We start from the raw sequence: 113,401 nt of genomic DNA on the forward strand, positions 1-113,401 counted from the left end.
GGTGATCAACCTGCGCGACACCGTGTCGGATCTGACGCATTTGTTGAACCGGCTGGTGGGGGAACGGGTGGGGCTGAATGTCAGCTTTGACCCCGCGCTGCATCCGATCCGCGCCGATAAACGGCAGCTGGAACAGGTGATTATGAATCTGGTCGTGAATGCCCGCGACGCGATGCCCAAGGGGGGCGACATTACCCTGCGCACGGAAAACCTGTCGCTGTCGGCGCCGATGCTGCGCGACAATGCGCATTTGCCGGCGGGGGATTATGTGTGCATCCGCGTGACCGATAACGGCACGGGCATCGACCCCGAGGTGTTAACCAAGATTTTCGACCCGTTTTTCACGACCAAACGCGCGGGCGAAGGCACGGGGCTGGGCCTGTCAACGGCTTACGGGATCGTGAAACAAACCGGCGGCTATATTTTTTGCGACAGCACTCTGGGGCAGGGAACCAGTTTTTCGGTGATTTTCCCCGCGCGTCCGGGGGAAATCGAAACGCCGGTTGTGGTTAACAGCGCCCCCACGGCGCAGGTGCAGCCCGAAACCGCCACCATCCTGCTGGTCGAGGATGAGGCCCCTGTCCGCGCCTTTGCCGTCCGCGCGCTGAGGCTGAAAGGTTATGACGTGCTCGAGGCGGAAAACGCCGAAGCCGCACTGGACCTGCTGCGCGATCCAAAGCTGCGCGTCGATTTGTTCGTGACCGATGTGGTGATGCCCGGGCTGGACGGTCCCAGCTGGGTGCGCGCCGCGTTGCGCGACCGTCCGGGCGTTAAGGTGATTTTCATGTCCGGCTATGCCGAGGATATGTTTGGCGAAAATCACGTTCCGGTTCAGGGCGCCAGTTTTATGCCTAAACCGTTTACCCTGTCCGAACTGACGGCGCGTGTGGCGGCGAAACTGGCGGGAAATGATGCTTAAATTAATGAATGTTCCTGTTTTGATCTTGAAAACGAATAGGTTTGCGCGCAAATTGCGCGAACAAGGGGCGAACATAACGCGCGGTCGGCTGATTGCTGCATCGTGGCGTGTGTGACATAAAGGTAGAATACCATGGCACAGGCGAGCATTTTTGACATGACCGACAAACGCAGCGCGGACAAACAAAAGGCGCTGGACAGCGCCCTTGCGCAGATCGAACGCCAATTCGGCAAAGGTTCGATCATGAAATTGGGCAAAGACAACCCCGTGGCCGAGATCGAGGCAACCTCGACCGGGTCGCTGGGGCTGGACATCGCTCTGGGGATCGGTGGCCTGCCGAAAGGGCGGATCATCGAAATCTATGGCCCGGAAAGCTCGGGCAAAACCACGCTGACCCTGCATGTGGTGGCCGAAGAACAGAAAAAAGGCGGCGTATGCGCCTTTGTGGATGCCGAACACGCACTGGACCCGCAATATGCCAAAAAGCTGGGCGTGAATCTGGACGAACTGCTGATTTCGCAGCCTGATACCGGCGAACAGGCATTGGAAATCGTCGATACGCTGGTCCGGTCGGGCGCGGTGTCGCTGGTCGTGGTCGATTCGGTGGCGGCGCTGACGCCCAAATCCGAAATCGAAGGCGATATGGGCGACGCGCAGGTTGGCGCACAGGCCCGGTTGATGAGCCAGGCGATGCGGAAACTGACCGCCAGCATCGGGCGCAGTAACTGCATGGTGATTTTCATTAACCAGATTCGGATGAAAATCGGCGTGATGTTCGGCAACCCGGAAACGACTTCGGGCGGGAACGCGCTGAAATTCTATGCCTCGGTCCGTCTGGATATTCGCCGCACCGGCGCGATCAAAGATAAGGACGAAGTGACCGGCAACACCACCCGCGTCAAAGTGGTGAAAAACAAGGTCGCGCCGCCCTTCCGTCAGGTCGAATTCGACATCATGTATGGCGAAGGGATCAGCAAAGTGGGCGAACTGGTTGATCTTGGCGTCAAGGCCGGTGTCGTCGAAAAATCCGGCGCGTGGTATTCTTATGGCGATGAACGCATCGGGCAGGGGCGTGAAAATGCAAAACAATTCCTGCGCGATCGCCCCGATGTCGCCTATGCGATCGAGGATAAAATCCGCGCCAGCCACGGTCTGGAATTCGGCGTCGAACCCGATGATGACGCCCTGACCGAAGAATAACCGAACGGGGCGCGGCGCCTCTGCCGCGCCCCATTTCAACGGCTTGCTGGACAGAAGGTCGGGCGAACGATAGACGGAACCGACATCTTTTGCACTAAAGGCACGCTATGCCCAGTTTGAACGACATCCGCTCTACTTTCCTTGGCTATTTTGAACGCAATGGCCATCGTGTCGTGGACAGCAGCCCGCTGGTTCCGCGCAATGACCCGACGCTGATGTTTACCAATTCGGGCATGGTGCAGTTCAAAAACCTGTTCACGGGTCTGGAAACGCGCGACTACACCCGTGCGACGACCGCGCAAAAATGCGTGCGTGCGGGCGGCAAACACAACGATCTGGACAATGTGGGTTATACCGCGCGGCACCATACGTTCTTTGAAATGCTGGGGAATTTCAGCTTTGGCGACTATTTTAAAGACGGCGCGATCCCCTTTGCCTGGGAATTGCTGACCAAAGATTTCGACATCCCCAAAGATCGCCTGCTGGTCACCGTTTACCATACCGATGACGAAGCCGCCGATCTGTGGAAAAAGGTCGCGGGCCTGCCGGATGATCGCATTATCCGCATCGCGACCAGCGACAATTTCTGGCAGATGGGCCCGACGGGGCCGTGCGGACCCTGCACGGAAATTTTCTTTGACCACGGCGATAAAATCTGGGGCGGCCCTCCGGGCAGCGCGGATGAGGACGGCGACCGTTTCATCGAAATCTGGAACCTTGTGTTCATGCAGAATGAACAATTCGAAGACGGTTCCATGCGCGCGCTTGATATGCAGTCGATCGACACCGGCATGGGGCTGGAACGGATCGGCGCGCTGTTGCAAGGCAAGCACGACAATTACGACACCGACCTGATGCGCAGCCTGATCGAGGCAAGCGCCCATGCCACCAGCAACGACCCCGACGGGCCGGGCAAGGTGCATCACCGCGTTATCGCGGACCATCTGCGTTCGACCAGTTTTCTGATTGCGGACGGCGTCATGCCCAGCAACGAAGGGCGCGGTTACGTTTTGCGCCGGATTATGCGCCGCGCGATGCGGCATGTGCATATGCTGGGCGCGCAGGATCCGGTGATGCATCGTTTGGTTCCGGCTTTGGTGCGCCAGATGGGCGCGGCCTATCCCGAACTGAGTGCCGCGCAGCCCCTGATCGAAGAAACGTTGCGCAGCGAAGAAACCCGGTTCCGTCAAACGCTTGACCGTGGTTTGCGCCTTCTGGATGACGAATTGGCGCGTCTGCCCGATGGGGCCGACCTGCCGGGTGATGCGGCGTTTAAATTGTATGACACCTATGGTTTCCCGTTGGATCTGACGCAGGATGCGTTGCGCGAACAGGGCCGCGCGGTGGATACTGCCGGTTTCGATGCCGCCATGGCCGAACAAAAGGCCAAGGCGCGCGCAGCGTGGTCGGGCAGCGGCGAATCAAAAGACGCCGCGATCTGGTTTGAACTGGCAGAACAGCACGGCGCGACGGAGTTCTTGGGTTATGATACCGAACAGGCCGAAGGTCAGATTCTGGCGGTTGTGATCGACGGCGCGGCGCAGGATCGCGTGGATGAAGGCGCGACCGTGCAAATCGTGGTGAATCAGTCGCCGTTTTACGCCGAATCGGGCGGTCAGGTGGGCGATACCGGCCTGATCGAAACCGAAACTGGCGCGGCTCAGGTGACGGACACGAAAAAGGTCGGCGGGCTGTTCCTACACAACGCCACTGTGACCAAGGGCGACATTCAACGCGGGCAGGGTGCGGTGTTGTCGGTGGACCATGCGCGGCGTTCGCTGATTCGCGGCAACCACTCGGCCACGCATCTGCTGCACGAGGCGTTGCGCCGCACATTGGGCGACCATGTCGCCCAGCGGGGCAGCCTGAACGCGCCGGATCGGTTGCGGTTTGACTTTAGCCACAATCACGCCGTCAGCGATGACGAACTGGCCCGGATTGAAGCCGAAGTGAATGATTTTATTCGCCAAAACAGCCGTGTTGAAACGCGGATCATGACGCCCGATGATGCCCGTGCGATTGGCGCGCAGGCGCTGTTTGGTGAAAAATATGGTGACGAAGTGCGTGTCGTGTCGATGGGTGCTTTGATTGACAGCGGCAAGGGGCATGACGGCCAGACCTATTCGCTGGAACTGTGCGGCGGCACGCATGTGGCGCGGACGGGGGATATTGGCGCCTTTGCGCTGCTGGGCGACAGCGCGTCGGCGGCAGGCGTTCGCCGGATCGAGGCGCTGACCGGGCAGGCCGCATTGGATCATCTGCGCGGGTCGGACCGGCAACTGTCTGAAATTGCGTCGATTCTTAAGGCGCAGGCGGGCAATGTCGTGAACCGCGTTCGCGCATTGGCCGATGAACGCAAAGCCTTGGCCAATGAGGTGGCGCAGCTGAAACGTCAATTGGCCATGGGGGGCGACGTCGAAGCCAAGGATATCGGCGGCGTTAAATTCATTGCGCAGCGGGTTGATGGGGTCGGCGGCAAGGAATTGGGAACGCTGGTTGACGATATGAAGGCGCAACTGGGCAGCGGCGCAGTTCTGGTTCTGGCCGAATCAGATGGCAAGGCGACGGTTGCGGCAGGTGTCACGCCGGATCTGACGGATCGGATCAGCGCGGTTGCCTTGGTTCAGGCGGCGACGGCGGCTTTGGGTGGCAAGGGGGGCGGCGGTCGTCCTGACCGCGCCCAAGGTGGTGCGCCGAATTTGGACGCCGCCGATGCCGCATTTGCAGCGGCGGAGCAGGTGATCGCCGCGACGGCGTAAACGGGGCGGGCTTTGGCCCGCCTTAACGCCGTAATTTAAGATCGCGGACCGCGTTAACTTTGGCATAACATTCCTGATGCGCGGCATAATTGGCTGTGTTATGTCGCGTCATGCAAATGTCGTAATCCGTTGGGGCAGGTTATGTGTCGCTGGGCCGCGTATATCGGGCAGCCGATCTTTATCGAAGATATTGTCAGCAAACCGCATCATTCGCTGATTCGGCAAAGCCAAGGCGCGCTGCGGTGTCATACCCCGGTGAATGCGGACGGATTCGGGCTGGCCTGGTATGGCGACCGCCCGGAGCCGGGGCTGTATCGTGACGTGATGCCGGCATGGTCGGACCCGAATCTGCGCAGTTTGGTGGCACAGGTGCGGTCGGGGTTGTTCATGGCGCATGTGCGCGCATCCACCGGGACCGCGACCAGCCGCAATAACTGCCATCCCTTTGCCGCGGGTCGGTGGTCGTTCATGCATAACGGGCAGTTTGGCGGCTATGACGGGTTTCGGCGCTATGCCGATGTGATGATTCGCGACGAACATTATCCCGACCGCAAAGGGGCCACGGATAGCGAGGCGTTGTTTCTGATCGCGCTTGGCGAAGGTTTGGATCACGACCCCAAGGGCGCGATGCAGCGGGCGATTGCGCGGTTGGAAAACCTGGCGCGGCAACGGGGCGGCCTGCCTTATGTTCGGGCGACTTGTGCGTTCTCGGATGGAGAGCGCCTGTTTGCCTGCCGTTACAGCAGCGATGAGCAAGCGCCGACGCTGTTTTATCGCTGGTCGGATACGCGGGCGGGCTGGGCCGTCGTGTCTGAACCGTTAGAGACGGACGAAACCGGCTGGCAAGAGGTGCCGGCCGGCAGTTTCTGCGTGTTCGACCGTCGCGATGTTCAGATCAGTGCGTTTTGTCCGGATCATCAGTCAGCGGCGGCGTAACGGGTTCGGGTTCCGCCACAGGTTCCGGTTCGTAAACCGGCGCCGGGATAAATTCGGGTTCGGCCACAATTTCGGGCAGGGCGCGGCGAAACACCAGAATATTGTGATAAACGGTCGTCCGCCCGGTCAGGCCGCTGCGTTCTTCGCTGGGCAGAACATCGGCGCGGACATAGTCCCAGCCATCCGCCGCCATGCGGTTCAGTTCCGCGCTCAGGGCGGCGGCGAAACGGTCGGTCGGGGTTTTCGACCCGGCGACCTTATCGGCGCGGGTCGGGGCGGGGATCACCGTATATTCATATTGCATCGTCATTCCGCCAGCTTTTTCGCAACCAGTTCATTGACCGCCGCCGGGTTGGCCTTGCCGCCCGTGGCTTTCAGCACCTGACCGACGAACCACCCCGCCAGTTTCGGGTTTTGTTTTGCCTTTTCAACCTGTTCGGGGTTGGCGGCGATGATGTCGTCAACGGCTTTTTCGATGGCGCCCAGATCGGTGACCTGTTTCATGCCGCGCGTTTCGACGATTTGGGCGGGGTCGCCGCCTTCGGTCCACAGGATTTCAAACAGATCCTTGGCGATTTTGCCGGAGATGTCGCCGCGCGCGATCAGGTCAATCACGCCGCCCAGTTGCGCGGCCGTCACGGGGGACGCGGCGACGGTCAAACCTTCTTTGTTCAGGCGGCCGAACAATTCGTTAATGACCCAGTTCGCGGCCTGTTTGCCGTCGCGGCCTGATGCCACAGCCTCGAAATAATTGGCGTTTTCGACCTCGGCGGTCAGAACGCCGGCGTCATATTCGGACAGACCCAGCACCTGCACAAAGCGCGCCTTTTTTTCGTCCGGCAGTTCGGGCATGTCGGCGGCGATGTCGTCCACCCACGCCTGTTCGATGTCCAAGGGCAGCAGGTCGGGATCGGGGAAGTAACGGTAATCATGCGCCTCTTCCTTGCTGCGCATGGACCGGGTTTCGCCGCGATCGGGGTCATAGAGGCGGGTTTCCTGCACGACTTTGCCGCCGTCTTCGATGATGGCGATCTGGCGGCGTGCTTCGTATTCAATGGCAGCCTGAATAAAGCGCAGGCTGTTCATGTTCTTGATTTCGCAGCGCGTTCCCAACACGCCGAAATCGCCGGTTTCGATGAACTTTTCGTAATCACCGGGACGGCAGACCGACACGTTCACATCGGCGCGCAGATTGCCGTTTTGCATATTGCCGTCGCAGGTGCCCAGATAGCGCATGATCTGGCGCAGTTTGCTGACATAGGCGGCGGCTTCTTCGGGGCCGCGAATATCGGGGCGGCTGACGATCTCCATCAAGGCAACGCCGGTGCGGTTCAGGTCCACAAAGGACATGTTCGGGTCCATGTCGTGGATGGATTTGCCCGCGTCCTGTTCCAGATGGATGCGTTCAATACGCACGCGGCGGGCAACGCCGGGGGCCATGTCGACGATCACCTCACCCTCGCCCACGATGGGGTGGTAAAGCTGGCTGATCTGATAGCCCTGCGGCAAATCGGGGTAGAAATAGTTTTTGCGGTCGAAGGCGCTGCGCAGGTTGATGTCGGCGCGCAGGCCCAGCCCGGTGCGCACGGCTTGGGCGACGCAAAATTCGTTGATGACGGGCAGCATCCCCGGCATGGCCGCGTCCACAAAGGCGACATTGCTGTTCGGCTCCGCGCCAAAGGTCGTCGATGCGCCCGAAAACAGTTTGGCGTTCGACGCGACCTGAGCGTGAACCTCAAGCCCGATGACCAGTTCCCAATCGCTTTGCGCGCCCGCAATCACTTTGGGTTGGGGGGCGGTATAGGACAGGTGGTCAAGCATTTCGTGCCTCTTTCATCGTGGTGGCGCGTGTTTAGGACAGGCGCGCGCCAATGTCACGGGTCTGCACGCGAATCGCGCCATCCCTGACAGCACATCATAAAAAGGTTTTGATTGGGTTAACAGGTTTCACCGCATCGGCGGATTTCCGACCATGCGCGCGGGTGCGTGGCGCGTTTCTGCCGACCCCACGGGCGGCGGATTGCGTGATTTTGTGGGTCGGGTATGCAGGCGGAACGAAAAAAACACCCCGAGGTTAGAATGCGCATCGCGCTGTCCCTTGCTGCCCTTGCCGTTGTCGCGGCCTGTCAGAGCGCCCCGCAGGCCACCACCCCCGCCCCCCAGACCACCGAAGCCGCGCAGATGTCGCTGGCGACGCCGCCGATGCGGTGGGGACAACGCAGCGGGTCGGATGCGTGGACGCGTGCGACTTTGGCGGCGCTTGATCGCGAAGGGGTGACGATCCTGTCGCGCGTGCCGCATGATATTGACGCGTTTTGTCCGAATTACGCATCGCTGAATGACACCGGGCGCAAGGCGTTTTGGGCGGGGCTGCTGTCGGCGGTTGCCAAACACGAAAGCACCTATAACCCGCAGGCGGCGGGCGGCGGCGGTCGTTGGATCGGGTTGATGCAGATCGCGCCCGCGACGTGGCAACATTATGGTTGTCAGGGAAATATCCGCGACGGAGCCGATAATATGTCCTGCGCGGTGCGGATCATGACGCGTCAGGTGGGCCGCGATAATGCCGTGGCGCATGATGGCAATGGCTGGCGCGGCGTGGCGCGGGACTGGGCGCCGATGCGCAACCCGGCCAAGCGCGCCGATATTGCCGCCTGGACATCGCGGCAATCCTATTGCGCGGGTTAACCGCCTGCGACAAAGGGCAGGCGATAGCTGATCGCCTCGGCCAGATGGGGGGGCATGACGCGCGCGCTGCCGTCCAGATCGGCAATGGTGCGCGCGGTGCGTAAAATGCGGTGATAGCCGCGCGCGGTCAGGCCCAGCCGTTCGGATGCCTTATGTATTAACGCGCGTCCGGCGTCATCGGGGGCGGCGATGTCGTCGAGCAGAGCGCCCGAGGCTTCGGCATTCACGCGCATATCGGGAATGTCGCGGTAACGCTGCGCCTGAAGATCGCGGGCGGCAGCGACGCGGGCGGCGATCTGGGCCGTGGTTTCGCCGCGGCTGGGCAGCTCCAGATCGTGAAAGCTGACGGCGGGAACCTCGATCCGCAGATCGAAGCGGTCCATCATCGGGCCAGAGATTTTGCCCATATAATCCGCCCCGCAGGTTGGCGCGCGGGGACAGGCGCGGGTCGCGTCGGCCAGATAGCCGCAGCGGCACGGATTCGCCGCCGCGATCAGCACAAACCGGCAGGGATAGCGGATATGCGCATTGGCCCGCGCGACCATGACCTGACCCGTTTCAATCGGCTGGCGCAGCGTATCCAGAACGGCGCGCGAAAATTCGGGGAATTCGTCCAGAAACAGCACGCCGTTATGCGCCAAACTGATCTGCCCCGGTTTCGCGCCACGCCCGCCGCCCACAATCGCGGCCATCGACGCGGTGTGGTGGGGTTCCTGAAACGGCGCGCGGCGTGACAGGCCGGTGTCCTTTAACAGACCGGCCAGCGAATGGATCATTGATGTTTCCAAAGCCTCGGCCGGGGTCAGGGGCGGCATCAGGCCGGGCAGGCGCGCGGCCAGCATGGATTTCCCGGCCCCCGGCGGGCCAACCATCAACAGATGATGACGCCCCGCCGCGGCGATTTCCAAGGCGCGTTTGGCGCGTTCCTGACCCTTCACATCCGACAAACAGGGGCCGAAGGTCGCGTCGGTCATCGGACCGGGCGTGGCGCGGGGCAGGGGCGCGCGGTCGGTCAGATGGTCGATGACCTGCCGCAGATGGTCGGGCGCCATGACGGGGACCGAATCAATCCACGCCGCTTCGCCTCCGCAGGCGGCGGGGCAGATCAGGGCGCGGTCATCTTCGGCTGCGGCAACGGCGGCAGGCAGGGCGCCCGCAACCGGAACCAGCCGCCCATTCAGTGCCAGTTCGCCCAGACAGACACAGCGCGCCAATTCGTCCGGCGGCACAATGTCCAATGCCGCCAGCACGGCCAAGGCGATCGGCAGGTCGAAATGCGACCCCTCTTTCGGCAGATCGGCGGGGGACAGGTTCACGGTCAGGCGTTTGTTCGGCAGCGCAATCGCCAAAGCACCAAAGGCCGCACGCACACGTTCGCGCGCCTCGGACACGGCTTTATCGGGCAGGCCGACGATGGCAAAACCGGGCAGGCCGGGGGTGGCAGAACACTGCACCTCGACCAGACGGGCTTCGACCCCTTCAAACGCAACGGAATAGGCGATTGCGACCATGTGACCTTTCCTTTTGTCACGAAGGTTAACCGATCAGGTGTTAAGATTGGGTTAACGTCGCTTTCCTTGCAGCCGGGGGGCGGCGCGGCTATCTGTGCAAAAGAAACGCAGGACAAACGGCAGGCGCGACATGAACGGCAAACGCATCCTTTTGATCGTCGGCGGGGGCATCGCGGCCTATAAGGTGCCGCAGCTGATCCGCCTGTTGCGCGGCGCGGGTGCTGCGGTCACCCCGGTTCTGACCCGCGCGGGCGCGCAATTCGTCACGCCGATGACCCTGTCGGTTCTGGCCGGGGAAAAGGTTCATGACGGCCTGTTCGACATCGAATCCGAAGCCGAGATCGGCCATATCCAATTGTCCCGCAACGCCGATCTGGTGGTGGTCGCCCCGGCGACGGCGGATCTGATGGCGAAGATGGCGCATGGCATGGCCGATGATCTGGCATCCACGCTGCTGCTGGCGACCGACAAGCGCGTGCTGATTGCGCCAGCGATGAATGTGCGGATGTGGGATCACCCGGCCACGGGGCGCAATCTGGAAACGCTGTGCGCGGATGGGGTGCTGACGGTGGGACCGGACAGCGGCGATATGGCCTGCGGCGAACATGGCCCCGGTCGCATGGCCGAACCCGAGGCGATCATGGCCGCGATCCAGTCCGCTCTGCCGGGGGCGGCGCTGCCGCAAGCTCCGCTGAAACTGCTGCCTGAATCGCAGGTGCGGCCCATGCCGCTGCGCAATCGCCATATCATCGTGACCAGCGGCCCGACGCATGAACCCATTGATCCGGTGCGTTATATTGCGAACCGTTCATCGGGCGCACAGGGAACGGCGATCGCGGCGGCGCTGCGGGATTTGGGCGCTCAGGTCAGTTTTATCACCGGCCCGGCGGCGGTTTCGCCCCCGCATGGCGTCGATGTGATCCGCGTGGAAACCGCGCGCCAGATGCGGGATGCCGTGGAAACCGCCTTGCCCGCCGATGCGGCGGTGATGGCGGCGGCGGTTGCCGATTGGCACGTCACCAACAGCACCGAACGCAAGATGAAAAAGGACGGCACAGGCCGCCCTCCGGCGTTAGAGATGGCCGAGAACCCCGATATTCTGGCATGGGTCAGCCAGTTGCGCGAACGTCGCCCGACGCTGGTTGTGGGCTTTGCCGCCGAAACTCATGATGTGATCACAAACGCGACCGATAAACGCGTCCGTAAGGGCTGCGATTGGATCGTGGCGAATGATGTCAGCCCGGCGACCGGCATTATGGGCGGCAAAGAAAACGCGGTGACGGTGATTTCGGCGCAGGGTGCGGATGCGTGGCCGCGCATGGGCAAAGATGCCGTGGCGCGGCGTCTGGCTGAACGCATCGCGCAGGCTCTGGAATGAGGGTGTATCTGGACCACAACGCCACCACGCCGCTGCGCCCCGAATCGCGGGCGGCTATGGCGGCGGCTATGGATGTGGTCGGCAACCCGTCATCGGTTCACGCCGAGGGGCGCGCCGCCAAAATGGCCATGGAGCGCGCGCGCGAAGAGCTGGCCGCCGCTTTGGGGGCCGAGGGTGCGGATGTCATCTTTACCAGCGGCGCGACCGAAGCGGCGGCGATGATCCTGTCCGGGCGCGGGTTGGCCTGCGCGCCGGTGGAACATGACGCGGTGCGGGCGTGGTGCGATCCGGTGCTGGCGGTTGATGGCAACGGTGCGGTGACGGTCGATGATCCGGCGCGCGCCACGCTGCAACTGGCCAACAGCGAAACCGGGGTTATTCAGGCTCTGCCCGCCGGTCTGGCCGTCAGCGATCTGACTCAGGCATTCGGGAAAATCCCGTTGGCGTTCAACTGGCTGAACATCACGGCGGGGTTTGTCAGCGCGCATAAGCTGGGCGGCCCCAAGGGGATCGGCGCGCTGATCCTGCGCAAAGGCACCGATATTGACGCGATCCTGCGTGGCGGCGGGCAGGAACAGGGACGCCGCGCGGGGACGGAAAACCTGATCGGCATCGCGGGCTTTGCCGCGGCCGCGACGGCGGCGCTGCGCGATCTGGATGCGGGGCTGTGGGACGGCGTGGCCGAACAACGCGACGCTTTGGAACGCCGCCTGCTGGACGCGGCCCCGGATGCGGTGATCGTGGGGCGGGGGGGCAAACGCTTGCCCAACACGACCTGCGTTCTTACATCAGGATGGAAAGGCGAAACGCAGGTGATGCAGATGGATCTGGCGGGATATGCGATTTCCGCAGGATCGGCTTGTTCGTCCGGCAAGGTCCGGGCCAGCGGCGTTTTGCAGGCTATGGGCTTTGACGATCAGCACGCCCAATCCGCGATCCGTATTTCCATAAGCCCGACTTTGGGCGCGGATCAGATGAACCGATTTGCGGATGCGTGGGAAACCGCGTATCAGCGTTGGCGCGACAGGCATGGCGCGGCACCGGCCCGCCAGATGGAAGGATGACAGATGAACACCACCGATCTTGAGGTGCGCGAAGGCGTGGACCGCGAAACGGTCGAAACCGTTGCCAATATGGGCAGCTATAAATACGGCTGGGATACCGAGATCGAGATGGAATATGCCCCCAAGGGCATTAACGAAGACATCGTTCGGTTGATTTCGGAAAAAAACAACGAACCGGAATGGATGCTGGAATGGCGTCTGGCCGCGTTCCGCCGCTGGCAGGGGATGGACGAACCCCGTTGGGCGTTGCTGGATTATCCTGACATTGATTATCAGGATCAGTATTATTACGCCCGCCCCAAAAGCATGGAAGAAAAGCCCAAATCGCTGGGCGATGTGGACCCGAAACTGCTGGCGACCTATGAAAAACTGGGCATCCCGCTGCGGGAACAGATGATTCTGGCGGGCGTCGAAGGGGCCGAAGGCGCTCCGTCCGAGGCACGCAAGGTCGCCGTTGACGCCGTATTCGATTCGGTCAGCGTCGGCACCACGTTTAAAGACGAACTGGCCAAAGCGGGCGTGATCTTTTGTTCGATTTCCGAGGCCATCCGCGAACATCCCGAACTGGTCCAGAAATATCTGGGGTCGGTCGTGCCGCCCAGCGACAACTTTTTCGCGACGTTGAACAGCGCCGTGTTCAGCGACGGGTCGTTTGTTTACGTCCCGCCCGGCACCCGCTGCCCGATGGAGCTGTCCACCTATTTCCGCATCAACGCCGAAAACACCGGACAGTTTGAACGCACGCTGATTATCTGTGATCGCGGCGCGTATGTCAGCTATCTGGAAGGCTGCACCGCCCCCAAACGCGACACCGCGCAACTGCATGCCGCCGTGGTGGAAATCGTGATTCTGGAAGACGCCGAGGTGAAATATTCCACCGTTCAGAACTGGTTCCCCGGCGATGAACAGGGCAAAGGCGGGATTTATAACTTTGTGACCAAACGCGCCGACTGCCGCGAGGCGCGGGCCAAGGTCATGTGGACTCAGGTCGAAACCGGGTCGGCGATTACATGGAAATACCCATCCTGTATTCTGCGCGGCGATGACAGCAGCGGCGAATTTTATTCAATCGCGATCGCCAATAATATGCAGCAGGCCGATACCGGCACGAAAATGATCCATCTGGGCAAAAACACCCGGTCGCGGATCGTGTCCAAGGGTATTTCCGCCGGTCAGGCGCAAAACACCTATCGCGGTTTGGTGACGATGCACCCGCGCGCCACGAACAGCCGCAACTATACCCAATGCGACAGCTTGCTGATCGGCGATCAATGCGGCGCGCATACGGTCCCCTATATCGAGGTGAAAAACACCAGCAGCCGCGTGGAACACGAAGCGACCACAAGTAAGGTTGACGATGACCAACTGTTCTATTGCCGCAGCCGTGGCATGGACGAAGAAGAAGCCGTCGCACTGGTCGTCAACGGGTTCTGCCGCGAAGTGTTGCAGGCCCTGCCGATGGAATTCGCCATGGAGGCGCAAAGCCTGGTCGCGATCAGCCTGGAAGGTTCGGTCGGTTAATCATTCGGGCGTGCGCGCCCTCGCCCTACGCTTGAGGAAAAGATGCTGAAAATTGAAAACCTTCACGTCAAACTGGAAGACGAAGATAAACAAATCCTGAAAGGTCTGTCGCTCGAGGTGCCTGCGGGGCAGGTTCATGCGATCATGGGGCCGAACGGGTCGGGGAAATCCACCCTGTCCTATGTCCTGTCGGGGCGTGATGGATACGACGTGACCGACGGATCGGCCAGCCTTGACGGTGACGACCTGCTGGAGATGGAGCCCGAAGAACGCGCCTCTGCCGGGTTGTTTCTGGCGTTTCAATACCCAGTCGAAATCCCCGGCGTGGGCAATATGACCTTCCTGCGCACGGCCGTGAACGCGCAGCGCAAAGCGCGCGGCGAAGATGAATTGTCGGCGGGTGAGTTTCTGAAAATCGTTCGCGCCAAAGCCGCTGAATTGCAGATTGACGGCGATATGCTGAAACGCCCGGTCAATGTCGGCTTTTCGGGGGGCGAGAAAAAGCGCAACGAAATCCTGCAAATGGCCATGCTGGAACCCCGCATGTGCATCATGGATGAAACCGATTCGGGTCTGGATGTGGACGCCATGCGTCTGGTGTCCGAAGGCGTGAACGCGCTGCGCAGCCCCGACCGGTCGTTCTTGGTCATCACCCATTATCAGCGCCTGCTGGACCACATCAAACCCGATGTCGTGCATATCATGGCGGATGGTCGCATCGTGAAATCGGGCGGCCCGGAACTGGCCTTGCAGGTGGAACGCGACGGTTACGGCGATCTGCTGGCGGAGGTCGGTTAATGCCGCACGCCCTTGATATGAAACGAAAGCTGACCCCGGTTATTGTGGGCGGGAAAAAAGACCCCGCCGCATTGGATGCGCGTCTGGATGCGCTGAGCCTGCCCTCGGGCGGGTGGGCGGCGGCGGCGCGCGCGGATGCCTTGGCGCGGTTGCGCGATATGGGCCTGCCCGGTCCGCGCGACGAATACTGGCGGTTCACCGACCCGAAACTGTTTAACGCGCCCACGCCCGAACCCTTTGCGGTGACGGTGCCAAACCCCTATGCGCCGCTGTTTGGCGATGTGGACCGGTTGAAGCTGGTCTTTGTCGATGGCGTGTTTGACGCGGACCAATCCGATGATCTGACACTGGACGGGGCCGAAATTTCCATTCTGTCCCAAGTGGATACGCAACCCGACCACTGGGCCGCAGCATATTACGGCAGGTTGGAATCCGCCGGTCAAAACCCCGTGCCGCGCCCCTTTGCGGCGCTGAACACGGCGGCGGCGACCGAAGGCGTGCTGATCCGCGTAACCGGGAAACCCGCGCGCCCGGTGCATATCATCCACGAACGCAGCAGCGATGCGGCGGATGTGATGTGGCACCACGTTATCCGGGTCGAAGACGGCGCGGAATTAACCCTGTTGGAAAACGGGGTTGTGGGCGCGCGGTCGAACGGCGTGATCGAAATGGATCTGGCCCCCACGGCCAAGCTGCACCACATCGCCGCGCGCCGTGCCGGTCATCGCAAGGTCGGCGTGTCGCATATCTTTGCCCGCGTGGATCGCGCGGCGGTGCTGAAAAGCTTTACCCTGTCGGTGAATGGCACGGTCATGCGGCACGAAGGCGTGATTGATATGGTCGGCGATGACGCGGTCGCGCATATCGCGGCGGCGGTCTTGGGCGACGGCGCGGTCGGGGATTTCCACCACGACGACACCGTGTTCATCATCCACGGCGCCGAACGCGGCGAAAGCCGTCAGGTGTTCAAAAAGGTGCTGAAAAACGGCGCGCGCGGCGTGTTTCAGGGCAAGATTCTGGTCAAACCCGGCGCGCAGAAAACCGACGGCTATCAGATCAGCCAGTCGCTGTTGCTGGACGAAGACAGCCAGTTTCTGGCAAAGCCCGAACTGGAAATCTATGCCGATGACGTGAAATGCAGCCATGGGTCAACCACGGGTGCGATTGACGAAACGGCGCTGTTCTATCTGCGCAGCCGCGGCGTGCCAAAGGATCGCGCGATTGTGTTTCTGGTCCTGTCCTTCCTCGCCGATGCCTTGGACGAGGTCGAGGATGAGACCCTGCGCCAAGAACTGATTGATCGGTTGGAAGCGTGGCTGACCCGTCGCGCCAAAGCATGACGCGCCCGCCCGAAGGCATGGTTCTTCGGGTGCTGCGCAGTTGGTGGGCTCCGCGCCGGGTGGTGCGGGGCCTGTCCGACATGCCGGATCGGGTGATGCTGGCGGTGCTGATGCTGGCGATGCTGATTAACCTGATCGCGCAGGCGCCGATGAACGCCCGTCTGGCGCAGATTGACCCATCCGTCCCGTTCGAGGCGCGGATGGGCGGCGCGCTGATGGCGGTGATGTTCATGATGCCGCTGCTGGCCTATCTGTTTGCGACGGTGGTGGCGTGGCTTTCTCGGTTAACGCCGTGGCGGTTGACGGACGCACATTCCCGGCTGGCGCTGTTCTGGGCGCTCTTGGCGGTTTCGCCGGCGATGCTGCTGTCGGGGCTGGTCGCGGGGCTGATTGGGCCGGGGCCAGCATTAACCCTGACGCGCGCGATTGCGGGCGTGGGATTTCTGTTCATCTGGGGGGCCGGGCTGTCGGTTTTGGCGAAACGAACATGACACTGGATGATCTGAAATCACTGATTGCGCTGACCCTGCGTGAACCGCGTCAGGCGGCGCATTGGTTAATGGCGCAGGGCTGGCCGATGCAACTTCGCTGGATGGCGCTGCTGCTGGCGGTGTCTCTGTCGGGCGTGTTGGCGGCCATATCCATGTATCTGTTCCCGCCGCCCGCTGACACGCCGTCGATGCTGCCGCGCGAACCGTTCATGCTGGCCGTGATGCAATTCGCGGCGATCACGCTGGCCGGTTGGCTGATGGCATCGGTCGGGCAGATGTTTGGCGGGCGCGGTCAATTCCCTGACGCGCTGTTGCTGGTCACCTGGATCGAGGTGATCCTGCTGCTGGTCCAAACCGTGCAGATCGTGGTGGGCCTGATTTTGCCGGGGGCAAGCGTCTTGATCGGTATTTTGTCCATCATGCTGTTCCTGTGGCTGACCGTCCACTTTATCAAGGCGCTGCATGGCTTTGAAAGCACGCCGAAAATTCTGATCGTGATGTTTGCGACAGTGTTCGCGGTGGGCTTTGTCCTGTCCTTTGTCGCGGTTTCTTTGGGCTTTATGCCGCAGGTGGCTCCATGAGTTTTGACGTTCAGAACATCCGCGCCGATTTCCCGATCCTTGGGTTAAGTATTGGCAAGAAGCCATTGGTTTATCTGGACAATGGTGCCAGTGCACAGAAGCCGCAGCAGGTGATCGACGCGATCAGCCGCGCCTATCAGGGCGAATATGCGAATGTGCATCGCGGCCTGCATTATCTGTCGAATCTTGCGACCGATAATTATGAACGTGTGCGCGGCATTATCGCGCGTTTCCTGAACGCCCCGCATGAAGACGAGGTGATCTTTGCCAGCGGCGCGACCGAGGCGATTAACCTTGTCAGCTATGGCTGGGCCGCGCCGCGTTTGCAGGCGGGCGATGAGATCGTTCTGTCGGTTCTGGAACATCACGCCAATATCGTGCCGTGGCATTTCCTGCGCGAACGTCAGGGCGTTGTGCTGAAATGGGTTGAACCCGAACCCGATGGCAGCCTGCCGCCGGAAAAGGTTTTGGCGGCGGTTGGGCCGAAAACGCGGTTGATCGCGGTCACGCATATGTCGAATGTCACCGGCACCGTGGTTGACGTGGCCGCAATCGCGCGCGGCACCGATGTGCCGGTTCTGGTCGATGGGTCGCAGGCGGCGGTGCATATGCCGGTCGATGTCGGCGCGCTTGGCGTCGATTTTTACTGTATCACCGGGCATAAGCTTTATGGTCCGTCGGGGTCGGGTGCGATCTGGATCAGGCACGACCGTCAGGCGGAAATGCGCCCGTTTCTGGGCGGCGGCGATATGATCCGCACCGTGACGCGTGATGCGGTTGAATATGCCGATCCCCCCCTGCGGTTCGAGGCTGGCACCCCCGGCATCGTGAACCAGATCGGGCTGGGTGTTGCGCTTGAATACCTGATGACGATTGGCATGGACAACATCTCCGCGCATGAACGGCACCTGCGGGATTACGCCCGCGACCGTCTGCGCGCCCTGAACTGGTTGCAGATTCAGGGCGACGCCCCGGACAAAGGCGCGATTTTTTCGATGACGATGCAGGGCGCGCACGCCCATGACATTGCCACGATTCTGGACAAGCGCGGCATTGCCGTGCGCGCGGGCAGCCACTGCGCGATGCCTCTGATGCAGTTTTTCGGGGTCACGGCAAGCGCGCGTGCGTCATTCGCGATGTATAACACCACCGACGAAATCGACGCGTTGATCGAAGGATTGACCTTTTGCCGCGACCTTTTCGCGTGAATCGTGCAAAGATTCGCGCGGCCGCCGCAGATCGTGCGAAATTCCTTGCCTGAATCGGTGATTGCCTGCATCTGATTGTGAAACGGGTCGATGGGGGAACCGATGGCTGAGATTCTGGTATTGGGCGCGGGTATGGTCGGGGTCAGCACCGGGCTGGCCTTGCAAGCGCGCGGTCACGACGTGACCATCATTGAGCGCGGCGTTCCGGGGCGCGAAACCAGTTATGGCAATGCGGGCCTGATCCAGACCGAGGCCGTGGAACCCTATGCCATGCCGCTGGCGCCGGGGGCGTTGCTGCAAATCGCACTGGGGCGCGGCTATGATGTCAAATGGAACCTGCCGGGGCTGACCTCGCAATTGCGGGCGGTGCTGACCTATGCGTTGAACTCGCTGCCTGCCGCGCATCGGCGGGCGTCGCAGACATGGGGCAAGCTGATCCGCCAATCGACCGACCGCCACGGCCCCCTGATCGCGGCCGCGGGTGCCGACAACATCATCCGCCGCGACGGCTATATCGAGGTGCATCGCACCCCCGCCCGCATGGACAAGGCCCGCATCGTGGCGCAGCGTTTTCTGGACGAATTCGGGGTTCAGGCGAAACTGCTGGACGGCAAGCAATTGCAGGCCCTCGAACCGTCGATAAAAATCGAGGTTGCGGGCGCAACCCATTGGACCGACAGCTGGAATTGTTCCGATCCCGGCGGGCTGGTTGCGGCCTATGCGGCGCTGTTTGAACGGCGCGGCGGGCGGATTTTGAACGCCGATGCGGGCGATTTGCACCGCCAAGGTGCCGCGTGGGTCGTGGATGAGGCCGAGGGCGAACATGCCGTCATCGCCTTGGGGCCGTGGGCGCCGATGCTGACCGAACGGTTCGGGCTGCATGTTCCGATGGTCTATAAACGCGGCTATCACCGCCATTATCACATGGATATGCCGCCAAATCACCCGATTGCGGATTTTGGGAACTCGGTCGTGTTGTCGCCGATGCGGCGCGGGCTGCGGATTGCGACGGCGGCGGAACTGACCCCGCATCCGCGCCTGACCCCGCCGCAATTGCGCCACGGGGAAAAGGCCGCGCGCGAATTGTTCGATCTGGGCGCCCCGGTCGAGGCTGAACCCTGGACCGGTCGCCGCCCCTGTATGCCGGACATGCTGCCGGTTGTTGGCCGCGTGCCGGATCAGCCGAATCTGTGGGCGCATTTTGGGCATGGGCATCAGGGCTTTACGCTGGGGCCGGTGACGGCGGAAATTCTGGCCGACGAAATGGATGGCGGGCAGGGCTGGGTTGAAATGTCGCCCGCGCGCTTAAAACGTTAACCACGGTTGACTTTCGCGCGGCGGCACACACCTTAACCGCAGCGCGAAAGGATTGCCCGATGGGTCACAACAACACAAACGCCCCCGTGGCGCGTTTCCCCGAAGTCACCCGCCCCAAGCTGGAAGGTGGGCGGCGTTTTGTCATGCACAGCGAATTTGAACCCGCCGGCGATCAGCCGACCGCGATTGCGGAATTGGCGCAGGGGGTGCGTGATGGCGAACATAATCAGGTTTTGCTGGGCGCGACGGGGACCGGCAAAACCTTTACTATGGCCAAGGTGATTGAGGAAACGCAGCGCCCGGCGATTATTCTTGCGCCGAACAAAACGCTGGCCGCGCAGTTGTATGGCGAATTTAAGGGGTTTTTCCCGGAAAATTCGGTCGAATATTTCGTCAGTTATTATGACTATTACCAGCCCGAGGCCTATGTTCCCCGCAGCGACACCTATATCGAAAAAGAATCGCAAATTAACGAAGCGATTGACCGGATGCGCCATTCGGCAACGCGGGCATTATTGGAACGCGACGATGTGATTATCGTGGCGTCGGTGTCGTGTATTTACGGCATCGGCAGCGTCGAAACCTATTCCGCGATGACGCAGGATATGGTTGTCGGGCAACATTACGATCAACGCGAATTTCTGGCCCAGTTGGTTGCGCAACAATATCGCCGTCTTGATGCCAGCTTTCAACGCGGCGGTTTTCGGGTGCGCGGCGATCTGGTCGAATTATGGCCCGCCCACCTTGAAGATCGGGCATGGCGGTTTGATTTCTTTGGCAATGAATTAGAGGCGATTACCGAATTTGATCCTCTGACCGGTGCAAAAACTGATAATTTCAAACAAATTCGGATTTACGCGAACAGCCACTATGTCACGCCGCGTCCGACGATGCAGCAGGCGACCAAGGGTATTCGCAAAGAATTGGCCGAACGGTTGAAACAACTGACCGACGAAGGAAAGCTGTTGGAAGCGCAGCGTCTGGAACAGCGCACCAATTTCGATCTGGAAATGTTAGAGGCGACCGGCGTGTGCAACGGCATTGAAAATTACAGCCGTTATCTGACCGGGCGCGCGCCGGGCGAACCGCCCCCGACTTTGTTCGAGTTCATCCCCGACAACGCCATTGTTTTCGCGGATGAAAGCCATGTCAGCGTGCCGCAGATCGGCGGTATGTATCGCGGTGACTTTCGCCGCAAAATGACGCTGGCGGAACATGGGTTCCGTCTGCCGTCCTGTATGGATAACCGGCCGCTGAAGTTCGAAGAATGGGACGCCATGCGCCCGCAATCGGTTTTCGTCAGCGCCACCCCTGCGAAATGGGAAATGGACCAGACGGGCGGCGTATTTGCCGAACAGATTATCCGCCCCACGGGTTTGTTGGACCCGAAAATCGAAATCCGCCCGGTCGAAATGCAGGTCGATGATCTGCTGGATGAGGTGCGCAAGGTCAGCGCCGCAGGTATGCGAACGCTGGTCACGACCCTGACCAAACGCATGGCCGAGGATTTGACTGAATATCTGCACGAACAGGGTATTCGCGTCCGCTATATGCACAGCGATATTGATACGATTGAACGCATCGAAATCTTGCGCGATTTGCGGCTGGGTGCGTTTGATGTTTTGGTCGGTATTAACCTGCTGCGCGAAGGTTTAGATATTCCCGAATGTGGTCTGGTCGCCATTCTGGACGCGGATAAAGAGGGGTTCCTGCGGTCTGAAACCAGCCTTATTCAAACCATTGGCCGCGCCGCGCGGAATGCTGATGGCCGCGTGATTATGTATGCCGATAAAATTACCGGCAGCATGGAGCGCGCTATGGCGGAAACGGAACGCCGCCGGGCGCGTCAGATGGCCTATAACGACGAACACGGAATTACGCCGCAGACCGTGCGTAAAAATGTGGATGATGTTCTGGCGGGGCTGTGGCAGGGCGATACGGATCAGTCGCGCATTACCGCGACCGTCGATAAGCCGATGATCGGTGCGAATTTGGCCGCGCATTTGGATGCCTTGCGCGCGCAAATGCGCAAAGCCGCCGAAAATCTGGAGTTCGAGGAAGCCGCGCGTCTGCGGGACGAAGTCAAACGGCTGGAGGCCGTCGAACTGGCCGTGTCCGATGACCCGCTGGCCCGCCAATCCGCGATTGAACAGGCGGCCGAGGATGCGGTGAAATCGTCGGGCCGGTCCACGGCGGGGCGTGCGGGGCAGCGGGGCGGGAACAAACGCCCGAAGCGGCGTTAACCGCAATCGGCCCGCGTGATCCACCCTTTTTCATCGACATGAACGACGATGCGGCCGGGGCGGTCATTTTGCGGCGCAACGCCGCCGGGGTTGACCACGACCATGCGCTGACCGGGCAGGGGGTAGACCTCGCCGATGTTCATGCCGGTGATGGCGGGCGGAGCCTCGCCCTGACAGGTGCCGGGGGCCATGACGGCGCGGGCGTGATCTGACTGAACCCCGGCGCAGGCGGCCAGCAGCGTGGGCAGGGCAAAGATGGCAATGTAACGCATGACGTCCCCTTATTCCGATTTGAACACACCGCAGGCGATGCGGGTGCCGGCGTCTCCGGCGGGTTGGCTGGTGTGATCGTCGGCATGGGCGTGGATCATAAAGGCCGATCCGTCGTCATCCATCAGCAGATCGACCGACAGATCCGGCGCGAAATATTCAACCGTCACATCGCCGCTGGCCGGGACATGGATATTCGGCAAATCCCCCACATGCGGGCCGTTTACCGCCATGACGCCGTGATCCTGCCCCTCAACCGCCAGATGGCCGCCTGCGGTTTGGAAATCGGGGCCGTCGCAGGCACCGGTTTCATGGATATGCACGGCCAGACTGCCTTGGGGCAGGCCGGTGAGTTTCAACAGCAGGTGCATCACGCCGGACGGCGTTTCCGCCGCCGTGACCAGCCCGTGATTCGTGCCGTCCGCGCCGGTGACGGTCGCGCTGAAGGTGTCGGCCTGAGCGGCTCCGGCCAGCGTCAAGCCGGTAAGGACGGGGATCAGAAAACGCAGGGTCATGGGACATTCCTTGGTTATGCGTTGCGGTAACGTCGCAGGTGGCGCAGATGTTCCCGCGGGGCTTGCAACCGCGCGCGGCTTTGGCGATAAACCGGCAGTCAGTCAGAGGATGTTGCGATGATCGTGCGCATTTATCAGCCCGCCCGAAATGCCATGCAATCCGGCACCGCCCGCACGCGTGCTTGGGTTCTGGAGTTCCCGCCCGCCGATGCGCGCGAGATTGACCCCCTGATGGGCTGGACCAGCAGCGACGACACGCAAAGCCAGGTGCGCCTGAGTTTTGAAACCCAGGCCGAGGCTGTGGATTACGCCGAACAAAATGGTTTGGCCTTTGTGGTCGAAGAATCGCATCCCCGCGCGGCCAATATCCGCCCGCGTGGTTACGCCGATAACTTTGCGCCCGACCGCCGGACGCCTTGGACGCACTAAGCCAAAGGCCCCGATTGGGGCCTTTTTTGTTGCGTTATTCCGCTGCGTCCCCATCCCGCAGAAACGCGAACAGGGTGTCGGCCACGGCCTCGGGGCTGTCGGCATGCAGCCAATGGCCCGCGTTTTTCAGCGTCACGATCCGCGATTGCGGGAAATAATGGCGGGCCGCGGCTTCGCCTTGGGTCGTGACGTAATCCGACCGATCGCCGCGCAGCATCAGGGTTTTGCCGGGAAAGGTGCCTGCGGGCAGGCCATCGGGCCAGCCCACCAATTGCGGCATATGTTCACGCAACGCCCGCAGGTTCAGCCGCCATTCCAGCGGTTGCGCCCGCAGATCAAGGTTTTGCAGCAAGAACGCCCGGATGCCCGGATCCGGCACGCGTTCGGCCAGCCGTGCATCGGCATCGGACCGGCGGGTCAGGTGGGACAGGTCCACGGACTCCATGGCGTCGATATGGGTGGTTTGGCTGTGGCCATAGGCAATCGGCGCAATATCCATCACGACCAGCCGCCGCACCAATTCGGGATGGGTCAGAGCCAGAACCATCGACGCTTTGCCGCCCATGGAATGACCGACCAGATCCACACGCCCGCCCAGATCCGCGATCAGTTCCGCCAGATCCCCGGCCATAGCGGCATAGCTGTTGTCGTCGCTGTGCGGGCTGGCCCCGTGATTGCGCATATCGGCCAGAACGACGCGCCGCGTCTGCGCCAGCCTGCGCGCCTGAGCGCCAAGGTTGCGCCCCTGACCAAACAGGCCATGGACCATCAGAACGGGCAGGCCCTCATCGGCCCCGGTGATTGAGTGATTCAGCTTCATACCGACAGGTTAAGCCGTCTGGCGCGCCGCCACCATCCCCGTTATGCTGTGGCCATGATGGGAAAAACGGTAACATTCGATCAGATTAGGCCGATGGCGGACGATGTGGCGCAATTGATGGCGTCCCGTTTCGGCGGCGCCCGCCGGGGCGAAGCCGTAACGCTGGACACCATGATGCGCCGCCGGGGGGCGGCTTTGCCCGCGCGGCTGCGCAAACGCGCGGCGCTGCTGGCGCAGGCGGATTTATGGGCGAACCAGCCACGGATCGCGCGGCAACTGCCCGCCGATGATCTGCGCCGCGCGCATGACGCATTGGTCGCGCATTTGCAGCCGCTGGGCGAAATATCGCGGTTCCAAGGGCGCCTGATCGGGCTGGGGGCGTCGCTTGCACTGGCGCTGCTTATTCTGGCAGCGGTCGCGATCTGGATCGCGGTGCGGCGCGGTATGCTGGGCGTGTAACGCCGCCTTGCCGGAAATGCTCTTGCCAGCCGCTGCGATGATGTTAGGGCTACCTGCGCCCTAACCGCGGAACCCATCATGACCGATCAACGCAACCCGTTTTACGCCATCCTTGCGCTTGCTTTGGGGGCCTTTGCGATTGGCACATCGGAATTTGCGGCCATGGGGCTGCTGCCGTTTTTTCAATTGGATCTGGCGCTGACGGAATCGCAGGCGGGCCATGTCATCAGCGCCTATGCACTGGGCGTTGTGGTGGGCGCGCCGATCACGGCGATTTTGGGCGCGCGGCTGCCTCGGCGGCGCTATCTGGCGGGTTTGATTGCCTTTTTCGGGGTCGTGAACCTGCTGGCCGCTGCTATGCCGGGGCTGTCATCGCTGGTCGGCGCGCGGTTTCTGGCGGGGCTGCCGCATGGCGGTTTTCTGGGCGTAGGGATGCTGTTTGCCGCCGATGCGATGCCGCGCGACCGCCGCGCGCAGGGCGTGGCGCAGGTCATGATGGGGCTGACCATCGCCAATATCGTAGGCGTGCCATTCGCCGGGATGCTGGGCCAAACGGTGGGCTGGCGATTCGGTTTTGCGCTGCCGGGGGTGATTGCGCTGCTGTCGGCCTGGGCCATTCTGGCGGTCGCGCCGCGCGTGGGCGGCAACCCGAATACGCGTCCTTGGGCCGAGTTTCGCGCCCTGAAAAACGCCCGCGTGCTGTGGGTGCTGGCCATTGGCGCGATTGGGTTTGGCGGCATGTTTTCGGTCTATGCGTTCCTGACGGCGGCGATTTTGGCCACAACCGACGCGCCGGGCTGGGCCATTCCGCTGACGCTGGCGATGTTCGGCGTGGGCGGCACGCTGGGGACCTATGCGGCGGGGCGTTACACGGGCTGGCTGGGCTGGCGGCGCGCGGCGTGGCTGTCGCTGATCGCTATGGCCGCGACGCAGGGCTTTGCGTCCTTTGCCGTGGGCAGCTGGCCGCTGATGGTGTCATCGTCGTTTTTCATGTCGTTGGCGGCGGGGCTGTTCATCCCGCTGCAAAGCCGCCTGATGGATGTCGCCGGGTCCGCGCAGAATATGGCGGCGGCGATGAACCATGCGGCCTTTAACGCGGCGAACGCCTTGGGTCCGTTTCTGGCCGGTCTGGCACTGGCCGCCGGTTGGGGCTGGCAATCCAGCGGGATCGTGGGGGTTGCGCTTACGGCTGCGGGGGGTGTTGTGCTTGGACTTGCCGGATGGTGGGATCGGACAAGACCGGAGCCGGCAGAGCGCGCATAAGCACCCGCCGCGAATTGGAATTGAACTCGCGCCGCCACGTCACGAACAGCACAACCCCCGCGCCAATCATCAGCCCCCACGCGCCCGCCAGCCAGCCCAGCGATCCAAGCGCAAAATACACGCTGCGCAGCCCGGCGTTGAAACTGCGCGCAGCGGTGATGTTCAGATCGGCGGCCTGCATCGCGCGCTCCATAGCGGCGGGGTCATTGGCCTTGTTCGGGACGGCGGCCATGGTGACGGCGCAGTAACCAAACAGCCGGTGCGACCAGACGAATTGCAAAAACGCATTGGCCACGAAAAACATCGTCACCAACAGGCGCAATTCCCAACCGGCATTGGCGGCGTCCTGCATTTCCAGTTCCTGCACGATGCCGCGCAGCCGTTCGCCATTGCCGATCAGCGCCAGCAGCCCGCCCGTCGCAATCATACAGGCCGAGGCAAAGAAAGACGTCCCTTGCCGCAAACTGGCCAGAATATTGCTGTCCACGATCCGGTTATCGCGGGCGACGAATTGGCGCATCCATTCGCGGCGAAACCGCTTCATCAATTCTGACACGGACGGCGTGCCTGCGGGCGGATGTTCTGTCAGCCAGCCGATGCCAAACCAGCCCGCAAACAACAGAAAAAGCGCCAGAAAATCCGGCAGGCGCAGCGTATGCAACAGGGCAATGTCAAATGTCATAGCGGCATTTTAATCGTTGGCCGCGCGCCTTGAAAGCCCCCGAATGGGTGCATATCGTCATAATGAAGGAACGCGATGATCACATGAGGGACGCCATGGCTACGCCGCACGCAATTCACGAAGAATTCCCCAATGATGCCGACCGCATCCACAATCTGAAAATCTCGAACGCGCATTTCGCCCGTCTGTTGCAGGAATATGACGAAGTGAACGATCAGGTCCACAACGCCGAGGCCCTGATTCACCCCATCAGCGAAGACGCCGAAAAACAGTTGCGCCGTCAGCGCGCGCATCTGAAAGACGAAATCGCGCATATGATGGCCGACAAAAACCTGTAAGGGTCGCGTCGTTTTTTTGTCAGGCTTTGGCGGGTGACCCCGGCAAAGCCTTATTCATGTCGGGGGGGACGGCGTGGCCTTTGTGATGATGCTGGTGGGCGCGACTTTGGCACTGGGCGCCTGGGCGCTGTGGTATGTCGCCACCAATTACGGCTGCGGATTTGGCAGCACTTCGGCGGGTCAATGCGATTGGGTGTGGCTGCGCGAATTGTTTAACGAACCATGGGCCGCGCCGTTCTGGATGGTCTTTATCGTCGGGGTCGTGCTGTTCATCGCGGGATGGCGGCGGGGGTGATCCGGGTTGTGCTGATCGTTTTCGGCGTCGCGATTGCCGGGGTGGCGGTCGCGGGGCAAGCCTGCGCTTTTAGCGGTGTCTATGCAACGTCCGATTCGGTGCTGGCCGTGGCGATGACGCCCGACATCGCGGTGCTGTTCTGGCCGGTGTTCGCCTTGGGCGCGGGATTGGTGATTTGGGGCCTGCGGCGGTCTTGAAATCGCGTTTTCAGTTTACATCTTATGAGGACCGGAGGGCCACAAGGCGCCGGTTCACGCCCGCCCGAATGGGGGGCACACCTGCATCGCTGTTGAAAGGATGTTGCTATGCGAAATCTGGATCTGACCCCGCTTTATCGTGCCTCGGTCGGTTTTGACCGGTTGGCTGATATGATGGATCGCGCCTTGACCGCTGACGTCGCCGCGCCGACCTATCCCCCGTATAATATTGAAAAAACCGGCGATGATGCCTATCGCATCAGCATCGCCGTGGCGGGCTTTGCCGCCGATGATCTGAATGTCGAAATGCGCGACGGGGCCGTGATCGTGTCCGCCCGCAAGGCCGAAGATGATCAATCCCGCACCTATCTGCATCGCGGCATCGCCACCCGCGCGTTCGAACGCAAATTCACGCTGGCCGATCATGTCCGCGTGGATGGGGCCAGCCATATCGACGGGATGCTGCATATCGACCTGATCCGCGAAATCCCCGAGGCGTTGAAACCGCGCCAGATCGCGATTGATAAGGTCGGGACCGTGGGCAAACTGAACGCCTGATTGCGTCCCGCGACCGCGGGGGGCCAGCCCCCCGCACCCCCCGGGATATTTCGACCAAGATGAAAGGGCCGCCCGTTGAGTTGATCGGGCGGCCTTAGAATTGGCGGCGGGCGCGCAGGGCGGCGGTGATCGTGCCGTCGTCCAGATAATCCAGTTCGCCGCCGATGGGGACGCCTTGGGCCAGTCCCGTGACCGTCACGCTGCTGCCGTCCAAGGCGTCGGCGATGTAATGCGCGGTTGTCTGGCCGTCCACCGTGGCGTTCAGGGCAAGGATAACTTCGCGGATGCGGTCGCTGTGGATGCGGGCGATCAGGGCGGGGATGCCCAGATCCTCGGGGCCGATGTCGTCCAGTGCCGACAGCGTGCCGCCCAGAACGTGATAGCGGCCCCGGAACGCGCCGCCGCGTTCCAAGGCCCACAGGTCGGACACATCTTGCACGACGCAGATTTCGCCCGTGGCCCGCGCGGGGTCGGTGCAGATCGCGCATTCGTCGCGGTCGGTGATGTTGCCGCAGGTCAGACATTCGCGCGAATTGACCGCCACCCGGTCCAGCAGCGACGCCAGTTGCGCCATTTGCGCATGGCGTTTGCGGATCAGATGCAGCACCACGCGCCGGGCCGAGCGCGGACCCAGACCGGGCAGCCGCGCCATCAGCGCGATCAGCGCCTGAATGTCGTCGCTGCCCGTGTCCTGCATCAGAACGGCATTTTCATGCCCGCAGGCAAGCCCAAGCCTTCGGTCATTTTCGCCATTTCCGACTGCATTTTTTCATCGGCCAGACGCTGCGCCTCTTTGACGGCGGCGAGGATCAGATCCTCGACCACCTCTTTTTCCGACGGCACAAAGATCGACGGGTCGATGTCCAAGGCGGTCAGTTCGCCCTTGGCGGTGCAGGTCGCGCGCACCAGACCCGCGCCGGATTCGCCGGTGACGGTCAGACGGCCCAGATCCTCTTGCATCTGGCCCATTTTTTCCTGCATGTCTTTGGCGGCTTTCATCATCTTGGCCATATCGCCCAGACCGCCCAAACCTTTCAGCATTGCTTAATCCTCATCTTCAAAGGGATCCCATTCCTCAACTTCGGCGACCGGGCCTTCGGTTCCCTCATGCGGGTTTTCTGATCCTTGGGCCAGAATTTCGATCGAGGGTGGCGGAGCGGCGCGGGTGATGGTTTTGATCTGCGCGCCGGGAAACGCGGCCAGCACCTGTTGCACCATCGGCAGGGTCAGGGCGCGTTCGTGATCGGCCCGTTCCTGCGCCTGACGGGTTTCCGCAATCGTGGGCGCGCCGCCGTCATTCACCACGCTGACGCCCCAGCGGGTATTGGTCCAGCCGCGCAGACGGTCCGACAGACGTTGCGCCAGATCGGCGGGCGCGTCCGAGCGGGGTTCAAATTCAATCCGGCCGGGGCTGTATTTGACCAAGGCCACATGCCGTTCGACCAAGACCAGCAGGGTCATGTCCCGCATCCGGCGGATCAGCTCTACCACCGACCCGAAATCGGGATAGGTGGCGATGATCTGCGGTTCAACCGCCAAGGCAGTGGCCCCGACCGAGACCGGCGCCGTCCGAGCCGCGCGCATCTGCGGACCCGCAGGTGCTGCGCCCTGTATCGCCGGGCCGCGCGCAAATTCGCCCGCCGATTGCGCCTGTTGCACGCGGCGGATCAGCGCATCGGGATCGGGCAGGTCGGCCATATGCGTCAGCCGGATGATCGCCATTTCGGCGGCCATCATGGCGTTTGGCGCGGCTGATACCTCTTCCAACGATTTCAGCAGCATCTGCCACATGCGCGACAGAATCCGCATGGCCAGTTTGTCGCCCAATTCGCGGCCCCGGCGGCGTTCATCGGGCGACACGGTGGGATCATCGGCGGCGTCGGGGGTGATTTTAACGACGGAAATCCAGTGCGTCACCTCGGCCAGATCGCGCAGCACGGCGACGGGATCGGCGCCATCGGCATATTGCATCTGCAATTCGGTCAGCGCCGCTGCGGCATCGCCGCGCATGATCATGTCGAACAGATCAATCACGCGGCCACGATCGGCCAGCCCCAGCATGGCGCGGACCTGTTCGGCATTCGTTTCGCCCGCGCCGTGGCTGATGGCCTGATCCAAGAGGCTGGTGGCGTCACGGGCCGAGCCTTCCGCCGCGCGGGTGATCAGCGCCAGAGCGTCATCGGTGATCTGCGCGCCCTCGGCCCCGGCGATGCGGCGCAGCAGGGCGATCATCACCTCGGGTTCGATGCGGCGCAGGTCGAAACGCTGGCAGCGCGACAGGACCGTCACCGGCACTTTGCGAATTTCGGTGGTGGCAAAGATGAATTTCACATGCGGGGGCGGTTCTTCCAGCGTTTTCAACAGCGCGTTAAAGGCACTGGTGGACAGCATGTGAACTTCGTCGATGATATAGATTTTATACCGCGCCGAGGCCGCACGATAGTGAACCGAATCAATGATTTCGCGGATGTCGTTGACACCGGTTCGGCTGGCGGCGTCCATTTCCAGCACGTCCACATGCCGACCGTCAGTAATGGCGGTGCAATGTTCGCAGCTGCCGCAGGGTTCGGTGGTGGGGCCGCCCTGACCATCGGGACCGATGCAGTTCATCCCCTTGGCGATGATGCGGGCCGTGGTGGTTTTGCCAGTCCCGCGAATCCCCGTCATGATGAAGGCCTGCGCGATACGATCCGCAGCAAAGGCGTTTTTCAGGGTGCGCACCATGGCATCCTGACCCACCAGATCGGCAAAGGTTTCGGGCCGGTATTTGCGGGCCAGAACCTGATATATGTGCGGCGTTTCGGTCATATGGCCCCTTATGTGCCGCGACACTTTAGCCGCGCCAGCCCCGCGCCGCAACGGTGTGTTGGCGATCTTTTGGCGTTTTAATTGGCGTGATCTTCCACGCAATTAATACGAATAAGTGGCATATTTAGATAAAATGCTTTGCAATAACAGTTTTGTGATTTTGGAAATATCGAATACACGAATGTCATGAATAGCATCCTGAGGTAATGCAATGAAATGTTACGTTTTTCTTATCGCGGCTTTGGCGGTTTCTGGTTGCGCAACCATTACACGCGGCACGAATGAAGTGTTGGTGGTGAATTCTACGCCGCAGGGCGCGCAGGTTAAGTTAAGCGACGGTCAAACCTGTCTTAGCACGCCTTGCTCGTTCAAAATGCCCCGCAAATCCGAAGTGAATGTTCTGGTGACCAAAGATCGCTGTGATCATCGTCAGGTGCGCGTCACCAATCGGGTGTCGGGTGGCGGCGGTGCGGCTATGGCCGGGAACCTTGTGCTGGGTGGAATCATCGGGGCCGGTGTCGATGCCGCCAACGGCGCGACGCTGGAACTGATCCCCAACCCGGTTGAAGTGACACTGGACTGTAAATAAAGGGGAAAATGGGTGAGAGGCTGGACAACGACCCAAACGGGACTCGTTACGGCTGCTTCCTTCCGGACCTGACCGGGTTGGCGAGGCGCCTGCCCGCGCCAACCTCTCGCCCTTCAGATAACAATGCGGGGCGCGGGATGCAAGGGGTCACAGGGTCAAACGGTAATGCTGAAACCCGTCGGGCTGCCGCCCCAGATCGTCCAGCGGCACCGGCAACCCGTCGCGATGCGCGGCGCTGTCGGGGCTGGACCGCACCACCACCGAGGTTCCGGGCATAGGGCGGAACAGCCAATGCGCCATTTCGGGCACCGCAATGCGCCGCCGCCGCCGGAAATAGCGGGCCAGCAGGTCGGGCATGGACTCGCCGTCTTCGACGATGATCTGCGCGCGATCCACCAGATCGGCATAAAGGCCATAACGCGCCAGCCGGAATGAATTTGTCGCCACGGCAAATCGCTGGTCGGGGTCGATCTCGGCCCCGTTCCAGCGCAGACCGCGCACGCGCCCCGGCCCGCCGATCCGATCGCCGCTGACCGTGAACTGCGCCGGTTGCGACAGGTCGATGGACCATGTCACGCCCTCGATCACGTCGAAATTATAGGCCGGGAAATCCGTGTCGCAGAGCGGCGAATCAACCGCGCCGGGGGTGATCTGGTGAAACATCCCCGCCGCGCGCTCCAGCCATTCGCGCAGCTGCGCTCCGGTCAGAATCAGCGCGGCAAAGCGATTCGGAAAGCTGTAGAGATCCGCCAGATCGCGATTGGTGATCGCGCCGGGCTGGACATGGGTATAGTGATCCGGCCCGCCACGTCCCCCCGCCCGAAACGGCGCGGCGGCGGACAAAACCGGCAAGCCTGCCCCGGCCGTTCCGCGCAGCGAATGGCGCAGATGCCAGCGTTGTGCCATATTGACCAAGCGCAGCCCGGCATCATGACCCAGCGTGCTGAAAAAGCTGTTCAACGGCGTGGCGCAATGCCCGACGACGCGGGCCAGATCGCGCACGGTCTGGCGATGCGCGGCTTTGGTGATCTGGGTCACGGTGGCGGCGGGGCGCGCGGCCTGCGTCACCGCCACGCAGCGGGCAGATGCGGCGTCAACGCGCAGGCGGCCATCGGGCGACGCGGCAAGGCGCAGATCAATCACCCCCACATGCGACCCGCCATAGCCCGGCATGACCAGCGGCGCCGCGCCCGACGCAACGGTCACATCGCCCGCCGGCGGCAACACCGCGTGACTGTGGCCCGCAATCACGGCGTCAATCTGCGCCATATGCGCCAGCACAGCGGCGGCGTTTTCCATCCGGGGCCGATGCTCGGACGCGCCGATCCCGCTATGGGCCAGGGCGATCACGACATCCGCGCCTTGGTCACGCAGCTGCGGCACAATCTCGCGCGCGGTGTCAATCATGTCGTCGCAATGAATGAACCGCGCCAGATCGCGGTCCCAGTCGGCGGTCTGCGGCGGCGTGAGTCCTATTACTGCAATCTTGACCTCTGGAACGCGGCCATCCGCCACCGGCAGGCGGCGCTTCAGCCACGCCACGCCGCCAAAGCCCGGCCCTTTGGTGACGCGCAAATTCGCCGCCAGCATCGGAAACCGCGCCTGTCCGGCGGCGTGGCGCAGATAGCTGAGGCCATAGTTGAAATCATGATTGCCCAGCGACGCCGCGTCATAGCCCATGACATTCATCGCCTGAATCACCGGGTTTGGGTCTTTGGGGTCCAGTTTTACGCGGCGCAGGATCGCATCGGCTAAGGGCGTGCCTTGCAGAAAATCGCCGTTATCCAGCAACACCGAACCGGGCGCGCCCTGACGCAGGCCCGAAATGACCGTCGCGGCGCGGGCCAGACTGCCAGTGCGCGCAGGCTCACCCCGGAAATAGTCATAGGGCAGCAGGCGCATATGAATATCGGTCGTTGCCAGGATACGGAGAAGGGCCATTCTTTCCAATGGGTTAATGGGTTTGATCGAAAACTGATGAGTGGTAAAATTTTTAATTTTTCATCACTTACCACTGTAAGCCCCCAGAATGAAAGGCGATTCTGGGCTTTTGGCGTATTTTTCCTGTTTTCGTCCGGCGCAGGGCAAACTAAAAGATACGTTAACTTTTCTGTCCTATGCTGAAATGAACAGGCGGGCATTTACTGAGCAGGCTTAGATGAAATTTTCAACACGTATCGACACAGACCTGTCCGCCAATCAGCTGTTTGACGCAACAGCGCGATTCGAACGGATCGAACGGTATCTGACGGCCAATGGCGTGGATGTGCGGCGCATCGACCCCGCGCAAGAGGTGGGCGTTGTGCGTGGCTGGAACCTGACCTTTGATTTTCGCGGTGCGCCGCGTGATGTGCGTCTGGTTCTGACGCGGCATGATCGCCCGCAGCTGATGACCCTGATGGGGCAGGGTGATCTGCTGGATGTGCAGATCGACATTTCGTTTATCGCCCTGTCACGGTCGCGCGCGCGGATGATGTTTGAAATGGACCTGCGCCCCCGTGGCATGAAGGCGCGGCTGATTCTGCAAACCGCCAAGCTGCGCAAAAAGCGGCTGGACAACAAATTTGTCCGCCGCGTGACGGATTTTTCGCGCTTTATGCAGGAAAACCTGTGACCCTGCGTTATTCTGCGACCAATTGCGTTTCGCGCAGGGGATCGGCGGGATAGGTTCCCAGAATTTCCAGCATCGACGTGAAATAACGCAATTCGTCCAAGGCGCGTTTGACATGGGCGTCGTCGGGGTGGCCTTCGATATCGGCATAGAACTGCGTCGCCATGAACACGCCATCCACCATATAGCTTTCCAATTTGGTCATGTTCACGCCATTGGTCGCGAATCCCCCCATGGCCTTATACAGCGCGGCGGGGATGTTGCGGACGCGGAACACGAAACTGGTCAGCATTTTATCGGCGCGGCGCGAATAATCGGGTTCGCGCGACATGATCAGGAATCGGGTGGTGTTGTTCTGGCGATCTTCGATTTCGTTGGCCAGAGCCTCTAACCCATAGATTTCCCCGGCCAGAGGCGCAGCCAAGGCGGCCAGCGACGGATTGCCGCGGGCGGCGACCTCTTTGGCGGAACCGGCGGTGTCGGCGCCGGTGACGGGCTGGATGCCGTGCTGGCGCAGGAAGCCGCGGCATTGGCCCAAAAGGACGGTGTGGCTCATGGCCTGTTGCACGTCGGCCAAGGGCGTGCCGGGGACGGCCAGCAGGCTGATGTGAACGCGCACAAACGACTCATTTATAATGTGCAGACCGGATTCGGGCAGCAAATGATGGATGTCCGCCACCCGGCCATAGGTCGAGTTTTCAACCGGCAGCATCGCCAGATCGGCGTCGCCGGTGCGCACGGCCTCGATCACGTCTTCGAAGGTGGCGCAGGGCATGGCCTGCATATCGGGCCGGGCGGCATGGCAAGCCTGATGGCCATAAGCGCCGATTTCCCCCTGAAACGCGATGCGATGTGTTGTCATAAAAGCAGCCTGTTGGTCCAAAAATTGGCGTTCAGGGGTAACTATACCTTGATCCCGCAAAGCGAAAGCGGATAGATACGCCACCAATTGACGAGCTTACCGAAACGGGGACCGCACGCATGTTCAATACGATGACTGTGACCAAAGCCGCCGGCGCGATTATCGGGTCGCTGCTGTTTCTGATGCTGGTGGGCTGGGCTGCCAGTGGGTTGTATAGCGTGGGCCATGACGGCCATGGCGACGACCACGCCCAGGCTTACACGATTCCCGTCCCGGAAACCGGCGGCGCGGCGGCGGCTGAACCCGAACCCGTCGATGTGGCGGCGCTGATCGCGCAGGCCGATCTGGCGCGCGGGGAACGTGAATGGGCGAAATGCCGGTCGTGCCACCAGCTGAACGGCAATGACGGCGTGGGTCCGCACCTGAACGGCGTCGTGAACCGCGACAAAGCCGCAGTTGCCGGGTTCAACTATTCGTCGGCCGCGCAGAACGCGCCGGGCGAATGGACGCCGGAAAACCTGTTCGGCTTTATCGAAAACCCGCGCGGTTACATGCCCGGCACCACCATGTCGTTCGCCGGTATCCGCGACGCACAGGCGCGCGCCGATCTGATCGCGTTCCTTGAAACGCAAAACTGATCCGGCCACAGCCCGGATGATGCAGAGCGCGGCCCGAGGGTCGCGCTTTTGCATAAGATTTTCATGAAATCGCGCCTTGATTACGCAGGGGCAGGGGCCTAGCCTGACGGGAAAATCAACCCCTAAGGATGCCCGATGCGCCATTTCGTCCTGCTTGCCTGTCTGATCGCCACCCCGGTTCTGGCCCAAGATGAACCGGTGATCCGGGCGCATGGCATTGGTATTTTCGACGAACTGAAATTGCCGGCGGATTTTGCGCATCTGGCCTATGTCAACCCGGACGCGCCCAAGGGCGGGGCGATCTCGCAGGCGATTCCGAACTCGACCGGGTTTGACAATTACAACCCCTTTACGTTTCGCGGACGGGCGGCGGCGCTGTCATCGGCGCCTCTGGAATCGCTGCTGACGGGAACCACGGATGAGGTGGGCGCGGCCTATTGCCTGCTGTGCGAGACGATCGAATATCCCGAAAGCCGCGACTGGGTGATTTTCCATCTGCGCCCACAGGCGCGGTTCAGCGACGGCACCCCGGTCACGGCGCAGGATGTTCTGTTCAGCTATGAAACGCTGCGCGATCAGGGGCTGTCGTCGTTTCGCATGGTGATTGCGCAGATGGTTGCGCAGGCGCAGGTGATCGACGATCACACGATCCGGTTCACCTTTACCCCCGATTATCCGCGCCGCGATGTGATTCAGGCGGTCGGCGGCCTGCCCGTGTTCAGCCGCGCTGATTTCGCAAAAAACAACCGCAATCTGGAAGAAACGTCGAACATCCCCTTTGTCGGGTCGGGGCCGTATGTGTTTGATCAGGCGGATATGAACCGCTTTGTCCAGTTCCGACGCAACCCGGATTATTGGGGCGCGGATCTGCCGATCAATCGCGGGCGGGCCAATTTTGACACGATCCGGTATGAATATTTCGCCGATTACGACGCCGCGTTCGAGGCGTTCAAGGCCGGTCAATACACCTTCCGGCGCGAAGTCAGCAGCATCATCTGGGCGCAGCGTTACGATTTTCCGGCGCTGACAAATGGCTGGGTGAAACGCGAGTCTTTGGATGATGGCGATGTCGCCAATGGTCAGGCTTGGGTTCTGAACCTGCGCCGCCCGAATTGGCAGGATATTCGCGTGCGTCAGGCCGTGGGGCTGATGTTCAATTTCGAATGGTCGAATGAGGCGCTGTTTTACGGCCTCTATGGCCGGGTCGGCAGTTTCTGGGAAAACAGCGATTTGCGGGCGACAGGCGCGCCGGATGCCGCAGAACGGGCGCTGTTGGAACCGCTGGCGGCGGATTTGCCCGATGGCATTTTGACCGAAACCGCAGCGGAACCGCCCGTCAGTGGCGCGCGTCAGTTGGACCGCGCCAATCTGCGCCGCGCGGCGGCTTTGCTGGATGAAGCGGGCTGGACCGTGGGCAGTGACGGGATGCGCCGCAACGCGCAGGGGCAGCCGCTGCGGCTGGAAATCCTGAACGACAACCAAACCTTTGACCGGGTGATTAACCCCTTTGTGGAAAATCTGCGTGCGGCCGGCATTGATGCCCGCAACACGCGTGTGGACAATGCCGAATACGAAAACCGCAAGCGCAGCTTTGATTTCGATATGATTTCGGCGCATCTGGGCCAGTCTCTGATCCCCGGTTCGGGCCTGCAACAATATTTCGGGTCACACAGTGTCGGCGATGTGTTCAACACGATGGGTCTGGCCAATCCGGCAATTGACGCGCTGATTACACAGGTCGAAGGCGCGACGACGCAGGCCGAACTGACCACCCGCGTTCACGCATTGGATCGCGCGCTGCGCAGCCTGTCGTTTTGGGTGCCGCAATGGTATAACCCGCACCATCTGGTCGCCTATTATGACCAATATGGGCGCCCGGATGATGTGCCGCCCTTTGCCTTGGGGGAACTGGATTTCTGGTGGTATGACGCGGCCAAGGGCGACGCCCTGCGCGCGGCGGGCGCGTTGCGGCGCTGATCCCGGCTTGATTTCTGGCGCGCGATTGCGGACAAGGCGCAACCATAACACAGGACCGCTAAGGTCCGGCTGGGGCAAGGGGGCGGGCCGATGGGCGCCTATATCCTGCGGCGTTTGCTGCTGATTATTCCGACCTTGATCGGCATTATGCTGGTCAATTTTACGCTGACGCAATTCGTTCCGGGCGGGCCGATTGAACAAATCGCCGCTCAGATTCAGGGTGAAGGCGATGTGTTCCGCAACATCAGCGGCGGCGGCGATGCGGGCCAGCAACAGGCGCAGAGCGGATACGAAGGCGCGCGCGGACTGCCGCCCGAATTCATCGCGCAGCTGGAAAAGGAATTTGGGTTCGATAAGCCGCCGGTTGAACGGTTCCTGAATATGCTGTGGAACTATGTCCGGTTTGATTTCGGCACGTCATGGTTCCGGTCCATCAGCGTGGTGGATCTGGTGCTGGAAAAGATGCCGGTGTCGATCACGCTGGGGCTGTGGTCCACGATCTTGGCCTATATCATCAGTATTCCGCTGGGGATTCGCAAAGCGATCCGCGACGGGTCGCGCTTTGACAGCGTGACATCGGGCGTCATCATCATGGCCTATGCGATCCCGTCGTTTTTGTTCGCGGTGCTGCTGATGGTGCTTTTCGCGGGGGGCAGTTACTGGCAGATTTTCCCGCTGCGGGGGCTGACCAGCGACAATTTCGCGGACCTGTCGACCTGGGGCAAAATCGTGGATTACGCGTGGCACGCCGCCTTGCCGGTGACCGCCGCGACGATTTCCAGCTTTGCCACGCTGACCCTGCTGACGAAAAACAGCTTTCTGGACGAAATCAACAAACAATATGTCATGACCGCCCGCGCCAAGGGGCTGACCGAACGGCGGGTTCTCTATGGCCATGTGTTCCGCAACGCGATGCTGATTGTGATTGCGGGCTTTCCGGCGATGTTTCTGGGCGTGTTTTTCGGGTCCAGCATCCTGATTGAAACCATCTTTTCGCTGGACGGTCTGGGCCGTCTGGGGTTCGAGGCCGCGGTGCAGCGCGATTACCCCGTCATTTTCGGAACGCTCTATGTGTTTGGGTTAATGAGCCTGGTCGTCGGCATCCTGTCGGATCTGATGTATGTGTTCGTTGATCCGCGCATCGACTTTGACAAAAGGGCGGGCTGATGGCTGTGTCTGAACTGAACCGCCGCCGCTGGCGCAATTTCCGCCGCAATGGCCGCGCGTTTTGGTCGCTGGTGATTTTCGCGGTGTTGTTCGTGATAGCGATGTTTGCGGAGATCGTGGCGAATGACAAACCGATCATGGTGAATTATCGCGGCGATTATTACTTTCCGGCCTATAAATTTTACCCCGAAACCACATTCGGCGGCGATTTCGGGACCGAGGCGATTTATCGCGACCCCGAAGTTCAGTGCCTGATCGTGTCCGGTGGCCGCGATGAATGTTGGGATGCGCCGGATGATTTCATGGCCGCTGTCCGGTCGGGGTCCACGGATGTGGCGGCGGCGGATCGCGGCTGGATGATCTGGCCGGTGATCCCCTATCATTACCGCACGATTAACAATGTCGGCACCGCGCCCAGTGCGCCGGATGCGCGGCATTGGCTGGGGACCGATGACACCGCGCGCGACGTATCGGCGCGGGTGATTTACGGGTTCCGCACCTCGATCCTGTTTACGCTGATTGTGACGGTGGTGGCGTCCACCATCGGCATCACGGCGGGCGCTGTTCAGGGCTATTTCGGGGGGCGCACCGATCTGGTGTTTCAACGCGTGCTGGAAATTTGGGCATCCACGCCGGGGCTGTATGTCATCATCATTCTGTTCGCGATTCTGGGGCGGTCCTTCTGGTTGCTGGTGTTTGTGACGATCCTGTTCGGCTGGCCCGCCTTGGTCGGCGTGGTCCGGGCCGAGTTTCTGCGGGCGCGCAATTTTGAATATGTCCGGGCCGCACGCGCCTTGGGCGTCAGCGACCGCAAAATCATGTTCCGCCACATTCTGCCGAACGCCATGGTGGCGACGTTAACCATGTTGCCGTTTGTCGTGACCGGCACGATCAGCGGCTTGGCGGCCTTGGATTATCTGGGCTATGGCCTGCCGGCGGGCTCGGCCAGTTTGGGCGAAATGGCGTTGCAGGCGAAACAAAACCTTCAGGCGCCGTGGCTGGCCTTTACCGCCTTTTTCACCTTTGCGATCATGCTGTCGCTGCTCGTGTTCATTTTCGAAGGCATCCGCGACGCATTCGACCCGCGAAAGACGTTCAAATGACCCAGCCACATCTGGATCCGACCCCGCCTTTTCCCGGCGCAACCCCCGGCGTGATGGAAGATCACGGCGGCGATATGCCCGGCGGCGCGGATGCGCGCCCTATCCCGGCCCCGCCGTCTGACGCGGTGCTGGCCGTGCGCGATCTGCGCATCAGTTTCCGAAACGAAGGCCGCGTGACCCCTGCCGTTCGCGGCGTCAGCTTCCATATCGGGCGCGGCGAAACCGTGGCTTTGGTCGGGGAATCGGGGTCCGGTAAATCCATCACTGCGCTGTCCACCGTGCAATTGCTGGGCGATTCCGCGATTGTCGAAGGCTCGGTTCAGTATGACGGGCGCGAAATGGTCGGCGCGCCGGAACGCGATTTGCGCGCCATTCGCGGCAACGACATCAGCTTTATTTTTCAGGAACCGATGACCTCGCTGAATCCGCTGCACACGCTGGAACGGCAGTTATCCGAAAGCCTTGCCCTGCATCAGAACCTGACCGGAGCGGCGGCGCGCGGGCGGATCATCGAATTGCTGACCCGAGTTGGCATCCGCGACCCGGAAACGCGGCTGGCCGATTATCCGCACCAATTGTCGGGCGGCCAGCGTCAGCGGGTGATGATCGCCATGGCCTTGGCCAACCGGCCCGACCTGCTGATCGCGGATGAACCGACGACCGCGCTTGACGTGACGATTCAAGCGCAAATCCTTGATCTGTTGGCAGAATTAAAGGCCGCTGAAGGGTTGTCGATGCTGTTTATCAGCCACGATCTGGGCATCGTGCGCCGCATTGCCGACCGCGTGTGCGTGATGAAGGATGGTGAGATTGTCGAACAGGGGCCGGTGGATCAGATCTTTGCCAATCCGCAGCATCCCTATACCCAGATGCTGCTGGCGGCAGAGCCTACCGGCACGGCGGGACCGGTTCCCGAAAACGCCCCGGTTCTGGTCGAAACCCGCGATCTGAAGGTGTGGTTTCCCATTCAGCGCGGCTTGCTGCGCCGGGTGGTGGGGCATGTCAAGGCCGTGAATGGCGCGTCGGTCGCGGTGCGTGCGGGCGAAACGCTGGGCATTGTGGGCGAATCGGGCAGCGGCAAAACCACGCTGGCCTTGGCGATCATGCGCCTGATCCACAGCGACGGCCCCATCGTATTTATGGGACAGGATATTTCCGGCTGGGGCAGCAAACAGCTGCGCCGCCTGCGTCGCGATATGCAAATCGTGTTCCAGGATCCGTTCGGCAGCCTGTCGCCCCGCATGACCGTGGAACAAATCATTGCCGAAGGCTTGGGTGTTCACGGCGTCGAACCCGGTCGCGACCGCCGCGACATGGTGGCCGAAATCATGGCCGAGGTTGGCCTCAACCCCGACATGATGCACCGCTATCCGCATGAATTTTCCGGCGGCCAGCGTCAGCGCATCGCGATTGCTCGCGCCATGATCCTGCGCCCGCAGGTGGTGGTGCTGGATGAACCGACCAGTGCTTTGGATATGACGGTTCAGGTGCAGATCGTCGATCTGCTGCGCGGGTTGCAGGCGAAATACGGGCTGGCCTTTTTGTTCATCAGCCACGATCTGCGCGTGGTGCGCGCCATGGCGCATCAGATCATGGTGATGCGCGCGGGGCAGGTGATTGAACAAGGCCCCGCCGCGCAGATTTTCGACGCGCCGCAGGATGATTACACCCGCGATCTGCTGGCGGCTGCTGCGGTGAAATAGGCGGCGCGGGCGTTTTTCGGGGGGCGTTACTGCCCGCCCAGCACCCCTAACGCATGGGCGCGGCCACCTTTGTTATAGATAATCCGGCTGTCTTTGATTTCCGTGATGCGCCCGCCATTGATCTGATCCCCGATCCGCAGCGTCAGGATGCGGCCATTCGACAACCGGACCAAAGCGCGGCTGGCCTGACCCGCGCCAATTGTGCCGATGATCTGGGTGCTGTTCAGGCGGATGCCGTCTTTGACCGTCGCGGATGCGGCGGCGCTGCCGATGGCCGATTGCGGCACGGCGGCAACCAGTTCGGGTTCAGCCTCGGCCTCGGGGGGGCGGTATTGCTGATTGCGGGCCGAGGCGGCGCGTTGTTGGGTGGCGGCGGTTGCGGCGGCGGCAACCGGCACGGCACTGGCGGCAATCGCATTGACAGGCGCGGTTGCGGGGACCGAGGCGCGCGCGCTGCGGCGCGGCGGAACCGCCGACGAGGTCAGCGCCGCCAACGGCACCGCGCCCGGCTTTGCGGGACTGTCCGCGACCGCCTGCGCAATGGCCGTTTCAACCGCATTGGCGGACAGGCTGGCATTCCCAGCGGCGGGGCTGGATGCGGCGCTGCGGTTTGCCGGTTTGGCGCGCGGGCGCGGCGATTGGGCCACGGTGCCGGAGGCACGCGGCGCAGGCGTCGCCGTTTGATCCGGCGCGGGGGCGGTTGCTGCGGCGCGGATGGCCCCGCGCGGGGCGGGGCGATTGCTGGTGGCCGATTGGGTTTGCGCGGGCGCGCTGACCGCCGATTGCGACGGTGCCGCGACCGAGACCGGACGCCGCGCAGGTCGCGCATCGGCCAGCTGGAACACCAAGGCGCGTTCGGCCTGCGTCATGCCAGACGGCCCGACTTGCGCGGTGCGCAGATCGCGCAATTGCTGTTCCAGAGTACGACGTTCGGCGGCGGTCAGAACAACTGGCGCGTCGGCTTCGATCTGACTGCCCTGTTCCAGACTGGACAGATTTGCCGGACGGGCAGGCGGGCGCGCGCCGGTTGCGGCAGGCTGGGGCGCGGCGGGCGGCGTTGCTGCGGGGGCAGGTTCCGATGCCGGCGCAGGTGTCGGGGCGGGGGTCGCTGCCGCAGGGCGCGAGGCGGGACGCGCCGCCGGACGGGCAGGACTGACTCGCGGCGGTTCGGCCGCGCTGCGTTGTTCAAAGGGCTGCGGATTTGGCGGCGTGGCCGGTGTGACATCCGGCGTTGCGGGCGGCGCCGCAGGCGCGGGGCTGGTGCGCGGCGGACGGGCCGAACGGCTCAGCGAAGGCGCAGCCGAGGGCGACAATGCCTGATCCAGGGCATCACGCAGCGGATCAGCCTGCGCTTCAGGCGCTGCCGGGCGCGGAGTTGCGGGCGCAGCGGGCGGGCGGGTCGCGCTGACCGAAGGCGTCGGCGCGGCCACCGGCGTGCTGTCCTGAACCGGCTCCGGCGTATCCGGGCGCGGTACGGGCGGTGTTTCGGTGGTCACAGATTCGGGCAAGGTTTCCGCCGCCGGATCGTCGCTGGCAGGCGGCGTTTCCTGCGCCACAGCGTCATCACGCGGCGCGGCTGGGGGAATGACACTCTCGGTCAGGGGGGCTGCGGGCGCGGGGGGGGGGTCCACAGTGGGTTCAGGCGCGGGTTCGGGCGTGACCTCGGCCACAGGTTCCGGCTGCGGTTCGGGTTCGACGATAGGTTCGGCCACCGGCTCCGGTTCCGCGACGACCGGCGTTTCCACCACCGGCGCGGGTTCCGGTTCCGCCACAGTTTCGACCGCCGTTTCGACCGGGGCAGGGGCCTGTTCCGTCGCGGCCACCTGCTGCCCTGTGTCGCGGCCAAAGATCCACATGGCCAGCATCAACCCGACCAACAGCAGTGCGATCATCACCGGCAGGCGCGTGAAATCCACTTTTGAAAGCCGCGACAAGGCCGATGTTTTTTCAACAACATCATCTGGCTGGGCGCGATTCACGCGACCTTCGGCGGCGCGTTGATGGATGGCGGCGGCGCGCGGCGACAAGCGTTTTTCCGAGGCCTGACCGTGACGGATCACCGCCGGGGCCGCAACGGGCGCAACCGGCACGGGTTTCGGCGCAGGGGCCGGGACAACATGCGGCGTAATGCGCGACACAACCGGGCCGGCATCATCGCTGTGATCGTCAATCGTGGCGGCGGTCACGCGCGCCTGCGACAGATCGGGTTCGCTGAACGGGCGGCGCGGCGCGCTGTCCTGCGCCAGAACGCTGGGGCCGAAGTCGGGCTGGCCGTCAAAGCGATCATCATTCGGGCGGGCCTGAAACCCCGACGCCCGGAACCCTTGGGCGCGGGCGAAATCTTCGGCCTCTTGCAGGGTTTTGCGGGCGACGGCGGCCACGCGCAGGGTTTCAATGTCACCATTCGCGGACGGACACCAATCAAAGGCCAGCTCATCCGCGCGGTAGGGCGTCATCCCCTCAAGCGCGCGACCCACCGCCGTGGCCGTGTCCGACCCCACCGGCACGGTCAACAGGGTATACAGAATCTGATCATCCGGGATCACCAGAACGGTGTCCAGATCGCCCATATGCCCCCCCGCCGAATCGCGCAGGCTGTTGAGACGCCCGGCAATATCGCCCGCGTCAAAATCGGCTGCCCCCAGCAGTTGCCAATCCAACCCGTCGCGTCGTTCCAGCAACACGGCATCCTGGGTAAAGCTCATGGCGAATTCGGCGGCCGGGGCGTGCTGATTCATGGGTGTCACTGCTCTTATTTTATTATTCGCGCGCGTTTTGGCGTCACGATTGGGGTTTTGTTTTTCATACCTCAATTTCTTGTGTGATGAAAGCGGCACTGGCGTATCTGTGAACTGATTCCGGTTAAGATATCGCTAAGATCGGGGGCATCTGCGATCATTTTTTCGTAGACCGGATAAGGATGAAAGGAACGGCCATGATGCGACAGATTTTGATGGGGGGCGCGGCAGTTGCGCTGATGGCGGGGGCGGCATCGGCCTGCGGTCCGTCGCGCCTGACCGTATCGGGGCAGGCCGAGCTGCGCATCGCCCCCGATATGGCGGTGATTGATCTGGGCGTCAGCAGTCAGGCCGCAAACGCGGCCGATGCGATGCACCAGACATCAGACCTGCAAAGCGCGGTGATCAAGGCGCTGAATGATGGTGGGGTTGATGACGCCAATATCCAGACATCCGGCCTGACGCTGAACCCGGTCATGACGTATCAAGACGGACAGGCGCCCAAGGTCACCGGCTATCAGGCGGTGAATCGCGTGTCGGTGCGGGTGGTGGATCTGGAAAGGCTGGGTCCGGTGATTGATGCGGTGGTGACGGCAGGCGCCAATGAAATCAACGGCATCAGCTTTGTGCGCGATGACAGCGCCGACAGTCTGGATCAGGCGCGCGCCGATGCTGTGGCGGATGCGCGGCGCAAGGCTATGGTGCTGGCGCAGGCGGCGGGCGTTGAGTTGGGGCCGGTCATCAGTCTGCGCGAATCCAGCTATGGTGGCGGGCCGCAGCCGATGATGATGCGGCAAATGGCCATGGATGCGACCGCCGCGCCGGTGCAGGCGGGGCAATTGTCGCTGACCGCGCAGGTCGATATGGAATATGCGCTGACCGGCGACGGCGCGTGTTCTGCAAACTGACCTGCGCAACGCATTAATAAGGGGGGCGTAATGCCCCCTTAAGCTGATGCGCGGGCCGCCCCTTTCATCTTGGCCCAAATATCCCGGGGGGTGAGACGGATCAGGAAAAGGTCCAGTGGACCTTTTCCCCGTCGAACGCACGCCTTGTGGGGCGGGCAAGGGGGGCTGGCCCCCCACTCAACAGCGATTACCGCCCCTGACGCCGCGCCATAAAGGCCAGCCGTTCGAACAACGCCACATCCTGTTCGTTTTTCAACAACGCACCATGCAGTTTCGGCAGCATCGAACCGGGATCGCGTTTCAAATCCTCGGGCTGCAAATCCTCGGCCAGGATCAGTTTCAGCCAGTCCAGCAATTCGCTGGTCGATGGCTTTTTCTTCAGCCCTTGCGTGTCGCGCAACTCAAAGAATTGGGTCAGTGCCGTTTCCAGCAGGCGCGGCTTTAGCCCCGGATAATGGACCGACACGATCTGCTTCAGTGTTTCGGCATCAGGAAAACGGATATAGTGGAAAAAGCACCGGCGCAAAAACGCATCGGGCAATTCCTTTTCGTTGTTTGACGTGATGATGACGACGGGGCGGTGTTCGGCGCGGATGGTCTGGCCGGTTTCGTAAACGTGAAACTCCATCCGGTCCAGTTCTTGCAGCAGGTCGTTCGGAAATTCGATGTCGGCCTTGTCGATTTCGTCGATCAGCAAGACGACCTTTTGCGGCGCGGCAAAGGCCTGCCACAACTTGCCCTGCCGGATATAGTTCGCGACATCGTGAACACGTTCATCGCCCAGCTGGCTGTCGCGCAACCGGCTGACGGCATCGTATTCATACAGGCCCTGCTGCGCCTTTGTGGTGGATTTGACGTGCCATTCGATCATCGGCAGGCCCAGACTGCTGGCCACCTGACGGGCCAGTTCGGTTTTGCCGGTTCCCGGTTCCCCCTTGACTAATAAGGGTCTTTCCAGCGTCACAGCCGCATTGACCGCCACGGCCAGATCGGGAGGGGCGACATAACGGTCAGTGCTGGTGAATTGCATCGTCATTTCCTTGTGTCAGAATGGTCTGCGTTTTCGTCATGTGCTGCAAACGCGAAATTAGCGGTCTTTGGCCTAGTGACAAGGGCGGTTTCATACTTTAAGGGGGCGCGCAAGGTGCCGGAGTTTCTGACACGCCGGCCACGCCGGAGGATGTAATGAAAGCCCAGACCTTTTTGCCACAGGATTACCGCCCGGCCGAGGATGAGCCGTTCATGAATGACCGGCAGCAGGAATATTTCCGCCGCAAGCTGGAAGCGTGGAAACAGGAATTGCTGGATCAGTCTGCCGAAACGCTGGAGGGGTTGCAGGACAGCGCCCGCGCCGTCCCCGATCTGGCCGACCGCGCCAGCGAAGAAACTGACCGCGCCTTGGAACTGCGCACGCGCGACCGTCAGCGGAAATTGGTCAGCAAAATCGACGCCGCCCTGCGCCGGATTGCCAGCGGTGAATTCGGCTATTGCGAATCGACCGGCGAACAAATCAGCCTGAAACGTCTGGACGCCCGCCCGATCGCGACCATGACGCTCGAAGCGCAGGAACGCCACGAACGCAAGGAACGCGTCCACCGCGACGACTGACCGCCGGCGACTGGCGCGGTTTTCGGGCTGATTTTTCTGCGACCATTGCGATTATGCGTGGGGTCTCGATCCCCTTTGCCGTTGGGTGTGCCGTAATCGGTGGGGATGATCGTTGTGCCCGCATTGGCCGCGCCGATCATGTCGCGGCGGCGTCCCGAACGTATCTTTGTCGCCGCCATCAGGGCCATGATCCCAGCGGGTATGCGGTCGCCCCGGATGGGTGCAGGTTTCGGCGGGGGCGGCCTTAGCGCTGTCCCCTTTGGGCGCATTTTCCAAAGAAAACGGCTGGACTGACTGCACCACCCTACCATAGCCGCCTTGGGGCCGTTTGGTGGCGCGGTTGTGATTGCTCTGCTCTGGGTGGCGTGACATCGGTTTTCGCGGCTGGCGGTGATGCGGCATCGCAGGTCAAACGCCGCCATCGGCACACCGGGGCAGAGGGCTTGAATATCGGGATGCGTGCGGGCTTTATATCGGCCAGCCCTTTATCCCAAGGATCGCCCATGCCCGCATTACAGAACCGCCCCGTCACGATCATCGGCGCCGGTATCGGAGGGCTGACGGCGGCCATTGCTTTGGCGCAGCGCGGCGCGCAGGTCACGGTTCTGGAACGCGCCCCCGAACTGACGGATGTCGGCGCGGGCATCCAGCTGTCCCCCAATGCGATGCGGGTGCTGGACCGGCTGGGCCTGCATGACGCCGTGGCGGCGGTGTCGCTGCGCAGTCAGGCGGTGCAACTGCACGACCAGAACGGCGCGCCTCTGCTGCGCATGGACCTGATCCGGCACCGCCCGAATGACGATTTCCGCCTGATCCACCGCGCCCGCCTGATAAATGTGCTGGCCCAAGCCGCCCACAACGCAGGCGTCATCATCCACCTGAACCACAACGTGACCACCCCGCCCGACGCCCCGCTGGTGATCGGCGCGGACGGGCTGCACAGCCGCATCCGCCCGGAACTGAACGGCACGGCAGCGCCGTTTTTCACCGGCCAAACCGCATGGCGCGCGCTGATCCCCGATGATGACGCGGCACCTCAGGCGCAGGTGTTCACCGGACCGGGGCGGCATCTGGTCAGCTATCCGCTGGCCCCCGGACTACGCAATATCGTGGCGGTGATGGAACGCCCCGATTGGCAGGCCGAAGGCTGGTCGCATCTGGATGATCCGGTCAATCTGCGCACGGCCTTTGCGGGCTTTGGCGGGCCGGTGCCGGGCTGGCTGGACCGGGTGGACCTGCTGCATATCTGGGGCCTGTTCCGCCACCCGGTCGCCCCGGTCTGGCAGGATGGGCGCATGGCGATCCTTGGCGACGCCGCGCATCCGACGCTGCCTTTTATGGCTCAAGGCGCGGTGATGGCGATCGAAGACGCCTGGACCCTCGCCGCCTGTCTCGACGCAGACACGGACCAGACCACGGCGCTCGCCCGCTATCAAACCGCGCGCCTGCCACGCACAACGCAGATCGTGGCCGCCGCAAACGCCAATGCGCGGAATTACCACCTGACCGGCCCCCGAAAAACCGCTGGTCACGCGGCCCTGCGCCTGATCAACAAAATCGCGCCGCAACAGATGCTGACGCGATTTAATTGGATCTACGATTACAACCCGGTCACCCAATATCCCTGACCGCAATTATCTTCTGTGCATAAATATCCTCGGGGGTCCGGGGGCAGACAGCCCCTGGCGCTCTCCACGCGCACAACCGCTCAGGCGGCGCGCTCGACCGCCGCGACGATGCTGTCCACCACCTCGCGCAGGGTGGCTTCATCTTCGGCCTCGGCCATGACGCGGATCAGAGGCTCGGTGCCGGATTTGCGGATCAGCACGCGGCCGGTGCCGACCAGCCGGGCCTCGGCGTCCGCAATTGCCTGTTTCACCGCATCCGCGCCCAAGGGATCAGCCCCGGCGGAATAGCGCACGTTTTTCAGCAATTGCGGCACGGCATCAAACATCGTCACCAGATCCGACGCCTGACGCCCGGTTTCGGCCATAGCGGCCAGAACCTGCATCCCCGCAACCAACCCGTCGCCGGTGGTGGCATAATCGGTCATGACGATATGCCCCGACTGTTCCCCGCCCAGATTGTAACCGCCTGACCGCATCCGTTCCACGACATAGCGGTCGCCAACCCCGGTGCGCTCCAGCCGCAGCCCGCGCCCGGTCAGGAAATTTTCCAGCCCCAGATTCGACATGACCGTGGCGACCAAAGCACCACCCGCCAACCGCCCCTGATCGGCCCAGCGGCTGGCCAACAGCGCCATGATCTGATCGCCGTCGGCGACATGGCCCTTTTGATCGACGATCACCACCCGGTCGGCGTCCCCATCCAGCGAGATTCCCAAATCCGCCCGATGCGCCAGAACGGCGGCGGCGCAGGCATCGGGGTGGGTGCTGCCGACTTTGTCGTTGATGTTGTGGCCATTGGGTTCAACGCCCAGCGGGATCACCTCGGCCCCCAATTCCCACAAAACTTCGGGCGCGGCGCGATAAGCGGCACCGTTGGCGCAATCCAAAACCACGCGCAGCCCGTCCAGCCGCAGCCCCTGCGGAAAGGTGGTCTTGGCATATTCCATATACCGACCGCGCCCGTCGTCGATCCGCTTGGCGCGGCCGATATTGTGCGGCTGCGCGGGATCAACGCCGTTTTCCAGCAGGGATTCGATTTCGGCCTCGGCCTCATCCGACAGCTTGAACCCATCGGGGCCAAAGAACTTAATCCCGTTGTCATGGGCGTGGTTGTGGCTGGCGGAAATCATGATGCCCAGATCGGCGCGCATCGAACGGGTCAGGAACCCAACCCCCGGCGTCGGCACCGGACCCAGCAGCAGCACATTCATGCCGGTGCTGGTCAGCCCCGCCGTCAGCGCGTTTTCCAGCATATAGCCCGACAGCCGCGTGTCCTTTCCAATCACGACACGATGCCCGTTTTTGCCGTCGCGCCGGAAATAGCGGCCCGCCGCCGCCCCCAGCCGCAGCGCCATATCCGCGGTCATCGGATAGCTGTTGGCGCGCCCTCGCACGCCATCGGTGCCAAACAGTTTTCTGGTCATGATCAGGTCTCGACTATATGAAGTGCAGCCCACAGTTTCAGGGCTTGGCTGTGGTCGATTATGTCATGAACGCGGTGGATGTGCACCCCCTGCGCGACGGCAGCCAGCGTGACGGCCAGCGTGCCGGGAACGCGATCGCCGGGTTCATCCGCCTCGCCAATCGCGCCGATAAACCGTTTGCGCGACACGCCCAGCAGGATAGAGCAGCCCAGGGCGTGAAACAGCGACAGCCGCCGCAGAATGGCAATGTTATGCGCCTGCGTTTTGCCAAATCCGATGCCGGGATCAATCACAATCCGGTCGCGCGGGATGCCTGCCGCGACGGCGCGGGCCACGCGCGCCGACAGCGCGTCATACACATCCAGCAACACGTCGTCATAGTGCGGGTTGTCCTGCATGGTGGCGGGGATGCCTTGGGCGTGCATCAAGCAGACGGGAACGCCCGCCGCCGCGACCGTCGCGGCCATATCGGGGTCAAAGTCGAACCCCGACACGTCATTCACCATCCCTGCGCCCGCCCGAATGGCGGCCTGCGCGACCGATGCTTTGCGCGTGTCCACCGACACAGGCGCGTCCCGCAGCGCGGTAATTGCCGGAGTGATGCGGGCGATTTCGTCGTCTGCGGGAACCTCGGCCGCGCCGGGGCGGGTCGATTCGCCGCCGATGTCCAGAACATCGGCACCATCCGCCAGCAGCCGCCGCGCCTGCGTCGCCGGGTCATAGCGGCCCCCGTCGGAAAAGCTGTCGGGCGTGGCGTTCACAATCCCCATCAGGCGCGGGCGGTCCATCGACAGCCCCAGAACCGGCGCGCGGGGCGTGGTCAGCGCGGCCATCACCGCGTCCGGGGCGTGGTCCACGATGACGGGCGCTTTGCCCCGGCGCAAATGTTCCAGCCGGTCAAACCGCACCCATCCCCCGGCCAGTTGCCAGCGGCCCTGTTCGGACGGGATGGGACGGAAATAATCCATCACACGCGCCCGATGGTCGCGCGCAATCCCGGCGGCGCGTCGGGCAGGGTGTCGGTCGCGAAATCAATGTGCTGCGCATCCAACCGCTGCGCCAGCCAGAACGCGACGGTGGCGGGAGTCGCGCCAGCCTCGGGCGCGTCGGCGCACAGACGGGTGGGCGCCCAGATCGTCGGATGCGCGGAATGAATGGCGGCGTCCAGTTCGGTGCGGGTTTCCGACACGTCCACGCCCAATTGCCCGGCCAGCGACCACGCCGCCTGATCCAATGCCAGCAGCGTAATCCGCCGCTGATCCCCGCCCGATGGCAGGGGCAGGGCAGGCGCGTCCGGCACGATCACCACGGCCCCCGGCGGCACAGCCACATCGCGGCCCCAGACCAGCACCCGAACCGGCGCGTCAACACCCGTGACCTGCACCCGGCCCGCGTCACGCAGAATCGACACGCCAAGCGCCCCCGGCCCCCGGTCCAGCTTTTCCACGGTCACAGCGATGCGTGCGGCGCGGGGATGGGCCAAGACCTCGGCCGCGATTTTTTCGGCCAGCGTTTCCACCAGATTATAGCGTTGATCGGCCAGCGCTGTATCGACCGCCTGCGTCAGCACGTCATAAGACAGGATCCGGTCCACATGATCGTCAGCACCGGCCACGCTGTCGCGCAGATCAACCGTCAGGTTAAACCGCAGCCGCTGATCGCGGCCACGTTCAGATTGGAATGCGCCGATCTCGGCCGAAATAACGTGATCGCGCAGAAAAATGCGGTCTGGCTGTTCCATACCGCCATTCATCCGAAAACGGGGCCGTGGGCAAGCCCCCGCAGGTCAGTTCGCGGCGACGCGCTGATGCGGACGGTAAAAGATATGACGGCCAATCTGCACCGTGCGTTGAAAACGGTTCGACCATGCCGGGCGCACGGCGGGGGTGTGGAAATAGGTCGCGCCCCCGGTCAATTCACGCGGAGCGCCCGACAGCGCGTTTTCCGCAACCTGACGCGCCACACGAACGGCGGTCTGGTTCCGCATCGGTTTCGTCCCGCCAATGGTATAGCTGAACTGACGCGGCTGGTTAATCACACCGCAGACGGTGGACGGAAAACGGCGGTCATCGACGCGGTTCAGGATCACCTCGGCCACGGCGGCTTGGCCGACGCGACCTTCGCCGCGGGCTTCGTGATACAGCGCCTCGGTCATGCAATCCAGATCGGCCTGGCTATAGGCGCGGCTGGTGCGGGCCAGTTGAACCTGTTCGGCCATCACCTCGGGCGTGGCTTTGACGCGGATGCGAGGCGCGGCGGAGAACAAGAGCGGCGTGGCCTGCGACTGCACCATGGGCGAGGCACCGGCGGCGCCCATCATCCCCTGACCGGCGCCGAACAGCGACCCGTTCCCACCGGCAACCGCCGTTTCGGCGGTGATAATCAAACTGATGGCGGCACAAAACGCGAATCGGGCCAGCCGGAAAGAAAACACTTGCATAATCGTTCCTATATCCCCAACCCATTAACGGGCCGTAAAAGCCGGGCCGCAAAATGACGCAGCACAGCCGTTGTTGGCGTGGGTGATAGGAAATTCGATTGCCCCGACGCTATGCAGGTTTATGTGAGGTCGCAAAAACCGGCCCGAAACACCCGATTTGGGCGGGAACCCGCCACCCGATTCGCGTCTAGGTGGCAGGATTTGGCGCAAAAGCGCCCAAAAAAGGACCGGATCGGAACCAATTAACTGGCTTTTTGGTCAATTATTCGACCGAATCACCCATCTGCGCACGAATCGCCGACTGCGCCGCCGCCAATCGCGCAACCGGGACGCGAAACGGCGAACATGACACATAATCAAACCCGGCGGCGTGGCAGAAGCCGATGGATTCGGGATTGCCGCCATGTTCCCCACAAACCGAGATCGTGATTCCCGGCGCCTGCGCACGCGCGCGCTGCGCCCCGATCAACAGCAATTCCCCCACGCCGTCATGATCCAGATAATGAAACGGATCTTCGGCATAGACGCCCTGGCCGACATAGGTTCCCATGAACCGCCCCGCATCGTCGCGCGACAGGCCATAGGTCATCTGCGTCAGGTCGTTTGTGCCAAACGACAGAAAACAGGAATGTTGCGCAATATCCCCCGCCCGCAGCGCGGCGCGCGGCGTTTCGACCATCACCCCCAGACGATAGGTGAAATCGGCGCGGCGTTCGTTGCGCACCGCCGCCGCCACGGCGTCGATGCGGGTTTTGACCAGTTCGACTTCGCGCATGGCGCTGACCAGCGGGATCATGATTTCGGGAACCACCGGTGCGCCGCGCAGGCCCGCGTCGATTGTCGCCTCGAAGATCGCGCGGGCCTGCATGTCGTAAATCTCTGGCACGGTGATGCCCAGCCGCACCCCGCGCATCCCCAGCATCGGGTTGAACTCGGACAGGGCTTCGACCCGGCGGGTCACGTCGGACAGAGGCAGGTCCAGCGATTCGGCCAGTTCGCGCAGACCTTCGCGGTCATGGGGCAGAAATTCGTGCAAAGGCGGATCGAACAGGCGGATCGTCACCGGCTGGCCCGCCATGATGTCAAACAGGCTGGTAAAATCGGCGCGCTGCATTGGCAAAATGCGTTCCAAGGCCAGCCGCCGATCGTCGGGCGTGTTGGCAAAGATCATTTCCCGCATCGCTGGCAAACGGTCGCCGTCAAAGAACATATGTTCGGTCCGGCACAGCCCGATGCCCCGCGCGCCAAAGCGGCGGGCGGCGCGGGCGTCTTCGGGGGTGTCGGCATTGGCGCGCACCTTGATGCCGCCCGCCTGATCGGCCCAGTCCAGCAATTGCGTGAAATAATCGTCAAAGGCGGGGGGCAACAGGGTGGCGGCTCCGGCCAAGACCTCGCCCGATGTGCCGTCGATGGTGATTTCTTCGCCTTCGCGAAAGATGCGGCCCCCCGCGCGCAGAGTGCGGGCGCGGCTGTCGATACGAATATCGCTGGCGCCCACGATGCAGGGCAGACCCATGCCGCGCGCGATCACGGCGGCGTGGCTGGTCGTGCCGCCGCGTTCGGTCAGAACCGCGACCGATGCGTGCATCCCGCGAATATCTTCGGGGACGGTTTCGCGGCGGATCAGAATACAGGATTCGTCACGCGCCTGCGCGGCCTGCGCGGCGGCAGCGGTGAACACGATCCGCCCGGTGGCCGCGCCGGGGCTGGCATTGATACCGCGCGCGATCACATCACGAGGACTGCGCGGGTCCACCTGATGATGCAGCAATTCGGCCAAGGCGCGGGGTTCGACGCGCATCAACGCCTCGGACGGGGTGATGATGCCATCGCGGGCCAAAGTCACCGCCACGCGGACATTTGCGCGCGAACTGCGCGCCGTGCGCACCGCGTCGATCAAGGTGATCTGCCCGGCGGTCAGGACAAATTCGATCTGCATTTCTTCGCGCAGGCGTTCGCGCGCGGCAATGCCAAACCGCGCAAGGTCCGCGAACACCGAAGGGGCGATGCCCTCCAGCGACGGGCCGCGATCATCGCGCGTCAGATACAGCGTTTCCGCCCCAGCCCCCGCCGCGCCGCCATGGCGCTGTTCGCGGAAACGCCCCGTCACGCGGGGATTGCCGGTCACGGGGTCGATAAACTGGATCGTGCCAGAGCCGCACAGGCCCGGACCCAAGGCCAGTGCCATTTCCTGCACCACCAGCCCCAGCGGCGCGTCGGGCGGCGCGCCTTTGGCCTGACGCAGCAGGCGCGCGGTCGGGCCGTCCCAGGCGCGGGCCATGGACCGCAACACCTCGGACAGTTGGCGGACGGGATCCTGCGGAAAGGGTTCGTCCATTTCATCGGCGTAACAGCGCAGCGCGTCGCGCAGAGCCTCGGGGCCGTCTTGGGCGAACATATCAGGGTCCAGCCGCGCGATATGGATGGCATAGTTTTGCACAAACGACAGATAGACCGCATCGGCATTATCGCGCCCGATGCTGTCGCATAACCGGCTGTGCAGCGCATCGTTCACGCCGACATACATCACCGTTCCCGGCCCGCCCCATTCCGGCGAAATCGCGGACGGGCGCACAATCACCAACCCGCTGCCGTCGTCAAAGACCGGCTTCAGACAGTCATCCGGCAGACGCTGCCCCTGCGCAATCGCCTGAACCGTTTCGCAATCAATCGCAAAACTGCGCGGCACCGGCAGGCCCATGCGGATCAGGCGTTGCAGGCATTTCGCCCGCCAGCCGTGATTGGCCCGCGTAATCGGGGCCGAGGGCGTGATTTCGTGGGCATTGGTGATGGTGCGCATATCCATGACCGCAGATTAGGCCCGCGATCCCCAATGCCGCAAGTGCGAAAAAGGGGGCGCGCGGCCCCCTTTTCTGTGTATTTTCATTATTCAGCGCGTTCGACCGTGACACTCAGCATCTGATCGGGGTCACGCACTGCGCCATTGGCGCGCGCATCGCCGCGTTTGATGCTGTCCAGCACGTCCCAGCCATCCACCAACTGCCCGATCACGGTGTATTCTCCGTTCAGGAAATGCGCCGGGGCGAAGTTGATGAAAAACTGGCTGTTGGCGCTGTCGGGGTCCATCGAACGGGCCATGCCGACGGTGCCGCGTTCAAACGGCAGATCGCTGAATTCAGCGCGCAGATTCGGTTTGTCCGAACCGCCGGTTCCGGCGCGGCTGGTGTCGCCATCGGCGCGGCCATGCCGCACATCGCCGGTCTGCGCCATAAAGCCGTCAATCACGCGGTGAAACACGACGCCGTTGTAATCGCCCGCTTCGGCCAGTTCGACCAGACGCGCGACATGGTTCGGGGCCACGTCTTCCAGCAGGTCCAGCGTGATCGTGCCTTTGGGCGCGCCCGAGGCATCGGCCACGGTGATCACCAGATTCGGGCCGGGACCGTCCACGGCATCCTGCGCCATCACAGGCAGCGCCGACAGCGCCAGCAGGGCGGGGATCAGGGCAATCTTACGCATCGGCAGCCACCTTGACCGAGATCATGCGGTCCGGCTGTGCAGGCGGTTCGCCGCGCACGATTTTATCGACAAACTCCATCCCCGACAGGACGCGACCGTAAACGGTATATTGACCGTTCAGGAAATGGTTATCCTTGAAATTGATGAAAAACTGGCTGTTGGCGCTGTTGGGGTTGGCCGAACGGGCCGCGCCCAGTGTGCCGCGATCATGGGGCAGTTTGGAAAATTCGGCGGGCAGATCGGGCAAATCCGACGCGCCGGTGCCTGCACGGCCGGGGTTCCAGCCCTTTTCCATATTCGCATGGGCCACATCGCCGGTCTGCGCCATAAAGCCGTCAATCACCCGGTGAAACGCCACATTGTCATAGGCACCGGCGCGGGCCAGTTCCTTCATCCGTTCGGTGTGTTTGGGGGCCACGTCTTTCAACAGCTCAATCACAACGGGACCATCTTTCAGTTCGATGATGATGGTGTTTTCGGGATCTTTGATCTCGGCCATGCGGACCTCCTGATGTTTTGGTTGTGCCAGATGTAGGGGGTGGCGCGCCAAATCGCAACGCGCGAAACCGTGACCACTGCTTGACGCGCGCGCGACCATGCGGGACAACCCGGCAAAACCCACAGCCCAAGGGACAACGACATGGCCAATTTTAACAGCATCGACGATCTGGACCTGAACGGTAAGGTTGTCCTGACCCGCGTGGACGTGAACGTCCCGGTTCAGGATGGCCGCGTGACCGACGCCACCCGCATCGAAAAGATCGTTCCGACCGTCAAAGATATTCAGGCCGCCGGTGGTATTCCGGTTCTGCTGGCCCATTTCGACCGCCCCAAGGGCAAGCGCGTGGACAGCATGAGCCTGCGCCAGATTCTGCCCGCATTGGAAACCGCACTGGGTCAGCCGGTGGCCTTTGCCGATGATTGCATCGGCGGCCCCGCGAAACAGGTGGTTGCGGCGCTGCAACCGGGCGATGTCGCGCTGCTGGAAAACACCCGTTTTCATGAAGGCGAGGAAAAAAACGACGCCATCTTTGCCGCGTCTCTGGCGGCTTTGGGCGGAGCGTATATCAATGACGCCTTTTCGGCGGCGCATCGCGCGCACGCCTCCACTGAAGGTCTGGCCCGTCTGTTGCCCGCCGGTGCCGGTCGTCTGATGCAGGCCGAACTGACCGCATTGGATGCCGCGCTTGGCACGCCGCAGCGCCCGGTTATGGCCGTGGTGGGCGGTGCCAAGGTGTCCACGAAACTGGACCTGCTGATGAACCTGATTGATAAGGTCGATCATCTGGTCATCGGCGGCGGTATGGCAAACACTTTCCTTGTTGCCAAAGGGGTCGAGGTCGGCGCATCGCTGGCCGAACGCGACATGGCCGACACCGCGCGCGCGATCATGGATAAGGCCGCGCAGGGCGGCTGCACCATTCACCTGCCGGTCGATATTGTCGTGGCGCGCGAATTCAAGGCCGGGGCCGAGAACGAGACCCTGCCGGTTGATCAATGCCCGGCGGATGCGATGATTCTGGATGCCGGGCCGGACACCGTCGCCGCCCTGCGCGCCGCCATGGCTGATTGCCGCACGCTGATCTGGAACGGACCGCTGGGCGCGTTCGAAATCGCGCCCTTCGACGCGGCCACCAATGCGGCGGCGCAGGCGGCGGCAGGTCTGACCCGCGACGGCGCGCTGATCTCGGTCGCCGGAGGCGGCGATACGGTCGCGGCGCTGAACAAAGCCGGCGCGGCGGATGATTTCACCTTCATCTCGACCGCAGGGGGTGCGTTTCTGGAATGGATGGAGGGCAAAGACCTGCCCGGCGTCGCGGCCCTGCTGGCTGCCAAAAACTGATCACGATGGGGGCGGCGCAGGGCCGCCCCCTTTTGCTTACCATCCAAAAAGACCGCCCAACAGCCCGCCGGTGCGGCGCGGCGGCGGAGGAGGTGCCGGGTTGGGGTCGTAATAGAAAACGTTCCCCTTACTATCGCGATAATATCCGGCCTTGAGGGCTGGCGCGGGGGTCGACTGTTCCGGCTGGCTGGGCGCGGGTTCGGTCTTGACCGGCTCGGTCGCGACGGGCTTGGGGTCAGCGACAACCGGGGCCGGGTCCGTTTTAACCGGCGCGGGGGCCACGGCCACGGGCGGGGTGTCGTCAACCACGGCATCATCCACGACCGCAGGCGTTTCCGCAACCGGCGCGGGATAGGTCGCGCGATTGCCCGACCCCAAAAGCCAACTGAGATACGACCCACGATCCCAACTGTTGCGGACCCATTGATCGCTGCCGACGCCGTTCGCGGCCTTTTCCTTGGCGGCGGTTTCTTCGGCCTTCGCCGCCTCGGTCGTGGTCTTGACCTCAGCCGTGCTGGCCTCGCCGTCCTCGGCCGAGGCCGCATCGCCCGTTCGGGCGGTCACGGTCGTGTCCGCCGCCGCGGCATAGGTTTTCGCCCCCCGCAACCAATCCAGATACTGATCGCGGTCAAAGCTGGTGCGAATCCATTGGTCGCTGCCAATGGCTGGGGGCTGTTCGGCCGTCTGGCTGGCCGCTGGGGTGGCGGTGTTTTTGGCCCAACCAACCGTTGGGGACGCGCCGCCGATATTGGTGCTAATCATCACATCACCTGTTGCGCGCTGACGGCTGACCGGCTTCTGTCCGGGCAGGGCCAAGGGCGCCAATCACTTTTTAATTCACCGCATCAGTTCTTGATACGGGCGTCGCCAGCGTCACATTCGCGTAACGCCCGGTTGCGGATCAGGTGGCGAATCTGTCCCGCCCGGTCGTGACCCCATCTGGGGATACCTGATCTTACCAGAACCGCGCCGCGACGCCCGGACATAGTGATTAAAATTTTAACGATCCCGCCATGCGTTAACGCTGCACCGTTGGCGCAAACAGCGTTGCCAGAGGCCCACCGGATGACTAGTGAATCCGCAACGAAAAGGAGATATTCCGATGCAAATGACCGACACGGTGCGCCGTATCCTTGCCAATTACGAAGGCGAAACGCCGGGCGTCAAAGCCCAGCTGGCCCGCATGATGATGACCGGCAAACTGGCTGGCACCGGCAAAATGATTATTCTGCCCGTCGATCAGGGCTTTGAACATGGCCCCGCGCGGACCTTTGCGCCGAACCCGGCGGGCTATGACCCGCATTATCATTACCAACTGGCGATTGACGCGGGCCTGAACGCCTATGCCGCGCCCTTGGGCATGATCGAGGCGGGCGCCGATACCTTTGCCGGTCAAATCCCGACCATCCTGAAAGTGAACAGCGCCAACAGCCTGATGTCCGACACCGCCGGCAAAAATCAGGCGATCACCGCGACGGTCGATGACGCGCTGCGTCTGGGTTGTTCGGCCATTGGCTTCACGATCTATCCGGGTTCCGATATGGCCTTGGATATGTTCGAAGAAATCAGCGCCATGCGCCAAGAGGCCGCCGCCAAAGGCGTGGCCACCGTGATCTGGTCCTATCCGCGTGGCGAAGCGATCAGCAAAGACGGCGAAACCGCCATCGACATCGCGGCCTATGCGGCGCAAATCGCGGCGCTGATCGGCGCGCATATTATCAAGATCAAACTGTCCACCGACCATCTGGAACTGCCCGAGGCGAAAAAGGTCTATCAGGACAAACAGATCGACGTTTCGACCCAAGCCAAGCGCGTGGAACATTGCATGCAGGCGGCCTTTGGTGGTCGCCGCATCGTGGTGTTCTCGGGTGGTGCGGCCAAGGGCGCCGACGCGGTGTATGACGACGCCCGCGCCATCCGCGACGGCGGCGGCAACGGGTCGATCATCGGTCGCAACAGCTTCCAACGGTCGCGCGAAGACGCCTTGGACATGCTGCAAAAGCTGGTCGATATTTACAAAGGCGCCTAAGACGCGCAGCGAAAAGGGGGCCGATTGGCCCCCTTTTTTACGATCGCAACCCGGTTTCTTTTAACAAACCACGTCGCCGCGCCTCGTAATAATAACCGCGGGCATACCAACCAACCGCCGCATCGGGATTGCCGTCTGCGACGATCCACGCACCACGCAGATATTTCACCGCATATTGCAGATTGGTGTTTGCATCCAACAAACCGGAATCCGGCCCGCGATAGCCCATGGTCCGCGCAGTCGTGGGATGAATTTGCATCAACCCGTAATACGGCCCGTTCCGCGCGCCCGGACGATGGCGCGATTCCCGAATAATCACGCGATGCACCAATTCGGACGGCACACCATAATGCCGCGACCAGTAATTGATCTGCCGCCGCAGTTCCGGCGTTTCATTGGGATACAGCCCCGTTTGCAACAACCCGGCAGGCTGCTGCACGGAACCACGGCCGCCACCACCACAAGCCGCCAAGGCCAGCACCGACAAGATCATCGCGCGCCGGCCCAGCTTCTTCTGTGCGGAAATATCCTGGGGGTCGGGGGGCAACGCCCCCCGTCCAACGGTGAGGTCAGGCATGGATGGCCCCGTCTCCACATGCCAGTGCGGCCTCGCGCACGGCTTCGGACACGGTGGGGTGCGCGTGACAGGTCAGAGCCAGATCTTCGGTCGACGCGCCGAACTCCATGGCCACGCAAACCTCATGGATCAGATCACCGGCCGACGGGCCGATGATGTGGCAGCCCAGAATCCGGTCGGTTTCGGCATCCGCGATCAGTTTCACAAAGCCTTCGCCCTGAAACTGCGCCTTGGCGCGGGCATTGCCCATGAACGGGAATTTGCCAGTTTTCACCTTGCGCCCACTGGCTTTGGCGGCCTCTTCGGTCAGGCCGACGCTGGCCACTTCGGGGGTGGTATAGATCACGCCGGGGATCACGCCGTAATTCACATGGCCATGTTTGCCCGCGATCACGGCAGCCACGGCCATGCCTTCGTCTTCGGCCTTGTGGGCCAGCATCGGGCCGGGAACCGCGTCGCCGATGGCATAGATCCCCGGAACATTGGTTGCCCAATGATCGTTGATCTGAACGAAACCGCGATCGGTCATCGCCACGCCGACCTTGTCGAGCCCCAAGCCATCCACAAACGGACGGCGGCCCGTCGCCACCAGCACGCAATCGGCGGTGATGGTCTGTTCATCGCCACCTTTTTTCAGGCCATAGGTGACGGTCGCCTGATCGCCGTCCACATTTGCCGACTGAACCGCCGCGCCCATCACGAATTTAAGGCCCTGTTTCGCCAGCATTTTCTGGAACTGCTTCTGAACCTCAGCGTCCATGCCGGGGGCCACGATGTCCAGATATTCGATCACGGTCACATCCGCGCCCAGACGCGCATAGACCGAACCCAGTTCCAGCCCGATCACGCCCGCGCCGATCACGACCATCGAAGCGGGGATCTTTTTCAACGCCAATGCGCCGGTCGAATCCACGATCACGCCTTGATCGTTGTCCACATCCACGCCGCGCAGCGCCGCCGGGGCCGAACCCGTTGCAATGACGATGTTTTTCGTGTCGTGAACGGTGTCGCCAACCTTGACCTTGCCCGGTGCCTCGATCGTGGCCCAGCCTTTCAGCCAATCGACTTTGTTCTTTTTGAACAGGAATTCGATGCCTTTGGTGTTGCCGCCGACCGTTTCGGTCTTATAGCCCTGCATCTTGTCCCAATCGACCGTGACATGCGCGCCGGTCAAACCCATTTTTTCAAAGTTTTCATGGGTTTCGTGCAGCATATGGCTGGCATGCAGCAGGGCCTTGGACGGGATGCAGCCCACATTCAGGCAGGTGCCGCCCAGCGTGTCGCGCCCCTCGACGCAGGCGACCTTCAGGCCCAGCTGCGCCGCGCGGATCGCGCAGACATAGCCACCCGGACCCGCGCCAATCACGATCAGATCATACATCAAACGTTCCTTTTCTTGGCCCGCGCCGGGGGCTTCGCGCCCCCGGACCCCCGCGGGATATTTTTACACAGAAGATAACAGCGCCGCGCCCAGCATCAGCAGGGTGGCGCCAAAGCCAACCGCCCAAATCACCGACCGCCACGGCTTCCAGCCATAGGCATAGGCGGGCAGATACAGCAGCCGCGCCACCAGATAGAGCCATGCGGCCATCGTTGTGATGGCCGAGGCCGCGCCGCTTTGCGTCACCACCACAACCGCGATCGTGAAAAAGATCAGCGATTCAAAGTGGTTGGAAACGGCGCGGCGCAGGCGTCCGGTCAGCGGTGACAGGTCGGGCGCACGGTCGCGCGGACCGAGGTTCCAGTCCACCCCGGTATCGCGGTTTTGAGCAACGCCAGCGACAGCGATTTGCACCGCCTGCCACAGCGCCGCCAGTGCCAGAACGGTCAGTTCCGCAGTCATTTAGGCCGTCTTAACAAGGTGATAATCGGTCGAGGTCACCCCGGCCTGATTGTTGAAGACCGTGGCGCTGCCATCCAGATAGTCGCGCGCGGCTTTGGCATCGGTCACGTTGAACAGCGCCCAGGCATCGCCGGTCTCTTCGCGCCACAGTTGCAGCACGGATAGCCCGTTCAGGCTGCGGTCTTCGGCGTCGTTGTCAAAGGCCGCTTTGAATTGGTCGTAATCCGTCAGGGCATAATGGACGATCATCTGCATGGTGGTGGTCCTTTCCTGTGGCGAAAGGGGCGGCTGATGCCGCCCCGGTTGGGTTTACAGATCCATCAGCAGGCGGCGCGGATCCTCGAGCGCCTCTTTGACGCGGACGAGGAAGGTCACGGCGCCTTTGCCGTCAACGATGCGGTGGTCATAGGACAGCGCCAGATACATCATCGGGCGGATGACGATTTCACCTTTGACGACGACCGGGCGATCCTGAATTTTGTGCATCCCCAGAATACCCGATTGCGGCGGGTTCAGGATCGGCGACGACATCAGCGAGCCATACACACCGCCATTCGAGATGGTGAAGGTGCCGCCCTGCATTTCGTCCATAGTCAGTTTGCCGTCGCGGCCTTTGGCGCCCAGTTCCGCGATTTCTTTTTCAATCGCGGCAAAGGATTTCTGATCGGCGTCGCGCAGGACCGGAACGACCAGACCCGTGGGCGTGCCAACCGCAACACCCATGTTGACGAAGTTTTTGTAAACCACATCGGTGCCGTCGATTTCGGCGTTCACCTCGGGGACTTCTTTCAGGGCGTGGCAGCAGGCTTTGACAAAGAAGGACATAAAGCCCAGCTTGACTTTGTGTTTCTTTTCAAAGGCATCTTTGTATTCGTTGCGCAGACCCATGATGCCGGACATATCGGCTTCGTTATAGGTGGTCAGCATTGCCGCGGTGTTTTGCGCGTCTTTCAGGCGGCGGGCAATGGTCTGACGCAGGCGGGTCATTTTCACGCGTTCTTCGCGGTCGCCCGCCGGAGCGGCGGGGGTGGCAGCGCGCGGTGCGGATGCGGCGCGGGCGACGTCATCCTTCATCACGCGACCGTCGCGACCCGAGCCCTGAACCTGATCGCGGCTGATGCCCTGTTCGGCCATGGCGCGTTTGGCCGACGGCGCATCTTCCACGTCGCTGCGCGGGGTCAGCTGTTCGGGACCGGCGCCGGGCGACTGCACCTGTTCGGCCTGCGCGGGGCTGCCTTCGGGTTTTTGCGCGGGGGCGGCACCGGCAGCGCCTTCGGTGATGATCGCCAGACGCGCCTTGGCGTCCACGGTGTCGCCTTCCTGTGCCAGAATTTCGGCCAGAACGCCGGCGGCTGGGGCCGGAACCTCGACCGAGACCTTGTCGGTTTCCAGTTCGCACAGCATTTCATCGGCGGCCACGGTATCGCCAACCTGTTTGAACCAGGTGGCCACGGTCGCCTCGGTCACGCTTTCGCCAAGCGTGGGAACCATTACGTCAACGGATTTGCCGCTCATCTTTTGTCCTTCCGGGGTCTTGTCGGCCGTGGGCGCGGCCTGTTTGGTGGGGGCGGGGACAGCCCCCGCAGCAGAAATATGCGCCAGAACGGCATCGGGTCCGACCGTCGCACCTTCGGGGGCGGCGATGTCGGCCAGAATACCGGCGGCAGGGCTGGGAACCTCGACCGTGACTTTGTCGGTTTCCAGTTCGCACAGCATGTCATCGACGGCGACAGCATCACCCGGTTGCTTGAACCAGGTGGCGACCGTCGCTTCGGTCACGGATTCGCCAAGCGTGGGAACGCGGACGGGGGTTGTCATCCCTGATCCCCCAGACCCAAGGCGTCGGCGACCAGCGATTCCTGTTCGGCTTTGTGGCGGCTGGCCAGACCCGTGGCGACCGAGGCCGCCGCGTTCCGACCGGCATAGCGGGCGCGTTTGTGATCGGCCCCGATGCGGTCCAGAACCCATTCAATATTGGGTTCAACAAAGGTCCACGCGCCTTGGTTTTTCGGTTCCTCTTGGCACCAGATGATTTCGGCCTGTTTGAACCGCGACAGTTCCTTGACCATCGACTGCGCGGGGAACGGATAGAATTGTTCCAGACGCAGCAGATACACATCGGTGATCCCGGCTTCGTCGCGTGCCTTCAGCAGGTCATAATAGACCTTACCCGAACAAATCACGACGCGGCGCATTTTGTCATCCGCGACCAGACGGGTGGTGCCATCACGCTGTTCGGCGTCATCCCACAACACGCGGTGGAAGGTCGAACCGGTCAGGAAATCGTCGGCCTTGCTGACAGCCTGCGGATGACGCAGCAGCGATTTCGGCGTCATCAGCACCAGCGGTTTGCGGAAGCTGCGATGCAACTGACGGCGCAGGATGTGGAAATAGTTCGCGGGCGTGGTGCAGTTCGCGACGATCCAGTTATCTTCGGCGCAGGCTTGCAGGAAGCGTTCCAGACGCGCGGAGGAATGTTCCGGCCCCTGACCTTCAAAACCATGGGGCAGCAGCATGACCAGCCCCGACATCCGCAGCCATTTCTTTTCGCCCGAGCTGATAAACTGGTCGAACATGATCTGCGCGCCGTTGGCAAAGTCGCCGAACTGCGCTTCCCACAGGGTCAGCGTGTTGGGTTCGGCCAGCGAATAGCCATATTCGAAACCCAGCACCGCATATTCCGACAGCATCGAGTCGATGACTTCGTATTGCGCCTGACCCTCGGCGATGTTGTTCAGCGGATAATAGCGTTCCTCGGTCTTTTGATCGACAAAGGCCGAATGCCGCTGGCTGAAGGTGCCGCGCGCGCAATCCTGCCCCGACAGGCGGACGCCGTTGCCTTCGGTCAGCAGGCTGCCGAATGCCAAAGCCTCGCCAGTTGCCCAGTCAAAGCCCTGCCCGGATTCGAACATGGCCTTTTTGGCGTCCAGCAGGCGGCCGACGGTCTTGTGCAGGGCGATGTCGCTGGGCGGCGTGGTCAGGGCACGGCCGATGCTGGCCATGGTTTCGGCGGAAATGCCGGTTTCACCGGCGACATATTCCGCCCCCTCGCGCGCCAGACCGGCCCATTTACCGTCCAGCCAGTCGGCCTTGTTCGGCTTGAAGTTGCGGCCGATTTCGAATTCCTCGTTCAGGTGTGCCTGAAACGCGGCTTTCATATCCTCGATCTCGCCCTCGGGGATCAGGCCGTCGGCAACCAGCCGGTCGGTATAAAGTTGCAGCGTGGTCTTGTGACCCTTGATGCGGGTATACATCGCAGGGTTGGTGAACATCGGCTCATCGCCTTCGTTATGGCCAAAGCGGCGATAACAGAAGATGTCCAGCACCACATCCTTGTGGAATTTCTGCCGGAATTCGGTCGCCACCCTGGCGGCGTGAACCACCGCTTCGGGGTCGTCGCCGTTCACGTGGAAGATCGGCGCCTCGACCATCAGGGCGATGTCGGTCGGATAGGGCGAGGTGCGGCTGAAATGCGGCGCGGTCGTGAAACCGATCTGGTTGTTCACGACAATATGGATCGTGCCGCCGGTTTTGTGGCCGCGAATCCCCGACAATTGCAGACATTCTGCCACAACGCCCTGACCGGCAAAGGCCGCGTCGCCATGCAGCAAAATCGGCAGAACGCTGGTGCGGTCGGTGGTGTCGCCCAGCTGATCGCCCTTGGCGCGGGCCTTGCCCAGCACCACAGGGTTCACCGCTTCGAGGTGCGAGGGGTTCGCGGTCAGCGACAGGTGAACACTGTTGCCGTCAAATTCGCGGTCGCTGGACGCGCCAAGGTGATATTTCACGTCACCGGAACCGTCCACATCTTCGGGCTTAAAACTGCCGCCCTGGAATTCGTGGAAAATCGCGCGATAGGGTTTGCCCATCACATTGGCCAGAACCGACAGACGGCCCCGGTGCGGCATCCCGACAACGATTTCCTTAACGCCCAAAGCGCCGCCGCGTTTGATGATCTGTTCCATGGCGGGGATCAGCGCCTCGCCCCCGTCCAGACCGAAGCGTTTGGTCCCCATATATTTGACATGCAAGAACTTTTCGAAGCCTTCAGCCTCGACCAGTTTGTTCAGGATGGCGCGGCGGCCTTCGCGGGTGAACTGGATTTCTTTGCCATATCCTTCGATCCGTTCTTTCAGCCAGCCGGCTTCTTCGGGGTCGGAAATATGCATGTATTGCAGGGCAAATGTGCCGCAATAGGTGCGGTCCATCAGGTCCTTGATCTGGCGGATCGTCGCCACCTCAAGCCCCAGCACGTTGTCGATAAAGATCGGGCGGTCCAGATCGCCGGGGCCAAAGCCGTAGGTTTCCGGCTTCAATTCGCCATGATCGGGAACGCTGCGCATCCCCAGCGGGTCCAGATTGGCGTGCAGATGCCCGCGGATCCGATAAGCGCGGATCAGCATCAGCGCACGGATGCTGTCCAGAACCGCCTGACGCATCTGGTCTTCGGTCAGAGTGACGCCTTTTTCTTCGGCCTTGGCGGCGATTTTCTTCATCGCGGCGGTCGCTTCGGATTTCGACGCCATCGGCCATTCGCCGGTCAGCGCGGCGGTCATGTCATCGCCGGGCAGAGGCGGCCAATCGGCGCGTTTCCAGCTGGGACCCTCGGCCTGACGCACGGCGTCGGCGGTGTCATCGCCCAGACCCCGGAAATACGCATCCCACGCCTGATCGACCGCAGCCGGATTTTTGGCCCACTGGCCATAAAGCTGTTCCACATAGGCCGCGTTATGGCCTTGCAGGAACGACGAATCGTGGAAATCGGTATTTTTGGGCTGGTCGGTCATATCTGGTCCCCTGTCAGGGCGGTTAGAGTGCATCACGCACAGTAAATATCAAACATCCGCGCGCCGGGATCGGCGGTCGGGTCGGTTCGGGACAATTGTTGAACACGCAACGGCGCGCGGCGTTCCAGACGGCACAGCGCCACAGCCGCAACGCTTTCGGCATTGGCGGGGGCAAGGTCGGGGCGATAGATCACGCGCCAGCCGAAATCGCGCCGCGCCACGGTGCGCACGGATGCGGGCGGCAATCCGGTGGCCTGATGCAGATCGGTGCGCGCAGGAACGCCGCCGCGCAGCACATCATCGGTCATGCGACTGCCACAGGCCGCCAGCGTCATCAGCGCGATCATGGTCACGGGGCGGATCATCGCGCGCCCCCGTGGATGGGGCAGATCGGCGCAACACCCCGAAATCGAACGCCTGTCGCGCAACCGGGTGCATGGAAAAACTGGGTCAAGCGGGCGGGCAGGGGCGACGCAACGCAGAACGCGGCGGGTCGCGCCGCTGCGGTATTCATTGCGTGGTATTTGTGCCTGTCCATTGCCCGCCATGATGTTTAATCCGCCGCCCCCCAGCTTAGGCCAGAGGGCGGCGCTGTCAATTATCAGCCTTTGATCGCTTTCAGAACGGCTTCGCCCAGACCGGCGGGGCTGTCGGCAACCACGATCCCGGCTTTTTTCATCGCCTCGATCTTGGATTCCGCGTCGCCTTTGCCGCCCGAAACGATGGCGCCCGCATGGCCCATGCGGCGACCCGGAGGTGCCGTGCGGCCCGCGATGAAACCAGCGGTCGGTTTCCATTTGCCCTTGCGTTTCTGTTCGGCCAGGAACTCGGCGGCTTCTTCTTCGGCGGAACCGCCGATTTCGCCGATCATGATGATGCTTTCGGTTTCGTCATCATCCAGGAACAGCTTCAGCACGTCGATATGTTCCATGCCCTTGATCGGGTCGCCGCCGATGCCGACCGCGCTCGACTGGCCCAGCCCCACATCCGAGGTCTGCTTCACCGCCTCATAGGTCAGGGTGCCGGAACGCGACACAACGCCGACCGAGCCGCGACGGAAAATGCTGCCCGGCATGATGCCGATTTTGCATTCGTCGGGGGTCATGATGCCGGGGCAGTTCGGGCCGATCAGCCTGGAATTGCTGTTCAGCAGCGCGCGTTTGACGCGCATCATGTCCAGAACCGGGATGCCTTCGGTGATCGCAACGATCAGCGGGATTTCGGCGTCGATGGCTTCCAGAATGGAATCGGCGGCGAAGGGCGGCGGCACATAGATCGCGGTCGCATTCGCGCCGGTTTTCGCCACGGCTTCGTGGACGCTGTTAAACACCGGCAGGCCCAGATGTTCGCTGCCACCTTTGCCCGGCGTGACACCGCCGACCATTTTGGTGCCATAGGCGATCGCCTGTTCGGTGTGGAACGTGCCCTGAGACCCGGTGATCCCTTGGCAGATAACTTTGGTGTCTTTGTTAACCAGAACGGCCATGCTTCTTACCCCTTCACTGCCTTGACGATTTTTTCCGCGCCATCGCGCAGGTCGTCGGCGGCGATCACGTTCAGACCGCTGTCAGCGATGATTTGTTTGCCTTTTTCAACATTCGTGCCTTCCAGGCGGACGACCAGCGGAACTTGCAGGCCCACCTCTTTCACGGCGGCGATGATGCCTTCGGCGATGATGTCGCAGCGCATGATGCCGCCAAAGATGTTCACCAGAATGCCTTTGACATTCGGGTCGCTGGTGATGATCTTGAACGCTTCGGTCACTTTTTCTTTGGTCGCGCCGCCGCCGACATCCAGGAAGTTGGCCGGTTCCGCGCCGAACAGCTTGATGATGTCCATGGTGGCCATGGCCAGACCGGCGCCGTTCACCATGCAGCCGATTTCCCCGTCCAGTGCGATATAGTTCAGGTCGAATTTCGACGCGGCCAGTTCTTTGGGGTCTTCTTCGGTTTCGTCGCGCAGCGCCATGATGTCGGGCTGACGATACAGGGCGTTGTTGTCAAAGCCCATTTTCGCGTCCAGACATTTCAGATTGCCGTCTTTCATGACGATCAGCGGGTTGATCTCCAGCATCTCCATGTCTTTTTCGATGAACAGGCGATACAGGTTTTTGACCAAAGCGACGCATTGTTTCACCTGCGCGCCTTCCAGACCCAGCGCAAAGGCCACGCGGCGGCCGTGGAAATCGGACAGGCCCGAGGCCGGATCGACGCTGAAGCTGACGATTTTTTCCGGGGTGTGTTCGGCCACTTCTTCGATGTCCATGCCGCCTTCGGTCGAAGCGACAAACGACACGCGCGACGTGGCGCGATCCACCAGCAGGGCCAGATACAGTTCGCGTTCAATGTCGGAACCGTCTTCGATATAGATGCGGTTGACCTGTTTCCCGGCGGGGCCGGTTTGGTGCGTGACCAGCGTGCGGCCCAGCATTTGTTTGGTCAGTTCTTCGGCTTCTTCCACCGATTTCGCCAGACGGACGCCGCCTTTTTCGCCGGCCTCAGCCTCTTTGAAGCTGCCTTTGCCGCGGCCGCCGGCGTGGATTTGCGCCTTAACGACCCACAGCGGGCCTTCCATTTCGCCCGCAGCGGTTTTCGCTTCGTCCGCTTTCATGACGATGCGGCCTTCGCTGACCGGCGCGCCGTATTGGCGCAGCAGCGCCTTGGCCTGATATTCGTGGATATTCATCGCGACCCCCTCGTTCGGTTCGACAGATTTGGGTTGTGTTGCCACATCTGCGCGCCAAAGCAAAACCCTTTTTCCCTGCAAATTACCTAAAAATGGTGATATATTGTCAAATGTGATCACAAGATTTCAGCGTGTGATCACGCCCATGCGGCACGGCTGTGCCACAGCGGTCAGGAAAACGCCTCGGCCCGGTTAATTTCGCTTGCTTTGCACAAGCCTTCACCTGATCGTTAATTTAACCACCTTCTTGTCTAAGGACAGTCACATGACCCTGATTCCCGGTGATACGACCACAACAGCCCGCATTTCCCAAACCGGCCAAACGCGCGGGCGCATTGACTTTCAAGATGACTCGGATTGGTACCGGCTAAAGGTTCAGCCTGGGCTGGCCTATTCAGTGTGGCTGACCGGGGACGGCACGCCTGATTCTGTGCCAGATCGCACGGCCTACACGCGAATGATGGACAGTGACGGCAGCCGGCTGGATGGGCTGTCACCGGCCTATTCGTTCCAATCGCGGCTGAATTTCACCTCGCAGCGCAACGCCGATTATTTCGTTAATGTTTCTGGGGGATCTCAGTTAGGCAATTATATCATCCACACAAATATGGATGACAGAGTTGTCAATAACACGACGACGACGGCGTCGGTTGTGCGCAATGGCGTCACGTCCGGGCGGTTGGATGTCGCGGGCGATTCCGACTGGTATCGCGTCACCCTGACCGAAGGGCTGTCCTATGGCTTCCGCCTGACCGGCGATGGCACCACGGACACGGCACGGGGTGGGCGTCTGTATCTGATGGACAGCTCGGGTCAGCGCGCCGGGGGCAGCTCAGACGTCGGTTTAGGCGGTCAACTGAACTATCGTGTTGGAACGACGGGAGATTATTACGTCAATGTGGCCACCTATTACGGTGCCAGCGATGTCGGCAATTTCCAGATTCATTCGGTGATGACCGACACCGTCCGCAACAACACGCTGACCGATGCGGCGCTGACCGTGAACGGCGTCACCGCGGGGCGGTTGGATGTCGCGGGAGATGCCGATTGGTATCGCGTGACCCTGACCGAAGGGCTGTCCTATGGCTTTCGTCTGACCGGCGATGGCACCACGGACACGGCACGGGGTGGGCGTCTGTATCTGATGGACAGCTCGGGTCAGCGCGCCGGGGGCAGCTCAGACGTCGGTTTAGGCGGTCAACTGAACTATCGTGTTGGAACGACGGGAGATTATTACGTCAATGTGGCCACCTATTACGGTGCCAGCGATGTCGGCAATTTCCAGATTCATTCGGTGATGACCGACACCGTCCGCAACGACACGCTGACCAATGCGGCGCTGACCGTGAACGGCGTCACGTCTGGGCGGCTGGACGTTGCGGGCGATTCCGATTGGTATCGTGTCACTCTGACCGAGGGGCTGACCTATGGGTTCCGCCTGACCGGTGACGGCACAACGGACACCGCGCGGGGCGGACGCCTATACCTGATGGATGGGTCCGGACACCGCGCCGAGGACAGCTCAGACGTCGGCTTAGGCGGCGGCACGCTGACCTATCGCGTAACGACGACGGGCGAATATTACGTCAATGCGGCCACTTATTTCGGTGCCAGCGATGTCGGCAATTTCCAAATCAATGCCGTCATGAGCGATACGGTGCGCGACGACACGCTGACCACGGCGCGTCTGGTGCGAAATGGGGTGACCACGGGCAAGCTGGATGTGGCGGGCGATGCCGACTGGTATCGCGTCACCCTGACCGAAGGCTTGTCGGCGAATTTCCGGCTGACCGGTGATGGCACGACACCGGTTGGCTCAAATGCCCGTATCACCCTGCGGAATGCCGATGGCAGCGTCGCGTCCGGTGTCAGCAGCAGCAGTGTCAGCACGGGCGGCGATCTGGGGGTCAATGTCGCCAGAAGCGGCACTTATTTCCTGTCCGTGTCGAACGGTGAAGGCAATTTCCGCGTCCACACGGATCAGCGCGACACGGTGCGCGGCGACGTTCTGACCGGCGCGGTCGCGCTGTCGGGCCATGCGATTAAAGGTCGGATTGACAGCGTGGTCGATCAGGACTGGTACAAAGTCCGGCTGAATGCGGGAACAAAATATTATATTGACGGGATGGAGATGTCCGGCACCGGCGGTATCGGCGACCACATCGTGACCCTGTATGATATCCATGGGCAGCGGCTGGATTACACGTGGGGCAGTAAAAATCCGTTCATTCGGTATGATCCCGATGCAACCGGCGATTATTTGATCGCCGTGTCAGGTTCGCGCGGGTCGATGGGGGACTTTAAACTGCGCGTGGTGTCGGACCAACGCAATGTGACCGGCACCTCGGGGGCGGATGAATTGCACGGCTATGAAGGGGCGAACCGCATGGTCGGCGGGGCGGGGAATGACACCCTGTTCGGGTATGAGGGCGACGACACCCTGATCGGCGGCAGTGGCGATGACATTCTGGACGGCGGCGCAGGCAACGACACCGCCGAATATACCAGCACTGCCAACACCGTTGTGGATCTGGCAATCACGGGTCGGCAGAATACGCGGTCGTCGGGCTGGGATACGCTGGTATCGATCGAAAATGTGATCACAGGGCGCGGCAATGACACGATCCGAGGCGATGGTCAGGCCAACCAGCTTTATGGCGGCGACGGCAATGACCGCGTGGACGGGCGCGCGGGCAATGACAGCCTGTATGGTGGCGCGGGCAACGACGTGATCTATGGCGGCGGCGGCAATGACGCGCTGTATGGCGGCGCGGACAACGATGAACTGTATGGCGGTGCGGGCGGCGACCTGCTGTATGGCGGCGCGGGCGATGATCAGCTATTCGGCGGAACCGGCCGCGACAGCCTCTATGGCGGTTCGGGCAATGACCGCCTGTCGGGCGGATCGGCCAGCGATCATTTGTATGGCGGGACCGGCAATGACAGGCTGTTCGGCGGTGCGCATAACGACTGGCTCGAAGGCGGTGCTGGCAATGACAGCCTCTATGGTGGCGACGGCAACGACACGCTGCTGGGCGGGGCGGGCGACGATCTGATCTTTGGCGGTGCGGGCGTGGATACCGTGCGGTTCAACACCTCGGCGAATATCACGGTGTCGCTGGCCGTCACGACGGCCCAAAATACCGGCGAAGGCCTCGACACCATCCGCGAGATCAACAACGTCATGACCGGCTCCGGCCATGACCGCGTGACCGGCGATGACAGCGCCAATGTCCTCAGCGGGTTGGGCGGCAATGACGTGCTGATGGGGCGCGGCGGCAATGACCGGCTGTTCGGCGGCGAAGGCAACGATCGGCTGTTTGGCGGGGCTGGGAATGACCAGCTCTATGGTGGCAATGGCGCGGATCTGTTGGAAGGCAGCACGGGCCGGGATACGCTCTATGGTGGCAACGGGAATGACACGCTGCGCGGCGGTTCCGACGCGGATATGCTCTATGGCGATGCGGGCAATGACCTGATTTATGGCGACACCGGCGCGGATCAGTTGTTCGGCGGCGACGGGCAGGACCGGCTCTATGGCGGGTCGGGTGATGATACGCTGTCGGGCGGCAATGGCAATGACAGCCTCTATGGCGGTGCGGGGCGCGACCGGCTGATCGCCGGGGCGGGCAATGACCAGCTATGGGGCGGGACGAATGCCGATGTGTTCGTCTTTGCGCGCGGCGATGATTGGTCGCGAATCAATGACTGGCAAGACGGGCTGGATAAGATCGAAATCAGCGGCACCAACTGGTGGGGGCTGAGCCGCAAGCAGACCGATGCCGGGGTTGAGGTGTCGTTCAGCTGGGGTGCCACGCTGACCACGATCGAGATCGCGGGCGCGAAGCTGGCCGATATTGACCAAAGCGATTTTATCTTTGTCTGAAGGCGTGGCGCCCTGCGGGGCGCCATCCATCTGCGCATGAAAAAAGGCACCCCGCGGGGTGCCTTTTGTTTTTTGTGACTGCGGCGGATTACGCCAGCGAGCTGTCGATGCCTTTGCAGGCGTCAACCAGACCTTTGACCGCATCGACCGATTTGTCGAACATCGCCTGTTCGTCGGCGTTCAGGTCAATGTCGATCACTTTTTCGATGCCGTTCGCGCCGATCACGGTCGGAACGCCGACATAGAGACCGTTCAGCCCAAACGCGCCATCCACATAGGCCGCGCAGGGCAGGACGCGTTTCTGATCTTTCAGATAGCTTTCGGCCATTTCAATCGCGCTCGTCGCCGGGGCATAGAACGCGCTGCCGGTTTTCAGCAGGCCAACGATTTCAGCGCCGCCGTCGCGGGTGCGCTGAACGATGGCGTCCAGTTTGTCCTGCGTGGTCCAGCCCATTTTGACCAGATCGGGCAGCGGGATGCCGCCAACGGTCGAATAACGGGTCAGCGGAACCATGGTGTCGCCATGGCCACCCAGAACAAATGCGGTCACGTCGCGCATCGACACGCCGAATTCCAGCGACAGGAAGTGACGGAAGCGCGCCGAATCCAGCACGCCAGCCATGCCGACGACTTTGTTATGCGGCAGGCCCGAAAATTCGCGCAGCGCCCAGACCATCGCGTCCAGCGGGTTGGTGATGCAGATCACAAATGCGTCGGGGGCGTGTTTCGCGATGCCTTCACCGACCGATTTCATGACCTTCAGGTTGATGCCCAGCAGGTCGTCGCGCGACATGCCCGGTTTGCGCGGCACGCCTGCGGTGACGATGCACACATCTGCGCCGGCGATGTCGGCATAGTCGTTGGTGCCTTTCATCACGGCGTCGAACCCTTCGGACGGGCCGGATTCGGCGATGTCCAGGGCCTTACCCTGCGGGGTGCCTTCGGAAATGTCGAACAGGACGACATCGCCCAGTTCTTTCATCGCGGCCAGATGGGCCAGCGTGCCGCCGATTTGACCGGCGCCGATCAGGGCAATTTTGGGACGGGCCATGGATAACCTCCAGTGAAAAGTTGGATTCTTGCGTTGTGGTTAGTGTGACAGGCACGAAATCGCAAGGCTTTGCGGGGGGTGACGCGCAGTGATTGCCCTAACAATTTGAAACAAACTGTGCCGATCTGCCGCAGTGCAGCATTTTTGCTTGCCAATCGTGGCGCATTGGGCCACCGTCACGCAACATTCTTACGCCCAGAGGTTCCCATGACCCGCCCATATCGTTCGGTTCTGTATATCCCCGCCGCCAATGCCCGCGCGATGGAAAAGGCGCAGACGCTGGCCGCGGATGCCATCATCTTTGATCTTGAGGACGCCGTGGCACCCGATGAAAAACCCGCCGCGCGTGACGCTTTGGCGGCGGCGCTGCGCCATGATTACGGCGCGCGCGCGCGGATTGTGCGCATCAACGGGCTGGCGACCGAATGGGGGGCGGATGATGCCCGCGCGGCGGCGGCGATGACCGGCGTTGACGCGGTGCTGATCCCCAAGGTGGACCGCGCCGCCGATCTGGACCGCGTGGCCGAACTGACCGGCGATCTGCCGCTGTGGGCGATGATGGAGACCCCGCTGGGGATGCTGAACGCCGCGGAAATCGCCGCGCATCCGCGCCTGCAAGGTATGGTCATGGGAACGAATGATCTGGCCAAGGAACTGAACAGCCGGTTCCGCGCCGACCGTTTGCCGATGATGGCGGGGCTGGGGCTGTGCCTGCTGGCCGCGCGCGCGCATGGCAAGGTCATCGTTGATGGCGTGTTCAACGCGTTCAAAGACGATGACGGTTTGCGCGCCGAATGTGATCAGGGCCGCGATATGGGTTTCGACGGCAAGACCCTGATTCACCCTGCGCAATTGGCGATTGCTAATGCGGCATTCGCGCCGACGGATGCGGAAATCGACTTGGCCCGTCGCCAGATCGCAGCCTTTGACGCGGCGATTGCCGAGGGTCAGGCCGTCGCCGTGGTGGACGGAAAAATCGTCGAGAACCTGCATGTCGAAACCGCGCGCAAAACGCTGGACCGTGCGGCGGCGATTGAGGCAATGGCCTGATATGACGCTGCTTTTGGTCGGGATGGCGCTGTGGTGGGCGTCGCATCTGTTCAAGCGGCTGGCCCCGGATTTGCGCGCGCGGATGGGGCGGGCAGGGTTGCCGGTGACGGTTGCGGGTGGTCTGCTGTCGATGGTGCTGCTGACGCTGGGCTATCAACAGGCGGATGGGCCGTTCTGGTGGGGGCGCACACCCGCCTTAACTGGCGTCAACAACCTGCTGGTTCTGCTGGCTTTTTGCGCGGTTCTTGCAGGTGCGCTGAAAACCCGTCTGGCGCAGCATGTCCGCCACCCGATGATGTGGGGCTTTGTCCTCTGGGCGGTCGCGCATGTGTTGGTGAATGGTGATTTGCCGTCGCTGGTGCTGTTTGGCGGGCTGCTGGTCTGGGCCTTCGTCCAGATCGCCGCGATGAGCCGCGCGCCATGGACCCGCCCAACCGGTCCCGTGCCTGCGTGGCGCGAAGTCGCCGCCGTCCTCGGAGCCGTCGCCGCGCTGATCATCGGTGGGCATATTCATGGCTGGCTGGGGCCGTGGCCCTTTGGTTGAAACTGCGTGACGCTGTGCTAGGCTGCGGCCATCCAGCAAAGAAAGGTGCCAGATGCTGTTACTGATCCTTGGCGTGGCGTTGTGGTGGGGCGCGCATCTGTTCAAACGGCTTGCGCCCACGCGCCGCGCGGCGATGGGCGATGCCGGACGCGGGGCGGTCGCCGCCGCGCTGTTTGTGTCGATTGTCCTGATGGTGATTGGATACCGGACCGCGCATGGCGCGTTTTTCTGGGGTCCGTCCGGTGCGGCCAAGGGCATCAATAACCTGTTGATGTTGCTGTCGGTTTATCTGTTCGCGGCCTCGGGGATGAAAACCGCCGCCGCGCGCCGCCTGCGTCATCCGATGCTGGTTGGCTTTGGGATGTGGGCCTTTGCGCATCTGATCCCGAATGGTGACATGCCGTCGTTCATCCTGTTTGGCGGCTTGCTGGCCTGGGTGCCGGTGCAGATGGCGGTGATCAACCGCGCGACCGCATGGACCCCGCCGCCGCCCGCGCCGATGCGCAAAGAAATCATGGCCTTGGCCGGAACCGTGATCGTGTATGGCGTGATCGCCATGATTCACATCTGGCTGGGCCCCAACCCGTTCGGAGCCTGATATGACCACCCTCTATCGCTGCATCACCGAAGACGACACCGCCCGATTCTGCCACCGGGTCAGCGAAGCCCTGTCCAAAGGCTGGGCGCTGCATGGCAGCCCGGCCATGGCCTTTGATCCGGTCAAAGGCGTCATGCGCATGGCGCAGCCCGTCACGAAAACCGTGGATGCCGAATATCATCCCGATATGAAGCTGGGTGAGCAATGACCAAAACCAATCCGGGCCGCTTTTTCGAAGATTATCAGATCGGGCAGGTGATCCGCCACGCCGTCCCCCGCACCGTGGCCGAGGGCGAACGCGCACTGTATCACGCGCTCTATCCCGCGCGTCATGCGATTTATTCGTCCGATGAGTTTGCGGCGGATTGCGGGCTGGATGGCAGCCCGATGGACGATCTGATCGCCTTTCACGTCGTGTTCGGCAAGACCGTGCCGGATGTCAGCCTGAACGCCGTTGCCAATCTGGGCTATGCACAAGGTCGCTGGCTGCGTCCGGTTTGGCCGGGGGACACGCTGCGGTCGGAATCAACCGTGATCGGGCTGAAGCAGAACAGCAACGGCACATCCGGCGTCGTTTACGTCCGCACGCGCGGCCTGAACCAGATGGACGAAGTTGTTCTGGATTATGTCCGCTGGGTCATGGTGCGCAAACGCGATCTGGATGCGCCCGCCCCGGAAACGGTTGTGCCGGACCTGCCCGATGCCGTTGCAGCGGCGGATCTGGTGGTTCCAGATGGGTTGAACTTTGCCGATTATGATTTTGAACTGGCAGGGGAAAAGCACCGCTGGGGCGATTATCAGATCGGCGAAAAGATCGACCATGTGGACGGTATCACGATCGAGGAATCGGAACATATGCTGGCCACGCGACTGTGGCAAAACACCGCCAAGGTGCATTTTGACACCACCCATCGCGACGATGGCCGACGCTTGATTTATGGCGGGCATGTCATCAGCATGGCGCGGGCGCTGTCCTTCAACGGGCTGGCCAATGCGCAGATGATCGTGGCGCTGAACGGAGGCGCCCATGCGAATCCGTGCTTTGCCGGGGACACTGTGCGCGCCTGGTCCGAGGTGCTGGACCGCGCCGAAACCGATGCGCCCGGCGTCGGCGCGATCCGCCTGCGTCTGGTCGCGACCAAGGGCAACAGCGCGGATTTCACCCTGCGGGGGGATGACGGAAAATATGCCCCTGATGTGCTGCTGGATCTGGATTATTGGGCGCTGATTCCGGTTTAAGAGTTTGCGATAACAACGGCCTGCCGCGCAAATGCGGCGGGCTGTTTTTTGTGATCACATGCACAATTTCTGTGATCGCAAATTCGGAAAACGATTAAAATTCGTCCTATCCTCTGGTAAATCTGGCTGACAGATGCCAGAAAACAGGGCAAAGAACTGACCAATCGCCAGCCCGCGCGGCCAGCATTTTGCCTGCGCCCCGGTCTTGCCTAACCGATTTTGAAGGAGGGCCGCATCATGGCCGATCTGAACCGGGGGAACCGGCCGCTTTCCCCCCATCTTCAGGTTTATCGCCTGCCGATTACCGCAATCACCTCGATTCTGGTGCGTATTACCGGACATGCGTTGGTTGCCGGGGTGCTGCTGCTGGTGTGGTGGCTGACCGCCGCCGTGACGGGCGCGCAATCCTTTGCCCGCGCGGATTGGGTCGTGCGGTCGTTTCTGGGCTTCCTGATCTTTGTTCCGTCGGTCTGGGCGCTGTGGTTCCACGCGCTGGGCGGTATTCGCCACTTGTTTTATGACGCCGGTATGGGGATGACGATCGATGAATCGAACAAATCATCCTGGGCAATGATTATCGGTTCGGTGGCGCTGACGCTGCTGACCCTGCTGATTTTCTTTATCCGATAAGGGGTTAAACGGATGCGCTATATCACCCCCCGCAAGGCCGCGACTGGTCTGGGTTCCGCCCGTTCCGGCACCATGCGCCACTGGCAACTGACGGTCAGCGCCTATGCGCTGATCATCCTGACACCGCTGTTTCTGGCGGTCGTCGGTGGCGCCATCGGGCTGCCGCGCGAACAGGTCGCGATGCATTTTGGCCGCCCCTTTGCCGGTGTGATCACCGGGCTGTTTATCGTGGTCGGGATGCTGCATTTCATGCAAGGCACCCGCAACATGATCGACGATTACCTGCGCGGCGGCGCGCATAAAGGCGCGATCATCGCGTCGCAGGTTCTGGGCTGGGGCGTCATCGCCGCCGCCATCTTTGCACTGGCCAAAATGGCCCTGATTACCCCCACGCTCTGAGGACGATATGGCTGATTATCAAATTCATACGCATGATTATGATGTCGTCGTCGTGGGCGCCGGTGGTGCGGGCCTGCGCGCGACGCTGGGCATGGCCGAACAGGGCCTGCGCACGGCCTGCGTGACCAAGGTTTTCCCGACCCGTTCGCACACGGTTGCGGCGCAGGGCGGGATCGCCGCGTCTCTGTCGAATATGGGGCCGGACAACTGGCAGTGGCATATGTATGACACGGTTAAGGGGTCCGACTGGCTGGGCGACACCGACGCCATGGAATATCTGGCGCGCGAAGCACCCAAGGCCGTTTACGAACTGGAACATTACGGTGTGCCGTTCAGCCGGACCGAAGAAGGTAAAATCTATCAGCGTCCGTTCGGCGGCCACACGACCGAATTTGGCGAAGGCCCCCCGGTGCAGCGCACCTGCGCCGCCGCCGACCGCACCGGCCACGCGATTCTGCATACGCTCTATGGTCAGTCGCTGAAAAACAACGCCGAGTTTTTCATCGAATATTTCGCGCTTGATCTGATCGTGACCGATGGCAAATGCACCGGCGTTGTCTGCTGGAAACTGGATGACGGCACGATCCACGTCTTTAATGCCAAAATGGTGGTGCTGGCGACCGGCGGTTATGGCCGCGCCTATTTCAGCGCGACCTCGGCCCATACCTGCACTGGCGACGGCGGCGGGATGGTGGCGCGCGCGGGCCTGCCGCTGCAAGATATGGAATTCGTGCAATTCCACCCGACGGGGATTTACGGCTCGGGCTGTCTGATCACCGAAGGCGCGCGTGGTGAAGGTGGTTACCTGACCAACTCCGAGGGTGAGCGGTTCATGGAACGCTATGCCCCGACCTATAAGGATCTGGCGTCGCGTGACGTGGTATCGCGCTGCATCACCATCGAAATCCGCGAAGGTCGTGGCGTGGGTCCGCAAAAGGATCATATGTTCCTGAACCTGATGCACCTGCCGCCCGAGGCTTTGGCGGAACGCCTGCCGGGCATCAGCGAATCGGCCAAGATTTTCGCGGGCGTTGACGTGACCAAGGCCCCGATCCCGATCCTGCCGACCGTGCATTACAACATGGGCGGCATCCCCACGAACTATTGGGGTGAGGTGCTGAACCCGACCGCCGAACAGCCCGACGCTGTGTTCCCCGGCCTGATGGCTGTGGGTGAGGCGGGCTGTGCCTCGGTCCATGGCGCGAACCGTCTGGGGTCGAACAGCCTGATCGACCTGGTGGTGTTCGGCCGCGCCGCCGCCATCCGTGCCGGAGAAGTGATCGACCGTGAAGCCCCCGTTCCCGCGACCAATCAGGAACAGGTGGATCGCGCTCTGGCCCGCTTTGACGCGCTGCGCCACGCCAATGGCGGCACCACGACCGCGCAGCTGCGCGACGAAATGCAGCGCACGATGCAGGCCGATGCCGCGGTGTTCCGCACCGACAAAACGCTGGCCGAAGGTGTTGAAAAGATGGAAAAGATCGCCGCCAAGGTGGCCGATCTCAAGGTGTCGGATCGCGGCTTGATCTGGAACACCGACCTGATGGAAACGCTGGAACTGACCAACCTGATGCCGAACGCTTTGGCCACCATCGTCGCCGCCGAGGCGCGCAAGGAAAGCCGCGGCGCCCATGCGCATGAGGATTATCCCGACCGCGACGACGCCAACTGGCGCAAACACTCTCTTGCATGGGTTGATGGCGACAAGGTTAAACTGGCCTATCGCCCCGTCCATCTTGAGCCGCTGACGGCGCAGGATGATGGCGGGATCGACCCGATGAAAATTGCTCCGAAAAAGAGGGTGTACTGATGGCTGTTAAACTTTACGCGGGTTTTGGCGCGGTTGCGCTGCTGCTGGCGGGCTGTGTCGCGCCGATGCCGACGACTCCGGTCGTCACGCCTGCGGCCCCTGTGGTCACGGCGCCCATGCCTGCGACGGTTCTGGATGCCGCATCGCGCGAACTGGCCCGCACGGTCATTAACCGCGAAATGCAAAGCCGGATGCCGGGCGCGAATACGCAGCCTTGGGCCGATTGCGTGATCAACAACGCCACCACGGCGGAATTGATCGACATCGCGCAAATGTCGCGCGCGGGCGCGTCGGGTGTTGGGGCCAGCGTTGCGACCATCGTGTCGCGTCCGGCCACGGCGCAGTGCATCGCCGCTGCGGCGCGGACGGCCTGATGATGCGTGGGCTTGCCCTGATCGCGGTGATGCCGCTGGCGGTGCTGGTCACTGCCTGCGGCCCCATCCCGGTCGAGCAGGCCGAACGTGCCTGCCTGCGCAACGCCGAACTGGCCGTTGCGCCGCGCAGTCAGGTGCATATGGGCATTTCCACCGGCAGCGGCGGCCCGCGCGTTGCCGGTGGGTTCAAGGTCGAAATGTCCAGCGATTACATCGCCGGACGCGACCCGGCCGAGGTCTATGACCGCTGCGTGATGCGCCGATCCGGTCAGATGCCGAACCGGCCTTTGACCGATTATCCCGGGTGGAGACGTTCATGAACGCCGCCGCGGAACGATCGCATTTGACGCCGGCACAGGGCTATACTAAGCCCTCGCGTCCGGTCCGGGCGTTGATGCGCCTGGGTCTGTTGCAGGGCCGCCGGATGTATTGGTGGTGGGGCGACAAGATCAATTTTGGCGATTGGGTCGGTCCGCTGATTTACGAATGGCGCACCGGACGCCGCCCGATTTTCTGCAACAGCCGGGGATCGTCGGCGGGGCATTATTATGTCACGGCGGGCAGTGTTCTGTCCTTTGGCCATCAGGCGGGGCGTGGGATCGTCTGGGGATCGGGCGTGATTTCGGGGGATGCGGAGATTGCGCGCCCCAAGGTCATCCATGCCGTGCGCGGACCACTGACCCGTGGCCGTTGCCTTGATCTGGGCTATGACTGCCCGCCGGTTTATGGCGATCCGGGCATTTTGGTGCCGCAGGTGCTGGGGCTGGTGCCGTCCCAGCCGCGTTACAAATTGGGGATTATCCCCCATTTCCGCGAAGCCGCCGCGCTTTCCGCCCATTGGGCGACGAACCCTGATGTCTGCGTGATCGACGTGCTGACCGATGTTGAAACCGTCGCGCGCCAGATTGCGGATTGCGCGGTTGTGGTCTCCAGCTCGCTGCATGGGCTGATCGTGTCCCATGCGATGAACATTCCGGCGGGCTGGGTGCGGTTCCAGCCGGGCGACCATCTGGATCGCTGGAAATTCCACGATTACTATGCCTCGGGCGGGGTGACCGATGATATCGCGCCGGTCATGCTGGGCGCCGATGCGCAAATGGCGGATCTGATCACGGTCGCGACAAACGCGCCGCGCCCGCAGTTAGAGCCGCTGATGCAGCCTTTACTTGACTGTTGCCCGTTTTAGGATCGGTGATGGCGCATTCCGCAGCATATTCCCCGCAGAAAGGCCCACGCCGCCGCCTCATTCTGCATGTCGGTGTGCAAAAAACCGGCAGCACAGCGATTCAGCGGCATTTGGGCGGCAATGCGGACCGGCTGGCCGATCATCTGATCCTGCGCACGCCGGGTTGTGGCCCGCTGATGCGGTCGCTGGGCCGTGCGGCGATTGGGTTCAGTCTGGGTGAAACGTCGAAAAAACAGTTGCAAGACGCAATCGCAGACGTTTTGAATGATCTGCCGGGTGGTGATCTGCCGGTTGTGATCAGCCACGAAAATCTGGCGGGGGCGATGCCCGGGAATGGCGGCGAAACGCGTCTGTTCCCCAAGCTGCCGCGCATTGCGGAAATTCTGTGCGATACGGCGGCGGGCTTTGATCCGCAGATCGTGTTTTACAGTCGCAATTTGACGCAGTGGCGGCCCAGCGTGTGGGCGCAGGCCGTGCGGACCGATGGTTACACCGGCACATTCGCCGATTTTGAACGCGAGACGGTGGATTTGCCGAAATGGGGCGACCTGTTGCGCCGTCTGACGGCGGCTGTTGGTGCAAATCGCGTCACCCGCCTGCGGCTTGAAGATGAAACCGACCCCACCCGCCCCGGTGCGCAATTGCTGGCGCTTGTTGGGGTAGGGGCGGCTGACATCGCCGCGCTGCCCGCGTTGCAAGGCGCGTCGATGGCGCAGTTGTCGCCCGCGTCAACCGAATTTCTGCGCCGCCTGAATGGGCAGGCGCTGAACCCTCATGCGCGGTATAAGGTGGCCGAATTGGTCGCCCGCGCCCAACATTTGTTTGCGGCCGATGCGCCGCCCGAAGGCACGTTCTGAAAGGAAGCACCCATGGTTGAGTTAACATTGCCCAAGAACAGCCAGATTCGCGTCGGCAAAACCTGGCCTAAGCCTGCGGGCGCAACGAATCTGCGCAAATTCAAAATTTATCGCTGGGATCCCGATACTGGGGAAAATCCGCGGCTGGATACCTATTTCGTGGATATGGACACGTGCGGTCCGATGGTTCTGGACGCGTTGATTAAGATTAAGAACGAAATCGACCCCACGCTGTCGTTCCGCCGGTCCTGCCGTGAAGGGATTTGCGGTTCCTGCGCAATGAATATCGACGGCGGCAACCATCTGGCCTGTATCTATGGCATGGATGAAATCAGCGGCGACGTGAACATCTATCCTCTGCCGCATATGGCCGTGGTCAAGGATCTGGTGCCGGATCTGACGCATTTTTACGCTCAGCACGCCAGCGTGAACCCCTATCTGATCACCAAATCGCCCACGCCGAACAAAGAATGGCGTCAGTCGATCGAGGATCGCAAGCATCTGGACGGCCTGTATGAGTGTATCCTCTGCGCGTCCTGTTCGACGTCCTGCCCGTCTTATTGGTGGAATGGCGACCGTTATCTGGGACCGGCGGCGCTGCTGCACGCTTATCGCTGGATCATCGACAGCCGCGATGAGGCGACCGGCGAACGTCTGGACGATCTGGAAGATCCGTTCAAACTGTATCGCTGCCACACGATCATGAACTGCACCAACACCTGCCCCAAAGGTCTGAATCCGGCCAAGGCGATTGCGTCGATCAAACATATGATGGTGGAGCGCGCGGTTTAATCCGTCGCGCCGGGGGATTTTGCATCCCCCCAGCCTGCCCACTGGTGGGCAGGCGTTCGACGGGGCAAAGGTCCACTGGACTTTTGCCTGATCCGTCTCACCCCAGCAGGGTGTTTCTGCACAGAAGAAACGCGGCGTGCCGCATGAAAAAGCCGGGGTTTTGGCCCCGGCTTTTGTCTTATCCCTCGATCCGAGAGAAATCGGCGATGTCGCGGCCTGCGGCTCGGATGCGGTGCAGCAGGTTCAGCCGGTTGCGGCGCACCACGCTGTTGTCGGTGTTGACCTGAACGGCGGTGAAGAACGCGTCAATCGGGCCGCGCAGGGCGGCAATCGCGGACATGGCGGCGGGATAGTTTTCGTCCGCCATGGCCTGCCGGATCGCCGGTTCGGCGGTATCCAGAGCTGCGAACAGGGCGCGTTCTTCATCGGTTTCCGCGAATTTCGGATCGGCGCCAAAGCTGTATTCCACGCCATCGGCGCTTTCCGCCTGACCCAGAATGTTGGCGGCGCGTTTCAGCCCTTGCAGCAGGTTTTCCCCGTCTGCGGTGTGCAGCATATCGTTCAGCGCAGTGGCGCGGGCGACCACGGCGGTCAGATCATCGCGCCCGTCTTGGGCCAGCACCGCGTCGATCACGTCATGGCGAACGCCTTGGTCCCGCAGATGGACCTTCAGCCGGTCATGCAGGAACGATAGCAGGTCGGTGCCGTCATTGCCGGGATAGCCCGCCGCAAAAATGGGCAGCAGCGGCATCCGCACACCATTCCCCAGCACCAACCGAATAACCCCCAAAGCGGCGCGGCGCAGGGCGTAGGGGTCTTTGGACCCCGTGGGTTTTTCGTCGATGGCCCAGAAGCCGGTCAGCGTGTCGATTTTATCGGCCAGTGCCACGGCGACGGACACGGGGGCGGTTGGCACGGCGTCGCTTGGGCCAAGCGGCGAATAATGGTCGCGGGCGGCGTCCGCCACGGCGTCAGCTTGGCCGGCGTTCAAGGCGTAATACCGGCCCATCACGCCTTGCAGTTCGGGAAATTCGCCGACCATGGACGAACGCAAATCCAGTTTTGCGATGCGCGCGGCCTGTTCGGCCTGATCCGGGTCGGCCCCCACGGCGGGCGCGATGTCGCGGGCCAATGCGGCGATGCGGGTCACGCGGTCCGATTGCGACCCCAGTTTCGCGTGGAAGGTGACGGATGCCAACCCATCGGCCCAGTTGGTCATCCCGCCGCGGGCCTGACGCACATCGTTTTCCCAGAAAAACACCGCATCCGACAGGCGCGCGGCCAGAACGCGTTGATTGCCCGCCAGAATCGCCGCGCCGTCATCAGTGGTTTCGATATTGGCGACGGTCACGAACCCTTCGATCCGACCGGTTTTTGGGTTGCGGGCGGAAAAGAACTTCTGGTGTTCCTTCATCGAGGTTTGCAGCACCTCGGGGGGCAGGTCCAGAAAACGGTCCTGAATGACGCCCATCAGCGGCACGGGCCATTCGACCAGACCCGCCACCTCGGCCAGCAGGGCGTCATCGGGGACAATATCCCAGCCGCGCGCAAAAGCCAGATTGTCCGCGCCGTTGCGGATCGCCTGCGCGCGTTCGTCCGCGTCCAGCATGACATAGGCGGCGCGCAGTTTGTCGGCGTAATCGTCAAACCCGGTCACGGCGAACGCATCGGGGGCCATGAACCGATGGCCGCGCGTGGTGTTGCCCGACGCGATACCGTCCACATCCAGCGGCACGATCTGCGCCCCGGCCTCATCGCTCAGGATGCACAGGATGGAATGCAGCGGGCGGACCCAACGCAGGCTGCCCGACCCCCAGCGCATGGATTTCGGCCACGGAAAGTTGCGGATGGTGCGGTCCAGCACCTCGGCCACGATGTCGGCGGCGGGGCGGCCCGGACGGGTCAGGACGGCAAAGAACACCTCGGCCTTTTTGTCGGCGCGGCGTTCCAGTTGGTCAATCGTCAGCCCGGTCGAGCGCAGAAACCCGGCAATCGCCTGTTCGGGGGCGTCGGTGCGCGGCCCTTTGCGTTCGTCGCGGGTGGTGGGGCTGTGGGCGGTCAGCCCCTCGACCGTCAGGGTCAGGCGGCGCGGCGTCGAAAACGCGCCCGCACTGGCATAGGTCAGGCCGGATTCCACCAGACCATCGGTGATCAGGCGTTTCAGATCAGCCGCCGCGCGGGCCTGCATCCGGGCGGGGATTTCTTCGGAGAAAAGTTCAATCAGCAGATCGGGCATTATTCGATGACTTTCTTTTCTTCGGCGGTTTCGTTCAGTTGATGCCAGGCAAAGGCGCGGCCATCGGGGTAAACGGCGATGACGCGATCCACGCCGGGGCGGATGTCGGCCTGCGACAAGAACCCCTGCGCCGCGCCGGATTCCAGATCGCCGCCCACGCCGCGCGCGTTGAAGCAGCGGAACCAGCTGGGGCCGATGGTCGGCGTCGGATCGGCAAAGACCGGCAGACCGGCCAGATCGGCGTGATCGACCGTAAAGCAGGCCCGATACCCCAAAGGCGAGCTGGATTTATCAATGCCGCGAAAATCGCGCACGGGCAGGGGGGCCAGTTCGCCATCCGCCTGCGTGATGAACAGCGTTTGCGTGCCGGTGATTTCGTCCACATCGTCATAAAACGCGTAAACTTGCAGATACCAGACCGCAATCGCCGCCAGAACGGCGGACAGCGCCAGCATGGAAATGGCAATGCGACCTTGGTTCATGCGCCCGCCGCCGATGTGGTCAGGAACAGATCGGCGCAGCCCTTGGCCAGTGCGCGGACGCGGCCAATATAGGCCTGACGTTCCGTCACCGAAATCACGCCGCGCGCGTCCAGCAGGTTGAACAGATGGCTGGCCTTGATCGCCTGATCATAGGCCGGATGCGCCATCGGGATACGCCGCCCGGCATCGTCGGTTTCCGCAGCGGCAAGGATGCGGGCGCATTCGGCCTCGGCGTCCTTAAAATGCTGAAACAGCATGTCGGTATCGGCCTGATCGAAATTCCAGCGGGAATATTCCTGTTCGGTCTGGCGGAACACATCGCCATAGGTCAGCGGGATCGGCGCATCGGGGCTGTTGAACGGCATATCCATGACGTGTTCCACGCCCAGCACATACATGGCCAGCCGTTCCAATCCATAGGTCAGTTCGCCCGAAACGGGGCGGCAATCATGCCCGCCAACCTGTTGGAAATAGGTGAACTGGCTGACCTCCATCCCGTCGCACCACACTTCCCATCCCAGACCCCAGGCGCCAAGAGTGGGCGATTCCCAGTCATCTTCGACAAAGCGCACGTCATGGGCCATCGGGTCCAGACCAATCGCGCGCAGGCTGCCCAGATACAATTCCTGCAAATTCGCGGGGCTGGGTTTGATGATAACCTGATATTGATAATAATGCTGCAACCGGTTGGGGTTTTCGCCGTAACGCCCATCCGTGGGGCGGCGCGACGGTTGGACATAGGCTGCGGCCCATGCTTTATTGCCCAAAGCGCGCAGAGTCGTGGCGGGGTGGAACGTGCCGGCGCCCACCTCCATATCATAGGGCTGCAAAATCGCGCAGCCATGTTCGGCCCAGTAAGATTGCAGGCGCAGGATGATGTCCTGAAAGCTGCGGGGTCGGTTGGGGCTGGTCATCGGGCCGTCCTTTTTGCATAGATCAGCAAAGCGTGCGCGTCTTCTAGGCGCGGCATAAGGCGGGGTCAACAACGCCCCTGCAATCAAGGTAAAGGGATTTCAGATGCGGCAATTGGCGATGGTGGTTTTGGCGACAGTGTTGCCAGTGGCGGGATTTGCACAAGACGCCATCATTCGGATCGAGGCAAAGCGGGGCGCAGGCGTTGCCGACACCGTGGCCGGTTGGGCCGAACGGTTTGACGATGTGGTGACCTTTCCGTTGCCCGGCGGATGGACCGGCATTGGTCTGGGGCCGCTGGACCGGGCTGCGGCCGATGCGCGGATTGCGGAACTGAAATCGGCGCGAGCGATCCCGGCGGACAGTTTTGTGGCCGTGCCTGCGGCGGGAACGGTGCTGACGCCGGTTGCGGGGCAGGCGGGCGATGCGGCGGATGCTGTGGAAACGACCGTCGAAGCTGTGGCTGAACCCGTTGTTGAACCCGAACCCGCCCCGGAAACCGCGCATATCCGGCTTGAGGCGTTTCAGGACCGGGTCGAGGCGGATGAGGCATTGGCCCGTTGGCAGGCCGATTATCCCGGTGCCGGGTTGTGGGCGCTGCCGAATGGCTGGTTCGGCATTGCGGTTGGCCCCGTGCTGCCCGAAACGGCGGCGGCGTGGTTGCCGGTGTTGAAACAGGCGGGCGCAGTGCCGCAGGACGCATTCATCGCGGATGTGGCGGATATGGGCGACACTCTGGTGGCCGGTGATGCCGCTGATCTGCCCGCGCCCGGTGCCTCGGAGCCGATGCCGCCGCTGACCGACGTTCAACGCGCGTTGCGTTGGGCGGGTTATTACGACGGTGTGATCGACGGGCTGGATGGTCCGGGAACGCAGGCCGCCATTCGCGCCGAAATCGCCGCCGAGCGCGAATCGCTGGATCCCGGCACCGCGATGCGCCTGTTGATCGAACGCCGCGACGATTGGCGCGCGGGGATGGAGCTGGTCGAACTGCGCGACGACGCCACCGGCCTGTCGCTAACCGCACCGATGCAGTTTCTGGAATTTGACCGGGCGGAACGGGCGCTGTCGATCTATGGCCCGCGTGACGGGTCGGGGGCGGCGCTGATCCTGTTCAGCCAACCCGGCGGGCAACAGGAATTGCTGGATCTGTCCGGTCTGGTCACGGCGCTGGGCTGGGTGCCGTCGCCTGAACGCATGATTACGCAAGGGCATATCCTGCTGACCGGCGCGAATGACGACCATATCAGCCGGGCCGAAGGCTGGGTGCGCGACAACCGCGCCATCGGCTATGTCCTGATCTGGCCCAGTGCCTCGGCGTCCGAGGCCCCGCGCATCGCCGCCGAAATCAGCGAAACCCTGACCCGGTTCGCCCCGGCGGGGAACGAAGCGGCGACGCAGTAACCCCATGCCCGGCATCGCGTCCCCCTGCATCAATGTCTGCCGGATCGAGCCAGCCAGCGGCCTCTGCATCGGCTGCTGGCGCAGTCTTGACGAAATCACTGCTTGGCGCGACCTGACCGACGATCAGCGGCGGGACATTATCGAGGCCGTTGACCAGCGGCGGGAAACCGCGCGGCAACTGCCGCGGGCGGCGCGGGGTGCTGTGCGCTGATGATTTCGGTAATCCGCACCGGATTATGATTAACGAACGCGCCCGCCGGACCCAAACGCGAACACCAGCGGCAGATTGCGCAAGATAGGAACAATGCTCGCTAACCGTCTAATTTCGTTCACCTTTATGCATGGAGCGCGCCCGCATCATTGGCCAGACGGACCGATAACGGGGCAAAGCAGGCTGACCGCTGTGAGTTAAGAGTGGTTCGAATAAATCACCCTAACATGCTTATTTCGTTACATTATCGCGCAAAGAAACCGGTGCAAAAATGCTGCGCCTGACATCGTTCTTCCGCCAACAGCGAGGTTTGTGTTTGTAATCGGTGACAGGCTGAAGCCGGCCCATAACCGGCCAACCTCACCGCCGGCATAGGAAAGCGCAGCGATCAGATGGGCAAGGGTGGTTAGAATAAATTAAATTATCCCATTGATTCATAGTTGTTTTATTGCAGAATGGACGTCACGAAAACGCCGCCCCCCATCATCAGCGATGCGTCTGTTCCGCCAAGCCGCCGCGCGACAGGTCTGGGCCATCATTCGTTGCGACGTAAACACGTGGGCAGCGGGGCGGTGAAGTCGGTTCGAACAAACCGCCCTAACCAGTTGTTTTCCAATCAAAACCGGGCGGCGCCTAAACGCCGCCCGGTGATCATTCCGCCGTCAGCAACGGCGTTTTGGTTTTGCCGATCCGGGGCGCGTCCGGGCCGGTGATGTCAAAGGCGGGTTTGTCATCCGCGATCAGCACGCGCACGGTGCCGCCTTTGGTCAGGCGACCGAACAGCAATTCTTCGGCCAACGGCTTTTTGATGTATTCCTGAATCACACGACCCAGAGGACGCGCGCCCATGCGGTCGTCATAACCCTTTTCGGCCAGCCAATTCGCGGCTTCCGGCGTCAGCTCGATCTGGACGTTGCGATCCATCAGCTGCGCTTCCAGTTGCAGGATAAATTTATCCACCACATGGATCACCACATCGCGCGACAGCGGCGCAAAGCTGATGATCGCGTCCAGACGGTTGCGGAATTCCGGCGTAAAGGTGCGTTCGATGGCGGCGGTATCTTCGCCTTCGCGGCGGTCGCGACCGAAACCAATCGCCGCGCGCGCCTGATCGGCAGCACCGGCATTCGATGTCATGATCAGGATCACGTTGCGGAAATCAACCTGGCGGCCGTTATGGTCGGTCAGACGCCCCGCATCCATGATTTGCAGCAGGATATTGAACACATCGGGATGCGCCTTTTCGATTTCGTCCAGCAACAGCACGCAATGCGGGTGCTGGTCCACGCCATCGGTCAGCAGCCCGCCCTGATCAAAGCCGACATAGCCCGGAGGCGCGCCGATCAACCGGCTGACCGCGTGCTTTTCCATATATTCGGACATATCGAACCGCAGAAGTTCGACCCCCAGCGTGCTGGCGAGTTGTTTCGCCACCTCGGTTTTGCCGACGCCGGTCGGGCCTGCGAACAGGTAATTGCCGATGGGCTTTTCCGGTTCGCGCAGGCCCGCGCGGGCCAGTTTGATCGCCGATGACAGCGTTTCGATGGCGGCGTCCTGACCAAAGACCACACGTTTCAGCGTGGTGTTCAGATCGCGCAGCACCTCGGCGTCGTCTTTGCTGACGTTTTTCGGCGGGATGCGGGCGATTTTTGCCACCACAGCCTCGATCTCTTTGGGGCTGATGGTTTTGCGTCGCTTGCTTTCGGCGACCAGATGCTGCGCCGCGCCCGCCTCGTCGATCACGTCGATGGCCGAATCGGGCAGTTTGCGGTCGTTGATATAGCGGCTGGCCAGTTCTACCGCCGTCTTGATCGCCTCGTTCGTGTAGCGCAGATCGTGATGCGCCTCGAAATGCGGCTTGAGACCCATCAGGATCTTGATGCTGTCAGGGACCGAGGGTTCGTTCACGTCGATCTTCTGGAACCGGCGGGAGAGCGCGCGGTCCTTTTCAAAATGCTGGCGAAATTCCTTGTAGGTGGTTGAGCCCATGCAGCGCAGCTTGCCGCCCGCCAGCGCGGGTTTCAGCAGGTTCGAGGCGTCCATCGCCCCGCCCGAGGTCGCGCCCGCGCCGATGACCGTATGGATTTCGTCGATGAACAGAATCGCGTCGGGATGCGCTTCAAGCTCTTTGACCACGGCTTTCAGCCGTTCCTCGAAATCGCCGCGATAGCGGGTTCCGGCCAGCAGCGCGCCCATATCCAGCGAAAAGATCGTCGCGCCCGACAGCACGTCGGGCGTTTCGCCGCGGGTGATTTTCAGGGCCAGACCTTCGGCAATGGCGGTTTTGCCCACGCCGGGATCGCCCACCAGCAGGGGGTTGTTTTTGCGGCGGCGGCACAGAACCTGAATCGCGCGCTCAACCTCGGATTCGCGACCGATCAGGGGGTCAATGTCGCCCTGTTTCGATTTGGCGTTCAGATCGACGCAGTATTTCGACAGCGCCGATTCGTCCTTTTGTTCCGGCGCGGCGTCAGCGCGGTGTTCGACGGGGTCGTCGGTGCCTTCGACCTTGCGCGGTTCGTTATAGGACGGGTTTTTTGCCACGCCATGCGCGATAAAGTTCACCGCGTCATACCGCGTCATATCCAGTTCTTGCAGGAAAAACGCCGCATTCGATTCGCGTTCGGCGAAAATTGCGACCAGCACATTGGCGCCCGTCACCTCGGACCGGCCCGAGCTTTGGACATGGATCGCGGCACGCTGGATCACGCGCTGAAACGCGGCGGTCGGCACGGCCTCGGACCCGTCCACATCGGTGATCAGGGTGGACAGGTCATCCTGAATGAAATCCATCAGCGTTTTGCGCAGGGCATCCAGATCCACATCGCAGGCGCGCATGACCTTAACCGCTTCGGGTTCGTCGGTCAGGGCCAGCAACAGATGTTCCAGCGTCGCCAGTTCGTGACGATGATCGTTTGCCAGCGCAAGCGCCTGATGAATGGCCTGTTCCAAAGAGTTCGAGAAACTGGGCACGCGTCTTCTCCTGTCAGTCGGCTGGCGGTATGGGCGGATGGCGCCCACCGGCCCAGACTGTCATGATCGTTTTAAGATTTGGTTTATTTCCGCCAGCATCAAGTTCTTTTTCAACCGAGGCCGCGCTTTTCACCAAAAGGTTTGTCGTAATGTGATGGCGCGCCTGCGGTTTTTCAAGCGGTCAAAAATCATCCTTCAGCACGCGCAGATGGGCGAATATGTCGGCATCCGTCGCGCCTTGCATCCCCAGCGGTTCGCGCAAGTGGTCCACACGCAGGAACGGATTCGTCGCGCGTTCCAGATCCAGCGTGGCGGGCGCGCAGGGCTGGCGCGATTCGGCAACCGCGGTCAGGCGGTCACGCAGCGCGGCGTTGTCGGGGTCAACCGACAGGGCAAAGGCGCCGTTGCCCGCGCAATAATCATGCCCCGAACAAATCAGCGTATCACCGGGCAGGGCGTTCAGGCGCGACAGGCTGGCCCATGCCGTTTCGGCATCGCCTTCGAACAGGCGGCCACAGCCAAGCGCCATCAGGCTGTCGGCGGTAAAGGCCAATGCCGATTGCGGGAAATAATAGGCGACATGGCCGACCGTGTGGCCCGATGCGTCGATGACCTGCGCGTCCTGCCCCAGCACGGGGATGACATCGCCGGGGGCCACGGCCTGATCCAGCGGCGGCAGGCGATGCGCGTCAGACGCTGCGCCAATCACCCGCGCGCCGGTTTCCGCCACGATTTCAGCCACGGCCTGAATATGATCGTCGTGGTGATGCGTGATTAAAATCGCGTCCAGCCCCCAGCCACGCGCGGCCAGTTCGGTCAGAATCGGCATGGCTTCGGGGGCGTCGATCAGGGCGGTGCCAGCATCGCCGTGGATCAGATAGGCATAGTTGTCTTTCAGGCAACGGATCGTGACCAGTTCCAACGGCATTGGCATTTCCCCTTACATATGGTGTCTTGGCGTCAGCTTAACCCGCCGCGACAGGTCATGCATCACGATATAAACCAGCTGCGCCGATTCTATTACCAACGCTCGCTGGGGCGGGTGGTTCAGCGGATTTTGCGCGACCGGTTGACGGAACGCTGGCGGCCGGATGGGTGCAAGGGGATGACGGTGGCCGGATACGGCTTTGCCGCGCCGATGCTGCGCCCCTATCTGACGTCCGCGCGGAGGGTCACGGCCTTGATGCCCGCGCCGCAGGGGGGGATGGCGTGGCCCGTGGGGATGCCAAACCACAGCGTGTTATGCGACGAAACCGCGTGGCCGGTGGATACCGGCAGCGTGGACCGGCTGGTGATGCTGCACGGGCTGGAAACCAGCGACGATCCGCGCGGCCTGCTGGATCAGGCGTGGCGCGTTCTGGGGCCGGGGGGGCGCATGATGCTGATGGTGCCGAACCGGGCGGGGCTGTGGGCGGCATCGGATGCGACCCCTTTTGGCATGGGGCGGGCCTATACCACCGGGCAAATCGAATCGCAGATGCGCGCGGCGGGGTTTGTGCCAGAATGGCACGGCGCGGCGGTTTACATACCGCCATCAGATCGGCGGTTCTGGCTGAGGGGCGCGCAGTTTTGGGAACGCACCGGCGCGCGGATCAGCAGCGTGCTGGTCGCCGGTATGATTATGGTCGAATTGTCCAAGCAAACCCATGCCTTGAACGGCCCAACCGCAACCGTCCATGTCCCGAATCCCCTTGAGATTCTGGACGGCGTGATCCGTCCGCAACCGGTTCGGGGACCGCTGGCGCAGCGGATGCCGGGGCAGGGGGCGGGTCGCTGGCGCTAACATGGGCGTGATGCTGCGGCCTTGGTCGCAAAGCCTCTCGGTTTCGTGTGTAAGACGGTTGCCGCGCGCGAAATCACCTGCTAATGACGCGATGATCTTTGGACGGCCCTGTGGCCGTGCCACCGCGACCCGCGACCCCGCGACTGACCGGAACCCTCCGGCCCGCCAGCGGGGTTTGCGCAAACCGTAAAGGATGACCGTGGCCAACTCTGTTTCCATGTCCCAGAGCATCGCCGGGCGCTATGCGCAGGCCGTCTTCGAAATCGTCAAAGACGAAGGGGGGCTGGACAATCTGGCCCGCCAGATCGACGAACTGGACGCCACGCTGACCAACAGCGCCGATCTGCGCGATCTGATTTCGTCGCCGATCTATACCCGCGACCAACAGGCGGGGGCGATTGCGTCGATCACTGACAAGATGGGCCTGTCGGCCACGCTTGCCAATACGCTGAAACTGATGGCGAAGAATCGCCGTCTGTTCGTGCTGCCGCAACTGGTGGCGCGTTTGTCGGACCTGATCGCGGCGGAACGCGGCGAAATGACCGCCGATGTTACGACCGCCGCCCCGCTGACCGATGAACAGCAACAGCGGCTGAAAGACACCCTTGCCGAAAAATCGGGCAAGACAATCAAACTGAACACGCGCGTCGATGAATCCCTCATTGGCGGCATGATCGTTAAGCTGGGCTCGCAGATGATCGATTCGTCGGTCCGCAGCAAGCTCGCTTCCCTTCAGAACGTCATGAAAGAGGTCGGATAATGGGAATCCAGGCTGCCGAGATTTCGGCGATCCTCAAAGACCAGATCAAGAACTTTGGCAAAGATGCCGAAGTTGCCGAGGTCGGTCAGGTGCTGTCCGTCGGTGACGGGATCGCCCGTGTCTATGGTCTGGACAATGTTCAGGCCGGTGAGATGGTCGAGTTTCCGGGCGGCATCCGCGGTATGGTGCTGAACCTTGAAACCGATAACGTCGGCGTCGTGATCTTTGGCGACGACCGCGAAATCAAAGAAGGCGACACCGTAAAGCGCACCCGCGCCATCGTGGACGTTCCGGTTGGTCCGGGCCTGCTGGGCCGCGTCGTGGACGCGCTGGGCAACCCGATCGACGGCAAAGGCCCGATCGAGGCGACCGAACGTCGCATCGCGGACGTAAAAGCACCCGGCATCATGCCGCGCAAATCGGTGCATGAACCGATGGCAACCGGCCTGAAATCGGTTGACGCCATGATCCCGGTTGGCCGTGGTCAGCGGGAACTGATCATTGGGGACCGTCAGACCGGCAAGACCGCGATTGCGCTGGACACCATCCTGAACCAGAAAAACTACAACGGCCGCGAAGATGAAGGGATGAAAACCCTGCATTGCTTCTATGTCGCCGTTGGCCAGAAGCGTTCGACCGTGGCGCAGTTGGTGAAGAAGCTGGAAGAAACCGGCGCGATGGCCTACACGACCATCATCGCCGCGACCGCGTCAGAACCGGCGCCGATGCAATATCTGGCCCCCTATGCTGCGACCGCGATGGCGGAATATTTCCGCGACAACGGCAAAGATGCGCTGATCATCTATGACGACCTGTCCAAACAGGCCGTGGCTTACCGCCAGATGTCGCTGCTGCTGCGCCGTCCGCCGGGGCGCGAAGCCTATCCGGGCGACGTGTTCTATCTGCACTCGCGCCTGCTGGAGCGTTCGGCCAAGCTGAACGAGGACTTTGGTGCCGGTTCGCTGACCGCTCTGCCGATCATCGAAACGCAGGCGGGCGACGTGTCGGCCTATATTCCGACCAACGTGATCTCGATCACCGACGGGCAGATCTTCCTTGAGACGGAACTGTTCTTCCAGGGCATCCGCCCGGCCGTGAACACCGGTCTGTCGGTGTCGCGCGTGGGTTCGGCTGCTCAGACCAAGGCGATGAAATCCGTCGCCGGTCCGGTTAAGCTGGAGCTGGCGCAGTATCGCGAAATGGCGGCCTTTGCGCAGTTCGGTTCCGATCTGGACGCCGCAACGCAGCGCCTGCTGAACCGCGGTGCCCGCCTGACCGAGCTGATGAAACAGCCGCAATATCGCCCGCTGACGAACGCTGAAATCGTGATCGTCATCTATGCCGGGACCAAAGGTTACATCGACAACGTGCCGGTGCGCGACGTCGTGGCGTGGGAAGAAGGTCTGATCCAATTCCTGCGCAGCCAAAAGTCCGAATTGCTGGATGACATGACCACCAACGACCGTAAGGTTTCGGGTGATCTGGAATCGGCGATCAAAGCGGCGCTGGACGAATACAACAGCACCCGCGCCTGAGAGGGGGAATAGATGCCCAGCCTCAAGGATCTTAAAAACCGGATCGGAAGCGTTAAGAACACGCGGAAGATCACCAAGGCGATGCAAATGGTCGCTGCTGCGAAACTGCGCCGTGCGCAAGACGCAGCAGAGGCCGCGCGCCCCTATGCCGACCGCATGGCGGCGGTGATGGCCGGCCTGACCGCGAAAGCGGCAGGCGAGGCTGGCGCCCCCCGCCTGTTGTCCGGCACGGGCAGCGATCAGCGTCACCTGTTGGTGGTCATGACGTCGGAACGCGGTTTGGCGGGGGGCTTTAACAGCTCGATCGTCAAACTGGCGCGCCAACACGCCGACCGTCTGCGCGCCCAAGGGAAAGATGTCGCCATCCTGACCGTGGGCAAAAAAGGCCGCGAACAGTTAAAACGTGATTACGGCAATCTGATTGTCGATCACGTCGATATGTCCGAGGTTAAGCGCGTGTCCTATGACAATGCGCGCGCGATTGCGGATGACGTGCTGGCCCGTTTCCAGAACGGCGATTACGACATCGCGACGATCTTCTATAACCGTTTCGCCTCGGTCATCAGTCAGGTGCCGACTGCGCGTCAGATCATCCCGGCCGAAGCGCCCGAAGATCAGCCGCAGGATGTATCGTCGCTGTATGATTACGAACCCGGCGAAGACGCGATTCTGGAAGATTTGCTGCCCCGTTCGGTGGCGACGCAAATCTTTGCGGCGCTTTTGGAAAATGCGGCGTCCGAACAGGGCGCGCGGATGACGGCCATGGACAACGCAACGCGCAATGCGGGCGATATGATCGACCGCCTGACGACCGAATACAACCGGTCGCGTCAGGCTGCGATTACCAAGGAACTCATCGAAATCATTTCGGGCGCCGAGGCGCTGTAAATGATGAAACAGGGCGAAGTCACTGTGGCGATTATTCATCCCTCGGTTGACGAAGGGGGGCGTTGGATCGACGATTTTGTTGATCCTGCCGCCCCCTATCGCTTTGTGAAATTTGGGCCAAACCGTGCGCCGCTGAACTGGCACAAACGGGGCAAAACGACCACGCGCGCCGAATGGCGAAACCATTTTGCGCAGGCCTATCGCGCCATGAAAACGCGGCCCGATCTGGTGGTGGCCAGCTTTCCGCCGCTGACTTTTGCCTGCTGCGTGCTGAAAACGCTGATGTTCAGCAAAACCCGCATCATCGGGTGGAGTTTCAACTTTGGCGGGGCCAGCAAATCGAAACTGGCCGCCGTCTATGGCCGTGTGTTCCGCCGTGCTGCGGCATTGGTGGTTCATTCAACGGCGGAAATTGCGTTTTACGCGCGGGCCTTTGGTCTGGCACCCGATCGACTGCGGTTTATTCCCTATCAGCAGGGCGAATTGACGGCGGCGGAACCGGATGAGTGCTTTGATCTGGTGGCGATGGGGTCGGCGGGGCGCGATTATGCGGCGCTGTGCGATGCGGTGCGTGGCACCGGGTTGCGCGTGCTGGTCATCGCCAAACCCTCGGCGCTGAACGGCATCGACATCCCGGACGAAGTCGAATGTCGCGCCGATCTGACCCTGCCGGAATGTCATTCTCTGTCCTTGTCTGCGCCGCTTGCGGTGCTGCCGGTCAGCGAAACATCCTCGGCAGCGGGGCAGGTGACGGTGTTGATTGCGATGGCCCAAGGGCGCGCGATCATCGCGACCCGCTGCCCCGGCACCGAAGATTATCTGACGGATGGGGTCGATTCGGTCTTGGTGCCGCCGCATGATTCGGGCGCGCTGCGTGACGCAATTCTGGCGTTGCACAGTGACCCGGACCGGGCCAGCCGTCTTGGGCAAGCCGCCCAAGCGACATGGCAACAAAAATATTCTGACCCCGCCGCGGGGCAGAACCTGCGCGCACTTCTTGACGAAGTGACGGGTAAATAAACCGGTCAGGGGCTTGCATCCCGACCCTGAACGAAGCATCTAACGCCACACTATGGTGGCTGAGCGAAGGACCAAAGAATGGGACAAGGAACAGGTAAAATCACGCAGGTGATCGGCGCCGTCGTTGACGTGCAGTTCGACAGCCACCTGCCGGCGATTCTGAACGCGCTGGAAACCGAAAACAACGGCAAAAAGCTGGTGCTGGAAGTTGCGCAGCATCTGGGCGAAAACACCGTCCGCACCATCGCCATGGACTCCAGCGAAGGTCTGGTTCGTGGCGAAGCCGTGCGCGACACCGGCAAACCGATTTCGGTTCCGGTTGGCGACGCCACGCTGGGCCGTATTCTGAACGTGGTCGGCGAGCCGGTTGACGAAGGCGGTCCCGTCGTCGCAACCGAAACCCGCGCCATCCACCAGCCCGCGCCGGACTTCGCCGCACAGGCGACCAGCTCGGAAATTCTGGTGACGGGCATTAAGGTGATCGACCTGCTGGCCCCCTATTCCAAAGGCGGTAAAATCGGCCTGTTCGGCGGCGCCGGTGTGGGCAAAACCGTTCTGATCATGGAACTGATCAACAACATCGCCAAGGTGCATAGCGGTTATTCCGTGTTCGCCGGCGTGGGTGAGCGGACCCGTGAAGGCAACGACCTGTATCACGAAATGGTTGAATCGGGCGTTATCAAACCCGACAATCTGGCGGAATCGCAGGTGGCTCTGGTTTACGGTCAGATGAACGAGCCTCCGGGGGCGCGTATGCGTGTGGCGCTGACCGGTCTGACGCTGGCCGAACAGTTCCGCGATTCGACCGGGACCGACGTTCTGTTCTTTGTGGATAACATCTTCCGCTTTACCCAAGCGGGTTCGGAAGTGTCGGCACTGCTGGGCCGCATCCCGTCCGCCGTGGGGTATCAGCCGACGCTGGCCACCGACATGGGCGCGATGCAGGAACGCATCACCTCGACCAAGAACGGTTCGATCACCTCGATCCAGGCCGTTTACGTTCCGGCCGACGACTTGACCGACCCGGCACCGGCAACGACCTTTGCCCACCTGGACGCCACGACCGTTCTGTCGCGTGCGATTTCGGAACTGGGCATCTATCCGGCCGTTGACCCGCTGGATTCGAACAGCCGTATTCTGGACCCGGCCGTGGTGGGTGAAGAACATTACAAAGTGGCGCGCGACGTGCAGGGCATCCTGCAAAAATACAAGTCGCTGCAAGACATCATCGCCATTCTGGGCATGGACGAACTGTCCGAGGAAGACAAACTGACCGTGGCCCGCGCCCGGAAAATTCAGCGCTTCCTGTCGCAGCCCTTCGACGTGGCGAAAGTGTTCACTGGCTCGGACGGGGTTCAGGTTCCGCTGGAAAAAACCATCGCCTCGTTCAAGGCGGTTGTGGCTGGCGAATATGACCACCTGCCCGAAGCGGCCTTCTATATGGTTGGCGACATCGACGAGGTGAAGGCCAAGGCTGAACGTCTCGCGGCAGAAGCGGCGTAAGGGGGCGAAATGGCCGATACCATGCAGTTTGACCTTGTGTCACCGGAACGGAGCCTTGCCTCTGTTCAGGTGCGCGAGGTGCGCCTGCCGGGCAGCGACGGCGATCTGACCGCAATGCCCGGCCATTCGCCCGCGATCGTCACCCTGCGCCCCGGCATGGTTGTGCTGGTCGGCGCGGACGGTTCGACCCATGAATTCGCCGTCACCGGCGGGTTCGCCGAAATCAATCAGGAATCGGTCAGCCTGCTGGCTGAACGTGGTCACGCCCGCGCGGATCTGACGCAGGCGGTGTTCGATGACTTGATGCGCGACGCCCGCCGCGCGCAGAAGAGCGCCGAAGACCGTCGCGAAACCGTCGGCGAAGAGGTCGTGACCGCCGCTGTGAAGCTGGTGTCCGACATGCACGCCCTTGGCACGCATATTGGGTTGGACCCCAATTCCTCGACGGTTCCGAATTGATGTGAAACGAAAACCCCGGCCTTGGCGCCGGGGTTTTTGCTTAGGCGCGATCCAGATTCAACGCGATCAGGTCGGCCACCTGCGCCGGATGGGTCAATGGCAACATATGCCCCGCATCTGGCACCGTCGCGCGCCCCACATCCGGCAGCCGCGCGGCCAAGGCGTCCGCGATGCCATGCACCACGGGCGGGCTGTCGGCACCTGAAATCAGCAGAACCGGCGCGTCCAGTTGTTCCAACCCATCGGGTCGCAACATCCGGGCGGAATCGTCGCGCAGCACCGGCCCCATATCGTGCAGCAATTCGACCTGTCGCGCGATTTGCGCCTGAATCGGGGCGGGCATGGCGTCGAAATCGCCGCCGCCCCACGCCGCCAGAAACACCCGCGCCGCCGCTGCATGATCGCCCGCCTGCAAAAACGCCGCGATCTGCGCGTCCAATGCGTCCTGTGCCGCATCCGGCGCGGCGGCGAACAGCACGGGTTCAATCAGCGTTAACGACCGCACCGCATCGGGTGCGGCCACGGCAATGCGCAGCGCGACCGTCGCGCCCATGCTGTGACCGATCAGATCGACGGGGCGCGTGATAAACCCCGCCGCAATCCGCGTGACGGCGGTGTGATAATCGACGTCTGCGGGTTCCCATGCCGGACTGCGCCCATGCCCCGGCATATCGAACGCGCGCAGATCAACAGCGCCGTTCAGCCGTTCCGCGATTGGTCCCCATGCCGCGCCGCTGCCCATCAGGCAGTGCAGCGCCAAGGCCGGGCGGTCGGCCCCCGGCCAGTGCCGCGTGTAAACCCCGGTCATAGCGTGGCCAGATGGCGGTCCAGAAAGTCCAGCCGGTCCTGACCCCAGAACCGTTCTCCGCTGTCCTGCACAATGTAAAACGGCGCGCCGAACACGCCCGCCGTCACCGCCTGTTCCAGATTGCGGCCATAGGTTTCGGCGCCGACGAACAGCCCCTTATCCGCGATTGCGGGGTCGAAACCATGGGTGGCCAGAATGTCGCGGATGACCGAATCATCGCTGATGTCGCGATCTTCGGCCCAGACGGCGCGCAGGAACCCCTGCACCAGCGGGCCAACATCGCCGCCCCCCGCCTGCGCCGCGATGATGGCATAGGATGACGGTGCCATATTGACCGGCCAGAACGCGGGCCGCAGATTCAGGGCCATGCCCAGATGCTTGGCGCAGCGCGGCAGATCCTGATTGCGGTATTCCTGACGGCATACCGGGCGTTCGGCAAAGGGTTTCCCGCCGGTTCGCGCAAACAATTGCATCAAATCCAGCGGTTTATACGCGACCGTCGCGCCATGCCGCGCCGCGATCTGTTCCAGCCTGTCCCCCGCCAAATAGGCCCAGGGGCTGATCGTCCCGAAATAATAGTCGATGTGGGCCATCATATTTCCTTCATCATTTGCCCGCAGGCTAACCGGGTGATAAGGCGGGTGCAATCTGGCGAATCCATTGCAAAGGCCCCCGACATGCCCGTCATGACCGAACCAAAACTGATCTCTGGTAATGCCAACCGCCCCCTTGCGGGCGCGATTGCGCGGCGTATGTCGATGCATCGTGGCATGAATGTGGGCCTGTTGGACGCCCGCGTCGAACGATTCAACGATCAGGAAATCTTTGTCGAAGTGTTCGAAAACGTGCGCGGCGAAGATATGTATATCATTCAGCCGACCTCGAACCCCGCGAATGACAACCTGATGGAGCTGTTGATCATGACCGACGCGCTGCGCCGGTCGTCGGCATCGCGCATTACGGCGGTGATTCCGTATTTCGGTTACGCCCGTCAGGATCGCCGGGCCAAGGCGCGCACCCCCATTTCCGCAAAATTGGTCGCCAACCTGCTGACCGAGGCGGGCGTGGACCGCGTTCTGACGCTGGATCTGCATGCGGCGCAGATTCAGGGCTTCTTTGACGTGCCTGTGGATAACCTCTATGCGGCACCGGTCTTTGCCTTGGACGTTCAGCATCATTTCCGTGGGCGCATGGATGACATCATGGTGGTGTCGCCTGATGTGGGCGGCGTGGCCCGCGCGCGTGAATTGGCGCAGCGCATCGGCGCACCGCTGTCCATCGTCGATAAACGCCGCGAAAAGGCGGGCGAAGTGGCCGATATGACCGTCATCGGCGACGTGACGGGCAAGAAATGTATTATCGTTGACGATATTTGCGACACCGCCGGCACGCTGTGCAAGGCCGCGCAGGTTCTGATGGACGAAGGCGCGACCGAGGTTCACGCCTATATCACCCATGGCGTGTTGTCCGGCCCGGCGGTTGAACGGGTCAGCAAATCGGTGATGAAATCGCTGGTGATCACCGATTCGATTGCCCCGACTGATGCGGTTAAGAACGCCCCGAATATCCGCATCGTCCCGACCGCGCCGATGTTCGCGCAGGCGATTTTGAACATCTGGAACGGCACTTCGGTCAGTTCGCTGTTTGAATTGGAAACGCTGGGTCCGATCTATGAAGGGCTGTATTCCAGCGGCGAATAAGATGTGCGGCCCGCCATTGGCGGGCCGTTTCCTTTACAGCGCGCGCCAGCCAATATCGCGGCGGCAAAAGCCCTGCGGCCAGTCGATCGCGTCCACCTGCGCATAGGCGCGCTGATGCGCCTGTTCCAACGTCTCGCCCCGGCCGGTGCAGGCCAGAACACGCCCGCCGGTCGCGATGATCTGCCCGTCCTCTGTCGCGGTTCCGGCGTGGAAGGTCATGGTGAAGCTGTCTTCGGTCAGGGCGTCCAAGCCTTTGATAACGCTGCCTTTGTCATAGGCGCCGGGGTATCCCTGTGCGGCCAGAACCACGGTCAGCGCATGATCATCTGCCCATGTCACCCGCGCCTGATCCAAGGTGCCGCGCGCACAGGCCAGCAGCAGATCCAGCACCTGCGCCCCCAGCCGCATCATCAGCACCTGACATTCCGGGTCGCCAAAGCGCACATTGTATTCGACCAGCCGCGCCTGACCATCCGCGATCATCAGCCCCGCGAACAACACCCCCTGAAACGGCGTGCCGCGCCGCGCCATTTCCGCCACGCTGGGCCGCACGATCTGGTCCATCACCTGATCTTGCAGGACAGGGGTCAGCACCGGCGCGGGGCTGTATGCGCCCATGCCGCCGGTATTCGGCCCCGTATCGCCGTCGCCCACGCGTTTATGATCCTGCGCCGTGCCAACAGGCAGGCAGGTGGTGCCGTCCGACAGAATGAAAAAGCTGGCTTCTTCGCCCGCCATAAATTCCTCGATCACGACCGAGGTGTCGCCGAATTCGCCGTCGAAAATCAGGTCGATGGCGTCATGCGCCTGCTGGACGGTTTCGGCCACGGTCACGCCTTTGCCTGCGGCCAGACCATCGGCCTTCACCACGATGGGCGCGCCTTGCTGGGTGACATAATCGCGCGCGGCGGCGGCGTCCGTGAACCGCGCCCACGCGGCGGTCGGCGCGCCGCAGGCATCGCAGATTTCCTTGGTAAACGCCTTGGACGCCTCAAGCTGGGCGGCGGCCTGCGACGGACCAAACACCAGAAAACCGGCATCGCGCAGCGCGTCCGACACACCGGCGGCCAGAGGCGCTTCGGGGCCGATGATGATGAAATCAATGGCATTTTCCTGCGCGAACTCTAACACCTCGCTGCGCGACAGCACATCCAAGGCCGCACATTCCGCCACGCCCGCAATCCCCGCATTGCCCGGCGCGACGATCAGCCGGTCGCATTTCGGGTTCTGCCGGATCGCCCAAGCCAGCGCATGTTCACGCCCGCCGCCGCCTAAAATCAGGATATTCATGTGCCGCCCTTTCGTTCATCGTTGCGGCGTTCTAATCTGCCGCGCAAAGGGGAACAAGCGCATGGACCTGATCGACGAACCGCTGCCGGGCAATAACGCCCATGAATTCACCGTGTCGGAGCTGTCCGGCGCGGTCAAACGCAGCATCGAAGATCAATTCGGCCGCGTCCGCGTGCGCGCCGAGATCGGCCGCGTGTCCCGCCCGTCCTCGGGGCATCTGTATTTCGACCTGAAAGACGACCGCGCCGTTCTGGCCGCCGTGACGTGGAAAGGCCAGGCCGCCCGCCTGACCCAGCGCCCCGAAGAGGGGCTTGAGGTGATCGCAACCGGCCGCCTGACCACCTTTCCGGGGCAGTCCAAATATCAGATGATCGTGGATCAGATCGAACCGGCGGGTGCCGGGGCGCTGATGGCGATGCTGGAAAAACGCCGTCACGCACTGGCCGCCGAGGGATTGTTTGACGACGCCCGCAAACGCCCGCTGCCCTATCTGCCGGGGGTGATTGGGGTGGTGACCTCGCCTTCGGGGGCGGTGATCCGCGACATTCTGCACCGTTTGCGCGACCGTTTCCCCAGCCGCGTGGTGATCTGGCCCGTCGCGGTGCAGGGCGATGCCTGCGCGCCGCAGGTCGCCGCGGCGATTCGGGGCTTTAACGATCTGCCGGATCATGGCCCGGTGCCGCGCCCCGATCTGATTATCGTGGCGCGTGGCGGCGGCAGTCTGGAAGATCTGTGGGGCTTTAACGAAGAAATCGTTGTGCGCGCCGCCGCCGACAGCCGGATCCCGCTGATCTCTGCCGTCGGGCATGAAACCGACACGACGCTGATTGATTTCGCATCCGACCGCCGCGCGCCGACGCCGACTGCCGCCGCCGAAATCGCGGTGCCGGTGCGCGCCGATCTGGCCGCGCGTCTGGCCGATCACGGCGCGCGGATGGTGCGGGCGAAAATGCTGCGCATCGACCGCCCGCGCCAACGTCTGCGCGATTTGTCCCGCGCCATGGGCCGCCCCGCTGCCCTGACCGAAGGCCCGCGACAGCGATTCGACCTGTGGGCCGCGCGTCTGGAACCCGCTTTGCGCGGGCTGGTGCGCGACCGTCGCCACCGTTTGCAGGCGCTGCAACTGGGGCGGCCCACGGCGCTGACCGATGCCGCGCAGCAACGGCTGACGCTGTGGGGCGCGCGGTTGCGTCCGGGCCTGCGCGGGCTGGTGCGGCAGCGGCAACAGGAACTGACCTCTGGCGCGGCGCGGCTGATGGCGGCGCGGATGCGTCCGTTGGAACGGCCCAGCGACCGGCTGGCGCAGTTGCACAGCCGCCTGACCGGATCGCTGCAACGCCTGCTGACCACGGCGCGCGACCGGAATATCGCGCAACGCGACCGCCTGAATGATCTGATGCAACGCATTGATGTTACGATGAAACGCGGGCTTTCCTCGCGTGCGGATCACTTGGCGCGGCTGGACCGGATGCGGCAAACCTTGGGCTATACCGAAACGCTGAAACGCGGCTTTGCGGTGGTGCATGGGGCGAATGGGCTGCTGACCTCGGCCCGCGATGCGGCGGCCACGCCGCAGTTTCAGATCGAATTCGCCGATGGTCGCGTGGATGCCGCACCTCTGAAATCCACGCCAAAGCCGCGCCGCAAACCGCCGGAATCGCAGCAAAAAACGCTGTTGTAGTTTCTTCTGTGCAAAAATACTCAATTCGCAACCGTGCCACCTAAGCGCGGTTGCAGGTTATGCGTCCTTGGGCCGCAGCATCAGCCAGATCAGCGCGCCCCCCGCCAGCACCAGAAACGGCAGCATGGCAAGGTTCACGGCGTTCCAGCCCGATTGCGCCGATCCGCCAAGGCAGTTCATCAGCCCGCCCGACGACAGCGAGGCCAGAAACACGCCGCCGAACACCACGGCGTCGTTCAGCCCCTGCACCCGCCCGCGCTCCTGTGGCGAATGGGCGCGGGTCAGCATCGCCGTTGCGCCGATATAGCCGAAATTCCAGCCCAGCCCCAACAGGATCAGTGACACATAGAAATGCCCCAGCTCGACCCCGGACAGGGCGACGGCCCCCGAGCCGGCAAGGATCAGCAGCCCCGCCGCCACAATGCGCGGCGCACCAAATCGCGCGATCAGATGGCCGGTAAAGAAGCTGGGCGCGAACATGGCCAGCACATGTGCGCTGACGATATTCGCCGCGTCAGTTGCGGCAAATCCGCAGCCGACCACCGCCAGCGGGGTAGAGGTCATGACCAAATTCATCAGCGCATAGGCAACCATGCCGCAGATCATCGCAACAATAATCACCGGGCTGCGCAGGATTTCGGACATGGGGCGTCCGGCGCTGCTGCCCGGCGCAGGGGCGGGCGGGCGCGGAATGTCCAGAAAGGCGAACAAAAACGGCCCGGTAAGGTTCAGCAGCATCACCGCGATATAGGTGGCCAGAAACGGCACCACGCTGATATCGGCGGTGCTGCGCACAATTGCGGGGCCAATGATCGCCGCGGCCAGCCCACCCGCCATCACCCAACTGATCGCGCGCGGGGCGAAATCATCGGGTGCGGTGTCCGTCGCAGCAAAGCGGTAAAAACCCTGCGCTGACATATAGATGCCGGTAAAAGTTGATCCTGCCATGAACAGCCAGAACGACCCAATCCACAGTCCCGCCGCCGCAATCGCAGCACCTGTGGCGCCCGCCAGAACGGCCAGCAGAAAGCCTGCTTTGCGTCCGGCACTCTGCATAAATCGCGCCAGCGGGCGCGCCGACAGGGCGGACCCCAGAATGATCATCGACAGCGGCAGCGTTGCGATGCAGGGGTTCGGGGCCAGCATCTGACCGGCCAGCCCGCCGACAATAAAAATCGTGGACATTTGCGCGCCAAGGATCGCATTGGCCGCAACCAAGACCCACATATTGCGGCGCGCGCGCGCCAGGTCCGGGGTCATGGTTAACCGCGCAAACCGGCGGCGGCGCGGGCGCGGTCTTCGATTGCGGACCAGTTGCCCGCGATCATGTCCGCGTCAGTCACGATCCAGCTGCCGCCGACGCAGACCACATTCGGCAGCGCCAGATAGTCGCCTGCATTTTGTGGCGACACGCCGCCCGTGGGGCAGAAATGAACCCGCGGCAAGGGACCAGCCAGCGATTTCAGGGCAGGGGCGCCGCCCACAGCCTCGGCCGGGAAGAATTTCAGCATGTCGAAACCGGCGTCAGCGGCGCGCATCACCTCGGACGCGGTGACGGCGCCGGGCAGCAGGGGCAGGTCCAGTTCCGCGCAGGCGTCGATCAGGCGGTCGGTCAGGCCGGGGGATACGGCAAAGCTGGCGCCTGCATCTTTGGCCCGTTTGGCGTCATCGGACGTCAGCACGGTTCCCGCGCCGACATGCCCGCCCGCCACGCCAGACATGGCGCGAATCGCGTCCAATGCGGCGTCGGATCGCAGGGTCACCTCTAACACCGGCAGGCCGCCCGCGACCAAGGTCTGGGCCAGCATCTGCGCATGTCCGGCGTCCTTAATCACAATAACCGGGATCACCGGGGCCAATTGGCACAGGGCGCGGGTTTTTTGCGACTGGATTTGCGGGGTCATGGCGACATCCTTTGAATTTGCGGGTAAATTGCCCCCGCAACCCCGCCAATGCAAGCAAAAGCTGCAACCGTGGTGAATGCCCGGTTAACCACGATTGCGATTAAGGGGTTGCCATTTTCGGCGTCAGGGGGTAAGCGCAGCCCACTTCTCAGGCAAAGGCGGGCCGCCGCGGGAGACATCCGTGAACGGTCCACCGGTTGGGGCAATGCCCTGAAACCCTTTGCCAAGGCGCAAACCGGAAAGGAATATGGACATGGCGCTTCCTGAATTTTCGCTGCGTCAGCTGTTGGAAGCTGGCGTTCACTATGGTCACCAAACCCAGCGTTGGAACCCGCGCATGGGTGAATTCATCTATGGCGACCGTAACGGCATTCACATCATCGACCTGACCCAGACCGTCCCGATGCTGGACGCGGCTCTGCAAGTCGTGCGCGACACCGTGGCCAAAGGTGGCCGCGTTCTGTTCGTCGGCACTAAGCGTCAGGCGCAGAAATCCATCGCCGAAGCTGCTGAAAAATCGGCGCAATTCTACATGAACCACCGCTGGCTGGGTGGCACGCTGACCAACTGGAAAACCGTGTCGCAGTCGATCAACCGCCTGAAGGCGATTGACGAAACCATGGCTTCGGGTGCCGAAGGCATGACCAAAAAAGAACGCCTGCAACTGGAGCGTGAGCAGCAGAAACTGCAAGCCTCGCTGGGCGGGATCCGCGATATGGGCGGTCTGCCCGACCTGCTGTTCGTCGTGGACGTGAACAAAGAAGACCTGGCCATTCTGGAAGCCAAAAAACTGGGCATCCCGGTTGTGGCTGTGGTCGACACCAACTGTTCGCCCGATGGCGTGGACTATATCATCCCCGGCAACGACGACGCGGCACGCGCGATTGCGCTGTATTGCGATCTGGCCAGCCGTGCGGCTCTGGATGGGATGTCGGCGCAGATGGGCGCGGCGGGCGTTGACGTTGGCGCATTGGCCGAAGCCCCCGAAGAACTGCTGGAAGACGAAGCCGCCGAGGCTTGATTTGGTCCGCGCGACCAAAATGTTACTGAATTGTCATCAGGCGGGGATATGCCCCGCCTGACGCATTGACCCGAAGGAGACTTCCATGAGCATTACCGCTGCAATGGTGAAAGAACTGCGCGAAACGACCGGCGCGGGCATGATGGACGCCAAAAAGGCACTGACCGAAACCAATGGCGACATGGAAGCCGCCGTTGACTGGCTGCGCACCAAGGGTCTGGCCAAAGCCGCCAAGAAATCGGGCCGTGTTGCCGCCGAAGGTCTGGTCGCTGTTGCCGTGACCGCCGGTAAAGGCGTCGCGGTCGAGGTGAACTCGGAAACCGACTTCGTTGGCAAAAACGAAGAATTCCAGACGATGGTTCGCAAAATCGCGCAAGCCGCGCTGAACGTGGACAGCGTCGAGGCGCTGAACAACGAACAGATCGACGGTAAAGCGGTTTCGGAAATCCTGACCGACGCCATCGCGAAAATCGGCGAAAACATGACCCTGCGCCGCATGGTCGTGGTGACTGCGCCGACCGTTGTCAGCTATGTCCACAACGCCGCTGCCGAAGGCATGGGCAAGATCGGCGTTCTGGTTGGTCTGGACGGCGGCAATGACGACATCGGCCGTCAGATTGCGATGCACGTCGCGGCAACCTCGCCCGCCTCGCTGGACGAAAACGATCTGGACCCGACCTTGGTCGAGCGTGAAAAGCAGGTTCTGACCGAACAGGCGCGCGAATCGGGCAAACCTGATGCCGTGATCGAAAAGATGATCGAAGGCCGTATGAAGAAATTCTTCGAAGAGGTCACTCTGACCGGCCAGAAATTCGTCATCAATCCTGACCTGACCGTTGCTGAAGCCGCGAAAGAGGCTGGCGCAACCGTCAAAGCCTTCGCCCGCGTCGCCGTTGGCGAAGGCATTGAGAAAAAAGAAGAAGATTTCGCCGCAGAGGTCGCCAAAACGCTGGCTGGCAACTGATTTTCGGTGCTATCGGATGGAAAAACCGGCCTTTGGGCCGGTTTTTTTATATTGATGATGCGGCGTGTTTAGCCTGCTTTCGTGATGGGTGAGGCTGGGAGGGTGTCCGGTGATTCGGATCCCGAAAAACTGGACAGTGACGCTTCGGATGCTGACCTTTGCCACTGAGCGCGTGTTAATCAACGTGATCGGACGGGTGGGGTGTTTCCGGGGTTGCGCCTGTGGAGATCACCTCGACGCTCTGCCGTATGCCGCCGGCCGTTGGTGATCGCAATGAAAAATCGGCCCCCTTTGGCCGGTTTGATCGGTGTGTCGATGGGTGACGCTTTGGTGATGGGTCGGGGTGAGAGCATCGGCGGTTGGGTCTGCTATCCGGTGGTCCGGGTCCAGAAAACCCGTGCAATTACGCGGCGGATGCCGACCTTTGCCGCTGAGGGCGTGTTAGCCACAATGTGTGAAGAGCGGCGTTACCAGAACCGGCATGGTAGGGACAGAGGGCCGTCGGGCACGGGGGCGCTCCCCGTCCAGCCCCCCCCAATTCACACAAAATACAAGGCCCCGTAGATGACCGTCAACAACCGTATCGTCCTTTCCAGCGATCACGCAGCAATCCCGCTTCGACAGGTGATCGCCGATCATGTCGCGGCACGGAACTGGGAGGTGGTCGGTATCGGGCCGACATTCCCTGAAAGCACCCACTACCCCACGCACGGCGAAGCGGCGGCGCGGCGTGTCGCCTCCGGCGACTGTCGGCTGGGCATCATCCTGGCGGCACCGGACAGGGCAGCATGATTGCGGCGAACAAGATCACGGGCATCCGTTGTGGCGTCTGCGCCGACACATTTTCGGCCGGCATGATCCGCCGGCACAACGATGCAAACATGCTTGCATTGGGGCCCGGGTGATCGGCGAAGGGCTAGCGCCGATATCGTAGATGCGTTTCTGAATACCGAGTTCGAGAGCGGTCGGCACGCGACTCGAGTAGAGATGATCAAAAAACTGGAAGAGCTAGGCGGCTGACACGGGACCGATCGTTTCGTCCCGAGATCGGATGGGGCAGGACTTTCCAGGGTTGCGCCGGTGGTCATCACCCGAAAAGGATGCGCGTATAATTGCCGCGATATGTCGCCGCTAAAATGCGCGCAGCCCGCCCCGACCTTCATCGGATCGCGCCACGCAATCCCGTCGATCAATCGGCGCGCGTCATGGTCAGCGTGGACCAATCGCCCAGATCGTCGCGCTGATTCAGACCAAAGCCCGCATCCTGATAGGCGGCGATAACTTCATCGGCCTGCGTGGTCAGGATGCCCGACAGGATGATCTTGCCGCCCGCGCGGACGTAACGCGCCATATCGCCGCGCAGGTCAATCAGCGGCTGTTTCAGGATATTGGCCAGCACCAGATCATAGGGCGCGGCGCGGTCTAGCAGGACATGATCGAAACCCGCGGCCTCAATACATTCGACGCGGCCATCCAGACCGTTGGCGATGACGTTCGCCGCCGCCGTATCAACGGCCACGGGGTCAATATCGCTGGCCAGAACCGTGACCGGCCAGATGCGCGCGGCCCCCACGGCCAAAACGGCGGTGCCGCACCCAATGTCGGCGATGCGATGCGCGTCAAAACCCGCGACGGCCAGACGGTCCAAAGCCTCAAGACAGCCTTTGGTCGTGTTGTGATGGCCGGTGCCGAACGCCATGGCGGCCTCGATGCACAGCGCTTCGACGCCTTCGGGAACCTGATCGGCGTCATGGCTGCCATGAACGTAAAACCGCCCCGCCTGAACCGGAGTCAATTCGCGCCGCACATGGGCGACCCAATCCACCTCGGGCAATTCGCTGATGACAAAGGGCTGCGCGCCATGCGCCGCCGCCAACAGGGCAAGCGCGACTTCGTCCGGGGCCTCGGTGAAATAGGCGCCGACTTCCCAGCGTTCGGACCCGTCTTCGATTTCGAAAATACCGGTGCCAACGGGTTCGGGGATCAGCGCCTCGCAGGCGTCGGACAGTGCTTCGGCGGCGTCGCGACCGGGCAGATGGGTCAGCGCGGTAAAGGTGGTCATGATGTCACATCCGGGTTGGGCATGGACGCCATTACCCCGGTGCCACGCAACCCGCAATAACCGTCGGGATTCTTATGCAAATATTGCTGATGCGCGTCATGGGCGGGCCAGAACGGCACGGGGTCGATAATGTCGGTGGTGATGTTGTCAAACCCCTGCACGGCCAGACGGTTGCCGTAATCAATGCGCGATGCCTCGGCTGCGGCGGCCTGGCTGTCATTCATGGCGACGATCAGGCTGCGATATTGGCTGCCCACATCATTGCCCTGCCGGTTGCCTTGGGTCGGGTTGTGGTTTTCCCAAAACAGTTGCAGCAGGTGATCGTAACTGACGGCCGAGCTGTCAAAGACGATCCGCACCACCTCGGCATGGCCGGTTTGGCCGGCGCAGACCTGTTCATAGCTGGGGTTGTCCACATGCCCGCCCGCAAAACCGACCTGAGTCAGCCACACGCCGTTCTGTTTCCAAAACAGCCGTTCAACGCCCCAGTAACACCCCATACCGAAGATCGCCTGATCATATCCGTGCGGAATGTCGTCGGTCAGGGGGCGGTTGAAAATGGCGTGTTGGGTCATCGTGGCACCTGCTGCGCATTGGGGTGCGGCATGGTGTTACGGATCATAACCGGCGTCAAGGGCGACCGAATGAGAACAGGGCCGCGGATGGTGCGGCCCTGTTGGTGTCGATGTGATCAGGCTTTGCGGCGGCGCAGCGCGACCATGGCGCCCAGACCCAGCACCAGCATCGGTGCCGCCGCCGGCAGCGGCACGGGCGCGGGCTGAACCACGTCAACCGTCACATTGGTGGTTTCGAATTCAAAACCGATCAGCAATTCGCCCGGCACATGCGCGCAGCAACGCTCACCAATCGCGATCATGTCCACCAGTTCATAACGGCCCAAGCTGCGTTCCGCGGCATCGGTCGAGAAAGCCGAGGCCAGCGACGTCACATTGGCGGGCAGCCAGTTGAAGCCGATCCAGTCCTGCTGGATGTATTCGGACACCAGTTCCCATTCCGGCCGGTTGTATTCGCCCAAAAAGCCGGTCCGCGTCGATTGCAGGCCGAAACCTTCCATGAGTTCCTGGGTGTCTTGGTTCAGCAGGCGGCCAATGACGGCATAGCCTTCTTGCATCCATTCCAGTTCGGTCAGGGTCTCACCCACCCACAACTTGATCGAGGTGAACAGCGGGATGCGGTTATCGGTCTGCGCGCGGTCAATAAAATTGACGATGCCGTCGTCATTCGTGAACGGCCCGACTTGTTCGCGATAAGCGTTCGTCAGGTCATAGGTCCATTCGGTGCGGATCGCGGTGCCGGTCAGGTCGGACCCTGCGGGCGCGAACACGCCGACGTTATCATAGCCCGACGTGATCGTGCCCGAGGATGTGACGGTAACCACAGCAGCCGAAGCCGGCATTGCCGCCATGGTGGCGCAAAAGATAATCTGAGAAAATTTGTTCATGACATTCTCCTACATACTGCGAAATCTATTAACTTATACGTGATTGATTCGGGAAGTGTTATATTTTTGATAAATAACTTCTGGGTTTATGGTTAATGCCGGGACGCCGAATTAAATCAAAATTTTGGAATTATTTTATTTATTCGCTAATGTTAGCGTTATCTGTCGCAATTCCGCAATCGCCCGGTCACTGTCGCGGGGCAGGGTGGTGGGCTGGATGGGCGCACCGATGGTCACGGCATAGGGTTGGCGGGCTTTGTTCAGGACTTCGTTAAACAGGGTGACGTCGCGCAGGGTCGGGTGGAGGGCGTCCAAGAGGTAAAACAGCGCCGAGTTGCGCGCGCGGATATGCAGCGGGATGATCGGCACGTTGAATTTGCGCGCAATCATCGCGGCACTGGCCATCCATGGGCGTTCATGCAGCCGCAACCCGCGCCGTTTCGCCAGCCGCCCCGATGGAAAGATCAGCCCGATGCGCCCCTCTGACAGCGCCTGACGGGTGTAATCCATCGTCGCGCGGGTTTTGGCGTGGCTGCGTTTTTCCAGCCGCCATTCCACGGGCGCGATCAGCGATTGCATTTGCGGCAGCACGCGGATCATGTCCTGATTGGCATAGATGAACAGATCACCGCGTTTTTGCGCGATGATGTGATGCAGGATGATGCCATCGGCAATCCCGGTCGGGTGGTTCGCCACAAT

The 113,401-nt window shown here is 62.2% G+C and carries 107 protein-coding genes, 1 other RNA gene and 1 pseudogene (2 of these 109 running past the window's edge); 62 read left to right on the plus strand and 47 right to left on the minus strand.

The features are described from left to right. The 4 genes from Q4G20_RS01880 to Q4G20_RS01895 form a co-directional block, all read left to right on the plus strand. A protein-coding gene (locus Q4G20_RS01880; RefSeq protein WP_303341566.1) for an ATP-binding protein crosses the window boundary here: on the plus strand, positions 1–919 show its 3' portion. It extends 1,166 nt beyond the left edge of the window; 919 of the gene's 2,085 nt are visible here — the last part of the coding sequence; its start codon lies off the left edge, out of view; it ends in the stop codon at positions 917–919. Positions 920–1,051: 132 nt separating this feature from the next. Further along, complete coding sequence (gene recA, locus Q4G20_RS01885) at positions 1,052–2,119, plus strand: recombinase RecA (protein ID WP_303341569.1); 1,068 nt, start codon at positions 1,052–1,054, stop codon at positions 2,117–2,119. A gap of 107 nt (positions 2,120–2,226) precedes the next feature. Continuing rightward, positions 2,227–4,878: an alanine--tRNA ligase gene (gene alaS, locus Q4G20_RS01890; RefSeq protein WP_303341571.1), complete on the plus strand. Its 2,652-nt coding sequence runs from the start codon at positions 2,227–2,229 to the stop codon at positions 4,876–4,878. A 141-nt stretch (positions 4,879–5,019) separates the two neighbouring features. Then, a complete protein-coding gene (locus tag Q4G20_RS01895) occupies positions 5,020–5,814 on the plus strand; it encodes a class II glutamine amidotransferase (protein WP_303341573.1) in 795 nt (264 codons plus the stop codon). Here the strand turns inward: Q4G20_RS01895 and Q4G20_RS01900 are convergent. Continuing rightward, entirely contained in the window at positions 5,774–6,124 is a 351-nt protein-coding gene (locus Q4G20_RS01900; protein WP_303341575.1) for a DUF4177 domain-containing protein, read from the minus strand. The two genes, Q4G20_RS01895 and Q4G20_RS01900, sit on opposite strands and share 41 nt — an antisense overlap. Next, the gene (gene gatB / locus Q4G20_RS01905) at positions 6,121–7,635 is read right to left on the minus strand and encodes an Asp-tRNA(Asn)/Glu-tRNA(Gln) amidotransferase subunit GatB (RefSeq protein WP_303341577.1); all 1,515 of its coding nucleotides are present in this window, start codon (positions 7,633–7,635) and stop codon (positions 6,121–6,123) included. The genes Q4G20_RS01900 and gatB overlap by 4 nt, the downstream gene beginning before the upstream one ends. A gap of 258 nt (positions 7,636–7,893) precedes the next feature. Between gatB and Q4G20_RS01910 the strand changes: the two genes are divergently transcribed. After that, positions 7,894–8,502, plus strand: a complete 609-nt coding sequence (locus Q4G20_RS01910; RefSeq protein ID WP_303341579.1) for a lytic transglycosylase domain-containing protein — start codon at positions 7,894–7,896, stop codon at positions 8,500–8,502. Here the strand turns inward: Q4G20_RS01910 and Q4G20_RS01915 are convergent. Continuing rightward, positions 8,499–10,013, minus strand: a complete 1,515-nt coding sequence (locus Q4G20_RS01915; RefSeq protein WP_303341581.1) for a YifB family Mg chelatase-like AAA ATPase — start codon at positions 10,011–10,013, stop codon at positions 8,499–8,501. The two genes, Q4G20_RS01910 and Q4G20_RS01915, sit on opposite strands and share 4 nt — an antisense overlap. Positions 10,014–10,143: 130 nt before the next feature. On the opposite strand from Q4G20_RS01915, the gene coaBC reads away from it, so the two are divergent. The 10 genes from coaBC to uvrB all read left to right on the plus strand — a co-directional run bounded on the left by coaBC (position 10,144) and on the right by uvrB (position 21,954). Further along, the gene (coaBC, locus tag Q4G20_RS01920) at positions 10,144–11,391 is read left to right on the plus strand and encodes a bifunctional phosphopantothenoylcysteine decarboxylase/phosphopantothenate--cysteine ligase CoaBC (protein WP_303341582.1); all 1,248 of its coding nucleotides are present in this window, start codon (positions 10,144–10,146) and stop codon (positions 11,389–11,391) included. After that, a complete protein-coding gene (locus Q4G20_RS01925) occupies positions 11,388–12,455 on the plus strand; it encodes a cysteine desulfurase family protein (RefSeq protein ID WP_303341583.1) in 1,068 nt (355 codons plus the stop codon). The genes coaBC and Q4G20_RS01925 overlap by 4 nt, the downstream gene beginning before the upstream one ends. Positions 12,456–12,458: 3 nt before the next feature. Then, positions 12,459–13,976, plus strand: a complete 1,518-nt coding sequence (gene sufB, locus Q4G20_RS01930; protein WP_303341584.1) for a Fe-S cluster assembly protein SufB — start codon at positions 12,459–12,461, stop codon at positions 13,974–13,976. A 42-nt stretch (positions 13,977–14,018) separates the two neighbouring features. Next, a complete protein-coding gene (gene sufC, locus Q4G20_RS01935) occupies positions 14,019–14,774 on the plus strand; it encodes a Fe-S cluster assembly ATPase SufC (RefSeq protein WP_303341586.1) in 756 nt (251 codons plus the stop codon). 17 nt (positions 14,775–14,791) lie between these two features. After that, the gene (locus Q4G20_RS01940; protein WP_303341898.1) at positions 14,792–16,114 is read left to right on the plus strand and encodes a SufD family Fe-S cluster assembly protein; all 1,323 of its coding nucleotides are present in this window, start codon (positions 14,792–14,794) and stop codon (positions 16,112–16,114) included. Continuing rightward, a complete protein-coding gene (locus Q4G20_RS01945) occupies positions 16,087–16,605 on the plus strand; it encodes a hypothetical protein (protein ID WP_303341588.1) in 519 nt (172 codons plus the stop codon). Before Q4G20_RS01940 ends, Q4G20_RS01945 begins: the two co-directional genes overlap by 28 nt. Continuing rightward, positions 16,602–17,186 (plus strand): Yip1 family protein, encoded by a 585-nt coding sequence (locus Q4G20_RS01950; RefSeq protein ID WP_303341589.1) that lies wholly within the window; start codon positions 16,602–16,604, stop codon positions 17,184–17,186. The genes Q4G20_RS01945 and Q4G20_RS01950 overlap by 4 nt, the downstream gene beginning before the upstream one ends. After that, entirely contained in the window at positions 17,183–18,394 is a 1,212-nt protein-coding gene (locus Q4G20_RS01955; protein ID WP_303341590.1) for a cysteine desulfurase, read from the plus strand. Before Q4G20_RS01950 ends, Q4G20_RS01955 begins: the two co-directional genes overlap by 4 nt. A gap of 102 nt (positions 18,395–18,496) precedes the next feature. Beyond that, complete coding sequence (locus tag Q4G20_RS01960; RefSeq protein WP_303341591.1) at positions 18,497–19,711, plus strand: FAD-binding oxidoreductase; 1,215 nt, start codon at positions 18,497–18,499, stop codon at positions 19,709–19,711. 59 nt (positions 19,712–19,770) lie between these two features. Continuing rightward, on the plus strand, positions 19,771–21,954 hold the full coding sequence (gene uvrB, locus Q4G20_RS01965; RefSeq protein ID WP_303341593.1) for an excinuclease ABC subunit UvrB: 2,184 nt from the start codon (positions 19,771–19,773) through the stop codon (positions 21,952–21,954). Here uvrB and Q4G20_RS01970 read toward each other — a convergent pair. Further along, positions 21,951–22,226 (minus strand): hypothetical protein, encoded by a 276-nt coding sequence (locus tag Q4G20_RS01970; protein WP_303341594.1) that lies wholly within the window; start codon positions 22,224–22,226, stop codon positions 21,951–21,953. The genes uvrB and Q4G20_RS01970 overlap by 4 nt on opposite strands. 9 nt (positions 22,227–22,235) lie before the next feature. Next, the gene (locus Q4G20_RS01975; protein WP_303341596.1) at positions 22,236–22,739 is read right to left on the minus strand and encodes a superoxide dismutase family protein; all 504 of its coding nucleotides are present in this window, start codon (positions 22,737–22,739) and stop codon (positions 22,236–22,238) included. A gap of 117 nt (positions 22,740–22,856) precedes the next feature. Between Q4G20_RS01975 and Q4G20_RS01980 the strand changes: the two genes are divergently transcribed. After that, positions 22,857–23,168, plus strand: coding sequence for an ETC complex I subunit (locus Q4G20_RS01980; RefSeq protein ID WP_303341598.1), 312 nt, complete (start codon positions 22,857–22,859; stop codon positions 23,166–23,168). 34 nt (positions 23,169–23,202) lie between these two features. Here Q4G20_RS01980 and Q4G20_RS01985 read toward each other — a convergent pair whose 3' ends face one another. Further along, positions 23,203–23,988 carry an alpha/beta fold hydrolase gene (locus Q4G20_RS01985; protein ID WP_303341600.1) on the minus strand — a complete coding sequence of 262 codons (786 nt, stop codon included), beginning with the start codon at positions 23,986–23,988 and terminating at the stop codon, positions 23,203–23,205. Positions 23,989–24,081: 93 nt separating this feature from the next. Here Q4G20_RS01985 and Q4G20_RS01990 point away from each other — a divergent pair, with 93 nt between their 5' ends. After that, positions 24,082–24,447: a hypothetical protein gene (locus Q4G20_RS01990; protein ID WP_303341601.1), complete on the plus strand. Its 366-nt coding sequence runs from the start codon at positions 24,082–24,084 to the stop codon at positions 24,445–24,447. A 78-nt stretch (positions 24,448–24,525) separates the two neighbouring features. Continuing rightward, entirely contained in the window at positions 24,526–25,710 is a 1,185-nt protein-coding gene (locus tag Q4G20_RS01995) for an MFS transporter (RefSeq protein ID WP_303341603.1), read from the plus strand. Here the strand turns inward: Q4G20_RS01995 and Q4G20_RS02000 are convergent. Beyond that, positions 25,631–26,392 (minus strand): DUF599 domain-containing protein, encoded by a 762-nt coding sequence (locus tag Q4G20_RS02000; RefSeq protein WP_303341605.1) that lies wholly within the window; start codon positions 26,390–26,392, stop codon positions 25,631–25,633. The genes Q4G20_RS01995 and Q4G20_RS02000 overlap by 80 nt on opposite strands. Before the next feature lie 95 nt (positions 26,393–26,487). On the opposite strand from Q4G20_RS02000, the gene Q4G20_RS02005 reads away from it, so the two are divergent. From Q4G20_RS02005 to Q4G20_RS02020, 4 genes are all read left to right on the plus strand, one after another. Beyond that, complete coding sequence (locus Q4G20_RS02005) at positions 26,488–26,730, plus strand: YdcH family protein (RefSeq protein ID WP_303341608.1); 243 nt, start codon at positions 26,488–26,490, stop codon at positions 26,728–26,730. 73 nt (positions 26,731–26,803) lie between these two features. After that, the gene (locus tag Q4G20_RS02010; RefSeq protein ID WP_303341610.1) at positions 26,804–27,025 is read left to right on the plus strand and encodes a hypothetical protein; all 222 of its coding nucleotides are present in this window, start codon (positions 26,804–26,806) and stop codon (positions 27,023–27,025) included. Then, positions 27,022–27,222: a hypothetical protein gene (locus Q4G20_RS02015; protein WP_303341611.1), complete on the plus strand. Its 201-nt coding sequence runs from the start codon at positions 27,022–27,024 to the stop codon at positions 27,220–27,222. The genes Q4G20_RS02010 and Q4G20_RS02015 overlap by 4 nt, the downstream gene beginning before the upstream one ends. A 108-nt stretch (positions 27,223–27,330) precedes the next feature. Beyond that, the gene (locus Q4G20_RS02020; RefSeq protein WP_303341613.1) at positions 27,331–27,780 is read left to right on the plus strand and encodes an Hsp20 family protein; all 450 of its coding nucleotides are present in this window, start codon (positions 27,331–27,333) and stop codon (positions 27,778–27,780) included. A gap of 94 nt (positions 27,781–27,874) precedes the next feature. On the opposite strand, the gene recR is transcribed toward Q4G20_RS02020, so the two are convergent. Genes recR through Q4G20_RS02035 form a run of 3 tightly spaced genes read right to left on the minus strand, consistent with a single transcriptional unit; the run spans position 27,875 to position 30,588 of the window. Continuing rightward, entirely contained in the window at positions 27,875–28,477 is a 603-nt protein-coding gene (gene recR, locus Q4G20_RS02025; RefSeq protein ID WP_303341615.1) for a recombination mediator RecR, read from the minus strand. Further along, on the minus strand, positions 28,477–28,821 hold the full coding sequence (locus tag Q4G20_RS02030; protein ID WP_303341617.1) for a YbaB/EbfC family nucleoid-associated protein: 345 nt from the start codon (positions 28,819–28,821) through the stop codon (positions 28,477–28,479). The genes recR and Q4G20_RS02030 overlap by 1 nt, the downstream gene beginning before the upstream one ends. A 3-nt stretch (positions 28,822–28,824) precedes the next feature. Next, complete coding sequence (locus Q4G20_RS02035; RefSeq protein WP_303341619.1) at positions 28,825–30,588, minus strand: DNA polymerase III subunit gamma/tau; 1,764 nt, start codon at positions 30,586–30,588, stop codon at positions 28,825–28,827. 403 nt (positions 30,589–30,991) lie between these two features. Here Q4G20_RS02035 and Q4G20_RS02040 point away from each other — a divergent pair, with 403 nt between their 5' ends. Next, positions 30,992–31,177 carry a hypothetical protein gene (locus tag Q4G20_RS02040; protein WP_303341620.1) on the plus strand — a complete coding sequence of 62 codons (186 nt, stop codon included), beginning with the start codon at positions 30,992–30,994 and terminating at the stop codon, positions 31,175–31,177. Positions 31,178–31,187: 10 nt separating this feature from the next. On the opposite strand, the gene ffs is transcribed toward Q4G20_RS02040, so the two are convergent. Both ffs and Q4G20_RS02050 read right to left on the minus strand, forming a co-directional pair. Continuing rightward, positions 31,188–31,286, minus strand: an RNA gene (gene ffs / locus Q4G20_RS02045) — signal recognition particle sRNA small type. Between the two features lie 38 nt (positions 31,287–31,324). Beyond that, entirely contained in the window at positions 31,325–33,118 is a 1,794-nt protein-coding gene (locus Q4G20_RS02050; protein WP_303341621.1) for a 5'-nucleotidase C-terminal domain-containing protein, read from the minus strand. A gap of 217 nt (positions 33,119–33,335) precedes the next feature. Here Q4G20_RS02050 and Q4G20_RS02055 point away from each other — a divergent pair, with 217 nt between their 5' ends. Further along, positions 33,336–33,791: a hypothetical protein gene (locus tag Q4G20_RS02055; protein ID WP_303341623.1), complete on the plus strand. Its 456-nt coding sequence runs from the start codon at positions 33,336–33,338 to the stop codon at positions 33,789–33,791. A gap of 7 nt (positions 33,792–33,798) precedes the next feature. Here the strand turns inward: Q4G20_RS02055 and Q4G20_RS02060 are convergent, their stop codons facing one another. Next, positions 33,799–34,650 (minus strand): prephenate dehydratase, encoded by an 852-nt coding sequence (locus Q4G20_RS02060; protein ID WP_303341624.1) that lies wholly within the window; start codon positions 34,648–34,650, stop codon positions 33,799–33,801. A gap of 119 nt (positions 34,651–34,769) precedes the next feature. On the opposite strand from Q4G20_RS02060, the gene Q4G20_RS02065 reads away from it, so the two are divergent. From Q4G20_RS02065 to Q4G20_RS02085, 5 genes are all read left to right on the plus strand, one after another. After that, complete coding sequence (locus Q4G20_RS02065) at positions 34,770–35,288, plus strand: cytochrome c family protein (protein WP_303341625.1); 519 nt, start codon at positions 34,770–34,772, stop codon at positions 35,286–35,288. Between the two features lie 135 nt (positions 35,289–35,423). Next, on the plus strand, positions 35,424–37,265 hold the full coding sequence (locus tag Q4G20_RS02070) for an extracellular solute-binding protein (RefSeq protein WP_303341627.1): 1,842 nt from the start codon (positions 35,424–35,426) through the stop codon (positions 37,263–37,265). Positions 37,266–37,355: 90 nt separating this feature from the next. Next, on the plus strand, positions 37,356–38,432 hold the full coding sequence (locus Q4G20_RS02075) for a microcin C ABC transporter permease YejB (protein WP_303341630.1): 1,077 nt from the start codon (positions 37,356–37,358) through the stop codon (positions 38,430–38,432). Then, entirely contained in the window at positions 38,432–39,535 is a 1,104-nt protein-coding gene (locus tag Q4G20_RS02080) for an ABC transporter permease (protein WP_303341632.1), read from the plus strand. The genes Q4G20_RS02075 and Q4G20_RS02080 overlap by 1 nt, the downstream gene beginning before the upstream one ends. 74 nt (positions 39,536–39,609) lie before the next feature. Next, positions 39,610–41,238 carry an ABC transporter ATP-binding protein gene (locus Q4G20_RS02085; RefSeq protein ID WP_303341899.1) on the plus strand — a complete coding sequence of 543 codons (1,629 nt, stop codon included), beginning with the start codon at positions 39,610–39,612 and terminating at the stop codon, positions 41,236–41,238. A 26-nt stretch (positions 41,239–41,264) separates the two neighbouring features. On the opposite strand, the gene Q4G20_RS02090 is transcribed toward Q4G20_RS02085, so the two are convergent. After that, positions 41,265–43,976 (minus strand): hypothetical protein, encoded by a 2,712-nt coding sequence (locus Q4G20_RS02090; RefSeq protein WP_303341634.1) that lies wholly within the window; start codon positions 43,974–43,976, stop codon positions 41,265–41,267. 197 nt (positions 43,977–44,173) lie between these two features. Here Q4G20_RS02090 and Q4G20_RS02095 point away from each other — a divergent pair, with 197 nt between their 5' ends. Next, positions 44,174–44,884 carry an SIMPL domain-containing protein gene (locus tag Q4G20_RS02095; RefSeq protein ID WP_303341636.1) on the plus strand — a complete coding sequence of 237 codons (711 nt, stop codon included), beginning with the start codon at positions 44,174–44,176 and terminating at the stop codon, positions 44,882–44,884. Between the two features lie 187 nt (positions 44,885–45,071). On the opposite strand, the gene Q4G20_RS02100 is transcribed toward Q4G20_RS02095, so the two are convergent. Then, complete coding sequence (locus Q4G20_RS02100; RefSeq protein ID WP_303341638.1) at positions 45,072–45,914, minus strand: MoxR family ATPase; 843 nt, start codon at positions 45,912–45,914, stop codon at positions 45,072–45,074. A gap of 155 nt (positions 45,915–46,069) precedes the next feature. Between Q4G20_RS02100 and dksA the strand changes: the two genes are divergently transcribed. Together dksA and Q4G20_RS02110 are read left to right on the plus strand one after the other, a co-directional pair. Then, complete coding sequence (gene dksA / locus Q4G20_RS02105; protein WP_303341640.1) at positions 46,070–46,492, plus strand: RNA polymerase-binding protein DksA; 423 nt, start codon at positions 46,070–46,072, stop codon at positions 46,490–46,492. A gap of 503 nt (positions 46,493–46,995) precedes the next feature. Beyond that, a complete protein-coding gene (locus Q4G20_RS02110; protein WP_303341642.1) occupies positions 46,996–48,120 on the plus strand; it encodes an FAD-dependent oxidoreductase in 1,125 nt (374 codons plus the stop codon). 80 nt (positions 48,121–48,200) lie between these two features. Here Q4G20_RS02110 and glmM read toward each other — a convergent pair whose 3' ends face one another. The 7 genes from glmM to Q4G20_RS02145 form a co-directional block, all read right to left on the minus strand. After that, positions 48,201–49,544: a phosphoglucosamine mutase gene (gene glmM / locus Q4G20_RS02115; protein WP_303341644.1), complete on the minus strand. Its 1,344-nt coding sequence runs from the start codon at positions 49,542–49,544 to the stop codon at positions 48,201–48,203. A gap of 2 nt (positions 49,545–49,546) precedes the next feature. Then, positions 49,547–50,515 (minus strand): dihydropteroate synthase, encoded by a 969-nt coding sequence (gene folP / locus Q4G20_RS02120; RefSeq protein ID WP_303341646.1) that lies wholly within the window; start codon positions 50,513–50,515, stop codon positions 49,547–49,549. Continuing rightward, positions 50,512–51,285, minus strand: a complete 774-nt coding sequence (locus tag Q4G20_RS02125; RefSeq protein ID WP_303341648.1) for a dihydroneopterin aldolase — start codon at positions 51,283–51,285, stop codon at positions 50,512–50,514. Before Q4G20_RS02125 ends, folP begins: the two co-directional genes overlap by 4 nt. A 45-nt stretch (positions 51,286–51,330) precedes the next feature. After that, positions 51,331–51,984, minus strand: coding sequence for a cell wall hydrolase (locus Q4G20_RS02130; protein ID WP_303341650.1), 654 nt, complete (start codon positions 51,982–51,984; stop codon positions 51,331–51,333). Between the two features lie 262 nt (positions 51,985–52,246). Beyond that, positions 52,247–54,784, minus strand: coding sequence for a putative PEP-binding protein (locus Q4G20_RS02135; RefSeq protein ID WP_303341652.1), 2,538 nt, complete (start codon positions 54,782–54,784; stop codon positions 52,247–52,249). 86 nt (positions 54,785–54,870) lie between these two features. Beyond that, positions 54,871–55,464: a peptidylprolyl isomerase gene (locus Q4G20_RS02140; protein WP_303341654.1), complete on the minus strand. Its 594-nt coding sequence runs from the start codon at positions 55,462–55,464 to the stop codon at positions 54,871–54,873. Continuing rightward, on the minus strand, positions 55,457–55,963 hold the full coding sequence (locus Q4G20_RS02145; protein ID WP_303341655.1) for a peptidylprolyl isomerase: 507 nt from the start codon (positions 55,961–55,963) through the stop codon (positions 55,457–55,459). Before Q4G20_RS02145 ends, Q4G20_RS02140 begins: the two co-directional genes overlap by 8 nt. A gap of 141 nt (positions 55,964–56,104) precedes the next feature. Here Q4G20_RS02145 and pgk point away from each other — a divergent pair, with 141 nt between their 5' ends. Continuing rightward, the gene (gene pgk / locus Q4G20_RS02150) at positions 56,105–57,307 is read left to right on the plus strand and encodes a phosphoglycerate kinase (RefSeq protein ID WP_303341656.1); all 1,203 of its coding nucleotides are present in this window, start codon (positions 56,105–56,107) and stop codon (positions 57,305–57,307) included. Between the two features lie 36 nt (positions 57,308–57,343). On the opposite strand, the gene Q4G20_RS02155 is transcribed toward pgk, so the two are convergent. Further along, positions 57,344–58,069, minus strand: a complete 726-nt coding sequence (locus tag Q4G20_RS02155) for a hypothetical protein (RefSeq protein WP_303341657.1) — start codon at positions 58,067–58,069, stop codon at positions 57,344–57,346. Between the two features lie 340 nt (positions 58,070–58,409). Here Q4G20_RS02155 and Q4G20_RS02160 point away from each other — a divergent pair, with 340 nt between their 5' ends. Then, positions 58,410–59,336, plus strand: coding sequence for a class I fructose-bisphosphate aldolase (locus Q4G20_RS02160; RefSeq protein WP_303341658.1), 927 nt, complete (start codon positions 58,410–58,412; stop codon positions 59,334–59,336). Between the two features lie 37 nt (positions 59,337–59,373). Here Q4G20_RS02160 and Q4G20_RS02165 read toward each other — a convergent pair whose 3' ends face one another. The 9 genes from Q4G20_RS02165 to sucC form a co-directional block, all read right to left on the minus strand. Beyond that, positions 59,374–59,829, minus strand: a complete 456-nt coding sequence (locus Q4G20_RS02165; protein ID WP_303341900.1) for a lytic transglycosylase domain-containing protein — start codon at positions 59,827–59,829, stop codon at positions 59,374–59,376. Between the two features lie 76 nt (positions 59,830–59,905). After that, the gene (gene lpdA / locus Q4G20_RS02170; protein WP_303341660.1) at positions 59,906–61,294 is read right to left on the minus strand and encodes a dihydrolipoyl dehydrogenase; all 1,389 of its coding nucleotides are present in this window, start codon (positions 61,292–61,294) and stop codon (positions 59,906–59,908) included. Positions 61,295–61,357: 63 nt separating this feature from the next. Further along, entirely contained in the window at positions 61,358–61,756 is a 399-nt protein-coding gene (locus Q4G20_RS02175) for an MAPEG family protein (protein ID WP_303341662.1), read from the minus strand. Beyond that, positions 61,757–62,011: a hypothetical protein gene (locus Q4G20_RS02180; RefSeq protein WP_303341664.1), complete on the minus strand. Its 255-nt coding sequence runs from the start codon at positions 62,009–62,011 to the stop codon at positions 61,757–61,759. A 54-nt stretch (positions 62,012–62,065) separates the two neighbouring features. Further along, the gene (gene odhB, locus Q4G20_RS02185; protein ID WP_303341666.1) at positions 62,066–63,574 is read right to left on the minus strand and encodes a 2-oxoglutarate dehydrogenase complex dihydrolipoyllysine-residue succinyltransferase; all 1,509 of its coding nucleotides are present in this window, start codon (positions 63,572–63,574) and stop codon (positions 62,066–62,068) included. Further along, the gene (locus tag Q4G20_RS02190; protein WP_303341667.1) at positions 63,571–66,543 is read right to left on the minus strand and encodes a 2-oxoglutarate dehydrogenase E1 component; all 2,973 of its coding nucleotides are present in this window, start codon (positions 66,541–66,543) and stop codon (positions 63,571–63,573) included. The genes odhB and Q4G20_RS02190 overlap by 4 nt, the downstream gene beginning before the upstream one ends. Positions 66,544–66,575: 32 nt before the next feature. Beyond that, the gene (locus Q4G20_RS02195; RefSeq protein WP_303341669.1) at positions 66,576–66,908 is read right to left on the minus strand and encodes a hypothetical protein; all 333 of its coding nucleotides are present in this window, start codon (positions 66,906–66,908) and stop codon (positions 66,576–66,578) included. A gap of 236 nt (positions 66,909–67,144) precedes the next feature. Continuing rightward, a complete protein-coding gene (gene sucD, locus Q4G20_RS02200; RefSeq protein WP_303341672.1) occupies positions 67,145–68,029 on the minus strand; it encodes a succinate--CoA ligase subunit alpha in 885 nt (294 codons plus the stop codon). Between the two features lie 5 nt (positions 68,030–68,034). Then, on the minus strand, positions 68,035–69,228 hold the full coding sequence (gene sucC / locus Q4G20_RS02205; protein WP_303341674.1) for an ADP-forming succinate--CoA ligase subunit beta: 1,194 nt from the start codon (positions 69,226–69,228) through the stop codon (positions 68,035–68,037). Positions 69,229–69,493: 265 nt separating this feature from the next. Between sucC and Q4G20_RS02210 the strand changes: the two genes are divergently transcribed. Then, entirely contained in the window at positions 69,494–73,114 is a 3,621-nt protein-coding gene (locus Q4G20_RS02210) for a calcium-binding protein (RefSeq protein WP_303341676.1), read from the plus strand. A gap of 88 nt (positions 73,115–73,202) precedes the next feature. Here the strand turns inward: Q4G20_RS02210 and mdh are convergent, their stop codons facing one another. Continuing rightward, positions 73,203–74,165: a malate dehydrogenase gene (mdh, locus tag Q4G20_RS02215; protein WP_303341678.1), complete on the minus strand. Its 963-nt coding sequence runs from the start codon at positions 74,163–74,165 to the stop codon at positions 73,203–73,205. 207 nt (positions 74,166–74,372) lie between these two features. Between mdh and Q4G20_RS02220 the strand changes: the two genes are divergently transcribed. The 13 genes from Q4G20_RS02220 to Q4G20_RS02280 all read left to right on the plus strand — a co-directional run bounded on the left by Q4G20_RS02220 (position 74,373) and on the right by Q4G20_RS02280 (position 83,644). After that, positions 74,373–75,215 carry a CoA ester lyase gene (locus Q4G20_RS02220; protein ID WP_303341680.1) on the plus strand — a complete coding sequence of 281 codons (843 nt, stop codon included), beginning with the start codon at positions 74,373–74,375 and terminating at the stop codon, positions 75,213–75,215. Between the two features lies 1 nt (position 75,216). Continuing rightward, positions 75,217–75,759: an NnrU family protein gene (locus Q4G20_RS02225; protein WP_303341682.1), complete on the plus strand. Its 543-nt coding sequence runs from the start codon at positions 75,217–75,219 to the stop codon at positions 75,757–75,759. A gap of 52 nt (positions 75,760–75,811) precedes the next feature. Continuing rightward, positions 75,812–76,357 carry an NnrU family protein gene (locus tag Q4G20_RS02230; RefSeq protein ID WP_303341684.1) on the plus strand — a complete coding sequence of 182 codons (546 nt, stop codon included), beginning with the start codon at positions 75,812–75,814 and terminating at the stop codon, positions 76,355–76,357. A 1-nt stretch (position 76,358) separates the two neighbouring features. Then, a complete protein-coding gene (locus tag Q4G20_RS02235; protein WP_303341686.1) occupies positions 76,359–76,565 on the plus strand; it encodes a DUF1737 domain-containing protein in 207 nt (68 codons plus the stop codon). Then, positions 76,562–77,596, plus strand: coding sequence for a MaoC family dehydratase (locus tag Q4G20_RS02240; protein ID WP_303341687.1), 1,035 nt, complete (start codon positions 76,562–76,564; stop codon positions 77,594–77,596). Before Q4G20_RS02235 ends, Q4G20_RS02240 begins: the two co-directional genes overlap by 4 nt. Positions 77,597–77,833: 237 nt before the next feature. Further along, positions 77,834–78,226, plus strand: coding sequence for a succinate dehydrogenase, cytochrome b556 subunit (gene sdhC, locus Q4G20_RS02245; protein ID WP_303341688.1), 393 nt, complete (start codon positions 77,834–77,836; stop codon positions 78,224–78,226). A gap of 12 nt (positions 78,227–78,238) precedes the next feature. Continuing rightward, on the plus strand, positions 78,239–78,625 hold the full coding sequence (locus Q4G20_RS02250) for a succinate dehydrogenase, hydrophobic membrane anchor protein (protein WP_303341689.1): 387 nt from the start codon (positions 78,239–78,241) through the stop codon (positions 78,623–78,625). Between the two features lie 7 nt (positions 78,626–78,632). Further along, positions 78,633–80,435, plus strand: coding sequence for a succinate dehydrogenase flavoprotein subunit (gene sdhA, locus Q4G20_RS02255; RefSeq protein ID WP_303341690.1), 1,803 nt, complete (start codon positions 78,633–78,635; stop codon positions 80,433–80,435). Next, the gene (locus tag Q4G20_RS02260; protein WP_303341692.1) at positions 80,435–80,809 is read left to right on the plus strand and encodes a hypothetical protein; all 375 of its coding nucleotides are present in this window, start codon (positions 80,435–80,437) and stop codon (positions 80,807–80,809) included. The genes sdhA and Q4G20_RS02260 overlap by 1 nt, the downstream gene beginning before the upstream one ends. Then, complete coding sequence (locus Q4G20_RS02265; RefSeq protein WP_303341694.1) at positions 80,809–81,129, plus strand: hypothetical protein; 321 nt, start codon at positions 80,809–80,811, stop codon at positions 81,127–81,129. Before Q4G20_RS02260 ends, Q4G20_RS02265 begins: the two co-directional genes overlap by 1 nt. Beyond that, positions 81,126–81,995 carry a polysaccharide pyruvyl transferase family protein gene (locus Q4G20_RS02270; protein WP_303341696.1) on the plus strand — a complete coding sequence of 290 codons (870 nt, stop codon included), beginning with the start codon at positions 81,126–81,128 and terminating at the stop codon, positions 81,993–81,995. Before Q4G20_RS02265 ends, Q4G20_RS02270 begins: the two co-directional genes overlap by 4 nt. An 8-nt stretch (positions 81,996–82,003) precedes the next feature. Next, a complete protein-coding gene (locus tag Q4G20_RS02275) occupies positions 82,004–82,852 on the plus strand; it encodes a hypothetical protein (RefSeq protein ID WP_303341698.1) in 849 nt (282 codons plus the stop codon). Positions 82,853–82,864: 12 nt separating this feature from the next. Beyond that, the gene (locus Q4G20_RS02280; RefSeq protein WP_303341699.1) at positions 82,865–83,644 is read left to right on the plus strand and encodes a succinate dehydrogenase iron-sulfur subunit; all 780 of its coding nucleotides are present in this window, start codon (positions 82,865–82,867) and stop codon (positions 83,642–83,644) included. A 178-nt stretch (positions 83,645–83,822) separates the two neighbouring features. Here Q4G20_RS02280 and glyS read toward each other — a convergent pair whose 3' ends face one another. Genes glyS through Q4G20_RS02295 form a run of 3 tightly spaced genes read right to left on the minus strand, consistent with a single transcriptional unit; the run spans position 83,823 to position 87,276 of the window. Then, positions 83,823–85,880 (minus strand): glycine--tRNA ligase subunit beta, encoded by a 2,058-nt coding sequence (gene glyS / locus Q4G20_RS02285; protein WP_303341701.1) that lies wholly within the window; start codon positions 85,878–85,880, stop codon positions 83,823–83,825. Beyond that, positions 85,880–86,362, minus strand: a complete 483-nt coding sequence (locus Q4G20_RS02290; RefSeq protein ID WP_303341703.1) for a DUF6446 family protein — start codon at positions 86,360–86,362, stop codon at positions 85,880–85,882. Before Q4G20_RS02290 ends, glyS begins: the two co-directional genes overlap by 1 nt. After that, positions 86,359–87,276 carry a glycine--tRNA ligase subunit alpha gene (locus Q4G20_RS02295; RefSeq protein WP_303341704.1) on the minus strand — a complete coding sequence of 306 codons (918 nt, stop codon included), beginning with the start codon at positions 87,274–87,276 and terminating at the stop codon, positions 86,359–86,361. The genes Q4G20_RS02290 and Q4G20_RS02295 overlap by 4 nt, the downstream gene beginning before the upstream one ends. Positions 87,277–87,379: 103 nt before the next feature. On the opposite strand from Q4G20_RS02295, the gene Q4G20_RS02300 reads away from it, so the two are divergent. Together Q4G20_RS02300 and Q4G20_RS02305 are read left to right on the plus strand one after the other, a co-directional pair. Next, entirely contained in the window at positions 87,380–88,678 is a 1,299-nt protein-coding gene (locus tag Q4G20_RS02300) for a peptidoglycan-binding protein (protein ID WP_303341706.1), read from the plus strand. A 4-nt stretch (positions 88,679–88,682) separates the two neighbouring features. Next, positions 88,683–88,889: a DUF1289 domain-containing protein gene (locus Q4G20_RS02305; RefSeq protein ID WP_303341708.1), complete on the plus strand. Its 207-nt coding sequence runs from the start codon at positions 88,683–88,685 to the stop codon at positions 88,887–88,889. Between the two features lie 651 nt (positions 88,890–89,540). On the opposite strand, the gene clpA is transcribed toward Q4G20_RS02305, so the two are convergent. Both clpA and gloB read right to left on the minus strand, forming a co-directional pair. After that, positions 89,541–91,862: an ATP-dependent Clp protease ATP-binding subunit ClpA gene (gene clpA, locus Q4G20_RS02310; protein WP_303341710.1), complete on the minus strand. Its 2,322-nt coding sequence runs from the start codon at positions 91,860–91,862 to the stop codon at positions 89,541–89,543. 181 nt (positions 91,863–92,043) lie between these two features. Continuing rightward, a complete protein-coding gene (gloB, locus tag Q4G20_RS02315; RefSeq protein WP_303341712.1) occupies positions 92,044–92,790 on the minus strand; it encodes a hydroxyacylglutathione hydrolase in 747 nt (248 codons plus the stop codon). 57 nt (positions 92,791–92,847) lie between these two features. Here gloB and Q4G20_RS02320 point away from each other — a divergent pair, with 57 nt between their 5' ends. From Q4G20_RS02320 to Q4G20_RS02350, 7 genes are all read left to right on the plus strand, one after another. Beyond that, complete coding sequence (locus tag Q4G20_RS02320) at positions 92,848–93,645, plus strand: class I SAM-dependent methyltransferase (RefSeq protein ID WP_303341714.1); 798 nt, start codon at positions 92,848–92,850, stop codon at positions 93,643–93,645. A gap of 199 nt (positions 93,646–93,844) precedes the next feature. Continuing rightward, on the plus strand, positions 93,845–94,405 hold the full coding sequence (locus Q4G20_RS02325; RefSeq protein ID WP_303341716.1) for a F0F1 ATP synthase subunit delta: 561 nt from the start codon (positions 93,845–93,847) through the stop codon (positions 94,403–94,405). Next, on the plus strand, positions 94,405–95,940 hold the full coding sequence (gene atpA / locus Q4G20_RS02330) for a F0F1 ATP synthase subunit alpha (RefSeq protein WP_303341717.1): 1,536 nt from the start codon (positions 94,405–94,407) through the stop codon (positions 95,938–95,940). Before Q4G20_RS02325 ends, atpA begins: the two co-directional genes overlap by 1 nt. 12 nt (positions 95,941–95,952) lie before the next feature. Beyond that, on the plus strand, positions 95,953–96,828 hold the full coding sequence (locus Q4G20_RS02335) for a F0F1 ATP synthase subunit gamma (protein WP_303341719.1): 876 nt from the start codon (positions 95,953–95,955) through the stop codon (positions 96,826–96,828). Then, the gene (locus Q4G20_RS02340; RefSeq protein WP_303341721.1) at positions 96,829–97,848 is read left to right on the plus strand and encodes a glycosyltransferase; all 1,020 of its coding nucleotides are present in this window, start codon (positions 96,829–96,831) and stop codon (positions 97,846–97,848) included. A 78-nt stretch (positions 97,849–97,926) separates the two neighbouring features. Continuing rightward, positions 97,927–99,351, plus strand: coding sequence for a F0F1 ATP synthase subunit beta (gene atpD, locus Q4G20_RS02345; RefSeq protein WP_303341723.1), 1,425 nt, complete (start codon positions 97,927–97,929; stop codon positions 99,349–99,351). Between the two features lie 9 nt (positions 99,352–99,360). Further along, a complete protein-coding gene (locus tag Q4G20_RS02350; RefSeq protein WP_303341726.1) occupies positions 99,361–99,810 on the plus strand; it encodes a F0F1 ATP synthase subunit epsilon in 450 nt (149 codons plus the stop codon). Positions 99,811–99,850: 40 nt separating this feature from the next. Here Q4G20_RS02350 and Q4G20_RS02355 read toward each other — a convergent pair whose 3' ends face one another. Continuing rightward, positions 99,851–100,618 carry an alpha/beta fold hydrolase gene (locus tag Q4G20_RS02355; protein WP_303341727.1) on the minus strand — a complete coding sequence of 256 codons (768 nt, stop codon included), beginning with the start codon at positions 100,616–100,618 and terminating at the stop codon, positions 99,851–99,853. Continuing rightward, positions 100,615–101,211, minus strand: coding sequence for a 2-hydroxychromene-2-carboxylate isomerase (locus Q4G20_RS02360; RefSeq protein ID WP_303341728.1), 597 nt, complete (start codon positions 101,209–101,211; stop codon positions 100,615–100,617). The genes Q4G20_RS02355 and Q4G20_RS02360 overlap by 4 nt, the downstream gene beginning before the upstream one ends. 84 nt (positions 101,212–101,295) lie before the next feature. On the opposite strand from Q4G20_RS02360, the gene Q4G20_RS02365 reads away from it, so the two are divergent. Beyond that, positions 101,296–102,318, plus strand: a complete 1,023-nt coding sequence (locus Q4G20_RS02365) for a ribose-phosphate pyrophosphokinase (RefSeq protein ID WP_303341729.1) — start codon at positions 101,296–101,298, stop codon at positions 102,316–102,318. Between the two features lie 33 nt (positions 102,319–102,351). Here Q4G20_RS02365 and purD read toward each other — a convergent pair whose 3' ends face one another. Then, positions 102,352–103,608: a phosphoribosylamine--glycine ligase gene (purD, locus tag Q4G20_RS02370; protein ID WP_303341730.1), complete on the minus strand. Its 1,257-nt coding sequence runs from the start codon at positions 103,606–103,608 to the stop codon at positions 102,352–102,354. A 61-nt stretch (positions 103,609–103,669) separates the two neighbouring features. Here purD and xseA point away from each other — a divergent pair, with 61 nt between their 5' ends. After that, a complete protein-coding gene (xseA, locus tag Q4G20_RS02375; RefSeq protein ID WP_303341731.1) occupies positions 103,670–105,289 on the plus strand; it encodes an exodeoxyribonuclease VII large subunit in 1,620 nt (539 codons plus the stop codon). A gap of 57 nt (positions 105,290–105,346) precedes the next feature. On the opposite strand, the gene Q4G20_RS02380 is transcribed toward xseA, so the two are convergent. Continuing rightward, a complete protein-coding gene (locus Q4G20_RS02380) occupies positions 105,347–106,549 on the minus strand; it encodes an MFS transporter (protein ID WP_303341732.1) in 1,203 nt (400 codons plus the stop codon). A gap of 2 nt (positions 106,550–106,551) precedes the next feature. Next, a complete protein-coding gene (eda, locus tag Q4G20_RS02385; RefSeq protein WP_303341733.1) occupies positions 106,552–107,193 on the minus strand; it encodes a bifunctional 4-hydroxy-2-oxoglutarate aldolase/2-dehydro-3-deoxy-phosphogluconate aldolase in 642 nt (213 codons plus the stop codon). Positions 107,194–107,440: 247 nt separating this feature from the next. Between eda and rpsB the strand changes: the two genes are divergently transcribed. The 3 genes and pseudogenes from rpsB (at position 107,441) to rpiB (ending at position 110,198) form a co-directional block, all read left to right on the plus strand. Further along, positions 107,441–108,214, plus strand: a complete 774-nt coding sequence (gene rpsB, locus Q4G20_RS02390; RefSeq protein ID WP_303341734.1) for a 30S ribosomal protein S2 — start codon at positions 107,441–107,443, stop codon at positions 108,212–108,214. Positions 108,215–108,299: 85 nt separating this feature from the next. Continuing rightward, a complete protein-coding gene (gene tsf / locus Q4G20_RS02395) occupies positions 108,300–109,178 on the plus strand; it encodes a translation elongation factor Ts (protein ID WP_303341735.1) in 879 nt (292 codons plus the stop codon). Between the two features lie 564 nt (positions 109,179–109,742). Beyond that, positions 109,743–110,198, plus strand: a pseudogene (gene rpiB / locus Q4G20_RS02400) (ribose 5-phosphate isomerase B). A 169-nt stretch (positions 110,199–110,367) separates the two neighbouring features. On the opposite strand, the gene Q4G20_RS02405 reads toward rpiB, so the two are convergent. The 4 genes from Q4G20_RS02405 to Q4G20_RS02420 form a co-directional block, all read right to left on the minus strand. Beyond that, positions 110,368–111,240, minus strand: coding sequence for a 50S ribosomal protein L11 methyltransferase (locus Q4G20_RS02405; protein ID WP_303341736.1), 873 nt, complete (start codon positions 111,238–111,240; stop codon positions 110,368–110,370). Beyond that, positions 111,237–111,815, minus strand: a complete 579-nt coding sequence (msrA, locus tag Q4G20_RS02410; RefSeq protein ID WP_303341737.1) for a peptide-methionine (S)-S-oxide reductase MsrA — start codon at positions 111,813–111,815, stop codon at positions 111,237–111,239. The genes Q4G20_RS02405 and msrA overlap by 4 nt, the downstream gene beginning before the upstream one ends. Before the next feature lie 116 nt (positions 111,816–111,931). Beyond that, a complete protein-coding gene (locus tag Q4G20_RS02415; protein WP_303341738.1) occupies positions 111,932–112,702 on the minus strand; it encodes a VPLPA-CTERM sorting domain-containing protein in 771 nt (256 codons plus the stop codon). A 135-nt stretch (positions 112,703–112,837) separates the two neighbouring features. Continuing rightward, on the minus strand, positions 112,838–113,401 hold the 3' portion of the coding sequence (locus Q4G20_RS02420; protein WP_303341739.1) for a lysophospholipid acyltransferase family protein. 243 nt of this gene lie beyond the right edge of the window; the window shows 564 of its 807 coding nt (coding positions 244–807); its start codon lies beyond the right edge, outside the window; the stop codon is at positions 112,838–112,840.

Origin of the sequence: Paracoccus sp. (in: a-proteobacteria) (assembly GCF_030538495.1) — a bacterium.
GTDB lineage: Bacteria > Pseudomonadota > Alphaproteobacteria > Rhodobacterales > Rhodobacteraceae > Paracoccus.

Excerpts from the sequence above, each read along its gene's own strand:
- Q4G20_RS02145 (WP_303341655.1), bottom strand. The coding sequence starts at position 55,963 with ATGGCCGAGATCAAAGATCCCGAAAACACCATCATCATCGAACTGAAA.
- sdhA (WP_303341690.1), top strand. The coding sequence starts at position 78,633 with ATGGCTGATTATCAAATTCATACGCATGATTATGATGTCGTCGTCGTG.
- Q4G20_RS02280 (WP_303341699.1), top strand. The coding sequence starts at position 82,865 with ATGGTTGAGTTAACATTGCCCAAGAACAGCCAGATTCGCGTCGGCAAA.
- Q4G20_RS02335 (WP_303341719.1), top strand. The coding sequence starts at position 95,953 with ATGCCCAGCCTCAAGGATCTTAAAAACCGGATCGGAAGCGTTAAGAAC.
- Q4G20_RS01895 (WP_303341573.1), top strand. The coding sequence starts at position 5,020 with ATGTGTCGCTGGGCCGCGTATATCGGGCAGCCGATCTTTATCGAAGAT.
- mdh (WP_303341678.1), bottom strand. The coding sequence starts at position 74,165 with ATGGCCCGTCCCAAAATTGCCCTGATCGGCGCCGGTCAAATCGGCGGC.
- lpdA (WP_303341660.1), bottom strand. The coding sequence starts at position 61,294 with ATGTATGATCTGATCGTGATTGGCGCGGGTCCGGGTGGCTATGTCTGC.
- Q4G20_RS02340 (WP_303341721.1), top strand. The coding sequence starts at position 96,829 with ATGATGAAACAGGGCGAAGTCACTGTGGCGATTATTCATCCCTCGGTT.
- gloB (WP_303341712.1), bottom strand. The coding sequence starts at position 92,790 with ATGCCGTTGGAACTGGTCACGATCCGTTGCCTGAAAGACAACTATGCC.
- uvrB (WP_303341593.1), top strand. The coding sequence starts at position 19,771 with ATGGGTCACAACAACACAAACGCCCCCGTGGCGCGTTTCCCCGAAGTC.
- Q4G20_RS02095 (WP_303341636.1), top strand. The coding sequence starts at position 44,174 with ATGATGCGACAGATTTTGATGGGGGGCGCGGCAGTTGCGCTGATGGCG.
- Q4G20_RS01910 (WP_303341579.1), top strand. The coding sequence starts at position 7,894 with ATGCGCATCGCGCTGTCCCTTGCTGCCCTTGCCGTTGTCGCGGCCTGT.
- sdhC (WP_303341688.1), top strand. The coding sequence starts at position 77,834 with ATGGCCGATCTGAACCGGGGGAACCGGCCGCTTTCCCCCCATCTTCAG.
- dksA (WP_303341640.1), top strand. The coding sequence starts at position 46,070 with ATGAAAGCCCAGACCTTTTTGCCACAGGATTACCGCCCGGCCGAGGAT.
- Q4G20_RS01960 (WP_303341591.1), top strand. The coding sequence starts at position 18,497 with ATGGCTGAGATTCTGGTATTGGGCGCGGGTATGGTCGGGGTCAGCACC.
- atpA (WP_303341717.1), top strand. The coding sequence starts at position 94,405 with ATGGGAATCCAGGCTGCCGAGATTTCGGCGATCCTCAAAGACCAGATC.
- Q4G20_RS02320 (WP_303341714.1), top strand. The coding sequence starts at position 92,848 with ATGCATCACGATATAAACCAGCTGCGCCGATTCTATTACCAACGCTCG.
- Q4G20_RS02235 (WP_303341686.1), top strand. The coding sequence starts at position 76,359 with ATGACCACCCTCTATCGCTGCATCACCGAAGACGACACCGCCCGATTC.
- Q4G20_RS01955 (WP_303341590.1), top strand. The coding sequence starts at position 17,183 with ATGAGTTTTGACGTTCAGAACATCCGCGCCGATTTCCCGATCCTTGGG.
- xseA (WP_303341731.1), top strand. The coding sequence starts at position 103,670 with ATGGACCTGATCGACGAACCGCTGCCGGGCAATAACGCCCATGAATTC.
- Q4G20_RS02290 (WP_303341703.1), bottom strand. The coding sequence starts at position 86,362 with ATGAACCAAGGTCGCATTGCCATTTCCATGCTGGCGCTGTCCGCCGTT.
- recA (WP_303341569.1), top strand. The coding sequence starts at position 1,052 with ATGGCACAGGCGAGCATTTTTGACATGACCGACAAACGCAGCGCGGAC.
- eda (WP_303341733.1), bottom strand. The coding sequence starts at position 107,193 with ATGACCCCGCAAATCCAGTCGCAAAAAACCCGCGCCCTGTGCCAATTG.
- Q4G20_RS01995 (WP_303341603.1), top strand. The coding sequence starts at position 24,526 with ATGACCGATCAACGCAACCCGTTTTACGCCATCCTTGCGCTTGCTTTG.
- sucC (WP_303341674.1), bottom strand. The coding sequence starts at position 69,228 with ATGAATATCCACGAATATCAGGCCAAGGCGCTGCTGCGCCAATACGGC.
- Q4G20_RS02230 (WP_303341684.1), top strand. The coding sequence starts at position 75,812 with ATGCTGTTACTGATCCTTGGCGTGGCGTTGTGGTGGGGCGCGCATCTG.
- Q4G20_RS02415 (WP_303341738.1), bottom strand. The coding sequence starts at position 112,702 with ATGAACAAATTTTCTCAGATTATCTTTTGCGCCACCATGGCGGCAATG.
- Q4G20_RS02275 (WP_303341698.1), top strand. The coding sequence starts at position 82,004 with ATGGCGCATTCCGCAGCATATTCCCCGCAGAAAGGCCCACGCCGCCGC.
- Q4G20_RS02065 (WP_303341625.1), top strand. The coding sequence starts at position 34,770 with ATGTTCAATACGATGACTGTGACCAAAGCCGCCGGCGCGATTATCGGG.
- Q4G20_RS02125 (WP_303341648.1), bottom strand. The coding sequence starts at position 51,285 with ATGGAACAGCCAGACCGCATTTTTCTGCGCGATCACGTTATTTCGGCC.
- Q4G20_RS02035 (WP_303341619.1), bottom strand. The coding sequence starts at position 30,588 with ATGACCGAAACGCCGCACATATATCAGGTTCTGGCCCGCAAATACCGG.
- gatB (WP_303341577.1), bottom strand. The coding sequence starts at position 7,635 with ATGCTTGACCACCTGTCCTATACCGCCCCCCAACCCAAAGTGATTGCG.
- Q4G20_RS01915 (WP_303341581.1), bottom strand. The coding sequence starts at position 10,013 with ATGGTCGCAATCGCCTATTCCGTTGCGTTTGAAGGGGTCGAAGCCCGT.
- sufC (WP_303341586.1), top strand. The coding sequence starts at position 14,019 with ATGCTGAAAATTGAAAACCTTCACGTCAAACTGGAAGACGAAGATAAA.
- sufB (WP_303341584.1), top strand. The coding sequence starts at position 12,459 with ATGAACACCACCGATCTTGAGGTGCGCGAAGGCGTGGACCGCGAAACG.
- Q4G20_RS02060 (WP_303341624.1), bottom strand. The coding sequence starts at position 34,650 with ATGACAACACATCGCATCGCGTTTCAGGGGGAAATCGGCGCTTATGGC.
- tsf (WP_303341735.1), top strand. The coding sequence starts at position 108,300 with ATGAGCATTACCGCTGCAATGGTGAAAGAACTGCGCGAAACGACCGGC.
- Q4G20_RS02080 (WP_303341632.1), top strand. The coding sequence starts at position 38,432 with ATGGCTGTGTCTGAACTGAACCGCCGCCGCTGGCGCAATTTCCGCCGC.
- Q4G20_RS02265 (WP_303341694.1), top strand. The coding sequence starts at position 80,809 with ATGATGCGTGGGCTTGCCCTGATCGCGGTGATGCCGCTGGCGGTGCTG.
- Q4G20_RS01980 (WP_303341598.1), top strand. The coding sequence starts at position 22,857 with ATGATCGTGCGCATTTATCAGCCCGCCCGAAATGCCATGCAATCCGGC.
- Q4G20_RS02020 (WP_303341613.1), top strand. The coding sequence starts at position 27,331 with ATGCGAAATCTGGATCTGACCCCGCTTTATCGTGCCTCGGTCGGTTTT.
- Q4G20_RS02190 (WP_303341667.1), bottom strand. The coding sequence starts at position 66,543 with ATGACCGACCAGCCCAAAAATACCGATTTCCACGATTCGTCGTTCCTG.
- Q4G20_RS02295 (WP_303341704.1), bottom strand. The coding sequence starts at position 87,276 with ATGACCAGCCCCAACCGACCCCGCAGCTTTCAGGACATCATCCTGCGC.
- Q4G20_RS01970 (WP_303341594.1), bottom strand. The coding sequence starts at position 22,226 with ATGCGTTACATTGCCATCTTTGCCCTGCCCACGCTGCTGGCCGCCTGC.
- Q4G20_RS02140 (WP_303341654.1), bottom strand. The coding sequence starts at position 55,464 with ATGCGTAAGATTGCCCTGATCCCCGCCCTGCTGGCGCTGTCGGCGCTG.
- Q4G20_RS02225 (WP_303341682.1), top strand. The coding sequence starts at position 75,217 with ATGACGCTGCTTTTGGTCGGGATGGCGCTGTGGTGGGCGTCGCATCTG.
- Q4G20_RS02030 (WP_303341617.1), bottom strand. The coding sequence starts at position 28,821 with ATGCTGAAAGGTTTGGGCGGTCTGGGCGATATGGCCAAGATGATGAAA.
- Q4G20_RS02210 (WP_303341676.1), top strand. The coding sequence starts at position 69,494 with ATGACCCTGATTCCCGGTGATACGACCACAACAGCCCGCATTTCCCAA.
- Q4G20_RS02175 (WP_303341662.1), bottom strand. The coding sequence starts at position 61,756 with ATGACTGCGGAACTGACCGTTCTGGCACTGGCGGCGCTGTGGCAGGCG.
- Q4G20_RS02075 (WP_303341630.1), top strand. The coding sequence starts at position 37,356 with ATGGGCGCCTATATCCTGCGGCGTTTGCTGCTGATTATTCCGACCTTG.
- Q4G20_RS01985 (WP_303341600.1), bottom strand. The coding sequence starts at position 23,988 with ATGAAGCTGAATCACTCAATCACCGGGGCCGATGAGGGCCTGCCCGTT.
- alaS (WP_303341571.1), top strand. The coding sequence starts at position 2,227 with ATGCCCAGTTTGAACGACATCCGCTCTACTTTCCTTGGCTATTTTGAA.
- Q4G20_RS02365 (WP_303341729.1), top strand. The coding sequence starts at position 101,296 with ATGCCCGTCATGACCGAACCAAAACTGATCTCTGGTAATGCCAACCGC.
- Q4G20_RS02180 (WP_303341664.1), bottom strand. The coding sequence starts at position 62,011 with ATGCAGATGATCGTCCATTATGCCCTGACGGATTACGACCAATTCAAA.
- Q4G20_RS02130 (WP_303341650.1), bottom strand. The coding sequence starts at position 51,984 with ATGCAAGTGTTTTCTTTCCGGCTGGCCCGATTCGCGTTTTGTGCCGCC.
- Q4G20_RS01940 (WP_303341898.1), top strand. The coding sequence starts at position 14,792 with ATGAAACGAAAGCTGACCCCGGTTATTGTGGGCGGGAAAAAAGACCCC.
- rpsB (WP_303341734.1), top strand. The coding sequence starts at position 107,441 with ATGGACATGGCGCTTCCTGAATTTTCGCTGCGTCAGCTGTTGGAAGCT.
- Q4G20_RS02070 (WP_303341627.1), top strand. The coding sequence starts at position 35,424 with ATGCGCCATTTCGTCCTGCTTGCCTGTCTGATCGCCACCCCGGTTCTG.
- Q4G20_RS02405 (WP_303341736.1), bottom strand. The coding sequence starts at position 111,240 with ATGACCACCTTTACCGCGCTGACCCATCTGCCCGGTCGCGACGCCGCC.
- Q4G20_RS02100 (WP_303341638.1), bottom strand. The coding sequence starts at position 45,914 with ATGCAATTCACCAGCACTGACCGTTATGTCGCCCCTCCCGATCTGGCC.
- Q4G20_RS02195 (WP_303341669.1), bottom strand. The coding sequence starts at position 66,908 with ATGATCCGCCCCGTGACCATGATCGCGCTGATGACGCTGGCGGCCTGT.
- Q4G20_RS02300 (WP_303341706.1), top strand. The coding sequence starts at position 87,380 with ATGCGGCAATTGGCGATGGTGGTTTTGGCGACAGTGTTGCCAGTGGCG.
- Q4G20_RS02050 (WP_303341621.1), bottom strand. The coding sequence starts at position 33,118 with ATGGCCCTTCTCCGTATCCTGGCAACGACCGATATTCATATGCGCCTG.
- Q4G20_RS01975 (WP_303341596.1), bottom strand. The coding sequence starts at position 22,739 with ATGACCCTGCGTTTTCTGATCCCCGTCCTTACCGGCTTGACGCTGGCC.
- Q4G20_RS02135 (WP_303341652.1), bottom strand. The coding sequence starts at position 54,784 with ATGCGCACCATCACCAATGCCCACGAAATCACGCCCTCGGCCCCGATT.
- Q4G20_RS01990 (WP_303341601.1), top strand. The coding sequence starts at position 24,082 with ATGGCGGACGATGTGGCGCAATTGATGGCGTCCCGTTTCGGCGGCGCC.
- Q4G20_RS02270 (WP_303341696.1), top strand. The coding sequence starts at position 81,126 with ATGAACGCCGCCGCGGAACGATCGCATTTGACGCCGGCACAGGGCTAT.
- Q4G20_RS02350 (WP_303341726.1), top strand. The coding sequence starts at position 99,361 with ATGGCCGATACCATGCAGTTTGACCTTGTGTCACCGGAACGGAGCCTT.
- Q4G20_RS02085 (WP_303341899.1), top strand. The coding sequence starts at position 39,610 with ATGCCCGGCGGCGCGGATGCGCGCCCTATCCCGGCCCCGCCGTCTGAC.
- Q4G20_RS02165 (WP_303341900.1), bottom strand. The coding sequence starts at position 59,829 with ATGATCTTGTCGGTGCTGGCCTTGGCGGCTTGTGGTGGTGGCGGCCGT.
- glmM (WP_303341644.1), bottom strand. The coding sequence starts at position 49,544 with ATGACCAGAAAACTGTTTGGCACCGATGGCGTGCGAGGGCGCGCCAAC.
- Q4G20_RS02005 (WP_303341608.1), top strand. The coding sequence starts at position 26,488 with ATGGCTACGCCGCACGCAATTCACGAAGAATTCCCCAATGATGCCGAC.
- atpD (WP_303341723.1), top strand. The coding sequence starts at position 97,927 with ATGGGACAAGGAACAGGTAAAATCACGCAGGTGATCGGCGCCGTCGTT.
- coaBC (WP_303341582.1), top strand. The coding sequence starts at position 10,144 with ATGAACGGCAAACGCATCCTTTTGATCGTCGGCGGGGGCATCGCGGCC.
- Q4G20_RS02360 (WP_303341728.1), bottom strand. The coding sequence starts at position 101,211 with ATGGCCCACATCGACTATTATTTCGGGACGATCAGCCCCTGGGCCTAT.
- Q4G20_RS01950 (WP_303341589.1), top strand. The coding sequence starts at position 16,602 with ATGACACTGGATGATCTGAAATCACTGATTGCGCTGACCCTGCGTGAA.
- Q4G20_RS02250 (WP_303341689.1), top strand. The coding sequence starts at position 78,239 with ATGCGCTATATCACCCCCCGCAAGGCCGCGACTGGTCTGGGTTCCGCC.
- sucD (WP_303341672.1), bottom strand. The coding sequence starts at position 68,029 with ATGGCCGTTCTGGTTAACAAAGACACCAAAGTTATCTGCCAAGGGATC.
- Q4G20_RS02000 (WP_303341605.1), bottom strand. The coding sequence starts at position 26,392 with ATGACATTTGACATTGCCCTGTTGCATACGCTGCGCCTGCCGGATTTT.
- Q4G20_RS01900 (WP_303341575.1), bottom strand. The coding sequence starts at position 6,124 with ATGACGATGCAATATGAATATACGGTGATCCCCGCCCCGACCCGCGCC.
- purD (WP_303341730.1), bottom strand. The coding sequence starts at position 103,608 with ATGAATATCCTGATTTTAGGCGGCGGCGGGCGTGAACATGCGCTGGCT.
- msrA (WP_303341737.1), bottom strand. The coding sequence starts at position 111,815 with ATGACCCAACACGCCATTTTCAACCGCCCCCTGACCGACGACATTCCG.
- Q4G20_RS02155 (WP_303341657.1), bottom strand. The coding sequence starts at position 58,069 with ATGATTAGCACCAATATCGGCGGCGCGTCCCCAACGGTTGGTTGGGCC.
- Q4G20_RS02380 (WP_303341732.1), bottom strand. The coding sequence starts at position 106,549 with ATGACCCCGGACCTGGCGCGCGCGCGCCGCAATATGTGGGTCTTGGTT.
- Q4G20_RS02240 (WP_303341687.1), top strand. The coding sequence starts at position 76,562 with ATGACCAAAACCAATCCGGGCCGCTTTTTCGAAGATTATCAGATCGGG.
- Q4G20_RS02160 (WP_303341658.1), top strand. The coding sequence starts at position 58,410 with ATGCAAATGACCGACACGGTGCGCCGTATCCTTGCCAATTACGAAGGC.
- Q4G20_RS01925 (WP_303341583.1), top strand. The coding sequence starts at position 11,388 with ATGAGGGTGTATCTGGACCACAACGCCACCACGCCGCTGCGCCCCGAA.
- Q4G20_RS02055 (WP_303341623.1), top strand. The coding sequence starts at position 33,336 with ATGAAATTTTCAACACGTATCGACACAGACCTGTCCGCCAATCAGCTG.
- Q4G20_RS02355 (WP_303341727.1), bottom strand. The coding sequence starts at position 100,618 with ATGACCGGGGTTTACACGCGGCACTGGCCGGGGGCCGACCGCCCGGCC.
- Q4G20_RS02305 (WP_303341708.1), top strand. The coding sequence starts at position 88,683 with ATGCCCGGCATCGCGTCCCCCTGCATCAATGTCTGCCGGATCGAGCCA.
- Q4G20_RS02090 (WP_303341634.1), bottom strand. The coding sequence starts at position 43,976 with ATGAATCAGCACGCCCCGGCCGCCGAATTCGCCATGAGCTTTACCCAG.
- odhB (WP_303341666.1), bottom strand. The coding sequence starts at position 63,574 with ATGACAACCCCCGTCCGCGTTCCCACGCTTGGCGAATCCGTGACCGAA.
- Q4G20_RS02260 (WP_303341692.1), top strand. The coding sequence starts at position 80,435 with ATGGCTGTTAAACTTTACGCGGGTTTTGGCGCGGTTGCGCTGCTGCTG.
- glyS (WP_303341701.1), bottom strand. The coding sequence starts at position 85,880 with ATGCCCGATCTGCTGATTGAACTTTTCTCCGAAGAAATCCCCGCCCGG.
- recR (WP_303341615.1), bottom strand. The coding sequence starts at position 28,477 with ATGCAGGACACGGGCAGCGACGACATTCAGGCGCTGATCGCGCTGATG.
- Q4G20_RS02220 (WP_303341680.1), top strand. The coding sequence starts at position 74,373 with ATGACCCGCCCATATCGTTCGGTTCTGTATATCCCCGCCGCCAATGCC.
- Q4G20_RS02110 (WP_303341642.1), top strand. The coding sequence starts at position 46,996 with ATGCCCGCATTACAGAACCGCCCCGTCACGATCATCGGCGCCGGTATC.
- pgk (WP_303341656.1), top strand. The coding sequence starts at position 56,105 with ATGGCCAATTTTAACAGCATCGACGATCTGGACCTGAACGGTAAGGTT.